Annotated in this window: 89 protein-coding genes and 1 pseudogene (2 of these 90 cut by a window edge); 43 read left to right on the top strand and 47 right to left on the bottom strand. The window is 72.8% G+C overall.

The features are described 5' to 3' along the window. Nucleotides 1-1,338, bottom strand: partial view of a serine/threonine-protein kinase gene (locus tag ABZ953_RS19195; protein WP_361724888.1) — the 5' portion only. 267 nt of this gene lie to the left of the window's left edge; 1,338 of the gene's 1,605 nt are visible here — the first part of the coding sequence; it begins with the start codon at nt 1,336-1,338; its stop codon lies beyond the left edge, outside the window. Nucleotides 1,339-1,793: 455 nt separating this feature from the next. On the opposite strand from ABZ953_RS19195, the gene ABZ953_RS19190 reads away from it, so the two are divergent. From ABZ953_RS19190 to ABZ953_RS19160, 7 genes are all read left to right on the top strand, one after another. Continuing rightward, nucleotides 1,794-2,993 carry an ROK family transcriptional regulator gene (locus ABZ953_RS19190; RefSeq protein WP_361724885.1) on the top strand — a complete coding sequence of 400 codons (1,200 nt, stop codon included), beginning with the start codon at nt 1,794-1,796 and terminating at the stop codon, nt 2,991-2,993. A gap of 131 nt (nt 2,994-3,124) precedes the next feature. After that, entirely contained in the window at nt 3,125-4,213 is a 1,089-nt protein-coding gene (locus ABZ953_RS19185; RefSeq protein WP_361725104.1) for a substrate-binding domain-containing protein, read from the top strand. A 201-nt stretch (nt 4,214-4,414) separates the two neighbouring features. Next, complete coding sequence (locus ABZ953_RS19180; protein ID WP_361725101.1) at nt 4,415-5,215, top strand: ATP-binding cassette domain-containing protein; 801 nt, start codon at nt 4,415-4,417, stop codon at nt 5,213-5,215. A gap of 86 nt (nt 5,216-5,301) precedes the next feature. Then, nucleotides 5,302-6,531: a sugar ABC transporter permease gene (locus tag ABZ953_RS19175; protein ID WP_361725098.1), complete on the top strand. Its 1,230-nt coding sequence runs from the start codon at nt 5,302-5,304 to the stop codon at nt 6,529-6,531. Between the two features lie 200 nt (nt 6,532-6,731). Continuing rightward, nucleotides 6,732-8,663 carry a 1-deoxy-D-xylulose-5-phosphate synthase gene (gene dxs / locus ABZ953_RS19170; RefSeq protein WP_361724882.1) on the top strand — a complete coding sequence of 644 codons (1,932 nt, stop codon included), beginning with the start codon at nt 6,732-6,734 and terminating at the stop codon, nt 8,661-8,663. Nucleotides 8,664-8,809: 146 nt separating this feature from the next. Then, nucleotides 8,810-10,303 carry an amino acid permease gene (locus tag ABZ953_RS19165; protein WP_361724879.1) on the top strand — a complete coding sequence of 498 codons (1,494 nt, stop codon included), beginning with the start codon at nt 8,810-8,812 and terminating at the stop codon, nt 10,301-10,303. Between the two features lie 84 nt (nt 10,304-10,387). Further along, complete coding sequence (locus ABZ953_RS19160) at nt 10,388-11,881, top strand: glycosyltransferase family 39 protein (protein WP_361724876.1); 1,494 nt, start codon at nt 10,388-10,390, stop codon at nt 11,879-11,881. A 71-nt stretch (nt 11,882-11,952) separates the two neighbouring features. On the opposite strand, the gene ABZ953_RS19155 is transcribed toward ABZ953_RS19160, so the two are convergent. Further along, nucleotides 11,953-12,954, bottom strand: coding sequence for a hypothetical protein (locus ABZ953_RS19155; RefSeq protein ID WP_361724873.1), 1,002 nt, complete (start codon nt 12,952-12,954; stop codon nt 11,953-11,955). Between the two features lie 23 nt (nt 12,955-12,977). Here ABZ953_RS19155 and ABZ953_RS19150 point away from each other — a divergent pair, with 23 nt between their 5' ends. From ABZ953_RS19150 to ABZ953_RS19130, 5 genes are all read left to right on the top strand, one after another. Beyond that, a complete protein-coding gene (locus ABZ953_RS19150; RefSeq protein WP_361724870.1) occupies nt 12,978-14,177 on the top strand; it encodes a CapA family protein in 1,200 nt (399 codons plus the stop codon). 284 nt (nt 14,178-14,461) lie between these two features. Next, nucleotides 14,462-16,699: a HAMP domain-containing protein gene (locus ABZ953_RS19145; RefSeq protein WP_361724867.1), complete on the top strand. Its 2,238-nt coding sequence runs from the start codon at nt 14,462-14,464 to the stop codon at nt 16,697-16,699. Between the two features lie 6 nt (nt 16,700-16,705). After that, nucleotides 16,706-18,274: a poly-gamma-glutamate synthase PgsB gene (gene pgsB, locus ABZ953_RS19140; RefSeq protein ID WP_361724864.1), complete on the top strand. Its 1,569-nt coding sequence runs from the start codon at nt 16,706-16,708 to the stop codon at nt 18,272-18,274. Beyond that, nucleotides 18,271-18,753, top strand: a complete 483-nt coding sequence (locus ABZ953_RS19135; protein WP_055564848.1) for a poly-gamma-glutamate biosynthesis protein PgsC/CapC — start codon at nt 18,271-18,273, stop codon at nt 18,751-18,753. Before pgsB ends, ABZ953_RS19135 begins: the two co-directional genes overlap by 4 nt. 16 nt (nt 18,754-18,769) lie before the next feature. Next, entirely contained in the window at nt 18,770-19,840 is a 1,071-nt protein-coding gene (locus tag ABZ953_RS19130) for an NlpC/P60 family protein (RefSeq protein ID WP_361724861.1), read from the top strand. 22 nt (nt 19,841-19,862) lie between these two features. Here the strand turns inward: ABZ953_RS19130 and ABZ953_RS19125 are convergent, their stop codons facing one another. Continuing rightward, nucleotides 19,863-20,255, bottom strand: coding sequence for an NTP pyrophosphohydrolase (locus tag ABZ953_RS19125; RefSeq protein ID WP_361724858.1), 393 nt, complete (start codon nt 20,253-20,255; stop codon nt 19,863-19,865). 67 nt (nt 20,256-20,322) lie between these two features. Between ABZ953_RS19125 and ABZ953_RS19120 the strand changes: the two genes are divergently transcribed. Beyond that, a complete protein-coding gene (locus ABZ953_RS19120) occupies nt 20,323-21,402 on the top strand; it encodes a hypothetical protein (protein WP_361724855.1) in 1,080 nt (359 codons plus the stop codon). A 103-nt stretch (nt 21,403-21,505) separates the two neighbouring features. Here the strand turns inward: ABZ953_RS19120 and ABZ953_RS19115 are convergent, their stop codons facing one another. The 6 genes from ABZ953_RS19115 to ABZ953_RS19090 form a co-directional block, all read right to left on the bottom strand. Further along, a complete protein-coding gene (locus ABZ953_RS19115; protein WP_361724852.1) occupies nt 21,506-23,638 on the bottom strand; it encodes a 3-hydroxyacyl-CoA dehydrogenase NAD-binding domain-containing protein in 2,133 nt (710 codons plus the stop codon). Continuing rightward, nucleotides 23,635-24,861: an acetyl-CoA C-acyltransferase gene (locus ABZ953_RS19110; RefSeq protein ID WP_361724849.1), complete on the bottom strand. Its 1,227-nt coding sequence runs from the start codon at nt 24,859-24,861 to the stop codon at nt 23,635-23,637. Before ABZ953_RS19110 ends, ABZ953_RS19115 begins: the two co-directional genes overlap by 4 nt. A gap of 237 nt (nt 24,862-25,098) precedes the next feature. Beyond that, a complete protein-coding gene (locus tag ABZ953_RS19105; protein WP_361724846.1) occupies nt 25,099-25,386 on the bottom strand; it encodes a hypothetical protein in 288 nt (95 codons plus the stop codon). 798 nt (nt 25,387-26,184) lie between these two features. Then, the gene (locus tag ABZ953_RS19100) at nt 26,185-27,462 is read right to left on the bottom strand and encodes a ribonuclease D (RefSeq protein WP_361724843.1); all 1,278 of its coding nucleotides are present in this window, start codon (nt 27,460-27,462) and stop codon (nt 26,185-26,187) included. Between the two features lie 78 nt (nt 27,463-27,540). Continuing rightward, a complete protein-coding gene (locus tag ABZ953_RS19095) occupies nt 27,541-28,203 on the bottom strand; it encodes a response regulator transcription factor (protein WP_030687574.1) in 663 nt (220 codons plus the stop codon). A gap of 387 nt (nt 28,204-28,590) precedes the next feature. Continuing rightward, nucleotides 28,591-29,274 (bottom strand): DUF3000 domain-containing protein, encoded by a 684-nt coding sequence (locus tag ABZ953_RS19090; RefSeq protein ID WP_361724839.1) that lies wholly within the window; start codon nt 29,272-29,274, stop codon nt 28,591-28,593. A gap of 85 nt (nt 29,275-29,359) precedes the next feature. Here ABZ953_RS19090 and hemE point away from each other — a divergent pair, with 85 nt between their 5' ends. Continuing rightward, on the top strand, nt 29,360-30,433 hold the full coding sequence (gene hemE, locus ABZ953_RS19085) for a uroporphyrinogen decarboxylase (protein ID WP_361724836.1): 1,074 nt from the start codon (nt 29,360-29,362) through the stop codon (nt 30,431-30,433). A gap of 89 nt (nt 30,434-30,522) precedes the next feature. On the opposite strand, the gene ABZ953_RS19080 is transcribed toward hemE, so the two are convergent. Beyond that, on the bottom strand, nt 30,523-31,962 hold the full coding sequence (locus ABZ953_RS19080) for an FAD-dependent oxidoreductase (protein WP_361724833.1): 1,440 nt from the start codon (nt 31,960-31,962) through the stop codon (nt 30,523-30,525). A gap of 42 nt (nt 31,963-32,004) precedes the next feature. Further along, nucleotides 32,005-32,943 carry a DUF4349 domain-containing protein gene (locus ABZ953_RS19075; protein WP_361724830.1) on the bottom strand — a complete coding sequence of 313 codons (939 nt, stop codon included), beginning with the start codon at nt 32,941-32,943 and terminating at the stop codon, nt 32,005-32,007. Between the two features lie 151 nt (nt 32,944-33,094). Between ABZ953_RS19075 and hemG the strand changes: the two genes are divergently transcribed. Both hemG and hemQ read left to right on the top strand, forming a co-directional pair. Continuing rightward, entirely contained in the window at nt 33,095-34,546 is a 1,452-nt protein-coding gene (gene hemG, locus ABZ953_RS19070; protein ID WP_361724827.1) for a protoporphyrinogen oxidase, read from the top strand. A gap of 4 nt (nt 34,547-34,550) precedes the next feature. Continuing rightward, on the top strand, nt 34,551-35,270 hold the full coding sequence (hemQ, locus tag ABZ953_RS19065) for a hydrogen peroxide-dependent heme synthase (RefSeq protein ID WP_361724824.1): 720 nt from the start codon (nt 34,551-34,553) through the stop codon (nt 35,268-35,270). A 49-nt stretch (nt 35,271-35,319) separates the two neighbouring features. On the opposite strand, the gene ABZ953_RS19060 is transcribed toward hemQ, so the two are convergent. From ABZ953_RS19060 to ABZ953_RS19025, 8 genes are all read right to left on the bottom strand, one after another. Beyond that, complete coding sequence (locus ABZ953_RS19060) at nt 35,320-36,921, bottom strand: alpha/beta hydrolase (RefSeq protein WP_361724821.1); 1,602 nt, start codon at nt 36,919-36,921, stop codon at nt 35,320-35,322. Between the two features lie 108 nt (nt 36,922-37,029). Further along, nucleotides 37,030-37,821 carry a TIGR04222 domain-containing membrane protein gene (locus tag ABZ953_RS19055; protein WP_361724818.1) on the bottom strand — a complete coding sequence of 264 codons (792 nt, stop codon included), beginning with the start codon at nt 37,819-37,821 and terminating at the stop codon, nt 37,030-37,032. Between the two features lie 128 nt (nt 37,822-37,949). After that, entirely contained in the window at nt 37,950-38,699 is a 750-nt protein-coding gene (locus tag ABZ953_RS19050) for a DUF4142 domain-containing protein (RefSeq protein WP_361724815.1), read from the bottom strand. Nucleotides 38,700-38,833: 134 nt separating this feature from the next. Continuing rightward, nucleotides 38,834-39,892, bottom strand: coding sequence for a TIGR04222 domain-containing membrane protein (locus tag ABZ953_RS19045; protein ID WP_361724812.1), 1,059 nt, complete (start codon nt 39,890-39,892; stop codon nt 38,834-38,836). 4 nt (nt 39,893-39,896) lie between these two features. Next, nucleotides 39,897-41,228 carry a DUF692 domain-containing protein gene (locus ABZ953_RS19040; protein ID WP_361724809.1) on the bottom strand — a complete coding sequence of 444 codons (1,332 nt, stop codon included), beginning with the start codon at nt 41,226-41,228 and terminating at the stop codon, nt 39,897-39,899. 117 nt (nt 41,229-41,345) lie between these two features. Beyond that, nucleotides 41,346-42,116: a DUF4142 domain-containing protein gene (locus tag ABZ953_RS19035; RefSeq protein ID WP_361724806.1), complete on the bottom strand. Its 771-nt coding sequence runs from the start codon at nt 42,114-42,116 to the stop codon at nt 41,346-41,348. Nucleotides 42,117-42,210: 94 nt separating this feature from the next. After that, complete coding sequence (locus tag ABZ953_RS19030; protein ID WP_361724803.1) at nt 42,211-42,831, bottom strand: TIGR03086 family metal-binding protein; 621 nt, start codon at nt 42,829-42,831, stop codon at nt 42,211-42,213. Between the two features lie 108 nt (nt 42,832-42,939). After that, the gene (locus tag ABZ953_RS19025) at nt 42,940-43,605 is read right to left on the bottom strand and encodes a TetR/AcrR family transcriptional regulator (protein WP_361724800.1); all 666 of its coding nucleotides are present in this window, start codon (nt 43,603-43,605) and stop codon (nt 42,940-42,942) included. A 253-nt stretch (nt 43,606-43,858) separates the two neighbouring features. Between ABZ953_RS19025 and ABZ953_RS19020 the strand changes: the two genes are divergently transcribed. Both ABZ953_RS19020 and ABZ953_RS19015 read left to right on the top strand, forming a co-directional pair. Beyond that, complete coding sequence (locus tag ABZ953_RS19020) at nt 43,859-44,752, top strand: NAD(P)H-binding protein (RefSeq protein ID WP_361724797.1); 894 nt, start codon at nt 43,859-43,861, stop codon at nt 44,750-44,752. A 78-nt stretch (nt 44,753-44,830) separates the two neighbouring features. Next, the gene (locus ABZ953_RS19015) at nt 44,831-45,196 is read left to right on the top strand and encodes a darcynin family protein (RefSeq protein WP_361724794.1); all 366 of its coding nucleotides are present in this window, start codon (nt 44,831-44,833) and stop codon (nt 45,194-45,196) included. A gap of 28 nt (nt 45,197-45,224) precedes the next feature. On the opposite strand, the gene ABZ953_RS19010 is transcribed toward ABZ953_RS19015, so the two are convergent. Continuing rightward, the gene (locus tag ABZ953_RS19010; RefSeq protein WP_361724791.1) at nt 45,225-45,974 is read right to left on the bottom strand and encodes a peptidyl-tRNA hydrolase; all 750 of its coding nucleotides are present in this window, start codon (nt 45,972-45,974) and stop codon (nt 45,225-45,227) included. A 63-nt stretch (nt 45,975-46,037) separates the two neighbouring features. On the opposite strand from ABZ953_RS19010, the gene ABZ953_RS19005 reads away from it, so the two are divergent. Together ABZ953_RS19005 and ABZ953_RS19000 are read left to right on the top strand one after the other, a co-directional pair. Further along, the gene (locus ABZ953_RS19005) at nt 46,038-47,006 is read left to right on the top strand and encodes an ATP-binding cassette domain-containing protein (RefSeq protein ID WP_361724788.1); all 969 of its coding nucleotides are present in this window, start codon (nt 46,038-46,040) and stop codon (nt 47,004-47,006) included. After that, on the top strand, nt 47,006-47,674 hold the full coding sequence (locus ABZ953_RS19000; protein ID WP_361725095.1) for an ABC transporter: 669 nt from the start codon (nt 47,006-47,008) through the stop codon (nt 47,672-47,674). The genes ABZ953_RS19005 and ABZ953_RS19000 overlap by 1 nt, the downstream gene beginning before the upstream one ends. Before the next feature lie 96 nt (nt 47,675-47,770). Here the strand turns inward: ABZ953_RS19000 and ABZ953_RS18995 are convergent, their stop codons facing one another. Further along, nucleotides 47,771-48,655 (bottom strand): polysaccharide deacetylase family protein, encoded by an 885-nt coding sequence (locus ABZ953_RS18995; RefSeq protein ID WP_361724785.1) that lies wholly within the window; start codon nt 48,653-48,655, stop codon nt 47,771-47,773. A 136-nt stretch (nt 48,656-48,791) separates the two neighbouring features. Continuing rightward, the gene (locus ABZ953_RS18990) at nt 48,792-49,484 is read right to left on the bottom strand and encodes an alpha/beta fold hydrolase (protein ID WP_361724782.1); all 693 of its coding nucleotides are present in this window, start codon (nt 49,482-49,484) and stop codon (nt 48,792-48,794) included. 160 nt (nt 49,485-49,644) lie between these two features. On the opposite strand from ABZ953_RS18990, the gene ABZ953_RS18985 reads away from it, so the two are divergent. The 3 genes from ABZ953_RS18985 (at nt 49,645) to ABZ953_RS18975 (ending at nt 51,702) form a co-directional block, all read left to right on the top strand. Continuing rightward, nucleotides 49,645-50,163 carry a hypothetical protein gene (locus ABZ953_RS18985; protein ID WP_361724779.1) on the top strand — a complete coding sequence of 173 codons (519 nt, stop codon included), beginning with the start codon at nt 49,645-49,647 and terminating at the stop codon, nt 50,161-50,163. 218 nt (nt 50,164-50,381) lie between these two features. After that, nucleotides 50,382-50,489 (top strand): tryptorubin family RiPP precursor, encoded by a 108-nt coding sequence (locus ABZ953_RS18980; RefSeq protein WP_361724776.1) that lies wholly within the window; start codon nt 50,382-50,384, stop codon nt 50,487-50,489. A 154-nt stretch (nt 50,490-50,643) separates the two neighbouring features. Then, nucleotides 50,644-51,702, top strand: a complete 1,059-nt coding sequence (locus ABZ953_RS18975) for a cytochrome P450 (RefSeq protein ID WP_361724773.1) — start codon at nt 50,644-50,646, stop codon at nt 51,700-51,702. A gap of 7 nt (nt 51,703-51,709) precedes the next feature. On the opposite strand, the gene ABZ953_RS18970 is transcribed toward ABZ953_RS18975, so the two are convergent. Further along, nucleotides 51,710-52,963 carry a helix-turn-helix domain-containing protein gene (locus tag ABZ953_RS18970; RefSeq protein WP_361724770.1) on the bottom strand — a complete coding sequence of 418 codons (1,254 nt, stop codon included), beginning with the start codon at nt 52,961-52,963 and terminating at the stop codon, nt 51,710-51,712. Between the two features lie 309 nt (nt 52,964-53,272). On the opposite strand from ABZ953_RS18970, the gene ABZ953_RS18965 reads away from it, so the two are divergent. Next, nucleotides 53,273-54,238, top strand: coding sequence for an alpha/beta fold hydrolase (locus ABZ953_RS18965; RefSeq protein WP_361724767.1), 966 nt, complete (start codon nt 53,273-53,275; stop codon nt 54,236-54,238). 54 nt (nt 54,239-54,292) lie between these two features. On the opposite strand, the gene ABZ953_RS18960 is transcribed toward ABZ953_RS18965, so the two are convergent. Then, nucleotides 54,293-55,654: an alkaline phosphatase PhoX gene (locus tag ABZ953_RS18960; RefSeq protein WP_361724764.1), complete on the bottom strand. Its 1,362-nt coding sequence runs from the start codon at nt 55,652-55,654 to the stop codon at nt 54,293-54,295. A 137-nt stretch (nt 55,655-55,791) separates the two neighbouring features. After that, on the bottom strand, nt 55,792-56,883 hold the full coding sequence (gene zapE / locus ABZ953_RS18955; protein WP_361724761.1) for a cell division protein ZapE: 1,092 nt from the start codon (nt 56,881-56,883) through the stop codon (nt 55,792-55,794). A gap of 36 nt (nt 56,884-56,919) precedes the next feature. Between zapE and ABZ953_RS18950 the strand changes: the two genes are divergently transcribed. The 4 genes from ABZ953_RS18950 to msrB all read left to right on the top strand — a co-directional run bounded on the left by ABZ953_RS18950 (nt 56,920) and on the right by msrB (nt 60,316). Continuing rightward, nucleotides 56,920-57,699, top strand: a complete 780-nt coding sequence (locus ABZ953_RS18950; protein WP_361724758.1) for a pyrimidine reductase family protein — start codon at nt 56,920-56,922, stop codon at nt 57,697-57,699. Between the two features lie 132 nt (nt 57,700-57,831). After that, nucleotides 57,832-58,308, top strand: a complete 477-nt coding sequence (locus ABZ953_RS18945) for an indole-3-glycerol phosphate synthase (protein WP_361724755.1) — start codon at nt 57,832-57,834, stop codon at nt 58,306-58,308. A gap of 182 nt (nt 58,309-58,490) precedes the next feature. Further along, complete coding sequence (gene murC, locus ABZ953_RS18940) at nt 58,491-59,894, top strand: UDP-N-acetylmuramate--L-alanine ligase (RefSeq protein ID WP_361724752.1); 1,404 nt, start codon at nt 58,491-58,493, stop codon at nt 59,892-59,894. 14 nt (nt 59,895-59,908) lie between these two features. Next, a complete protein-coding gene (gene msrB, locus ABZ953_RS18935; protein ID WP_361724749.1) occupies nt 59,909-60,316 on the top strand; it encodes a peptide-methionine (R)-S-oxide reductase MsrB in 408 nt (135 codons plus the stop codon). Nucleotides 60,317-60,378: 62 nt separating this feature from the next. Here msrB and ABZ953_RS18930 read toward each other — a convergent pair whose 3' ends face one another. The 6 genes from ABZ953_RS18930 to ABZ953_RS18905 form a co-directional block, all read right to left on the bottom strand. After that, on the bottom strand, nt 60,379-61,716 hold the full coding sequence (locus tag ABZ953_RS18930; RefSeq protein WP_361724746.1) for a M28 family metallopeptidase: 1,338 nt from the start codon (nt 61,714-61,716) through the stop codon (nt 60,379-60,381). A gap of 196 nt (nt 61,717-61,912) precedes the next feature. Then, entirely contained in the window at nt 61,913-62,302 is a 390-nt protein-coding gene (rbsD, locus tag ABZ953_RS18925) for a D-ribose pyranase (protein WP_361724743.1), read from the bottom strand. Continuing rightward, nucleotides 62,299-63,222 carry a ribokinase gene (locus ABZ953_RS18920; RefSeq protein ID WP_361724740.1) on the bottom strand — a complete coding sequence of 308 codons (924 nt, stop codon included), beginning with the start codon at nt 63,220-63,222 and terminating at the stop codon, nt 62,299-62,301. The genes rbsD and ABZ953_RS18920 overlap by 4 nt, the downstream gene beginning before the upstream one ends. A gap of 76 nt (nt 63,223-63,298) precedes the next feature. Continuing rightward, on the bottom strand, nt 63,299-65,245 hold the full coding sequence (locus ABZ953_RS18915) for a substrate-binding domain-containing protein (protein ID WP_361724737.1): 1,947 nt from the start codon (nt 65,243-65,245) through the stop codon (nt 63,299-63,301). Further along, nucleotides 65,235-66,836 (bottom strand): sugar ABC transporter ATP-binding protein, encoded by a 1,602-nt coding sequence (locus tag ABZ953_RS18910; protein WP_361724734.1) that lies wholly within the window; start codon nt 66,834-66,836, stop codon nt 65,235-65,237. The genes ABZ953_RS18915 and ABZ953_RS18910 overlap by 11 nt, the downstream gene beginning before the upstream one ends. After that, on the bottom strand, nt 66,833-67,873 hold the full coding sequence (locus ABZ953_RS18905; protein WP_361724731.1) for a LacI family DNA-binding transcriptional regulator: 1,041 nt from the start codon (nt 67,871-67,873) through the stop codon (nt 66,833-66,835). Before ABZ953_RS18905 ends, ABZ953_RS18910 begins: the two co-directional genes overlap by 4 nt. Before the next feature lie 256 nt (nt 67,874-68,129). Here ABZ953_RS18905 and ABZ953_RS18900 point away from each other — a divergent pair, with 256 nt between their 5' ends. Continuing rightward, entirely contained in the window at nt 68,130-68,570 is a 441-nt protein-coding gene (locus ABZ953_RS18900; RefSeq protein ID WP_361724728.1) for a Pycsar system effector family protein, read from the top strand. A 15-nt stretch (nt 68,571-68,585) separates the two neighbouring features. On the opposite strand, the gene ABZ953_RS18895 is transcribed toward ABZ953_RS18900, so the two are convergent. Genes ABZ953_RS18895 through ABZ953_RS18885 form a run of 3 tightly spaced genes read right to left on the bottom strand, consistent with a single transcriptional unit; the run spans nt 68,586 to nt 72,073 of the window. Beyond that, a complete protein-coding gene (locus ABZ953_RS18895; RefSeq protein WP_361724725.1) occupies nt 68,586-69,893 on the bottom strand; it encodes a DUF1266 domain-containing protein in 1,308 nt (435 codons plus the stop codon). A gap of 51 nt (nt 69,894-69,944) precedes the next feature. Further along, entirely contained in the window at nt 69,945-71,300 is a 1,356-nt protein-coding gene (locus ABZ953_RS18890) for a cytochrome P450 (protein ID WP_361724722.1), read from the bottom strand. Continuing rightward, complete coding sequence (locus tag ABZ953_RS18885) at nt 71,297-72,073, bottom strand: alpha/beta hydrolase (RefSeq protein ID WP_361724719.1); 777 nt, start codon at nt 72,071-72,073, stop codon at nt 71,297-71,299. Before ABZ953_RS18885 ends, ABZ953_RS18890 begins: the two co-directional genes overlap by 4 nt. Nucleotides 72,074-72,276: 203 nt before the next feature. Here ABZ953_RS18885 and ABZ953_RS18880 point away from each other — a divergent pair, with 203 nt between their 5' ends. The 7 genes from ABZ953_RS18880 to ABZ953_RS18850 all read left to right on the top strand — a co-directional run bounded on the left by ABZ953_RS18880 (nt 72,277) and on the right by ABZ953_RS18850 (nt 84,353). Beyond that, nucleotides 72,277-74,688: a GTPase-associated protein 1-related protein gene (locus ABZ953_RS18880; RefSeq protein WP_361724716.1), complete on the top strand. Its 2,412-nt coding sequence runs from the start codon at nt 72,277-72,279 to the stop codon at nt 74,686-74,688. A gap of 77 nt (nt 74,689-74,765) precedes the next feature. Then, nucleotides 74,766-75,425, top strand: coding sequence for a tellurium resistance protein (locus tag ABZ953_RS18875; protein WP_361725092.1), 660 nt, complete (start codon nt 74,766-74,768; stop codon nt 75,423-75,425). Further along, on the top strand, nt 75,422-76,324 hold the full coding sequence (locus ABZ953_RS18870; RefSeq protein WP_361724713.1) for a protein phosphatase 2C domain-containing protein: 903 nt from the start codon (nt 75,422-75,424) through the stop codon (nt 76,322-76,324). Before ABZ953_RS18875 ends, ABZ953_RS18870 begins: the two co-directional genes overlap by 4 nt. A 16-nt stretch (nt 76,325-76,340) precedes the next feature. Continuing rightward, on the top strand, nt 76,341-77,690 hold the full coding sequence (locus ABZ953_RS18865) for a serine/threonine-protein kinase (protein WP_361724710.1): 1,350 nt from the start codon (nt 76,341-76,343) through the stop codon (nt 77,688-77,690). 90 nt (nt 77,691-77,780) lie between these two features. Next, complete coding sequence (locus ABZ953_RS18860) at nt 77,781-79,307, top strand: hypothetical protein (protein WP_361724707.1); 1,527 nt, start codon at nt 77,781-77,783, stop codon at nt 79,305-79,307. Between the two features lie 5 nt (nt 79,308-79,312). Further along, a complete protein-coding gene (locus ABZ953_RS18855; protein ID WP_361724704.1) occupies nt 79,313-79,894 on the top strand; it encodes a hypothetical protein in 582 nt (193 codons plus the stop codon). A gap of 31 nt (nt 79,895-79,925) precedes the next feature. After that, nucleotides 79,926-84,353, top strand: a complete 4,428-nt coding sequence (locus ABZ953_RS18850) for a hypothetical protein (RefSeq protein ID WP_361724702.1) — start codon at nt 79,926-79,928, stop codon at nt 84,351-84,353. A gap of 17 nt (nt 84,354-84,370) precedes the next feature. On the opposite strand, the gene ABZ953_RS18845 is transcribed toward ABZ953_RS18850, so the two are convergent. Genes ABZ953_RS18845 through ABZ953_RS18800 form a run of 10 tightly spaced genes read right to left on the bottom strand, consistent with a single transcriptional unit; the run spans nt 84,371 to nt 102,225 of the window. Continuing rightward, nucleotides 84,371-86,485, bottom strand: a complete 2,115-nt coding sequence (locus tag ABZ953_RS18845) for a fibronectin type III domain-containing protein (protein WP_361724699.1) — start codon at nt 86,483-86,485, stop codon at nt 84,371-84,373. Between the two features lie 3 nt (nt 86,486-86,488). Further along, nucleotides 86,489-86,998: a hypothetical protein gene (locus ABZ953_RS18840; protein ID WP_361724696.1), complete on the bottom strand. Its 510-nt coding sequence runs from the start codon at nt 86,996-86,998 to the stop codon at nt 86,489-86,491. Further along, on the bottom strand, nt 86,995-88,419 hold the full coding sequence (locus ABZ953_RS18835; RefSeq protein WP_361724693.1) for a hypothetical protein: 1,425 nt from the start codon (nt 88,417-88,419) through the stop codon (nt 86,995-86,997). The genes ABZ953_RS18840 and ABZ953_RS18835 overlap by 4 nt, the downstream gene beginning before the upstream one ends. Nucleotides 88,420-88,448: 29 nt before the next feature. After that, nucleotides 88,449-90,491, bottom strand: a complete 2,043-nt coding sequence (locus tag ABZ953_RS18830) for an Hsp70 family protein (protein ID WP_361724690.1) — start codon at nt 90,489-90,491, stop codon at nt 88,449-88,451. Continuing rightward, nucleotides 90,488-92,629 (bottom strand): Hsp70 family protein, encoded by a 2,142-nt coding sequence (locus ABZ953_RS18825; RefSeq protein WP_361724687.1) that lies wholly within the window; start codon nt 92,627-92,629, stop codon nt 90,488-90,490. The genes ABZ953_RS18830 and ABZ953_RS18825 overlap by 4 nt, the downstream gene beginning before the upstream one ends. Then, entirely contained in the window at nt 92,626-93,066 is a 441-nt protein-coding gene (grpE, locus tag ABZ953_RS18820) for a nucleotide exchange factor GrpE (RefSeq protein ID WP_361724684.1), read from the bottom strand. The genes ABZ953_RS18825 and grpE overlap by 4 nt, the downstream gene beginning before the upstream one ends. Continuing rightward, nucleotides 93,059-93,421, bottom strand: a complete 363-nt coding sequence (locus tag ABZ953_RS18815; RefSeq protein WP_361724681.1) for a hypothetical protein — start codon at nt 93,419-93,421, stop codon at nt 93,059-93,061. The genes grpE and ABZ953_RS18815 overlap by 8 nt, the downstream gene beginning before the upstream one ends. Beyond that, nucleotides 93,418-99,414, bottom strand: a complete 5,997-nt coding sequence (locus tag ABZ953_RS18810) for a CHAT domain-containing protein (protein WP_361724678.1) — start codon at nt 99,412-99,414, stop codon at nt 93,418-93,420. The genes ABZ953_RS18815 and ABZ953_RS18810 overlap by 4 nt, the downstream gene beginning before the upstream one ends. Then, nucleotides 99,387-101,702, bottom strand: coding sequence for a hypothetical protein (locus ABZ953_RS18805; RefSeq protein WP_361724675.1), 2,316 nt, complete (start codon nt 101,700-101,702; stop codon nt 99,387-99,389). Before ABZ953_RS18805 ends, ABZ953_RS18810 begins: the two co-directional genes overlap by 28 nt. Nucleotides 101,703-101,754: 52 nt before the next feature. Continuing rightward, entirely contained in the window at nt 101,755-102,225 is a 471-nt protein-coding gene (locus ABZ953_RS18800; RefSeq protein WP_361724672.1) for a hypothetical protein, read from the bottom strand. 263 nt (nt 102,226-102,488) lie between these two features. Here ABZ953_RS18800 and cyc2 point away from each other — a divergent pair, with 263 nt between their 5' ends. Further along, the gene (gene cyc2, locus ABZ953_RS18795; protein WP_361724670.1) at nt 102,489-104,678 is read left to right on the top strand and encodes a germacradienol/geosmin synthase Cyc2; all 2,190 of its coding nucleotides are present in this window, start codon (nt 102,489-102,491) and stop codon (nt 104,676-104,678) included. 141 nt (nt 104,679-104,819) lie between these two features. Then, nucleotides 104,820-106,757 (top strand): O-aminophenol oxidase PhsA, encoded by a 1,938-nt coding sequence (phsA, locus tag ABZ953_RS18790; RefSeq protein WP_361724667.1) that lies wholly within the window; start codon nt 104,820-104,822, stop codon nt 106,755-106,757. Between the two features lie 17 nt (nt 106,758-106,774). Here the strand turns inward: phsA and ABZ953_RS18785 are convergent, their stop codons facing one another. Next, on the bottom strand, nt 106,775-107,524 hold the full coding sequence (locus ABZ953_RS18785; RefSeq protein ID WP_361724664.1) for a hypothetical protein: 750 nt from the start codon (nt 107,522-107,524) through the stop codon (nt 106,775-106,777). A gap of 94 nt (nt 107,525-107,618) precedes the next feature. Between ABZ953_RS18785 and ABZ953_RS18780 the strand changes: the two genes are divergently transcribed. The 3 genes and pseudogenes from ABZ953_RS18780 (at nt 107,619) to ABZ953_RS18770 (ending at nt 110,486) form a co-directional block, all read left to right on the top strand. Next, complete coding sequence (locus ABZ953_RS18780; protein ID WP_361724661.1) at nt 107,619-108,488, top strand: LysR family transcriptional regulator; 870 nt, start codon at nt 107,619-107,621, stop codon at nt 108,486-108,488. 49 nt (nt 108,489-108,537) lie between these two features. Further along, a pseudogene (locus ABZ953_RS18775) lies at nt 108,538-109,252 on the top strand (PDZ domain-containing protein). 109 nt (nt 109,253-109,361) lie between these two features. Continuing rightward, nucleotides 109,362-110,486 (top strand): aminopeptidase P family protein, encoded by a 1,125-nt coding sequence (locus tag ABZ953_RS18770; RefSeq protein WP_361724658.1) that lies wholly within the window; start codon nt 109,362-109,364, stop codon nt 110,484-110,486. Between the two features lie 18 nt (nt 110,487-110,504). On the opposite strand, the gene treZ is transcribed toward ABZ953_RS18770, so the two are convergent. Then, the gene (treZ, locus tag ABZ953_RS18765; RefSeq protein ID WP_361724655.1) at nt 110,505-112,250 is read right to left on the bottom strand and encodes a malto-oligosyltrehalose trehalohydrolase; all 1,746 of its coding nucleotides are present in this window, start codon (nt 112,248-112,250) and stop codon (nt 110,505-110,507) included. Between the two features lie 166 nt (nt 112,251-112,416). Here treZ and ABZ953_RS18760 point away from each other — a divergent pair, with 166 nt between their 5' ends. After that, nucleotides 112,417-112,968, top strand: a complete 552-nt coding sequence (locus tag ABZ953_RS18760; protein WP_361724652.1) for a DUF1707 and FHA domain-containing protein — start codon at nt 112,417-112,419, stop codon at nt 112,966-112,968. Between the two features lie 9 nt (nt 112,969-112,977). Here ABZ953_RS18760 and ABZ953_RS18755 read toward each other — a convergent pair whose 3' ends face one another. Next, nucleotides 112,978-114,270: a M14 family zinc carboxypeptidase gene (locus tag ABZ953_RS18755; protein ID WP_361725089.1), complete on the bottom strand. Its 1,293-nt coding sequence runs from the start codon at nt 114,268-114,270 to the stop codon at nt 112,978-112,980. Between the two features lie 116 nt (nt 114,271-114,386). Here ABZ953_RS18755 and ABZ953_RS18750 point away from each other — a divergent pair, with 116 nt between their 5' ends. Next, nucleotides 114,387-115,343, top strand: the 5' portion of a protein-coding gene (locus ABZ953_RS18750; RefSeq protein WP_361724649.1) for a cytochrome P450. 387 nt of this gene lie beyond the right edge of the window; 957 of the gene's 1,344 nt are visible here — the first part of the coding sequence; it begins with the start codon at nt 114,387-114,389; its stop codon lies beyond the right edge, outside the window.

Genomic DNA, 115,343 nt, shown 5'->3' with positions numbered 1-115,343 from the left:
GAGCAGGAGCCAGTCCGGTCTGGGCAGAGACTTCGCCGCGCAGTCGGCGATCGCCGCGGGCCGCGTGCTCGGCCGCGTCTCGATCCTCGTCGGGGCCTGCCGGGAGGGCTCGGCGGCGGCCGATGGCTCGGTGTCGGGCGTGGTCGCCTCTTCGGCCGGCGGCGCCGGTGGAGCGGTGGTCGATTCCGGGCTCGACTGCGCGGGCGTCGGCTCGGCCGTCACGGTCGTGCGCGGTGGCCTCTCGACGGTGCGGGTGCCGCTCTCGCGCCATGGATCCAGGGCGATGACGGCTGTGGCGGTCAGTGCGGCGACCGCGACAGCCGTCGCCATGAGGGCGGCGAATCCGCGCCTGGACGACCGGGGCGAGGGCTCCGGGCCGGTGGGCCCCTCCGGACCGGAAGGGCCTTCGACGGCGACCGGCGCCGCGTCGTCCTGTTCTCGCGTGCGACGGTCCAACTCCTCCTGGAGCCGGGCGATCTCGGCCTGCTGCGCCGCTATCAGCTCGTGCACCTCGGTCGGCCAGGGGCGCGCCGACCGGCTGATCCGGCCGATGTCATCGAGGAGTTGGGTGGGGCTCGGCCGCTCGGCCGGGTCCTTGGCCAGGCAACGGGCCACCAGCGGGCGAAGCTTCGCGGGCAGCGCGCCGAGATCCGGCTCGGTGTGCACGACGTTGTACAGGGTCTGCGGCACGGCAGGCCCGGCGAACGGGCACGTGCCCGTGCACGCCATGACCAGCACCGTCCCGAGGGAGAACACATCGCTGGCCGGGCCGACGGGCTGTCCCAGGGCCTGCTCGGGGGACATGAAACCGGGCGAGCCGACCCATCCGCCCGAGTGCGTCAGCTCGGTGCCGCCCTCGCTGTCGGTGGCCCGGGCGATGCCGAAGTCGATGACCCGGGGCCCGTCGGCGGCGAGCAGCACATTGGACGGCTTCAGATCCCGGTGCACGAGACCGGCCCGGTGGATGTCGGCCAGAGCGGTGGCGAGACCCGCGGCCATGCGCAGAACCGCTTCCTCCGGCAGCGCGCCGACGGCCGTCACCGCCTGCTGCAGCGAGGGGCCGGGAACGAACTCCGAGGTCAGCCACGGTTCTTCGGCGTCCGCGTCCGCGTCGATCACCGCCGACGTATGCGTACCGGACACCTTGCGGGAGGCGGCCACCTCACGGCGGAACCTGGCACGGAACCCGTCGTCCTCGACGAACTGCGCGCGCACCTGCTTCAGTGCGACGAGACTGCCGTCCGGGGCGCTGCTCAGCAGGACCCGGCCCATGCCTCCGCTGCCCAGCTCCGCGATCGAGCGGTACCGCCCGACTTCCGCCGGATCGTTCGCGGTCAACCGTTCCACTGTCCCCCCACGGGATCGGGCGAGCCGTTCACACGAGCTGTTCAACGGACCGGACGCGCCTCGGGCACCGTTGAGAAGAAGAAGCCCGGGCATCGTCTCGTGTCCCGTCAAGCCCGGACAACAGGGCCGGTGTCCCCGAAACGGGGGCCGGTGGCCGTGCCGACACCTCTTACACGCATCCATGCTGTGTTCAGCGCGCCGATGGGGGTGACGGCACGAGTGGTGAGCCCGGGCCGGATCAGCCATGTGGAGCTGGTCCGTCCAGTGCTCGGGCCCGCCGGAGCGGCGAGGTCGTCCGGGCCGGATCTCCCTCAAGGACTTGACTGCGGCATCTCCTTCAGCAGACTTTGGAGTTCACAACTTGTACGTGGCCCGGTAGCGCTTTCCGAGGCCGGTGTCGCGGGTGGCTCTCGGGCCGCCCGAAAGAGGGCAAAGGGTGAGAGTCAATGGAGACTCCGGGGTCGCAGTCGTCTCTGCACCGGGCCAATCTCGAACGGGTCGTACGTGCCGTGCGCCTGGCCGGATCGCTCACGCAGGCGGAGATCGCGAGGACGACGGGCCTGTCGGCCGCGACGGTCTCCAACATCGTCCGGGAGTTGAAGGACGGCGGCACGGTCGAGGTCACGCCCACCTCGGCGGGCGGCAGGCGGGCCCGCAGCGTCTCGCTCAGCGGTGACGCGGGCATCGTCATCGGCGTCGATTTCGGCCACACCCATCTGCGCGTGGCGATCGGCAACCTCGCCCACCAGGTGCTCGCGGAGGAGTCCGAGCCGCTGGACGTGGACGCCTCCGCCGCGCAGGGCTTCGACCGGGCCGAGCAGCTGGTCAGCAGGTTGATCGCGGCCACCGGAGTGGACCGTACGAAGATCGCCGGAGTGGGGCTCGGCGTGCCCGGACCCATCGACGTGGAGTCCGGCACGCTCGGCTCGACGTCGATCCTGCCGGGCTGGACCGGCACCAAGCCCGCCGAGGAGCTGGGCGGCCGTCTCGGCGTGCCCGTGCACGTCGACAACGACGCCAATCTCGGCGCGCTCGGCGAGCTGGTCTGGGGCAGCGGCCGGGGCGTCAAGGACCTCGCGTACATCAAGGTCGCCAGTGGCGTCGGCGCGGGGCTCGTGATCAGCGGGCGGATCTACCGGGGTCCCGGCGGCACAGCGGGGGAGATCGGGCACATCACGCTCGACGAGTCCGGCCCGGTCTGCCGCTGCGGCAACCGCGGCTGCCTGGAGACCTTCGCGGCCGCCCGTTATGTCCTGCCGCTGCTGCAGTCAAGCCACGGCACCGACCTGACCATGGAGCGCGTGGTCGGCCTCGCCCGCGACGGCGACCCGGGCTGCCGACGGGTGATCGCCGACGTCGGACGGCACATCGGCAGTGGCGTCGCGAACCTCTGCAACCTCCTCAACCCCTCCCGTGTCGTGCTCGGCGGTGATCTCGCGGAGGCAGGCGAGCTGGTGCTCGGGCCCATCAGGGAGTCGGTCGGGCGCTATGCCATTCCGAGTGCGGCGCGCATGCTGTCCGTACTGCCGGGGGCGCTCGGCGGACGGGCCGAGGTGCTCGGCGCGCTGGCGCTCGCGCTCAGCGAGATGGGTGATTCAACCCTTTTGGACGGAACACTGCCTGCGGCCACACCTGTCTTCACTTAGATAACGCATGGCACCGTTGTCATCTCGTTAAGGATTTACTCCTTGACGCTGGTGTGGCGGCCGAGTTGACTTCGAGCCACCTCGGCCGCAACGACGCGGCCTCGTCAGGGAGGCACCCCACCATGAACGCAATGACGCGTCGCGTCGTCATAGGCACGGCCGCGGTTTCGATGGCACTGGCCGTGACCGCGTGCGGCAAGGCCGGCGACGACGACGACAAGGGCAGCGGCGGCGACAAGAAGACCATCGGTCTGCTGCTCCCGGAGAACAAGACCACGCGCTACGAGACCTTCGACCGCCCCATCATGGAGGCGAAGATCAAGGAACTCTGCTCGGACTGCAAGGTCAAGTACAACAACGCCGCTCAGGACATCGAGACCCAGAAGAAGCAGTTCGACGCCCTCGTCACCCAGGGCATCAAGGTGATCATTCTGGACTCGGTCGACTACAAGTCGACCAAGTCGTGGGTCAAGCAGGCCGACAAGCAGGGCGTGAAGGTCGTCGCCTACGACCGCCTCGCCGAGGGCCCGCTCGCCGCGTACGTGAGTTACGACAACGAGAAGATCGGCCGCCTGCAGGGCGGGGCCATGGTCAAGGCCCTCGGCTCGAAGGCCAAGGACGCCAATGTTGTCATGATCAACGGCTCGCCGACCGACCCGAACGCCCCGTTCTTCAAGAAGGGCGCCCACTCGGTGCTCGACAAGAAGGTCAAGAAGATCGCGTACGAGCAGGACATCCCGGACTGGTCGCCGGACGAGGCGAGCCGCAAGATGTCCTCCGCGATCGACAAGCTCGGCAAGGACGGCATCCAGGGCGTCTACGCCGCCAACGACAGCATGGCGGGCGCCGCCATCACCGCCCTCAAGGGCCGCGGCATCAAGGTCCCGGTCGGCGGCCAGGACGCCGAACTCGCGGGCGTACAGCGCCTGTTGAGCGGCACCCAGGACTACACGATCTACAAGCAGATCAAGCCGGAGGCCGAGACCACCGCCGAGATCGCCGTCCGGCTGCTGCAGGGCAAGGACATCGACGCCATCACCGACCGCAAGGTCGACTCGCTCAGCGGCGAGTTCAAGGGCATCCCCGCCAAGCTCTACGACGCGCAGGCGATCACCAAGGACCAGGTCGCCGACACGATCGTCAAGGACAAGGTCTACAAGGTCAGCGAGATCTGCACGGCCCAGTACAAGAAGGCCTGCGACGCCGCGGGTATCAAGTAACTCCCCCTTGCGGTAAGCCCGTTCGTACGAGATGAGCCCCCGGGGGCGCCAGAGAGCGCTCCCGGGCGCCCGTACGGCACGGGCTCATGTACCGGTCCGGTGTCCCGCCCCGACATCCGCCCCGCAACCGGGGGGCGGGCACCGGACCCGCTCGCACTGTCCTTCTGCACCACCATCCCCGCCGGTCAGGCGGCGAAGGAGATGATTCACGTGTCCGCTACGCCCGTGCTGGCGTTGCGCGGGGTCTCCAAGCGGTTCGGCGCCGTCCAGGCGCTCACGGACGTAGACCTCGAAATCCACACCGGTGAGGTGGTCGCCCTCGTCGGCGACAACGGCGCCGGCAAGTCCACACTCGTCAAGACGATCTCGGGCGTCCACCCGATCGACGACGGCACCATCGAGTGGGAGGGCAGGTCGGTCCGCATCGGGCGCCCGCACGACGCCCAGAACCTCGGTGTAGCCACCGTCTACCAGGACCTCGCCCTCTGCGACAACCTCGATGTCGTCGCCAACCTCTTCCTCGGCAGCGAGCTGAAGACGGCGTCCGTCCTCGACGAGATCAAGATGGAGAAGCGGGCCAAGGAGCTCCTGGACACCCTCTCCATCCGTATCCCCAGCGTCCGCATCCCGGTCGCCGCCCTCTCCGGAGGCCAGCGCCAGGTCGTCGCCATCGCCCGCGCGCTGGTCGGCGACCCGAAGGTCGTCATCCTCGACGAGCCCACCGCGGCGCTCGGCGTCGAGCAGACCGCCCAGGTCCTCGACCTGGTGGAACGCCTGCGCGAGCGCGGCCACGGCGTGATCCTCATCAGCCACAACATGGCCGACGTGAAGGCCGTCGCCGACCGGGTCGCGGTGCTGCGGCTCGGCCGCAACAACGGCACCTTCTCCGTCGCGGACACCACCAACGAAGAGGTCATCGCCGCCATCACCGGCGCCACGGACAACGCCGTCACCCGCCGCAAGGCGCGCTCGGCCTCGGTCACGAAGGAGGACGCGAAGTGAGCGACCTCGCCAAGAACACGAAGTCTGTCGACGACGCCCCCGACGCCCCCGCCAAGGGCGCCGAGCCCGACACGTCGGCCGCGCCGATCCCGGCGGTCGACCCGCGCCTGCTCATCCGCGAGGAGGGCCTGGCCGGCTACTGGACCGAGTTCAAGCGCAAGATGCGCGGCGGTGAGCTCGGCTCGCTGCCCGTCGTCGTCGGCCTGATCCTCATCGCGATCATCTTCCAGCTGAAGAACGAACACTTCCTGGACGCGAGCAGCCTCGCGAACATCGCGGTCTTCACCTCCGGCCTCGGCATCATGGCCGTCGGCATCGTCTTCGTCCTGCTGCTCGGCGAGATCGACCTCTCGGTCGGCTCGGTGGCGGGCATGGGCGCGGCGGTCTGGGCCGTGCTGCGCGTCACCCACGAGATGAACGACTGGCTCTCGGTGCTCGTCGCCGTCCTGACCGGCCTGGTCATCGGCGCCCTGCACGGCTTCTTCTTCGCCAAGATCGGCGTGCCCGCCTTCGTGGTCACCCTCGCGGGCTTCCTCGGCTGGAGCGGCGTCCAGATCTGGCTGATGGGCGGCGAGGGCAGCATCAACACGCCCGAGGGCAGCGTCGTCGAGGACCTCACCGGGCACTTCTTCGCGGAGAAGGGCGCGGCCTACGGCCTCGCGGCCGTCGCGATCATCGCGTACGCGGCCTCCCTGCTGCTCGACAGCCGCCGCCGCAAGGCCGCCGGGCTCCCGTCCCGGCCGGTCAGCGAGATCGTGCTGCGCACGGTCGTCGTCGCCGTCCTCGCGGGCGGCGCCGCCTACGAGCTGAACGAGCCGGTCGGCGCCCGCGGCCTGCCGCTCGCCCTGGTGCTCTTCCTCGCCGTCCTGGTGATCGCGGACTTCGTCGCGCGGCGCACCACCTTCGGCCGCCAGGTCTTCGCGGTCGGCGGCAACGCGGAGGCCGCGCGGCGCGCGGGCATCAACGTGGACCGCGTCCGGATCATCGTCTTCGGCATCTCCGGCATGCTCGCCGCCTTCGGCGGACTCTTCATCGCGAGCCTCTCGGGCGGCGCCACGAAGAGCCTGGGCGGCGGCAACACGCTGATGATGGTGATCGCCGCGGCGGTCATCGGCGGCACGAGCCTCTTCGGCGGGCGCGGCAAGGTGTGGTCCGCGCTGCTCGGCATGCTGGTCATCCAGTCGATCCAGCAGGGCCTCAACATGCTCGGCATGGCGAGTGAGATCCAATTCATGATCACGGGTGCGGTGCTGCTTGCCGCGGTGGTCATCGACTCGGTTTCGCGGCGGACGCAGAAGTCGGCGGGGCGCGCGTAGCGGTTCCCCTGAGCAGGGATTCTGGCTGCGGGCTCGTTCTGGCTGAGCGCGCAGTTCCCCGCGCCCCTGAAGGGGCGCGGGGTTTTCCGTTTGGCCGGTGAATCGCCTCCCGGACGCACATGCCGGGAGTGGAACATTAGACTTGACAGACCCGGCAACGCTGGAACAGCACATCTCAGCTCTACTGCAAGGAGGCACGGGTGCCGCTGCTGACCCGCATCACGGGACCGCGCGATCTTGACCGGCTCAGCCCCGAGGAACTGAACCAGCTGGCGGGAGAGATCCGAGGCTTCCTCGTCGAAGCAGTCTCCAAGACCGGCGGCCACCTCGGCCCCAACCTCGGCGTCGTCGAGCTCACCATCGCCCTGCACCGCGTCTTCGAGTCCCCGCAGGACAAGGTCCTCTTCGACACCGGTCACCAGAGCTACGTGCACAAGCTGCTCACCGGCCGCCAGGACTTCGGCAAGCTGCGGACCAAGGGCGGCATCTCCGGCTACCCCTCGCGCGCCGAGTCCGACCACGACGTGATCGAGAACAGCCACGCCTCCACCGTCCTCGGCTGGGCCGACGGCCTGGCCAAGGCGAACGAGGTGCGCGGCAAGGACGACCACGTCGTGGCCGTCATCGGCGACGGCGCGCTGACCGGCGGCATGGCCTGGGAGGCGCTGAACAACATCGCCGCCGCCAAGGACCGGCCCCTGGTGATCGTCGTCAACGACAACGAGCGCTCCTACGCGCCCACGATCGGTGGCCTCGCCAACCATCTGGCGACCCTGCGCACCTCCGACGGCTACGAGCGGTTCCTGGCCCGTGGGAAGGACTTCCTGGAGCGCACGCCGGTCGTCGGCAGGCCGCTCTACGAGACCCTGCACGGCGCCAAGAAGGGCCTGAAGGACTTCATCGCCCCGCAGGGCATGTTCGAGGACCTCGGCCTGAAGTACGTCGGCCCGATCGACGGCCACGACATCGAGGCCCTGGAGTCCGCCCTGCAGCGCGCCAAGCGCTTCGGCGGCCCGGTCATCGTGCACTGCCTCACCGAGAAGGGCCGCGGCTACAAGCCCGCCGAGGAGGACGAGGCCGACCACTTCCACGGCATCGGCCCGATCCACCCCGACACCGGCCTGCCCATCGCCGCGGGCGGCATGGACTGGACGTCCGTCTTCGGCGAGGAGATGGTCAAGCTCGGCCACGAGCGCGAGGACATCGTCGCCATCACGGCGGCCATGCTGCAGCCGGTCGGCCTGGAGAAGTTCTCCAAGGCGTTCCCCGACCGCGTCTACGACGTGGGCATCGCCGAGCAGCACGCCGCGGTCTCCGCCGCGGGCCTGGCCACCGGCGGCCTGCACCCGGTCTTCGCGGTCTACGCGACCTTCCTCAACCGCGCCTTCGACCAGCTCCTGATGGACGTGGCCCTGCACAAGTGCGGCGTCACCTTCGTCCTGGACCGCGCGGGCGTCACCGGCACGGACGGTGCCTCGCACAACGGCATGTGGGACATGTCGATCCTGCAGTGCGTGCCGACCCTGCGGATCGCCGCCCCGCGCGACGCCGACCAGGTCCGCCTCCAGCTGCGCGAGGCCGTCGACGTCGACGACGCCCCGACCGTGGTGCGCTACTCCAAGGGCGCGGTCGGCCCGGCGGTCAAGGCGGTCGGCAAGGTCGGCGCCATGGACGTGCTGCGCAAGGCCGCCACCGGCAAGCCGGACGTGCTCCTCGTCTCCGTCGGCGCGCTCGCGCCGATGTGCCTGGAGATCGCCGACCTCCTGAACAAGCAGGGCATCACCACCACCGTCGTCGACCCGCGCTGGGTCAAGCCGGTCGACGAGGCCATGGCCCCGCTCGCCGAGAAGCACCGCGTCGTCGTCACCGTCGAGGACAACTCGCGTGCGGGCGGCGTCGGTTCGGCCATCGCGCAGGCCCTGCGCGACGCGGGCGTCGACGTCCCGCTGCGCGACTTCGGCATCCCGCCGCGCTTCCTCGACCACGCCTCCCGCAAGGAGATCCTGGCCGAGATCGGCCTGACGGCGCCGGACATCGCCCGGCAGGTCACGGGCCTGGTCGCCAAGCTGGACGGCAGGTTCGAGCGGAACACCGCCGCGGCCGTGGACTCCGTGGAGCCCGCCCGCGACTGACGTCAACACGCACCGCCGAAGGGCCGGTTTCAGCACCCTGTACGGGTGGTGGGACCGGCCCATTCGCGTGAATGGGCCCGTGCCGGGGCTTTCGGGGTACTCGCCCTCTCGATCATGTCGGGGACGACAACGTGGGAGGTACGCCCGTGAGCAGCACCCTCTTCAGGACGAAGAGCGTCGAGCAGTCCATCAAGGACACCGAGGAGCCGGAGCACGCGCTCAAGAAGTCGCTGTCCGCCCTCGACCTCACGGTCTTCGGCGTCGGTGTCATCATCGGCACCGGCATCTTCGTGCTGACCGGAAAGATCGCCAAGGAGACGGCGGGGCCCTCGGTGGCCCTGGCCTTCGTCGTCGCCGGACTCGTCTGCGCGCTCGCGGCGCTCTGCTACGCCGAGTTCGCCTCGACGGTGCCGGTCGCCGGTTCCGCGTACACCTTCTCGTACGCCTCACTCGGTGAGTTCCCCGCCTGGATCATCGGCTGGGACCTGATCCTGGAGCTCGCGCTCGGCTGCGCGGTGGTCGCGGTCGGCTGGTCGGGGTACCTCCGCTCGCTCCTCGACACCGCGGGCATGCACCTGCCGCAGGCGCTGAGCGGCACGCACGAGGGGAAGTTCGGCTTCGACCTGCTGGCCTGCGTGCTCGTGCTGGTCCTGACCGCCATCCTCGTCGCCGGGATGAAGCTGTCCTCGCGGGTCACCAACGTCATCGTCGCCGTCAAGGTCACCGTGGTCATCCTGGTGATCATCGTGGGCGCCTTCCTGATCACCGGCGCCAACTACGACCCGTTCGTCCCGCCGACCGAGCACCCGGACGGCGGTGGCGGCATCACCGCGCCGCTGGTCCAGCTGATCTTCGGCTTCACCCCGTCGAACTTCGGTGTGATGGGCATCTTCACCGCGGCGGCCGTCGTCTTCTTCGCGTTCATCGGCTTCGACATCGTCGCGACCGCCGCCGAGGAGACCCGCAACCCGCAGCGCGACGTGCCGCGCGGCATCCTCGGCTCGCTCCTCATCTGCACGATCCTGTACGTCGCCGTCTCCGTGGTCGTCACCGGCATGCAGAAGTACACCGAGCTCTCCACGGACGCCCCGCTCGCGGACGCCTTCAAGGCCGTCGGACACCCCTTCTGGGCAGGCGTGATCAGCTTCGGCGCGGCCGTCGGCCTCACCTCCGTCTGCATGATCCTGCTGCTCGGCCAGACCCGCGTGTTCTTCGCGATGAGCCGCGACGGACTGCTGCCCCAGACGTTCTCCAAGGTCCACCCCACGTTCGGCACGCCGTACCGCTCGACGGTCCTGCTCGGGGCGATCGTGGCCGTCGTCGCGGGCTTCACCTCCATCGACGCACTGGCCGAACTGGTCAACATCGGCACGCTGTTCGCGTTCGTCGTGGTCGCCCTCGGCGTCATCCTGCTCCGCAAGCAGCGCCCCGACCTGCCGCGCGCCTTCCGCACCCCGCTGGTGCCGTTCGTGCCGATCCTTTCGGTGCTCGCCTCGCTCTGGCTGATGCTGAACCTGCCCGCGGAGACCTGGCTGCGGTTCGGCGTCTGGATGGCGCTCGGCGTCGTCATCTACTTCGTGTACGGGCGTTCGCACAGCCGTCTGCACCTCCGTGACGCGCGCACCGGCGACACACAGTAGTCGCCCGCTGTTCGACAGGCATTCCCCTCCGGCCCCGTATGTCCCGATCCGTCGGGGAGTGCGGGGCCGGATAGCGTGCACTGTATGCTCGCCCCGCCGTCTCCACCACTACGCTCCGTACCCGGCCTCCGGGTGCCGGGCCCGCGCGAGGAGTACGTCTCCGAAGGGGGCGTCAGGGAGCCGTACTGGCCCCGCCTGCTCCCGCTGCTCGTCGCCCTGGCGTGCGTGACCCGGCTGCCCTCCTTCCGGGGGCCGCTGTGGAGCCCGGACGAGGGCTATCTCGCCGTCCAGGCACGGATGTTGGCGCACGGCGGCGCGCTCTACGAGACGGTCGTCGACCGCAAGCCGCCGCTCGTCCCCTGGCTGTACGCGGGCAGTTTCGCGCTCTTCGGCGACGACTCGCTGCTGCCCGTGAAGGTCCTCGCGGTGGCCGCGCAGCTCCTGACGGCGGTGCTCCTCGTCTCGCTGGCCCGGCGCCGCTGGGGGGACGGCGCGGGCCGCACGGCGGGCGTCCTGTACCTGCTGATCTCCATCGGCCTGAACCCCGAGGACGCCCAGGCGGCCGCCTTCGAGGTCTTCATGCTGCCGTGCACGGCGGCCGCCATGTGGTGTGCGGACCGCCGCCGGTGGGGAGCCGCGGGCGCCGCGGTGGCCTGCGCCTTCCTCGCCAAGCAGACCGGCGGCGCGGTGCTGCTCCCGGTCGCCCTGCTGCTGTGGCGCGGCGGGGCGCCCCGGCGGGACGCGTGGCGGCTGACGGCAGGGCTCGGCGCCCCCGTCCTGGCCGCCGCACTCCTGACGACGCCCTCGGGTTTCCTGTTCTGGACGGTGACGGGCTCGGGCGCGTACGCCTCCTTCACCGGCTCCGAACTCCACGTCCTCGTACGCGGGTTGGTGAACGCGGGCGTCCTCGCCGCGGCCTGTGCGGGCATCGTCCCGCCCGTCGTGCGCGTCCTGCGCATCGCCCGCACCGGGGCGGCCGAACTGTGGCTCTGGCTCGCCTCGTCGGCGGCCGCGGTACTGCTCGGCTTCCACTTCTTCGGCCACTACTACCTTCAACTCATGCCGCCCCTGGCCCTGTTGGCGGCGGCGGCGCTACAGATCCTGCCGCGCGAGCGGACCGTGCGGGCGGTCGTCGTCTCCGGCTGCGCGTGCACGGTCTTCCTGGCCTGGGGGCTGCTCGCGCCGCGCCCCGACCTGGCGCACGCCGTCCGCCTGGCCCAGACGGTCAGGGCGAACAGCGGGCCGGAGGACCGGGTGCTGTTCTGGGGGATACACCCGGAGGCGTACTGGCTGGCAGGCCGCGCCCCCGCGAGCCGCTACCTCACGGCCGGGCTCCTCACCAACTACAGCGGCGGCAGGAACGGCCCCCAAGTGGGCGAGAAGTACGCGGTCGAGGGCGCCTGGCCGGTCTTCCGCGAGGAGCTGCGACGCCACCCGCCGGCGATCGTGGTCGACGACTCACGGGGCAAGCCGTACGCCCCGGACCGGATGCCTTCGCTGCGACGGATCCTCGCGGTCGGGTACGAGCCGGTGGCGCGGGTCGAGGGGGCGGTGGTGTACGTACGGGGGGAGCGGTGAGGCGCGCGCGAGCCGGGCGGGCCACCCCCGCGCACCGCTCCGCCTGCTGCGCCGCCGTCTGGCCGGGCCCGCTAGCCGCGACGCTGCCAGGTGCGCGTGAGGTCCGCAAGGGCCCCGACGACCGCGCGTGCGTGGTCGTGGTCCAGGCGGATCCGGGGGCCGAACTCGACGTGCAGGAACGGGACGTCGTGGGCCGCGGCGGACCGCCCCTGCACGTTGGAGCGGGCCGCGAGCGGGCAGGATCTGGCCCAGGCGCGGCAGACGTCGTAATCCTGTTCCCGCAGGGCGTCGGCGAGGGCGCGGCCCTCGGTGACGCCCTCCCTGCCCCGGCCCGTGGAGGCGACGACGTCGTGGTCCGGCGCCGTGTCGTCGGCCATGCCGTGCAGCTGGACGCCGGGCAGGCCGCGCCGGACGAGTTCGTCGCAGACGGCGTGGAACACGGTGTCCCTGCGGTGGGCGACGTCCGCCGCGTCGCCGCGCCCGGCGTCGCGGTGCGCTCCGGCGAGCACCAGTACACCGCCGGGGGAGCGGCGCATCAGCTCCGCGCCGAGTTGTTCGGTGTCGCGGTCGGCCACCGGGTGCGGGATCTGCACGGACCAGCGGGGCGAGGTGTCCATGTCGAGGTAGACGCGGCCCCAGCCGCGCGGCGCCGCGCCGCCCTCGGAGCGGTCGGCGATCTCCGCGTACCGCCGTCCCGCGGCCTTGTCGGTGACCGTGCGCACCGCAAGATCCACGTCGGCCAGGCGTCGTTCGGCCTCCGGGCGCCGGTGGTCGAGGAGCAGCGCGACGCCCGCGGCGACCGTGCGCCGGTCGGTGGGCGAGGGGCGGCGGTACCCGCTGTTCTCGTCGAATCCCGCGGTGTACGCGGTGATCAGCTCGGTGAGGTTCTCGCCGCCCTCACCGGTCCGGCCGTCGGGCGCCGCGGATGAGCGACCCCCCTCCGACCTGGGGTTTTCACTATCCCCTGAGGAGCTGCCTGTGCACTGCGCGAGAGTGAGGACGGCCGCGGTGACGAGGCCGAGGACCCTGGCCTTCCGCTTGATCGTTGTCAGCCGGGTGCGGGAGCGCTTCATGATTGTATAAAGATAGCCCTGTGATGACACGCCCCTTCCGCAGGCTTCTCGTGACCTGTGCAGCCTCCTCGCTCCTGCTGGCCGGCACCGCCTGCGGCCCCTTCGGCAGCGACGACAAGCCCGCCGCCGACGGCCCCTCGTTCACCGTCGCCGCCGCGGGCGACATCCTCATCCACCCGCAGCTGACCGAACAGGCGCGCAAGGACGGCAAGGCCACGGGCAAGGGAGTCAAGGGCCTGGACTTCGGGCCGATGATGGCGGGTGTCCGACCGGTCATCAGCAAGGCCGATCTGGGCATCTGCCACTTCGAGCCGGTGGTCGGCAAGCCCGACGGCCCGTTCCAGAGCTACCCCGACTTCCTGGTGCCGCCGCAGATCGCCACGGCGATCAAGGGCGTCGGCTACGACCAGTGCTCGACCGCGTCCAACCACACGCTCGACCACGGCCCCGCCGGGGTCACCCGCACTCTGAACACCCTCGACAAGGCGGGCCTTCGGCACACCGGTTCGGCGCGCAGCGCGGCCGAGGCGGGCAAGCCGCTGATCACCGAGGTGAAGGGCGTGAAGGTCGCGCAGATCGCCTTCGCCTTCGGGTTCAACGGCCGCGAGGTCCCCAAGGACAAGCCGTGGGTCGTCAACCAGAACGACTTCGGCAGGATCGCCGCCGCCGAGAAGAAGGCGCGTGCGGCGGGCGCCGAGGTCGTGATCCTCAGCATCCACTGGGGCCGTGAGAACCAGCCCAACGCCAGCGGTCCGCAGCTGAACCTCGCCCGGAAGATCGCGAAGGAGACCGGGATCAACCTGGTCATCGGCCACCACGCGCATGTCGTGCAGCCGATGGAGAAGGTCGACGGCACCTGGATCGCGTACGGCCTCGGCAACCAGATCGCCCGGCACGACGTGCCCAGCGGACTGACCGAGGAGGGGGTCATCGGCTGGTTCGAGTTCGTCAAGCGTGGCGGGAAGTGGGACGTCGACGCCAAGTACGTACCCACGTTCACGGAGATCCCGCCGGACCCGGACGAGACCGGCGCCCTGCCCAAGGGCGCGGTCAAGGACCACCGGCTCGTGGACGTCGCCGCCGCGCTGCGGGACGGCAAGGACCTCAGCGAGCAGCAGCGTTCCCGCTACCGGCTCGCCTTCGAGCGCACCCAGGGCACGCTCCTGAACCGGGGGGCGAGCCAGGACGGCCTTGAGCCGCTGGAGGAGCTGCCGGGCGACTGACACGGGGTGGGTCGGGGCGGGGCAGGTCGGGGCGGCCGGGAGAGGACGGCCGGGACCGGCTGGAAGACGCGGTCGCGGCCGAGCCGAGTTCGGCTCAAACTCGCGCCCGACGCGATCTAGCTCACATTTCTTTCACTTCGTACATCCCTCCCGGGGGTACGCGCGTCAGACCTCTCCGGAACGCATCACTTTGCGTGCCCTCAACCCGCGTCATTCCAGGAGAGGAGCCCCCCTTGGCCGCTTCGCGTTCGAAGCGGCGGCACAAGGTCCGCCGAAGGACCGACATGTCACTGCTGGGAGGCATACGTCCCCCCATCGCCGTGCTTTCGGTCCTGCTCCTCGCCCTCGCGGGCATCACCGCTCTCACCCTCGGCAGGGCCGGCCAGGAGGCCGTCCCCAAAGCCGTCAAGCTGTCCCAGCAGCACTTCGCCGAGGACGGCGCCATCGCGCTGCGCGCCTCCATCGACGAGTCCGTCACCGACCTGACGCGGACCGCCGAGCTCTTCAGCGCGGGCGAGCCCGTGCCCGCCGACGCCGTCCTCGACAAGACCGGCAGCGTCTACCAGAAGTGGATGGGCACGGCGATTGTCGAGATCGCCTCGGGCAAGCTCCTCGCCGCCCGCGGCGAGAACCTCCCGCTGACCGCCATCGACCGCGGCGAGCTCGCAGGCAAGGACGGCCTGGCCCCGCGCATGGTGCGCCTGGAGAACGGCGAGACCCGCCTCCTCTCCTTCGCCCTGCTCACCTGGAAGGGCCAGCCCCAGCAACTCCTCGTCGCCTCCAGCAGCCTGCGCTTCCCCGGCATCAGCCTCGGCAAGTTCCGCTCCATCGCCGTCGTCGACCAGGACGCCCACGTCCTGAGCACCGACGGCATCCCCGAGCCCGAGCAGGTCCTCACCGACCTGCAGCGCGACGAGGTCGCCCAGTCCAACAAGCAGCTCAAGGCGTTCGCGGCGGGCGCCGCCAAGAAGGCACGCGCCCACCCGCTGATGTCCAAGGAGCCCGGCTCCGGCGGCTTCCTCGGCGTCAGCGGACACCTCACCGGCGAGCGCTACCTCGGTGAGCGCGCCGTCGCCGGTTACGCGACCCTCGCGGGCCCCGAAGCCGGCGAGGCGACCGTGGCCACCCGGCTCGGCCTCACCGTCGTCGCGATGGTCCCGGTCGCCGAGGACCCGACGGCCAAGAGCGACTCCGCCTTCGGACTGATCGCCGCGGGCGCCCTGCTGCTCATCGGCGGGCTCACCGTCTTCCTGCTCCTGCGGACCGTGCAGCGACCGCTGATCCGGCTCTTCCTGGAGGGCCGCCGCCTCACCCGCGGCGACGTCGACCGGCCGGTCTCCGTGCCGCGCTACGGCGAGGCCGCCCGCATCGGCACCGCCCTCGAAGAGCTGCGCCGCCAGCTCACCGGCGAACCCGCGGCCCGTCAGGACAAGCCCGCCCGCCGCCGCAGGTTCGGCTCCCGCACCCTGATCGCCGTCTGCGCGGTGCTGCTGCTCGCCTGGTCCGCGCCGCTCATGCTGCTGCTCAACCGGGCCGGTGACACCGTCGTCGTACCGCAGCAGATGGTCAACGACCAGCGCGAGCGCACCGACACCCTCACCGACCGGGTCCGCCGCGCCCTCAACGAGGGTCACGCCGACCTCACCTCGGTCGCCACCCTCATGGGCGACCGCACCGAGTCGTCGGACATGGCCAAGGTGCTCCAGAGCACCATGAACCAGCACGGCCGCTACCAGTCCCTGTACGTCCTCGACGCGGACGGCAAGGTCCTCGCCAAGGCGGGCGACGACCCCCGCAGTCCGTCCGGCAAGGGCCCCTCCGGGAAGCCCCTGCGCGTCGTCGACGAGGGCGGCAAGGAGCCGGTGATCATCGGCACGGCCGAGGTGCCGGGCCGCGAGGGAGCGGCTGTCGTCGGCGAGTTCCGCATCGACTTCCTCAACTCCCTGCTCAAGCGCCCCGGTCTCGGCCAGGTCCGGGTCGTCGACGACGAGCGCAAGGTGATCGGCGCCAACGCCGGATACTTCGAGTTCGAGGATCTGCCGGGCAAGCGGCTCAACGCCCTCGCCGAGGGCACCAGCCAGAAGGTGGGCCTCAGCCCCCGCCCCAGCGGGGTCCTCTACCGCCACGGCGACGACATCCAGATCGCGGCCGCGGCCCCGTTCGTCGGCGGCGGCGCCGCCGCTTCGCTCGGCTGGACGGTGGTCAGCTGGCAGCCCGCCTCCGGCCTCGCCATCCCCGAGTACAGCTACCAGAACCGCACGGTCCTCGCGGGCCTGCTCGGCATCACCGCGGCCGCGGCCTGCCTCGGCTGGCTGCACATCGTCGTCGTACGGCCGCTGCGCCACCTCGCGGACCAGGCGGAGGCCCTCGCCGGCGGGGACCGCCGCACCGTCCTCTACCCGCGTCACCACGACGAGGTCGGCGCCGTCACCCGCAGCCTCGAACTCATCAGGCAACAGCTGCCGACGGGCACGCAGCGCAAGCGGGACGGCGTCACGGCCGGCCTCGCCGGAAGGAACTGAACCCCCGTGCTCTTCCTCTACACCGTTCTCGTGGTGTGCTGCGCCATCCTGCTCGCGGCCGGAGTCGTCGAACAGCGGCGGCACTTCGCCAGCCTGGAGCACATCCCCACTCGGGTCCTGGTCAACGGCATCCGCGGCAAGTCCTCCATCACCCGCCTGTGCGCGGGCGCCCTGCGCGGCGGCGGGCTCACCACGGTCGCCAAGACCACCGGCACCGCGGCCCGGTTCATCCACCCCGACGCCACCGAGGAGCCCGTCTACCGCAAGTTCGGCATCGCCAACGTCGTCGAGCAGATCGGCATCGTGCGGCGCGCCGCCGCCTACGACCCGGACGCCCTGGTCATCGAGTGCATGGCGGTCATGCCGGCCCTCCAGGAGATCAACCAGTCCAAGCTGATCCGCTCCACCATCGGCGTGCTCTGCAACGTCCGCGAGGACCACCTCGCCGAGATGGGCCCCACCCTCGACGACGTCGCGCGCTCGCTCTCCCGCTCCATGCCCGAGGGCGGCATCTGCGTCACCGCGGAGCAGGACCGCTTCGACATCCTGAAGCAGGAGGCCGACGCGCGGAACTGCCGGCTCATCTACGCCGACCCGGAGACGGTCACCGACGACGAGCTGCGCGGCTTCAGCTGGTTCACCTTCAAGGAGAACGTGTCGATCGCCCTGAAGGTCGCCGAGCTCGTCGGTGTCGGCCGCGAGGTGGCCCTCCAGGGCATGTACGACGCTCCGCCGGACCCCGGTGTCCTCTCCGTCGAGCGGTACGCCACCGAGGACGGCAAGAAGCTCCGCTTCGCCAACGTCTTCGCGGCCAACGACCCCGAGTCGACGCTGATGAACATCAACCAGCTCCTCGACCTCGGCGCCATCCACCGCCCGCTCAACGTCGTCATCAACTGCCGCCCCGACCGCGTCGAGCGCAACGGCCAGATGGGCGAGATCATCCCCGACCTCCAGCCGGAGAAGGTCTTCGTCATCGGCCACCCCGCCAAGTCCGCCATCGACGCGATCCCCGCCGAGTGGCGCGGCCGCGCGGTGGACCTCGGCGGCGACCGGCGCGACCCCGAGGAGTTCATGCGCGAGATGCTCGCGCAGCTCGGCGCCGACTCCTCCCTCGTCGCGATCGGCAACATCCACGGCCAGGGCGAGCTGCTCCTCGAGCACCTGGCCGAACTGCCCGCCGACGAGAGCGAGGAGCAGGCTCCCGAGGAGCCCGCGCCGTTCTACGAGCCGCACGTCGACCCGTACCAGCACTACCCGGAGGCGTACGAGACGCGGTACACGCCGGTCCACGTCCCCGGTCAGCGCACTCCGGACCAGCCGTACGAGCCCTACGCACCGCAACAGCACCACCAGCAGTACGAGCACCGGCACCAGCAGCAGTACGAGCAGCACCAGCAGCACCCACAGTACGAGCAGCACCAGCAGCAGTACGTGCCCCAGGAGGGCTACGCACCCCCGGAACCGCGTCCCAAGGCCGCCGCGCCCCGCGGCCTGTTCGAGCCGCGGGTGCCGCCCGCACCGCCCGCCGCAGACGACACCCAGCAGTGGCACAGCCCAGGAGAGCCCCGTTGATTCCCTCCGTCCTCACCCCCGAGATCGCCGCGGTCGGCATCGCGCTCGGGCTGCTCTTCTCGCTGGTCTGCTATCTGACGACCAACCTCTCGCCCGGCGGCATGATCACCCCGGGCTGGCTCGCGCTGACCCTCGTCGAGGACCTGCAGCGCGCCGCCATGGTCGTGGGTGTCACCGTCCTCACCTACGTCTGCACGCTCCTCATGCAGCGCTTCGTGATCCTCTACGGCAAGCGCCTGTTCGCCGCGGTCGTACTGACCGGCGTGGTGCTCCAGGCCACCGTGATGATCGTGCTCTCGCTCGAGTTCCCGCTCATGTACAGCAATCAGACCCTCGGCTTCATCGTGCCGGGCCTGATCGCCTACCAGCTGGTCCGCCAGCCCAAGGGCCCCACCCTGCTCGCCACGGGCTCGGTGACGCTCATGGCCTACGTCGTCCTCACCGCCGGGATCCTCCTCGGCTTCATGCCGTCCGCCTGATTCCCAGGAGTCATTCATGCCGCCCAAGAAGAAGCGTCCCGTCGTGCACGCGGCGACCGTGCTCGCCCTGCTGGCGGGCAGCGCCTACCTGACCGTGGAACTGCGCAAGGACGAAGAGGCCAAGGCGCCGAAGGTGCAGGCCGTCACCGACACCCCCGGGCTGCACAGCAGCACCGGGCAGGAGGGCGGGAAGCAGAAGTGGGAGCGGCTCAAGGGCCCCGAACGCTCCGTCCTGCGCACCGACAGCGGCAAGGTCCTCGCCACCTTCACGGACGGCGCCCGCACCGCGACGCTGACCGGACCGAGCCGCACCTTCACCGAGCCCGCCAACACCAAGTCCCGGGTCGTGACCAACGACTGGGTGCGGCTGATGCCGGAGATCTGGCGCGAGGGCGCGGAGAAGGAGAAGTGGTTCAAGGACTGGTACAAGGAGTTCTCCGGCAGCGAGGAGGACGACATCTTCGCGATGGCCTTCCAGTACGTGGAGGGCGCCCCGGTCAAGAAGGACGACGAGGGCATCGCGTACGCCGGTGACGCCAACTTCGGCCCGCTGAACCCCGACGGCAGTTCCGGCAACGACTTGCGTCTCGAGCAGTCCGACTTCTTCGACTACCTCGGCATCCCGTACACCTTCCGCAACGGCACCACCATCCAGCCCGAGAAGGTGCGCGCCCGCTCCATGGACTGCTCCGGCTTCGTCCGGACCGTCTTCGGCTACCGCGCCCGCTACCCCCTGATGTCCAACGACCAGGCCGGCGACGGCCTGCCCCGCACCGCCAACGGCATGGCGCGCGGCAAGGCCGGCACGGACGTGATCGGGCTGAAGGGCGTCTCCGCCGCCGACCGGCCCAAGTCCATCGACGTGGTGCAACCCGGCGACCTTGTCTTCTTCAAGCTCGACGCCCGCACCAAGCAGCGCCTCGACCACGTCGGCATCTTCCTCGGCCACGACGCGGACGGCCACAAGATCTTCATCTCCAGCCGGGAAGAGGTCAACGGCCCGACGATCGGCGACAAGGGCGGCACCTCGCGCCTCGACGGCAACGGCTACTACGCCTCCACGCTGCGCAGCGCGAAGCGGCTCTGAGGAGCCGTCGGGGGAGCGGCCGTCACGGACGTACGGCACGGGGGCCCGCGCACTGGGCCCCCACCTCGCCCACCCTGCGGCGCAGTTCGCGGTCGGCCGTGACCACCACGCACGGCCGGCCCGCCGCCGCGGCGGCCAGCTCCACGATGCGGTCGTCGCCGACGGCGGGCGCGGAGTCGACCTCGACGCCGGGCACCGACTCGATGCCCCGCGCGGCCCCCTCCACGACGAGGACGAGCTCCAGCGGCCCGGACAGTGACAGTCCCGGCAGACCGGGCAGGCCGGGCAGACCTTCTTCGGCATACGGGACGAGCGCGTCCCGCAGCCGTTCCGCGGCCCCGCGGCGGTCCTTCCACCATCCGTCGGGCACGGATCCGACGACGTTCGCGGCATCGACGACGACGAGAGTTCTCATTCGGCAAACGTAAACTAATAGGCAAAACGCTGTGCGTCCGTGATCGTGGAAGGGGTGGCGCCGAGTCATGCCGTCGAGGTCCACCAGCACCGGTGCCCCGGACACCGCCCGCTGGCTGCTGCGCGGCCGGGACGGCCGTCTCACCGCATACGCCCGTGCCGAGGGAGGGCTCCTGCGCTGGACGGAGACCGCGCCCGGTGGCCCGCGGTGGAGCGGCCCCGACTTCTTCGAGGCGCCCGGCCTGACGTACCTCACCCTCGCCCAGGGCAGCGACGGGTACGTGCACTTCCTGGGCCGCAGGGAGCTGCGGGACGCCACGGGAGCGGGCGGTGACGCCGTCGTCGACATCGTGCACTCCGTCCAGTACCAGTCGGGGCGGCCGCTCATGGACTGGCGCACGCTCGGCAACCCGCACACCAAGCGGGTCGACCGCGCCCCGTCCCTCGGCGCCCCCGCCGCCGCGGTGGACACCGAGGGCACCGTCCACGTCTTCGTGCGCGACGCGGTGGGCAGCGTCCGGATGCGCCGCGAGGGCAAGGGCGGGAAGTGGGAGGGGTGGAAGGACTTCAAGGTCCTCGACACCCTCGACGGCATGGCGGCCCTCGCCACGTCGACGGGCCGCGTGGAGGTGTTCGCCCCGGGCGGCAAGGCCACCCTGCGCTGGGCCCAGGAGAAGCAGGGCGGCGAACTGCAGCGCGCCGACGACCTCCCGCCGGCCCCCGCCCCCGGCTCCGGCACGCTCATCGAGACCGCCCCCGACCGCCTCACGTACTACGCGTCCGACGCCCTCGGCGACGGCGTCCTCGCCCACCGCCCGGCGGGCGGCGCGGCCGCGGTGCCCCTAGGCGGCGCCCCCGGCCCCGGGCCCACGGCGGCCGTCCGGACCACCGTCGACGGCTACGACTGCACGGTCCTCGCGCACCGCACGCGCAGCGGGCGCCCGGGGCTCGCCGCGTTCCCGACGGAGGACGAGGGGGCGGGCCTGTGGTGGGCCGAGACCGGCGAACCGTGCCTGGGCGCCCCGTCGTTGACGATCGACGCGCGCGGCCGCGTGGTCATGGCGGCGATCGGCCTCGACGGCACGCTGCGCCTCGCCCGGCAGAAGGCGGAGCCGGGCCTCGCGCTGGAGGCGTGGACCCGGGTGTGACGACGGGGCGTGACGACCGGGTGTGACGACCGGGTGTGGGGAAACGACGGTGGGCCGTACGGGACAACTCCCGTACGGCCCACCGTCGTTGCTGTGCGACGCGTTACGCCGGGACGCTCGCCACGCCCTGCGCGAGGAACCGCTTCCCGGTCACCCGCTCGCTGACACCCTCACGGTCCAGGTACGGCGTGATGCCGCCCAGGTGGAAGGGCCAGCCCGCGCCGGTGATCAGGCAGAGGTCGATGTCCTGCGCCTCGGCGACGACGCCCTCGTCGAGCATGAGCCCGATCTCCTGCGCCACCGCGTCGAGCACGCGGTCGCGGACCTGCTCCTCGGTCAGGACGGAGTCGCCCTGCTTCAGGAGCGCGGCGACCTCGGGGTCGAGCTCCGGCTTCCCGCTGTCGTACACGTAGAAGCCGCGCTTGCCCGCCTTGACGACGGCCGCGAGGTTCGGCGAGACGGTGAAGCGCTCCGGGAAGGAACGGTTCAGCGTCTCGGAGACGTGCAGGCCGATGGCCGGGCCGACCAGTTCGAGGAGCACCAGCGGCGACATCGGCAGACCGAGCGGCTCGACGGCCTTCTCGGCGACCGCGACCGGGGTGCCCTCGTCGATGACGTTCTGGATCTCGCCCATGAAGCGCGTGAGGATGCGGTTCACGACGAACGCCGGAGCGTCCTTGACCAGAACAGCGGTCTTCTTCAGCTTTTTGGCGACACCGAACGCCGTGGCCAGCGAGGCGTCGTCGGTCTGCTCGCCGCGCACGATCTCCAGGAGCGGCAGGATCGCGACCGGGTTGAAGAAGTGGAAGCCGACGACCCGCTCGGGGTGCTTCAGCTTCGACGCCATCTCGGAGACCGAGAGCGAGGAGGTGTTGGTGGCGAGGATCGCGTGCGCCGGGGCGACCGCCTCGACCTCCGCGAACACCTGCTGCTTGACGCCGATCTCCTCGAAGACGGCCTCGATGATGAAGTCGGCGTCGGAGAAGCCCTCGGCCTTGTCGAGGACACCGGAGACGAGGCCCTTGAGGCGGTTCGCCTTGTCCTGGTTGACCCGGCCCTTGAGGAGCAGCTTGTCGATCTCGCCGTGGACGTAGCCGACGCCCTTGTCGACGCGCTCCTGGTCGATGTCGGTCAGCACGACCGGCACCTCCAGGCGGCGCAGGAAGAGCAGGGCGAGCTGCGAGGCCATCAGACCGGCGCCGACGACGCCGACCTTGGTGACCGGGCGCGCCAGGTTCTTGTCCGGGGCGCCCGCGGGGCGCTTGGCGCGCTTCTGCACGAGGTTGAACGAGTAGATGCCCGCGCGCAGTTCACCGCCCATGATGAGGTCGGCGAGCGCGGCGTCCTCGGAGTCGAAGCCCCGCTGCAGGTCGCCGTCCTTGGCGGCCTCGATGATCTCCAGGGCGCGGTAGGCGGCCGGAGCGGCGCCGTGCACCTTGGAGTCGGCGATGGCGCGGCCGCGCGCGACGGCGGCGTCCCAGCCCGCGCCGCGGTCGACCTCGGCGCGGACGACCTCGACCGAGCCGTTGAGGACGGAGGCCGTCCAGATCAGCGACTGCTCCAGGAAGTCGGCGCCCTCGAACAGGGCGTCGGCGATGCCGAGCTCGAAGACCTGCTTGCCCTTGAGCTGACGGTTCTGGTTCAGCGAGTTCTCGATGATGACCGAGACGGCCTTGTCGGCGCCGATCAGGTTCGGGAGCAGCGCACAGCCGCCCCAGCCCGGGACCAGGCCGAGGAAGACCTCGGGCAGCGAGAAGGCGGGCAGCGCCTTGGAGACGGTGCGGTAGGAGCAGTGCAGACCGACCTCGACGCCACCGCCCATCGCGGCGCCGTTGTAGTACGCGAAGGTCGGCACGGCGAGCCCGGAGAGCCGCTTGAAGACCTCGTGGCCGCCCTTGCCGATGGCCAGCGCGTCGTCGTGCTTCTTCAGGAGCTCGACGCCCTTGAGGTCGGCGCCGACGGCGAAGATGAAGGGCTTGCCGGTGATGCCGACGCCGACGAGTCCGCCCTCGGCCGCCTCCTTCTCGACCTGGTCGATGGCGGCGTTCAGGTTCGCGAGCGAGCCGGGGCCGAAGGTGGTCGGCTTGGTGTGGTCGAAGCCGTTGTCCAGCGTGATGAGCGCGAAGCGCCCGGCGCCGTGGGGGAGGTCGAGGTGGCGTACGTGCGCCTGCGTGACGACCTCGTCCGGGAACAGCTCGGCCGCACCCTTCAGGAGCTCAGCGGTGGTGGTGCTCACTTGTCGCCTCCGGCGTCCTTGTGGTTCGGGTTCTCCCAGATGACCGTGGCGCCCATGCCGAAGCCGACGCACATGGTCGTGAGGCCGTAGCGGACCTCGGGCTGCTCCTCGAACTGCCGCGCCAGCTGCGTCATCAGGCGTACGCCGGACGAGGCGAGCGGGTGGCCGTACGCGATGGCGCCGCCGTACTGGTTGACGCGGGCGTCGTCGTCGGCGATGCCGTAGTGCTCCAGGAAGGCGAGCACCTGCACGGCGAAGGCCTCGTTGATCTCGAAGAGACCGATGTCGGAGATCGACAGGCCCGCCTGGGCGAGCGCCTTCTCCGTGGCCGGGATCGGCCCGTACCCCATGACCTCGGGCTCGACGCCCGCGAAGGAGTACGAGACCAGGCGCATCTTGACGGGCAGCCCGTTCTCGCGCGCGAACTCCTCGGACGCGATGAGCGAGGCGGTGGCGCCGTCGTTGAGACCGGCGGCGTTGCCCGCGGTGACGCGGCCGTGCGTACGGAACGGCGTCTTGAGGCCCGCGAGGTTCTCCAGGGTCGTCCCCGGCCGCATCGGCTCGTCGGCGGTGGCGAGGCCCCAGCCGGTCTCCCCGGCCTCCTCGTTGGTGCGCCGTACGGAGACCGGCACGAGGTCGGCCTGGATCTTGCCGTCGGCGTACGCCTTGGCGGCCTTCTCCTGCGAGCGCACCGCGTACTCGTCGGCGCGCTGCTTGGTGATGCTCGGGTAGCGGTCGTGGAGGTTCTCCGCCGTCATGCCCATGAACAGCGCGGACTCGTCCACGAGCTTCTCGCTCACGAACCGCGGGTTGGGGTCGACGCCCTCACCCATGGGGTGGCGGCCCATGTGCTCGACACCGCCGGCGACGGCGATGTCGTACGCGCCGAAGGCGACGCTGCCCGCGACCGAGGTCACGGCGGTCAGGGCGCCGGCGCACATCCGGTCGATGGAGTAGCCGGGCACGGACTGCGGGAGCCCGGCGAGGATGCCGGCGGTGCGGCCGATCGTCAGACCCTGGTCGCCGATCTGCGTGGTCGCGGCGATGGCGACCTCGTCGATCTTGGCGGGGTCGAGGTCCGGGTTGCGGCGCAGCAGCTCCCGGATGGCCTTCACGATGAGGTCATCGGCACGGGTCTCGTGGTAGATGCCCTTCGGGCCCGCCTTGCCGAACGGGGTGCGGACGCCATCGACGAAGACGACGTCCCTGACGGTACGAGGCACGTTGGCTCTCCTCCAGGGTGCGGTGCGCCTGGCGGCGCGCTTCCTGCGTCCACCCTACTTGCCGGTAACTACGCGGCCAAGGGTGCCCTCCGGGAGGCGAAGGTCACACTTGGTGCGGGCCTCCGCTCCCTCCGGCCGCGCACTCCCCACCTGCCGCGAGCCGCTCCCGGGCGGGGGCCGGCCCCCACGCCCCACCGCACCCTCCTGCGCGGCGCTCCCTCCTCCACATGCCTGCACTCACATCCCCTGTAGGGGCGCCGCCCGCTCCGCGGCGGTCTCCTCCCTCCCACCCACCCGTTCACCCGGCACGGGCAGCTCGGGTAGGGGCGCCGCCTGCTGCGCGGCGGTCTCCTCCCGCCCGCCCGCCCGTTTACCCGGCACGGGCAGCTCGGGTAGGGGCGCCGCCCACTCCGCGGCGGTCTCTTCCCACCCACCCACCCGTTCACCCGGCACGGGCAGCTCCCGTAGGGGCCCCGCCTGCTGCGCGGCGGTCTCCTCCCACCCACCCGCCCGTTCACCCGGCACGGGCAGCTCCCGTAGGGGCCCCGCCCACTCCGCGGCGGATGACCCCAACAAGCCCACCCACCCACCTCGCTCACCCTGCGGTGCGGGGTAAACGGGTGGGTGGGTGGGGGGATCCGCCGCGCAGCGGCGGGGCAGGGGGCGGCCTAAGAATCAGGGCCCCAGACCCAGGACGGGTCCGAGCCGAAGGGCTTGAGCTGGTGGCCCCAGACCCAGGGTGGATCCGAGCCGAGGGGCTTGAGCTGAGGGTCCCAGACCCAGGGTGGGTCCGAGCCGAGGGCCCCAGACCCAAGACGGGTCCGAGCCGAGGGCCCCAGACCCAAGACGGGTCCGAGCCGAGGGGTCCGAGCTGGTGGCCCCAGACCCAGGGTGGGTCCGAGCCGAGGGGCCCGGGCTTGGGGCTCCGAGTTCTGGGGGTCGGGCTCTGGGGTCCGGGCTTGGGGCTCCGAGTTCCAGGGGTCGGGCTCTGGGGCCCGAGTCCCGGGGTCCGAGTCCCGGGGGCCGAGCTCCGGGGTCCGAGTCCCGAGTTCGGGGTCCAGGGTCTGGGGTCCGGGCTCCATGGGCCGGGCTCTGAGCTCCGAGTCCGAACCCCGGGGCTCACGGCCCCAGATTCGGAGCTTGAAACCCGAGGCCCGAGGCCCGAGGCCCGAAACCCGAGGCCCGAGGCCTGAGGAGGAGTTAAGGCCCCCGACCGTGGGCTGAGACCCACGGTCGGGGGCCAACGCCCAAGACCGGGGGCACAAGGCGCAAGGCACAAGGCACGAGGCCCGGGCCCTCAACCCTTGCCCCGCCCCCCAAGCCTCAAGAAAGAGCCGTGACCAGAACCGGTGTCACCTGGGTGATCTGCCAGGGGCGTGCTCCGTGGCCGGAGAGCGCGGCGGCCACCGAGTCGTGGTCCAGTGGAGTGGGAGGCTCCCAGCAGACGCGGCGGACCGTGTCCGGAGTGATCAGGTTCTCCTGCGGCATGTTCAGCTGCTCCGCGACCGCGGACACCGCCGCCCGCGCCGCGGAGAGCCGCGCCGCCGCGGCGGGGTCGCGGTCCGCCCAGGAGCGGGGCGGCGGCGGGCCGGTCACGGTCTGGCCGGGCTGCGGCAGCTCCGCGTCGGGGAGCGCCTTCGCGCGGTCGACCGCGGCCTGCCACTGGTCCAGCTGGCGCCGCCCCATGCGGTGCCCGAAGCCCGTGAGGCCCGCGAGGGCGTGCACATTGGGCGGCAGCGCGAGCGCGGCCTCGACGATCGCCCCGTCGCTGAGCACCTTGCCCGGCGAGACGTCCCGGCGCTGCGCGATCCGGTCGCGCGCGGTCCACAGCTCCCGTACGACCGCCATCTGCCGACGCCGCCGCACCTTGTGCATGCCGGACGTCCGGCGCCAGGGGTCCTTGCGGGGCGGCGCGGGCGGCGCGGAGGCGATGGCGTCGAACTCCTCGCGGGCCCACTCCAGCTTCCCCTGCCGGTCGAGCTCCTTCTCCAGGGCGTCACGCAGGTCGACGAGGAGCTCGACGTCGAGCGCGGCATACCGCAGCCAGGGCTCGGGCAGCGGCCGTGTCGACCAGTCGACGGCGGAGTGCCCCTTCTCCAGCACGTACCCGAGGACTCCCTCGACCATCGCGCCGAGGCCCACGCGCGGGAACCCGGCGAGCCGCCCCGCGAGCTCCGTGTCGAAGATCCGCGACGGAACCATGCCTATCTCCCGCAGGCACGGCAGATCCTGCGTCGCCGCGTGCAGCACCCACTCGGTGTCGCCGATGGCCGCGTCGAGGCCGGAGAGGTCGGGACAGGCGACGGGGTCGACGAGCGCCGTGCCCGCGCCTTCGCGGCGGAGCTGGACGAGATAGGCGCGCTGGCCGTACCGGTAGCCGGAGGCGCGCTCGGCGTCGACGGCGACGGGGCCGGTGCCCGCGGCGAAGGCGGCGACCATCGCGGCGAGCGTCTCCTCGTCGGCGATCACCGGCGGAATGCCGTCACGCGGCTCGAGCAGGGGGATCGGCAGCCCTTCGGAGGAGAGGCCGTCGTCGTCCGGAGGGGCGCCTCCGGTGGTTCGCAGTGAACTGTCTGCTGCGGTCTCTTGGGCGTCGGTCACCTGTCAAGGGTATCTGTGTATGGACAGCGCCCGTCGACGGAACGTTCCGTCGACGGGCGCGATAGGGGTGTAAATGAGTCAGTGGATGATTCCGGTACGGAGCGCGACGGCCACCATCCCGGCTCTGTCACCCGTGCCGAGCTTGCGCGCGATCCGGGCGAGGTGGCTCTTCACGGTCAGGGCGGACAGGCCCATCGAGACGCCGATGGCCTTGTTGGACTGGCCCTCCGCGACCAGACGCAGGACCTCGACCTCACGGCCCGACAGCTCGCGGTAGCCGCCGGGGTGGCTCGGGGCGCCCGGAGGGCGACGGTGCATGCGGGCGGCGGCCGAGCCGATCGGGGCCGCGCCGGGACGGGTGGGGAGTCCGACGTTCGTACGGGTGCCGGTGACGACGTAGCCCTTGACGCCGCCCGCGAGGGCGTTGCGCACGGCGCCGATGTCGTCGGCGGCGGAGAGGGCGAGCCCGTTGGGCCAGCCCGCAGCACGGGTTTCGGAGAGGAGCGTCAGGCCGGAGCCGTCGGGGAGGTGGACGTCTGCGACGCAGATGTCCCGGGGGTTGCCGATGCGGGGACGAGCCTCCGCGATGGACGAGGCTTCGATGACGTCGCGTACACCGAGCGCCCACAGGTGGCGGGTGACGGTGGAACGGACGCGGGGGTCGGCCACGACGACCATGGCGGTCGGCTTGTTCGGGCGGTAGGCGACCAGGCTTGCGGGCTGCTCAAGGAGAACGGACACCAGGCCTCCTGGGGTGCGGGACGGAACCGGCTGGGGGATGAAGCCGGGACGAACCGTGCTTTCAAGGTCACAAACCTCTTCGGCACCAAACGCATCCGCCTTTAGGGAATGATCACGATTTGGTGATAGAGAATTGGGGCAATTCGGACATGCGCTCGATCATCCGAAGATCAAACCGAACACGCCCTCTTACGGGTGACCCCCGCGGACAAACCCCGTGGGACGCGGACACGGGGATGCACGGGGGGTGAAGGGCTGGACCGGTTCCGGCCCGCACGGCCGGAACCGGCCGCACCGGGGCCACTCGGCCGCCCGCTCAACGGCCGCACGCGGGCCGCGCCCCAGCGCCACTCCGAGCGGCACTCAGGGCGTCACTCAGAGCGCCACTCAGGGGGAGAGCGGGCCCCGGCGTTGGGGGAGCGAGACCACGGACCCGTCCCCGGGCCCGGATCCGGGTACGGACCCGGACCCCGCGGGCGGCAGCCCCGCGATCTGGCAGAGCAGATCGCACCACGCGGCGAGATGCGCCCCCGTGTCCGGCACCCCGCCGGTCTCCTCCCGAGGCGTCCACGAGGCCCGGATCTCGATCTGTGAGGCGGGCGGCCGCTCCGCGAGGCCGCCGAAGTAGTGCGACCCGGCACGTGTCACCGTCCCGCTCGCCTCTCCCGCGCAGAGCCCGCGCGCCTGCAGCGCGCCGGTCAGCCACGACCAGCACACCTCCGGAAGCAGCGGATCCGCCGCCATCTCCGGTTCGAGCTCCGCCCGGACGAGGGTGACAAGGCGGAAGGTGCCCTGCCAGGCCTCGTGCCCCGACGGATCGTGGAGCAGGACGAGCCGCCCGTCCGCGAGGTCCTCCTCGCCGTCGACGACGGCGGCCTCCAACGCGTACGCGTACGGCGCGAGCCGCTGCGGTGCCCGCGTCGGGTCGATCTCGATCTCCGGCCGCAGCCGTGCCCCCCGCAGCGCCTCGACCGCCGCGCGGAAGGGCAACGGAGCCGAATCCGCCACCTTCCCCTCCGAACTCTCCATCTCGCCAGCGTCGTCCGACCGTTGTCCCTGAGCCGCAGCCATGCGGGGAAGGTTAAGGGGAACGGCGGCTTCGCGCAGGGAGAGACACCCGTGAGGGGGTTCTCGGTCAACGTGCGAGACTTTCCGCGTGAGTGCCAATGACAGCCGAGGCCCCGAGGGCCGGCAGAACACAGCGACGTACGACTCCCCCTTCATGAAGGCGTGCAGGCGCGAGGCCGTGCCGCATACGCCGGTCTGGTTCATGCGGCAGGCGGGGCGCTCACTGCCCGAGTACCGCAAGGTCCGTGAGGGCACCGCCATGCTGGAGTCCTGCATGCGGCCCGACCTCGTCACCGAGATCACGCTGCAGCCGGTCCGCCGCCACAATGTGGACGCCGCGATCTACTTCAGCGACATCGTCGTCCCGCTCAAGGCGATCGGCATCGACCTCGACATCAAGCCCGGCGTCGGGCCCGTCGTCGAGAAGCCGATCCGTACGCGCGCCGACCTCGCGCAACTGCGGGACCTCACGCCGGACGACGTCCACTACGTCACCGAGGCGATGGGGATGCTCACCGCCGAGCTCGGTTCGACGCCGCTCATCGGGTTCGCCGGGGCGCCTTTCACCCTTGCGAGCTACCTCGTGGAGGGCGGCCCGAGCCGTAACCACGAGCACACCAAGGCCCTGATGTACGGCGACCCGCAGCTCTGGGCCGACCTGCTCGACCGGCTCGCGGAGATCACCGGCGCCTTCCTGAAGGTGCAGATCGAGGCGGGCGCGAGTGCCGTGCAGCTCTTCGACTCGTGGGTGGGCGCCCTGTCGCCCGCCGACTACCGTCGCTCGGTGATGCCCGCGTCGGCGAAGGTCTTCGACGCGGTCGCCCCGTACGGCGTGCCCCGCATCCACTTCGGCGTCGGCACGGGCGAGCTGCTCGGGCTGATGGGCGAGGCCGGTGCCGACGTCGTGGGCGCCGACTGGCGGGTGCCGATGGATGAGGCCGCGCGCCGCGTCGGGCCCGGCAAGGCGCTGCAGGGCAACCTCGACCCGGCCGTCCTCTTCTCCACGCGGGAGGCCGTCGAGACCAAGGCCGACGAGGTGCTCGCGGCGGCGAAGGGTCTGGAGGGGCACATCTTCAACCTCGGGCACGGCGTGCTGCCGACCACGGACCCCGAGGCGCTGACCCGCCTCGTGGAGCACGTGCACACGCGCACGGCCGTCTGAACGGGTACCGTCCGAAAGATGTCCGAAAAGGGTCCCTGCCCGGGTGGGCGGGGACCCTTCTCCGTGCAGGGTCCGTGGCCGTGGGCGGCTCAGCTCCGGTCCGCCCGTACCGCCGCCACCGCCTTGCGGGCCGCCACCAGGACCGGGTCCCACACCGGGGAGAACGGCGGCGCGTACCCCAGGTCGAGCGCCGTCATCTGCTCCACCGTCAGCTGCGCCGTGAGCGCGACCGCCGCCACGTCGACGCGCTTGCCCGCCCCCTCACGGCCGACGATCTGGACGCCGAGGAGCCGCCCCGTGCGCCGCTCGGCGAGCATCTTCACCGTCATGAGGGCCGCCCCAGGGTAGTAACCGGCCCTGCTCGTCGACTCGATGGTCACCGTCACGAACTGGAGCCCCGCGGCCCGCGCGTCCTTCTCGCGCAGGCCGGTGCGGGCGATCTCCAGGTCGCAGACCTTGCTGACGGCCGTGCCGACGACGCCGGGGAACGTCGCGTAACCCCCGCCCACGTTCGAGCCGATGACCTGCCCGTGCTTGTTGGCGTGCGTGCCGAGCGCGATGTGCCGCTCGCGCCCCGACACCAGGTCGAGGACCTCCACGCAGTCGCCGCCCGCCCAGACGATCCCGCCCGCCTCGGCTCCGCGCACCCGCATCGCGAGGTCGGTCAGGAGCCCGCCGTGCTCGCCGAGCGGCAGTCCCGCCTCCCGGGCGAGCGTCGTCTCGGGACGTACGCCGATGCCGAGCACCACCACGTCCGCCGGGTACTCGGCGTCCTCCGTGGCCACCGCCCTGACCCGCCCGTCGTCACCCGTGAGGATCTTGCTGACCTCGGCGCCGTTGACCATCGCGATGCCCATGCCGGTCATCGCGTCGTGCACGAGGCAGCCCATGTCCGGGTCGAGCGTCGACATGGGCTCCTTGCCGCGGTTGACGACCGTGACCTCGTAGCCGCGGTGGATCAGCGCTTCGGCCATCTCGACGCCGATGTACCCCGCGCCGATGACCACGGCCCTGCGGCCGGGCGTCCGCGTCAGGGTGTCGAGCAGGGCCTGGCCGTCGTCGAGGGTCTGCACGCCGTGCACGCCGGGGGCGTCGATGCCGGGCAGCCGCGGGCGGACGGGGCGCGCGCCGGTCGCCACGACGAGCTTGTCGTACGACGTCCAGTACTCCCCGCCCGCGTCGAGATCGCCCGCGTCGAGATCGCCCGCGTCGAGATCGCCCGCGTCGAGATCGCGGGCGAGGACGCGGCGCCCCGCGAGATCGATCCGGATCACCTCCGTGCGCGTCCGCAGATCGATCGCCCGCTCCCGGTGCTGCTCGGGCGTCCGCGCGATCAACTGGTCCCGGTCCTCGACGTCTCCGCCCACCCAGTAGGGGATGCCGCAGGCGGAGTACGAGGTGAAGTGGGTCCGCTCGAACGCCACGATCTCCAGCTCGTCGGGGCCCTTGAGCCTGCGCGCCTGCGACGCGGCCGACATACCGGCCGCGTCGCCCCCGATGATCACCAGTCGTTCTCGTGTGCTGCTCATACGGACACGCTACGGCGCGGCGGCCCTTCGGCCGACGCTTATTCAGGCGTCCCGCCCGCCGGGGGCCGTCCGGCGCCGCAGCCTGGGCCGTACGCCCCGCAGCCACAGCACGAGGAGCAGCGCCGCCACCGCCGCGAACGGCAGCACCGCGGCGAGGGCGACCGCGACCCAGCGCAGCGCCGTGACGAACGCGTCCCAGCCGCCCGCGAGCGCGTCCACGAACGACGGGTCGTCGCCGTTCTCGTCCACCGCCCCGGGCCGCTCGGTGAGCGAGAGCGTGATCGTCGCCATGCTCGTGCGGTCCTTCAGCGACGCCTGCTGGGCGAGCAGCGCCTCCAGGTCGGACTGACGGGCGCTCAACTCCCCTTCCAGGGTGACCACATCGCTCAGTTTCGTCGCCCTGTCCATCAGTTCACGCACCCGTGCCACGCTCGCCCGCTGTGACTTCACGCGGCTCTCCACGTCGACGACCTGGTCGGTGACGTCCTGGGCCTTCGCGTCGCGGTCGAGCAGCTTGCCGGTGCCCTCCAGCGCGTCCAGGACGTCCTTGTACGTGTCCTGCGGGACGCGCAGCACGACCCGGGAGCGCTCGCGGCCCTCGTCGTCGCGGGAGGTGTTCTCGTCCCCCACGATGCCGCCTGCGTCCTCGGCGACCGTGCGGGCGCGGTCCAGCGCCTCGGGCACGTCCTTGACGCGGACGGTGAGGTGCGCGGTGCGGATGATGTGCGTGCCGGTGAGCTCGGGCGGCTTCTTCTTGCCGGACTGATCCGCACGGCCGCCACCGGCCACCGCCTTGCTGCCGGAGTCGGCCCCGCCCTCCTGGGGGGCGGCATTGCCCGCCGCCTTGTCGCTGTCGCCACCGGAGTCGCTGGAGCCGCCGCTCGCGCTGCACCCGGTGAGCGCGAGGGCGGCGGCGAGCAGGAGGGCCGAGAGTGCCTGGACCGTGCGGTGCCCTGATGGGCTCTTGCTGGACGCGTACATACCGACGTACCCCCGAGAGTCGTGGTGAATGGTGCGCGGTGCTGCGGTGCTGCGGTGTGCTCCTTTGACGCCGGGGGAGGGCAGAACGATGGTTGCCGACCGGTCCCGATGGGGTCACGGTCGCGACTCGCGCTCCTCGTAGAGTGGAGGCATGCGCGAAACGGACACACGTACGGGTCATGTCGTCGTCATCGGTGGCGGGATCGCGGGACTGGCGGCCGCCCACCGATTGCTCGGCTCCGGAGCCCGCGTGACCGTTCTGGAGGCCTCCGACCGGCTCGGCGGCAAGCTGCTCCCCGGCGAGATCGAGGGCGTCCGCGTCGATCTCGGCGCCGAGTCGATGCTCGCCCGCCGCCCCGAGGCCGTCGCCCTCGCCCGCGAGGTGGGCCTCGCCGACCGGCTGCAGCCCCCCGCCACGGCCACCGCCGCGATCTGGACCCGCGGTGCCCTGCGCCCCATGCCCAAGGGCCACGTCATGGGCGTGCCCGGCGACGGGTCGGCCCTCTCCAGAGTGCTCTCCGACGAGGGGCTGCACCGCATCGAGCAGGACCGTGAACTGCCGCCCACCGAGGTCGGTGACGATGTCGCCGTCGGCGAGTACGTCGCCGCGCGCCTGGGCCGCGAGGTCGTCGACCGCCTGGTGGAGCCGCTGCTCGGCGGGGTGTACGCGGGGGACGCGTACCGCATCTCGATGCGCTCGGCCGTCCCGCAGCTCTTCGAGGCCGCCCGCACGCACGACTCCCTCACGGAGGGCGTCCGCGCCATCCAGGCCCGTGCCGCGCAGAACCAGCAGACCGGGCCCGTCTTCATGGGCATCGAGGGCGGCATCGGACAGCTGCCGCTCGCCGTGGCCGATTCGGTGCGCGCGCGGGGCGGCGAGATCCGCACCGGGACGCCGGTCACCGAACTGCGGCGCGCCCCGGAGGGCTGGCAGGTCACCACGGGGGAGGAGACCATCGACGCCGAAGCCGTGATCGTCGCCGTGCCCGCCTACGCCGCCGCCGCGCTGCTCGGCGTCGAGGCGCCCGCCGCGGCGGCCGAGCTCGCGGGCGTCGAGTACGCCTCCATGGCCCTGATGACCCTCGCGTACCGCCGCGGCGAGACCGACCTCCCCGAAGGCAGCGGTTTTCTCGTACCACCTGTCGACGGGCACACCATCAAGGCGTCCACCTTCGCGTCACGCAAGTGGGGCTGGATCGCCGACGAGGACCCCGACCTGCTGGTGCTGCGCACGTCGGTGGGGCGGTACGGCGAGACGGAGATTCTGCGGCGCGAGGACGCCGAGCTCATCGAGCTCTCCCGGCACGACCTGCGCGCGGCCACCGGCCTGACCGCCGACCCCGTCGCCACCCGCGTCACGCGCTGGCACGACGGCCTGCCGCAGTACCCCGTCGGCCACCACGCGCGCGTGGCCCGCATCCGCGAGCACGTGAGCAAGCTGCCCGGCCTCGCCGTGTGCGGAGCGGCGTACGACGGCGTGGGCATCCCCGCGTGCATCGCGAGCGCGTACGCGGCCGTCGACCAGCTGGGCGGCGACCTGGCCGGTGTGGAGGAGCTCACCCGCAACCCGGTGCAGAGCCTGCACGGCGGCGGAGGAGAATAGGGCCATGAGTGACGACGCCCCCGCCAAGAGCCCGAACGCGGGCAAGAAGGCCAAGGACCTCAACGAGGTCATCCGCTACACGCTGTGGTCCGTCTTCAAGCTGAAGGACCTGCTCCCCGAGGACCGCACCGGCTACGCGGACGAGGTCCAGGAGCTGTTCGACCAGCTCGCCGCCAAGGACATCACCGTCCGCGGCACGTACGACGTCTCCGGCCTGCGCGCCGACGCCGACGTCATGATCTGGTGGCACGCCGAGACCTCCGACGAGCTGCAGGAGGCCTACAACCTCTTCCGCCGCACGAAGCTCGGCCGCGCCCTCGAGCCCGTCTGGTCGAACATGGCGCTGCACCGCCCCGCCGAGTTCAACAAGTCGCACATCCCGGCGTTCCTCGCCGACGAGACGCCGCGCAACTACATCAGCGTCTATCCCTTCGTGCGCTCCTACGACTGGTACCTGCTGCCCGACGAGGACCGCCGTCGCATGCTCAAGGACCACGGCATGATGGCCCGCGGCTACCCCGACGTGCGCGCGAACACGGTCGCCTCGTTCTCCCTCGGCGACTACGAGTGGCTGCTCGCGTTCGAGGCCGACGAGCTGTACCGCATCGTCGACCTCATGCGTCACCTGCGCGCCTCCGAGGCCCGTATGCACGTACGCGAAGAGGTGCCGTTCTACACCGGGCGCCGCAAGTCGGTGTCGGAGCTGGTGGCGGGGCTCGCCTAGGTCTGTCGGGCGGAGGCCGGACCCTCCGGGTCCGGCCTCTCCGTCTGTCTCAGTGCTCCCTGGGCACTTCCGCCGCCCGTACGCCGGACGTCGGCCGGGGCTCCGTGTGCGGGGCGCACTCCGCGCGCCGCACAGGGACCCGGCCCTCCAGGAGATACGCGTCCAGGTGCTCGTTGACGCACTGGTTGGGGCCGCCGCCGATGCCGTGCGTGCCCGCGTCCCGCTCGGTCACCAGGACCGAACCGGCCAGCCTGCGGTTCAGCTCCCGCGCCCCCGCGTACGGCGTCGCGGCGTCCCGCTCGGCGGCCAGGATCAGCGTCGGGGGCAGGGCGCCCTCGGGCGTGCGGACGTCGACGGGCTGCTGCCGGGGCGCTGACCAGTAGGCGCACGGCAGGTTCATCCAGGCGTTGTCCCAGGTCTCGAAGGGCGCCACGCGCGCGAGGCGCGTGTTGTCGCGGTCCCAGGTCGCGAAGTCGGTGGGCCACGACGCGTCGTTGCACTCCACGGCCGTGTAGACGGCGTTGGAGTTCTCCTCCTCCGCGGCTCCCCTCGGCTCGGGCGCGGCCTGCTCGATCAACGGCTTCGGGTCGCCCTTCAGGTACGCGGAGAGCGCCGCGGCCCGCATCGGCCAGTAGTCGTCGTAGTACCCGGCCTTGAGGAAGGCGGACTGCAGCTGCCCGGGGCCGACGCTGCCGCCGGCGGGCTTGCGGGCCAGCTCGGCGCTCACCTTGTGATAGCTGCGCAGGACCTGTTCGGGCGTCCTGCCCAGGTGGTACGTCTTGTCGTGCTTGGCCACCCAGGCGCGGAAGTCCGCCCACCGCCGCTCGAACGCCATCGACTGTTCGAGGTTGTTGCCGTACCAGATCTGCGCGGGGTCGGGGTTGACCGCCGAGTCGAAGACCATGCGCCGCACGTGCGACGGGAACAGCGTCGCGTAGACGGCCCCGAAGTACGTGCCGTACGAGGCGCCCAGGAACGTCAGCTTCTGCTCGCCGAGCGCCGCCCGCACCACGTCCAGGTCGCGCGCGTTGTTCAGCGTCGAGAAGTGGCGCAGCCCGGGGTTGCGGGACGCGCACCCGCGCGCGTACGCCTTCGCCTGCGCGACGCGCTCGCGCTTGTACGCGTCGTCGGGGTGGACCGGTGCCTGCGTGGGCGCCTTGATGTAGCCCTTCGGGTCCTGGCAGGACAGCGGCGCGGAGCGGCCGACGCCGCGCGGGGCGTAGCCGACCAGGTCGTACGCCGCCGCGATGCGCTTCCACTCGGGCAGGGCGCCCACCATCGGGAAGTACGTGCCGGAGGCGCCGGGCCCGCCGGGGTTGAAGACCAGCGAGCCCTGCCGGGCGACCGCCTTGCCCCCGGCCTTCTTGGTGGACTTGGTGCGGCTGACGGTCAGTTTGATCTGCTTGCCCCGCGGGTGGGCGTAGTCGAGGGGCACGGAGACGGTGCCGCACCGGATGGACGGCGGGAGGCCCTCGGCCTTGGCGCAGGTGCCCCAGCGGATCCCGGCGGCCCCGGCGCGCTGGGCCGCGACGGCGCTGCCGTGCGTCTCGGGGGAGGGCGGGGTGCCGCTCGCGCTTCCCGTGGGGGCGGCGACGAGGGCGGTCAGGACCAGGGATCCGGCGGTTCCGTAGCGGGCGGCTGCTGCTCTCATCGCGCTTGTCTACCCCTTTTGTTCGGATGTGTGTCCGGGCGTACTCGAACAAAAGGGATGATTCGTGTGATAAACGACGAAGTAAAGCACCGCCCTGCCGGTGTCGGCTCAATGACCCCGTTGCGTCGCTCCCCGCTGCGGCCGGTGCGGCCGGTGCGGCCGGTGCGAGAAGGCCGCCCGCAGCTCCGGGTCGCCCGTGGCCCGGACCCCGCGCACCGCCACGGCGGTCAGCCCGTCACCGCGCGCGGGCAGGGCGCCGAGGAGCCGCTGACCCGCGGGGGACGCCCACCGCGTGTACGGATGGACCTCGACGCGGGCGATGAGCAGACAGGCCGTGCACACCAGGAGCGGCAGCGCGAACCAGACCCCGACGGGCACCTGGCCGCCCCCTGAACGCTCCTCGGACGGCATCAGCACGGCGACGGCGCCGAGGGCGAGGACCGCCACCGTCGCGGCCCGCACCTGGCGCACCGCGGCCGCGACGCCCGAACCGGCCTCCTCCGCGACGGCGAGGCCCGCCGTGACGAGCCGGTCCGCGAGGGCCCGCACGGGGTCGGCGGCGGCCGCGCCCTGCCGTATCTCCCCTATCCGCGACTGCCCGGCCGGGCCGATCGCGCCGAGCACCGAGCGCTCCATGTCGTCGCGGCCCACCGGGTCGACGACGGTCGCCCAGCCCGTGTGCGCGATCAGAAGGCGCCGGGTCTTGGCCATCGCGACGAGCGTCACGTCGGCGACGCGCGCGGGGCCGCCGGAGAGGAAGGCGGTCTCGTAGAGGGTGAGTTCGTGCCCGCGGCCCGCGGCCTTCTCCTGGGCGGCGGCGCGGCTCGCGGCGAGGCAGAGCCGACCGCAGGAGAGGCCTGCTGCGGCCCAGGCGAGGAGGAACAGAGGGACCCAGAACATGGCGGTGTTCTATGCGACGTCGCCGCATTGCGCCATGGCTTATTCACCATGCGGACACGGGGTGACGGGTAGATAACGTTCCGTTTGCCGCTCCACGGGCTCCACCAGCTCCACGGGCGTCACAAGCTTCACCGGGGCTTCGGGCGGGAGACAGCCGGGGGCAGCGGGAACGTGGGCGACGGGGTGACCGGCGTGGCCGAGCCGGGGGCGTCCATCGGGCCGGGCGGCGGCGGTGAGTGGGTCACCGGGCCCGCCGGGCCGGAGGTCGCCGCGTCCCGGGCGAGGCCGTCGAAGTCGACGAGGCCGGTGCCCTCCAGGACCTTGATGTGGTCGAGGACGGTGGTGTTGGTGTCGTCGGCCAGGGCGCGTACCAGCGAGTTGCGGGTGTTCGCGCGCACCTCGGCGACCAGGGAGAAGACCTTGCCGTGGGCGCGGCGCAGGATGTTCGCGAACTCCTGCTGGTACGCCTCGCCGCGCGCTTCGCTCAACTCCGCGAGCCAGGCGCGCTGTTGAGCGCTCGGCTGGCTGGGCAGTTCGAGGCTGAGCCGGGCAGCGACCTCGCGTACGCGCGCGTCCAGGAACGTGTGGCCCTCCACGAGGTGTTCGCCCGCGGTGCGCACGGCCTTGGTGGTGCCGCGCTCCTCGGCCTGCTGTCCGGCGGGCAGCTCCCACAGGCCCGCGAGGCGCACCTTGGTGATGAAGTCCCGGTCCAGGGCGGACAGCGGCCCGAAGTCGGTCGACACGGCCTCGGCGTTGAGCCGGTCGAGCCCGGTGCCCGAGCGGTCCTCGTAGGACCAGAGAGGGAAGAGCAGTGCGGCCAGGGTCGCTATGAGGCCCGCGACGATGAGGCCGGTGCCGTTGATGGTTCGGGATCGCATGACGCCTCCTGTTGCGCCACCGCACGTTAGTGCGCGCCAGGAGGAGCGCGGTCCGATACGGCCGGGAGTACGTCAACTGCCTTATGCGGGGCCTCGTGCGGCGGGCTCGGCGCACGCCCCCCAGGCGTGCGCCCTCAGGAGGACCCGCCTCCGCAGGACGAACTGCTGCCGCAGGACGAACTGCTGCCGCAGGACGAACTGCTGCCGCAGGAGGACCCGCCCCCGCACGACGACCCGCCTCCGCAGGACGAGCCGCCGCCCCCGCACGACGACCCGCCCCCGTCGTTCCCGCCGCCCGAGCCGCACCAGACGGGCGTGCCGCCGCCGCCCGAGGACGGATTCCATGGGCTCGGATCCTGGTACGGGATGGGGTGCGGGCCCGTGGCGGGCACCGGGCGGCCCCGGACCCGGGAGGCGGCGGCCAGGTGGGCCCGCAGGTCGGGATGGGCGGCCGGGAGGCCGCGGGTCGCCACCAGGTGGGCCGCGCCCGTGAGGTGGCGTGCCGACGCGACGTACTCGCGCAGGGCGTAACGCCCGGCGACGGTGCTCTGTTTCGACGTGACCGCGAGGCAGATCATGCCGCTCACCAGGCCGAAGACACCGGCCGGCAGCAGGGCCAGGAGGTCGTCGAGCGGCAGGTCGGGGCTGCTCGGCTCCCCGAGCACGCTGTCGAACGGCAGCGCCAGGGTCAGCATGGCGGCCACCACGAACCCGGGGACGCTCAGGAAGACCTGCACCCCGGCCCAGCGCCGCCACTTCCGCTGCCGTCCCGGCCGCACCACGAGGCCGCGCCGCGCGAGCGCCTCACCGGTCTCCTGCACCGGCGCGCTCCGCATCACGGCCGCCCGCAGCCAGTGCAGGGCGCCGTTGGGCGCCGCGGTGTGGGCGTTGATGACCGCCTGCTCGCCCGCGTTCCTTGCTGTCCGCCCGCTGATGCCGACGACGCCGGGCCCGGCGATGACAAGGCGGCCGTCCTCGTGCAGCCCCGCGATCAGCGCGTCGGCGGCGCGGGCGGGGCCGCCGGAGAGGAACGCGGCCTCCAGAGTGCCCCGGACGAACACGCCGTGCTCGGCGTCGAGCGGAGGGCGGGCCCGGTGCGGGGGCCGCGTGCGGCGGGCCGCCGCCACGCCCCGGATCAGCTCCATGGTGGCGAGCGAGACGATGAGCGTGTACACGATGACGACGATGCTCATGACGTCACCGCCTCAGCAGGACGCGGCGGGTGGCGTGCAGCAGCCTGGTGCCGGGCCGCCGCGACAGCGGCGCGGGACCCGAGCGCTCCAGCCACCAGTCGCTCAGCCGTCGCCGGTCGTCCGCGTCCCCGGGCCGCCCGGCGAGCAGCAGGTGCTCGGCGAAGTGCAGCGCGTCCTGGCGGTAGCCGCCGGTCATCGGGCGGGTCCTGGCGTACGTGAGGAACTCGGTGCGGTACGCCGCGCCCAGGATCCCGGGCAGCTCGGGCGCGACCTTCGCGACGACGTCGGCCCGCTTGGCGGCCAGGGCGTGGCTCTGCACCTTCAGGCGCGTGTGGTCGAAGCCCTCGGGCGCCGGGGTGCCCGCGACGAGCGCGGAGAGCAGGGCGGCCTGGGTGAGCGCGGTGCGCTGGCGGGCGGCGGGGGAGGCGTGCGGCGGCTCGCTCGGCAGGGCTGCGGTCTGTGCGGGCAACTCGGGCAGCTCGGGCAGCTCGAGCAGCTCACCGGAGGTCTTGACGGTGGCCCGTATCGTGTCCAACTCCCTTTCCAGCTCGGCCGGTTCGGGGAAGTTCTCGTCCCGCTCCAGGAGGATGCCCGGCGGGCGGACGCGCGACGCGAGGTCGGCCAGGATCGCGAGAACGGGCTCGGGCACCGGGTGTGCGTGGCTGTCGTGCCACACGCCGTCGCGCTCGAAGCCGCCCGCCACATGGACGTAGGCGATGGCCTCGGCGGGCAGTTCGTCCAGGGCCTTCGCCGGGTCCTCGCCACGGTTGACGTGGTTGGTGTGGAGGTTGGCGACGTCGATGAGCAGCCGTACGCCGGTGCGCTCCACGAGCTCGTACAGGAACTGCCCTTCCGTCATCTCCTCGCCGGGCCAGGCGAGGAGCGCCGCGATGTTCTCCACGGCGAGCGGCACGGGCAGCGCGTCCTGTGCGATGCGGACGTTCTCGCAGAGCACGTCGAGCGCGTCACGGGTGCGCGGCACCGGAAGGAGGTGCCCGGCCTCCAGCGGCTGGGTGGCGGTGAGGGCGCCGCCCGCGCGTACGAACGCGATGTGCTCGGTGACCAGCGGCGAGCCGAGGGCCTGCGCGCGTTCGGCGAGCGCGGTGAGCCGCCCCTCGTCGGGGCGGTCCGCGCCGCCGAGCCCCAGCGAGACGCCGTGCGGCACGACGGTCACGCCGCGCTCGCGCAGCCGCAGCAGGGAGTCGGGCAGATGCCCCGGGCAGAGGTTCTCCGCGACGGCCTCGACCCAGTCGATGCCGGGCATCGCCTCGACGGCGTCCGCGATCTCGGGCCGCCAGCCGATCCCCGTCCCCAGTCGCAGCTCCGCACTCCGCATGTCGCTCCCCCTTCGTCCCCAGGCCCCCCGGCCCCCGGTCTCCCGGCCCCATTCTCCCTGGACCATGACCATGACCCGGGCAGGCGGCGGCGAACCCTCGCGTGGAGACGTTCAGAGCTACATTTGAGGTTCCGGCCGGCCGGTGTTCACCTCGCCGGGCGGCGCGGGTGAGGGCCGGGACGTGGTCGACACGTCACCGCTCGGCCCGGCGGGCGGCGGCTCCGGGGGAGTCGCACCGGACGGCGGCGGCGGAGGGCCTGTGGGGCTGGCGGTCGAGGCCGCCGCGGCGCCGTTCGCGATCGCGTCGAAGTCGACGAGCCCGGTGGACTCCAGCATCGTGATGTGATCGAGGACGGTCTGGTTGGAGTCCGTGGCGAGCTGCCGGACGAGCGAGTTGCGGGTGCTGTCGCGGACCTGCGCGATCACGGCGAACACCTTGCCGTGCGAGGCGCGCAGCAGGTTCGCGAACTTGCGCTGGTACGTCTCTCCGCTCGCCGCGGTCAACTCGTCCAGCCAGCCCTGCTGCTGCTCGGTGGGTTGGTTGGGCAGCTCCACGCCGAGCTGCGCGGCGGCCGCGCGGACCCGCTTGTCGAGGTCGGTGTGGCCCACGATGAGGTGGTCCCCGGCCGCCTTGACGGCCTCGGTCGGCGCGCGTTCGACGGCCTGCTGGCCCGCGGGTATCTCCCACAGCCCCGCGAGCCGCACCTTGACGAGCAGATCCCGGTCGGCCGCGGAGAGCGGCCCCCACCGGGTGGCGACGGACCCGGCGGCCAGATTGGCCTGACCGGTCCCGGAGCGGTCGGCGTAGGACCACACGGGGAACGCGATCGCGCCCAGCGTGGCGACGAGTGCCGCGATGATCAGAGCCGTGCCGTTGACGCGCCGCAAGGTGCCTCCCGTGCTGCTTCTGTGTCGCCGGTGGTACCGGGGAGTACGGAAGATACGGGCGGGGTGTTCAACCGCGCGAGATCCAGGACGAGATCTAGGACGAGATGGAGGACGAGATGGAGGACAGGTGTGCGGGGGAGCGTCCCAAGTGGGTGAGTACGTGGTCCAGGGGCGAGGCGTCGGCCGGTGCGGGGAGCGGGGGTGCGAACGCGGCGCCGGGGCCCCGCCGTTCGGGCTCCGCGGGCACGCGCCGCGCGACGGCGAGCGCGGCGCCGGTCACGTCGTCGGGGAAGGCGACGGGGACGCCGAGCGTGACCGCGACGTCCCACGCGTGCACCACGTAGTCGAGGAGATGGAACCCGACGGCGACCCGCCCGGGAAAACTTCCCCCGATCTCGGGCAGCACGAACTCCCGCTCCGTTCCCGCCACTTCGTACTCGGCGAAGGCGGCGATGAGGTGCCGTACGGACTCTTCGTAGCGCGCCGCCGGGTCACGCCCGAGGTCGTGCTCGATCCAGTACGTCCGGTCGTCGCCCGCGCCGCGCGCGGCCGCCGCGAAGCCGTGGTGCTGGGCGGTCATGTGGGTCACGAGACGGCGCAGGGTCCAGCCCGCACAGGGGGTGGGGCGCTCCCAGTCCGCCGTGTCACGGGCGGCGGAAAGCACCCGGAGCGACGTCCGGACGGCGGTGCGGTCGAGGGCGACGAGCTCGGTCACGGCGTACCTGCTTTCTGAGGGGTGCCGAGACCTGAGCATAAAACTAAACGAACGGTCGTGCGTACAATTTTTGATGGCGGGTGGCGACGGAGGGGTAAGCGTTAGGGGTCAGGGGAGTTGAGGCACCAGCGACGAGTCTGTCGCCGCCCCGCGCAGCCGTGCCGTGATGGCCGAGCCCGCCCGCCGGTACGCGTCCGGCGCCCCGTGCAGGACCGCGCGCACGTTGGCCGTCTCCATGAAGGCGATCAGTTCGAAGGCGAGTTGGCCGACATCCGTGTCCGCCCGCAGCTGACCGGCGTCGAGGGCTTCGCCGAGGCGGTGCTCCACCTGTGCGGTCCAGCCGCGGTCGGCGTCGGCCAGCGCGTCGTGTACCGCCCCTTCGCGTGCGTCGTACTCGGCGATCGCCCCGTAGAAGAAGCACCCCCCGGGAAAGACGCGCCGCTCGGAGTAGTCCAGCCAGGCCGCGCAGAGCCGCCACACCCGCCCGATGCCGGGCGGCTCCTGCTCGGCGGGCTCGACCACCGCGTCGAGGACGATGCGGCCCGCAGCCCTGATGGTCGCCAGTTGCAGCTCCTCCTTCGACCCGAAGAGCGCGAACACCCCGCTCTTGCTGAGGCCCAGTTCGGTGGCGATCCGCCCGAGGGAGAGGGCGTCGAGCCCTTCGACGGAGGCGATGTCGACGGTGCGGCGCAGCACGAGGCGGCGGGTCTGGTTGCCGCGCTCGACGCGTCCGTCGAGCCGGGATGGCGCCGTTGCCTCGTGTTCCGCTCTCACTCGCACGCTTCCTCTTCTGTTCCCGGCTGCTCTGTTCCCGGCTGCTCTGCTCCCGGCCGCCGCGGTGGGCGCTTCGTGCGTACACCGTAGCGCCCGATGAGACCCGCGTCGACGGCTCCTTCCCAGCTCAGACGGGTAATTCCACTTCAGGCAATGATCCCGTGCCGAAGTTCCCATTGTGGCAACGCCGGGCCCCTCCGCAGGATGAGGGACGTACCGAAACGGCACGACCGGAACGACCTACGAGGTAACAATGATCGTCATTACTGCTCCCACCGGGAACATCGGCCGCCACCTGCTCCCCCTGCTCCTGGAGTCCGCCCCCGCCCGCGGCGAACAGCTGCGCGTCGTGGTCCGTGACCCCGCCCGGCTCTCCGACGAGGTGCGCGAGCGGGTCGAGGTGATCAGCGGCTCGCACGGCGACGCCGACGTCGTCGACCGGGCCTTCGACGGCGCGGACGCCGTGTTCTGGCTCGTCCCGCCGGACTCCTCGAAGACGCCGGAGGAGGCCTACACCGGCTTCACCCGGCCCGCCGCGAAGGCACTCACCGCCCACGGCGTCAGCCATGTCGTCGGCGTCTCCGCACTCGGCCGCGGCACCGCGGTCGCCGGCCGTGCCGGACTGGTCACCGCCTCCCTCGACCTGGACGACTTCATCGCGGACACCGGCGTCGCCTACCGGGCGCTGGCCAACCCGTCCTTCTTCGAGAACCTCCTCGAAGAGGCCGACTCCCTCCGCGAGCAGGGTCTCTTCACCGACGCCGCCGACCCCGACCGCAAGGCCCCCTTCGTCTCCGTCGCCGACATCGCCGCGGTCGCCGCCGACCTCCTCCTGGAGCGCTCGTGGACCGGCACCGGCAGCGTCCCGCTCCACGGGCCGCAGGACCTGTCGCCGAACGACCTCGCCCGCATCATGACCGAGCAGCTCGGCCGCCCCGTCCGCTTCGAACGCCAGCCGCTCGACGAGATGTACACCACCCTCGTCGGCTACCGCCTCAACGAGGCGTTCGTGCAGGGCATCTGCGACATGAAGCGGGCCAAGGACGAGGGTCTCGACGAGGGAGTCGCCCGCACCCCGGAGGCCGCCGCGCGCACCACCTTCGAGCAGTGGTGCGCCCAGACCCTCAAGCCCGCCGTCCACGCCTGACCCGCAAAACCCATTGCACGCCTGACCCGCAGAACCCATTGCACGCCTGACCCGCAGAACCCATTGGAGGCACCTTTCATGTCCACCCAGGAATCCGCACCGCCCGTCACCGCGTTCATGCTCGTCAAGACCACACCCGAATGGCTCGCCATGACCCCTGAGCAGCGAGTGGACGCCTTCGTGACCGAGGTCATCCCCGCGATCAAGGCCAAAACCACCGGCGTCCGGTCGCGCTTCTACGACACGGAGTTCTACTCCACCCGCGTCACCGACGTCTGGGTCTGGGAGGCCGACGACCACAACGCCTACCAGCTCCTCGTCGACGCGCTGCGCGAAACCCCCTTCTGGGACCGCTACTTCGACGTCGTCGACCTCCTGGTAGGCACTGAGAACGGCTACGCCCGTACCTATGGCGTGGACGCCGTCACCACCATCAGCACCTGACCGTCAGCACCTGACCGTCACTTGGCCGTCAGCGCCGCGGGAGCGTTCCGACGCGGTCCACCCCTTCGACCGCGACGGTCTTGCCGGGGGCGATCTCGGTGAAGCCCGCGTCGCGGACCACCGGGTTGCCGCCCGCGGTCACCTCGCGCCAGTGATCCTCGTCGGCGGTGCGGACGGAGAACGGGAAACCGGCGTCGCGCCAGGCCGCGCGCTCCTCGTCCGACAGCTCCCACCAGGCCAGCTGGGCGCCGTGCCCCGCCTGGGCCATCGACTTGCCCGCCGTCATCTCGACGTGGGGGTTGAGCCAGAGCACGGGGTGCGTGCTGTCGGGGCCGGGCGGCGGCTCCGGATCGTCGAGTTCGGTGCCGGACACCTGGAGCCGGGCCAGTTCCTTGGGCCAGCCGTCCAGGGGTACGGGCGGGAAGACGCGGACCTCCGCGGACTTGCCGGTCACCGTGATGCCGGGCAGCGCCTCGGCCTTGCGCCACTCGGCGCCCCTGGCCCGCCGCACCACCTTGCGGATGCGGGCGTCCTGCCAGTCGCGCATCGCCTGCGCCCACTCGCCGTCGCCGACGGAGCGCTCGTCGCTCAGCATCACCAGGACGGCGCGGGCCGCGGTCTCCAGCGCGTCCGTGCGGGCCGGGGGAGCGCCGCGCTCGATCCGCGCGACCAGGGGCAGCACGTACTGCGGGGCCTCGTCGCGCGAGGCGATCTCGTGGTTGAACGGGCTGCCCTCCGCGGGCGGCCCGTCGGGGGTGGTCGTCTCGTCGCTGCTCACACCAGCCAGTCTGCCAGGCTCCTCCCGGCTGTCGCCCCGGGCCCGTGCGCGAGGATGGCCCGCATGGAACGTGATCTCGCCGTACGGCTCGACGGGGTGGGCCGTCGTTACGGCATGGGCGGTGCGTGGGTGCTGCGCGGCGTCGACCTCGGCATACCGAAGGGCGCCCTGGTACGCATCGAGGGTGGCAACGGCACAGGTAAATCAACCCTGTTGAGGCTCCTCGCCGGTATCGACGCGCCCTCGGAGGGACGGGTGTCCGGGCGTCCGCGCACGGCGTTCGTGCCCGAGCGGTTCCCGGCCGCGCTGCCCTTCACGGCGGTCGGCTACCTCACGCACATGGGCAGCGTCCACGGCCTCGCGCGGAGCGTGGCCCGCCGCCGCGCGGCACAGTGGCTGGAGCGCTTCGGCGCCGACGGGTACGCGCGGACGCCGCTGGCCGAGCTCTCCAAGGGCAGCAGCCAGAAGGTCGCCGTGGCGCAGGCCCTGCTTGCCGACCCCGGGCTCCTGATCCTCGACGAGGCATGGACGGGCCTGGACGCCCGCGCCCGCGCCGAACTCGACCGCGCGGTGGGCGAGCGCACGGCGGCGGGCGGCTCCGTGGTCTTCGTCGACCATGACCCGCGCCGCCTCCAGGGGGTGGCGGACGAGACGTACGTACTGGCGGGCTCGGCGCTGAACCGCCGTACGCAGCAAGCGACTTCGCAGCCGTGGCAGGGGCCGACGGTCCTCATCGAGACGCAGGGACCGCCCGGCGCCGGACTCCCGGCCCCGGTGGCGGCAGCGGCTGCGGAGGTGTCGGCCGTGGCGGTGGAGGTGTCGGCCGTGGCGGCGGGCCCGGACGCCCCCGCCGGTCTCACGCGCCTCACGGTCCCCGAGCCCCACTCGGACCGGGTCCTGCGGGACCTGCTGACGGCGCGACCGCCGTGGCACGTGGCGAAAGTGGTGAAGACCGCGGAAGCGGCAAGGACCTGCGCGGCGAAGACCTGCGCGGCGAAGACGGTGGACGGGGAGGGGCTGGGATGGCGGTGATGCGTGCCCTGCTGCGCTACCAGACCGACCTGCTGATGCGGTCCCAGCGGTGGCTTCCGCCCGTGATTCTGTACGCCGTCTTCCTCGGCATCGGCGTGCAGGGCGGACAGCCCGTCCTGGACTCGCTCGCGTACGCGGCCGGTGGGCTGCTGCCCGTGACCGCCTGGCTGGTACGGATCTGTGTCACCAACGAGCCCCCCGCGTCCCGCAGTTGTGCCGCAGCGGCCGCGGGGCCGGGGCGGGCCCACCTCGCCGCGCTGCTCGCCGCCCTGCTCGCGGCGTCCGTGCTCGGCGCGGCGGCGGTCCTCGTGGTGACGGTCATCAGCGATGCGTCGAGCACGAACGCGCGGCTGCCGGTGCCACGGCTTCCGGCGGGCGCGGCCGGGCTCCTCGCGATGCTCGTCAGCACGCTGCTCGGCACGGCGCTCGGCGCGCTCGCCAACTGGCCGCTGCTGCGCTCCGCCGGGCGGGCCGTCCCCGCGCTGCTGCTCGGCGCACTGTTCCTGCTGGTCACCACGGGCTCCCCGGCCAAGTCGGTCCTCACCGACCTGACCACGGGGTCGCGGGAGGGCGCGGTGCCGGTGCCGGTGGGCGCGCTCGCGGGGGCGCTGGCCGTCGCGGCGGCGGCGATGTGGGGGGCGTGCGCGCTCAGTTCGCGGCGGAGCTGACCGGAGCGCCTCAGTGCCTCAATGCCTCAGCGCCTCATCCCGAGCACGCCGAGCGCTGCGCCTCCTGCCACGCGCAGACCGGGCATGCCGGTCAGCCTAGCTCCGTGCCCGCGTGGCCCCCGCCGCCCCCGACGACCTGATCTGTTCCGACACCCGCACGAACCGGTACCCGCGCTCGCGCAGCTCGGGGACGATCGTGCGCAGGGCGCGCTCCGTCGCGGGCGCCGCGCTGCGCGTGCAGTGCATGACGACGACCGAGCCGGGCCGCACCCCGTCGAGCACCTGCCGGGCCACCGCGCCGGAGTCGGTCGCGAAAGCGTCGCCGCTGACCACGTCCCACTGCACCGCGGTGACGCCGCCGGGCGCGAGGGCGCGCAGGGCCTGCCGGTCGTAACAGCCGCCGGGGAAGCGGAAGTACGGCACGGGGTGCTGGACACCCGCCGTACGGAACGCGGCGAAGGCCCGCTCCATGTCGGCGCGCATGCGGGCGGCGGGCACGGTGGGCAGGCCGTAGCAGCTGCCGGTGAAGGCGTGGTGGCTGTACGAGTGGTTGGCGACCTCGAAGAGCGGGTCGCGGCCGATGTCCTTGGCCTGGCCCCCGTACTCCTCGGCCCACCGGCCCGTCATGAAGAACGTGGCGGGCACGTTCAGCCGTCGCAACGTGGCGACGAGGGCCGGGTTGTCGAACCGTTCCCCGGCCGCCGCGCGCCGCCCCTGGTCCGCGGTCATGTCGGCGTCGAAGGTGAGGGCGACGGTGCGGCCGTGCTTGCGGGAGCCGTTCGTGAACACCGGCGTCAGGCCAGTGGGGCCCGGCGCGAGCGTGGGCGGGGCGGACGGCGAGGGGGCGGCGGTGCCCGCCGCGGTCCGGTCGGGACGGCCCGCGTGACCGGGCGTGGCGGGGGCGCCGGCGCATCCGGCGAGGGCGGCGGTCAGGGTGCCGAGGGCGCAGAGCGCGGCGCATCTCCGTACGAGAGTGATCACCAGGTGAAGATATAGGCATTAATACGGAAAATAGGACAAGCGGTCGTGCCGCCACACCCCTCGCCACCCGTCCGGGGCCACCCACCCCCATCCGTCCGGGCCTCCATCCCCGTGCGTCGGGCCCCCGGCGCTCAGCTCACAGCCAGCCGTCCAGAGAGCTCATGAACCCGTCGAAGTCGTCGCGATGGATGGTGTGCCCCGCGCCCCGGACCGTACGCACCTCGAAGCCACGCCGGGCCAGCTCCGCCTTGAGCGCGGCGTCGACGACGATGCTGGGGTCCGCCACCTGCACCAGCGACGGCACCACGGGCGCGGCCGGAGTGCCGTCGACGGCGCCCGCGCCGGAGATCGACAGCGCGGTGTCCGGATCCCAGGCGGCCAGCGTGGCGACCTCGACGTCCACGTCGGCCGCCTCCCAGCGAGGGTTGAACTTCGCTATCAGTGCGCGCGGGACCCGCTGGAACTCCACGAATGTCGCGGGGTCGACCGCGCCCTCGGCGTCGAGCGCCCACGCGGGGTCGGAGTAGACGGCCCGCGCGGGGGCGAGCCGCTCCACCGCGAGAGCCAGCGCGAGGCCGCCGAGCGAGTGCCCGATCGCGAGCTCGGCACCGGCCGGGAGGGTCTCGACGAGGTCGTCCGCGAAGATCTCCGCACCGTAATCGCCGCGCCCGCTCGCCCCGTGCCCCCGCAGGTCGACGCCGATCACGCGGTACCCCTTGCCCGCGAGGGCGGGCCCCACGCGCCGCCACGTGCGGTGGTCCGACATGATCCCGTGGACCAGGAGGGCGACGCGGTCGCCGGTTCCCCACTCGTGGGTGTGCAGCTTCATGGTGGTCCTTTCCTCTGCGCGTCTCTTCGGCGCGACCCGCTCGTCTGCGGGTGATCCCCACGGTATGACGCACAGAAGGTGGCCTACACACGGACAATGCGGCCACGGGGCACGTCGAGGCGTCCTCGGATCAGTCCCAGAAGTGACGGAGGGAACCACGATGCGGCCGGTACAGCGCGACGACGTACGGCAGTTGGCGAAGACATGGATCGACCGGGCCCGCGCCGACGCGCTGCGGAGCGGCGAGGAACCGCCGCCCGCCGTCGACGGCATGCCCGACGAGCAGCGCACACATCTGTTCCGCGAAGCGCACTACTGGCACACGCTCGCGTCCGGCATGTTCCTGGAGCAGTCCGCGCCGCCCCGCCCCACCGAGGCGAACGTCCGGGCCATGCGCGCTCACCTGCGGGCGTGCTGCGAGCAACTGCGCTCGATGATGGCGGCGCGCGGCGAGCTGCTGCCCGAGGGCACCCGCGAACAACTCGCGGCGATCGAGCTGCGCGTGGCCGGGTCGCTGGACCTGGCGGAGAAAGCGGGTCCGGTCTGGGCCCGGGACGCCGACGCCGCCTGGCACGAACTGATGCTGTGGGCCCGCCTCCTGGACTACGACCCTTCGCACTCGACCGACGCATGGGTCCCGGAGGGGTGGAACGACTTCGCCGGTCTGTACCTGGCGTAGGGGTTACCTGGTGCAGGGGCTCCGGCCCGAAGTGGAACGGACGACCGACGGCAACCCTCTTCCCAGATGGCCGAGTACGGCGCTGACGTCCCGCTCACGCGCCCCGTCCGCCCCACCCGTCACAGCACTCCGGATATGCCCGGCATAGCCCATCACCTGGTCGTTTATCGGTTGTTGATCGGATCTGGAGATTCTTTGCAGGTCCGTGTCCAGCGCGGATGACGGAAACGACCGGAGGTATCCCCATGAAGGCTGTCCGTTCCCTCAAGAAGAAGATCACCGGCGAGAAGAGCCTCAAGTCCTACGCCTGGTACATCTGGTACTAGGCCGACGGCAGGCATCGGCGCGCATCCCGCGCCGGTGCACATCCCTTTGCACATCCCTTTGCACATCCCTTAGGGACGCAACGCGCCGTCGAGGCCCGTGTCCGGTGTGCCCATCGGCCCGCCGGGCACGGGCCTCCCGCTCTGGGAGACCCCGATGTCCATCTCCGGTACCGACCGGCTCGCGCGCACGACCGAGTTCACGCCGCGCCTCGCCGCCCTGCTGCGCGACCACCGCGGCCAGGACCTGTTCCGCCTCGACGACGACACCGTCGGCGTCGCCGGGCCCGCCCTGACCGACCGGGTCCTCGCCGCGCGGCTGGCCACCGACCGCGAACGGCCCACCTTCAAGCCGCTGCAAGGGCGTCCCATCCCGCGCACCGAGGCGTCCACCGTCATGCAGGCCATCGGCCGGGACGTGCGGGCGGCCCTGAAGAAGCCCCTGCCGGGCAGCATCGACCTCTCCGGAGCCTGGCCGCACGTCGGCCACGTCCATCTGCGCGACCTGGTCCTCGGCGCCGACCCGTACCGGCTGCGCATCCTCATGGACCGCACCCTGGAGCTGACGCCCAAACTGACCTGGGCGGTCATCGCCACCGGCGCCGCCCTGCCCGGCAGGCTCCGTCCGGGCGCGCCCGTGACCAGCATCGCGGGCCTGACCGCGAACGCCACGACCTACGGCGACCGCCGCTACGCCATGGGCCTGTACCGGCGGGCCGCCGCCCCGGTCTGCTTCACCGTCTCCACGCTCGTCGCCAACGCGTACTGGCTCGGAGCGCCCTTCGACGGCGACACGCCGAACGAGCACATCCTGTACGAGTCCATGCGGCTGCTGCCGCCGTCCTGGAACCTCCTGCGGAACGCGTCCCCCGAGTACTCCGCCCTCGACGACCGCATCGGCAAGGGCGACGACATTCTGCTGCTGCCGCTGCTCAGCCACCGCGACCCGGAGCTCTGGGACGACCCCGACGCGTTCCGCCCCGAGCGCTGGGCCACCCTCGACCCCGACAACCACCCCGGCTACCTCCCCTTCGGCCACGTCTCCGAACGCTGCTGGGGGCGGCACATGGTGATGCCGCTCGCCGGGATGCTGCTCGACATCCTGCGCGCCGAGGGCGTGGGCGTCGACCCGCGCCAGACCACCGCGAAGGTGCCGCTCGCGGGGCTGCTCGGGGTGGACAAGGTGCGGCTCATACGGCGGACGGCCGGCCGGTGACGGCTGGTCAGCGCCCCGACCCGGCGTCGAGCGCGCTGAGCGCGGCCCGTACGCGGAGCGCGTCGGGGCCCGCAGTGACGTCCAGGCCCGTGATCTCGGCGGCGCGGCGCAGCCGGTAGTCGACCGTGTTGGGGTGCACGCACAGTTCCTGCGCGGTGCGGCGCCTGCTGAGCCCGCAGCGCAGGTGCGCGCGCACCGTGTCGAGGAGTTCGGGGCGGGCCGTCAACGGCCGTACGAGCCTGGCCAGTTCGTCCCTGGCCGGACCCGGGCGCATCAACTGGTACTCAAGGAGCACGTCGGGGAGCCGGTGCAGTCCCGGCGGCCGTTCCGACGCGGCCGCCACCCGGCGCACCTCCCGGGCCAGGGCGACGGCGGCGGGGACGTCCTCCGGGGCGGCCGATGCCGCGCCCGCCATGATGTCGACGCCGGAGACCCGCCGCATATGGGCGACCGCGTCGGCCAGCCGGGCCCATTCCCGGTCGGTGACCCGGTCCGGCTCCGTGCGGCAGGGGATCAGCGCCAGGCCTCCGTCGCCGGACAGGGCGGACAGGACCGTGCCGTCGGCGTGCCGGTCGAGTTCGACGCGCAGGCGGCGCAGTTTGCGCTTGCCCGCGATGGCCGGGCTCACCCCGTCGAGCGCCTCGTCCGGGTGCGTGCCGACGGCGAGGTCCAGGATCAGGTAGCAGGGGGGCAGGTCGAGGCCCCAGCGGGCGGCGGTGCCCAGGGCGTCCGTGCCCTCGACGAGCGCGGTCAGCAGGGCCTGGCGCGCGGACTGCTCCTCGCCGAGGACCGCCTGGCGCTCGGCGAAGAAACCCGCCACCACGGTGACCGTCATGCGCTCGAGGAACTGCAGCACGAGGACGGTGACGGCCCGCACGTGCTCCAGGTCGTCCGCCGTGGCGTGGCCGAGCATCTGCTGCAAGCACTCCTGCGCGCCGACGTGGTAGGCCCGCACCACGGCCTCGACGGGCACGCCCTCCCCGGCACGCTTGGCCGCCGACTGACGCCACGCCAGAAGCTCGTTCTCGGTGGGAGGTCGGCCCGTGCGCAGCATGGCGGCGAAGGAGCCGATGCCCTGCTCGACGACTCTGCGGATCTCTCCCTTGAGCTGTTCGCCGGGCATCGTGTCGTAGACGGGCACGCCGTCGACGAGGCGGTCGAGGACGCGGCCGGTCAGCTCGGGGAGCGCGTCGCTCAGGCGCTGGTGGAGGTCGACGCCGTCGAAGGCCAGTGGCAGGGGCGTCCCGCCGTCGTGGTCCATGCCGCCCTCCCCGCCCGTCCCGAGATCGTTTACGCACCGGTAGCAAAAGTTGCTGGCCGCGGGCGGGGCGTCAAGGGCGCGGCGACCGGTGTGAGCGAGGTCTCCGGGGCGTAGGCGGGGGTTCGAAGACAGCTGTGAGCAGGTCTCCGGCTTTGTGACGGCTCACAAACGGCGCTCCTGATGTCTGGACGCCAGCCGGGGTCCATGCGGCGGTTGCTCCATCAGTCTTCTGCTGGGGCGCTCCCGCATACCGCGGCGGGCCGCCCCTCGTTGATCCGCCTGCCGCCACCCCCCACCCAGGAGAGCCCCATGCCAGTGACCGAGTCGTCCTCGCGCAAGCTCCGCACGGGACTGGCCTCCGCGGCCGTCTGTGCCGCCACCGCCCTCACCTTCTCGTCGGCCGCCCCGGCGCAGGCCGACGAGGGGCCGAAGCTCCGCGAAGGGGGTGTGGCGCAAGCCCTGTGGAACTACGTGAGCTCGCCGGGGGCCGTGCCCGGCGCCAACGACTGGTCGTGCAAGCCGAGTGCCGCGCACCCCGAGCCGGTCGTCCTGCTGCCGGGCACCTTCTTCAACTTCGGTGCCAACTTCGTGAAGACGGCGCCCCGGCTGAAGAACGCGGGCTACTGCGTCTACGCCATGAACTACGGCTTCACCTCGTCCTCTCTCGGCCGCGCCGGCGGCCTCGGCCCCAACCGTGAGTCGGCGGCCCAGCTCGACGCGTTCGTGGACAAGGTCCTCGCGTCGACGGGCACCAAGAAGGTGAACATCATCGGGCACTCGCTCGGCGGCAACGTCCCCATGTGGTGGATGAAGAAGATGGACGGCGCCCGCAAGGTCGACAAGTACGTGGGCTGGGCCCCGAGTTCGCACGGCTCGAACCTCGACGGGATCGTCGACCTCGGAGCCAAGCTGAACCTGATGGGTTTCGTGAACCACCTGGCGGACGTGGGGCGCTTCCCGGGCGTCGTCGAGCAGGCGAGCACCTCGGACTACATCCGCGAGATGTGGGCCGACGGCGACACCGTCCCCGACGGGCCGCGCTACACGGTCGTGATGACGAAGTACGACGCCGTCGTGACGCCGTACGCCACCCAGGCGCTCAAGGGCAAGGACGTCGACAACGTGGTCCTGCAGGACAAGTGTCCGACGGACCGCGCGGGGCACATGGGTCTCTTCAACGACGACCCGACGCTGCAGATCACCATGAACGCCCTTGCGGGCGGGCCCGCGGACTTCAAGCCCGTGTGCCGGGGCTTCGGTCTCCAGCTCCTGTGACCCTGGCGCGGTCCGCGGGCCCCCGCTGATCCGTCGCGGGGGCCCGCGGGGGCGTCACCTGTGCCAGGGGCCCGTCACCGCGAACGTCGTGCCGGGCGTGTAGCAGTTCACGTACATCGTGCCGTGGTCCGGCGAGAACGTGACGCCCGCGAACTCGCCCCACTCGGGCTCCTGCGGGGTGCCGATGTTCTGCCGGCCGCGGGCCATCGGGTAGATCTCACCGCCGCGAGTGAGGCCGTACACGTGCTGGGCGCCGCCGCCGTCCTCGCACACCATCAGGCCGCCGGTGGGGGCCAGGCAGATGTTGTCGGGGGACTCCCCGGGCAGCTGGATGTCCGAGTCGGCGCCGAAGACGATGACCAGGGTGAGGCGGCGCCGCGCCGGGTCGTACCGCCAGATCTGGCCGAAGTGGTCGCCCGCCGAACCCGCGGAGCTGTGGGCGAAGGACGACACGAAGTAGACGGACGAGCCGCCCCAGTAGCAGCCCTCCAGCTTCTGCGCGTGCGTGATGCCCTTCTTGCCGAAGTCCTGGAAGCGGATGGCGGTCTGGGCGGCGAGCGGGTCGGGGACGTCGACCCACTCGATGTGCTCGAAGGTCGCGCCCGTCTCCTGTATCGAGGACAGGTCCGGCACGCCGGGCACCCGCATCGCCTGCAGCCTGCCGCCCGCGCGCAGCGCACCGCGGCCGCCCTCGGGCTTCTTGGGCAGGAAGCGGTAGAACAGGCCGAAGGGCTTGTCGAACGCGTCCTCGGTCTCGTAGACGACGCCGCGCCGGGGGTCGACCGCGATCGCCTCGTGCTGGAAGCGGCCCATCGCGGTGAGCGGCACGGCGCCGGTGCGGTACGGGTCGACCGGGTCGACCTCGAAGATGAAGCCGTGGTCCTTGGTGTAGCCGTTCGTGCCGGCCTTGTCCTCGGTCTCCTCGCAGGTCAGCCAGGTGCCCCAGGGGGTCGGCCCGCCCGCGCAGTTCACGGCGGTCCCGGCGATCGCGACGCGCTCGCCCAGGACGTTGTTTCTCCGGTCGAGCGAGAGCGCCGTACAGCCGCCCTTGCCCATCGGGTCGTACGTGAGTCCCTTGACGGTCGGCACGCCGATCTTGCCGGTGACGCGGTTCTCGTGGTTGCGCACGAGATGGACGCCGCCGTCACGGCCCCGGAACGCGGCCATGCCGTCGTGGTTGCTGGGGACCTTGCCCTCGCCGGAGCGAAGGTCGTCGCCCTCGCGTGAGAGGACCTTGTAGCGGAACCCCGCGGGGAGGTCGAGCAGGCCCTTGGGGTCGGGGACGAGGGGGCCGTACCCGGCCTTCCCGTGCGCGGCGGCGGTGCCCGCGAAGAGTTCCGACAGAGCGCCGGTGAAGGCGATCCCCGCGCCCAGCGCACCGGAGCGGGCGAGAACCTGACGTCGAGTGGCAGACATGATGGGCAACCTCCTGCTGGCGGACAGGAATGTGACCGGATGTGTGTACCACGCGCCTTGGTGCACGGGAACCACGCGCGTAGCTTCCGTTTCGCGCGTCCCCCGTCGTACCACGTCGTACGTCCTGGCACCGGGAGTTACCCGGCCACGAGCCCCTTGGCGTCCCGGGCGAGCGCCGTGAGCCGCGAGATGGCGCGGAAGTACTTCTTCCGGTATCCGCCGTTCAGCATGTCCTCGCTGAAGAGCCGGTCGAAGGGCACGCCGGAGGCGAGTACCGGTACCTCTCGGTCGTACAGCCGGTCGGCGAGGACCACAAGACGCAGCGCGGTCGACTGGTCCGGCACGGGCGTCACATCGGTGAGGCAGACGGCGGTGAGGTCGTCGGTCAGCGCGCCGTACCGGCTGGGGTGGACCTTGGACAGGTGCGCGAGCAGGTGCGGGAAGTCGTCGAGCGAGGCGCCGCCGGTCGCGTACGCCGCCTTGGTGACCTGCTCCTCCGAGTACGGCGCGGGAGCCTGTGGCAGGCCGCGGTGGCGGTAGTCCTCGCCGTCGATGCGCAGCGCCTTGAAGTGGGCGGACAGGCCCTGGATCTCGCGCAGGAAGTCGGTGGCCGCGAACCGGCCCTCGCCGAGCTTGCCCGGCAGCGTGTTCGAGGTCGCGGCGAGGGCGACGCCCTGCTCGACGACCTTGCTGAGCAGGGACGACACGAGCACCGTGTCACCCGGGTCGTCGAGTTCGAACTCGTCGATGCAGAGCAGCCGGTGCTCGCTGAGGGTGCGCACGGTCTGCTGGAAGCCGAGCGCTCCGACCAGGTTCGTGAGCTCGACGAAGGTGCCGAACGCCTTCTGCTCGGGCGCGGCCGGCGTCGCGTGCCAGAGGGAGGCGAGGAGGTGGGTCTTGCCGACGCCGTACCCGCCGTCGAGGTAGATGCCGCGCGGGCCCGAGGGGGCGGCGGCCTTCTTCTGGAACCACCGCTTCTTGCCGGACCCGGAGGCGTGCGCCCCGCCGAGCCCCGCCGCGAAGCCGCTCAGGACCCGGACGGCCTCGGTCTGGCTGGGCTGATCGGGGTCCGGAATGTACGTATCGAAGCGCACCGAGTCGAAGCGCGGCGGCGGCACCATCTCGGCGACCAGGCGGTCGGCGGGGACATGGGGCTCGCGGGCGCACAGGGACTGCGGAGCCACATCGGCTATCGAGGGGTGCCCGTGGGCGGCGGTGGAGGACGACACGGTTCCCCAGCTTAAGGGGCGTGCAAGACTGCGGATATGCGACGCCTGTTCCCTGTGACCGACCAGACAGCCGACCAGACGGCCGACCGGACAGCCGACCGCGAGTGGGGACTCGACGAGCTGGCGGAGGCCTATGCGTACCCCGAGGGGGAGGCGACCTGGCTGCGCGCCAACATGGTGTCCACCCTCGACGGCGCGGCCCACCACGACGGCCGCTCCCACCCGATCTCCGGCGACACCGACATGCGGATCTTCGGCACCCTGCGGGCCCTTGCCGATGTCGTGATCGTCGGCGCGGAGACCGTCCGCAAGGAGGGCTACCGCCCGGCGAAGGCGCGGGCCGCCTTCGAGGGGCGCAGGGCGGCGGCAGGCCAGGCCTCCGCGCCCGCCGTCGCGGTCGTCAGCGCCAGTCTTGACCTGGACTTCTCGTTGCCGCTCTTCACCGCGCCCCTGACGCCCACGCTCCTGATCACCGGGGCCGCCGCGCCCGCCGACCGGATCGCCGCGGCTCAGAAGGCGGGCGCCGTCGTGGTGCTCGCGGGGGAGGGCGCGACCGTGGAACCGGAGCGGGTGGCGCCCGCCCTGGCCGAGCGGGGCCTCGCCCGGCTGCTCACGGAGGGCGGGCCCCGCCTGCTCGGCCAGTTCGTGGCCGCCGGTGCGCTGGACGAGCTCTGTCTGACGGTGTCGCCGATGCTCACCGCGGGGGACGCGCAGCGGATCGCGGGCGGGTCCGCGCTCGCGGTGCCGGACCGATTCGTACTGACGTCCGTACTGGAGGAGGCCGGGTTCCTCTTCACTCGATACCGTCGTAGCTGACAATCGGCGGAATCAGCCGTTCCGTTTGGCTTCGGCTGGGCACACTAGATCTCGCAGACCCCGTGCGGCCACGGGGCAGGATGGTTTCCGCAAGGGCCGCGGTACGGCCCACGGATGAGAAGGGCGCCTGGCGTGTTCACAAGCGTATTGATGATCGAGAAGGCCCTGACGTCCGCCGACGTTGAGTTCGTCACCACCTTGCACGGGGACGAGCCCGTCGCCTTCCACGTGCTGCTCCAGCCGAGGGGCGACCAGGCGGACCGCCTGTTGCGGGCCATCGACGACGTCGCACTCGGCGAACTGGACGAGGCGGCGCGCGAGGGCGAGACCCCGGAGGGTCACGAGGCGGTGGGCTTCGGCGTACGGGCACTGGAGGTCTCGCTGACGGCGCTGCGGGCGGTGGGCTGCACGGCACAGGGGCAGCTCATCGAGAACCACCCGCTGGACGCCCTCAAGGCCCTGGTCACCGAGGCCGACGCCGACGAGGTGATCGTCCTGACCGATCCGCATTACGTGGAAGAGTTCTTCCACCGCGACTGGGCCTCGCGGGCGCGTCACAAGGTGGGCGTGCCGGTCCTCAAGCTCTTCTCGCACAGCACGGCTGACTGACGGCGGACTAACTGCGGACCAGCCGACCACGTGTGCGGGGCCTGTCCCTCGGATCCGGCCGGGGGCGGGCCCGGCAGCCGCCCGCCGCGGAGGCAATAGGCTGGGGCCTGCTCAGACGCCGTACGGCTCGACACCGGGTCGTACGACGTATTACTCGTCGCACCACCAGGGGAGACACACGCATGGCACCCGGCCTGCCCCAGTCCATGGCCGACATGGACCGACCGCACTTCATCGGCATCGGCGGCGCCGGAATGTCGGGCATCGCGAAGATCCTGGCCCAGCGCGGCGCCGAGGTCGCGGGCAGCGACGCCCGGGAGTCCGCCACCGCCGAGGCGCTGCGCGCGCTGGGCGTCACGGTCCACATCGGGCACGACGCCGCGCACCTCGCCTCCGACGCGACCTGCGTCGTCGTCTCCTCCGCGATCCGCGCCGACAACCCCGAGCTGGCCCGCGCAGGCGAGCTCGGCATCCCCGTCGTGCACCGTTCGGACGCCCTGGCCTCCCTGATGGACGGCCTGCGCCCGATCGCCGTCGCGGGCACCCACGGCAAGACCACGACGACCTCGATGCTGGCCGTCACCCTCTCCACCCTCGGCCTCGACCCGTCGTACGCGATCGGCGGCGACCTGGACGCCCCCGGCACGAACGCGCTGCACGGCAAGGGCGACATCTTCGTCGCCGAGGCGGACGAAAGCGACCGCAGCTTCCACAAGTACACCCCCGAGGTCGCCATCGTCCTCAACGTGGAGCTCGACCACCACGCCAACTACGCGTCGATGGAGGAGATCTACGAGTCCTTCGAGATCTTCGCGGGCAAGGTCGTCCCCGGCGGCACCCTGGTCATCTCGGCGGACCAGCCGGGCGCCGTGGAGCTGACGAAGCGGCTGCGGGACCTCGGGCAGCTGAAGGTCGTCACGTACGGCGAGTCCGACACCGCGGACCTGCGCATCCACAAGATCACCGCACGGGGCCTGACCAGCGAGGTCACGGTCGTCCTCGACGGCAAGTTCCTCACGTTCCAGGTCTCGGTGCCCGGCCGCCACTACGCGAACAACGCGGTCGCGGCCCTCGCGGCAGGCATCGCGCTCGGCATCCCGTCCCGGAACCTGGCCGCCGCGCTCAAGTCGTACACCGGCGTCAAGCGCCGCCTCCAGCTCAAGGGCGAGGCCGCGGGCGTCCAGGTCATCGACTCCTACGCCCACCACCCCACCGAGATGACGGCCGACCTGGAGGCGATGCGCTCCGCCGCCGACGGCGCCCGCATCCTCGTGCTCTTCCAGCCGCACCTCTTCTCGCGCACCCAGGAACTGGGCACCGAGATGGGCCAGGCCCTGGCCCTCGCCGACTCCTCCGTCGTCCTCGACATCTACCCGGCCCGCGAGGACCCGATCCCCGGCATCACCAGCACCCTGATCATCGACGCCGCCCGTGCGGCCGGTGCCGAGGTGACCGCCGCGTCCGACAAGGCGGCGGCCGTGCGGCTGATCGCGGGAATGGCGAAGCCCGGCGATCTCGTTCTCACCATGGGAGCGGGCGACGTCACGGACCTCGGCCCGCAGATCCTGGCCGAGCTGTCGAAATAAAGGGGATGTCACCCATGTCGTACGACGTCGAGAAGCCCGACGAGCAGTGGCGCGCGGAGCTGACCCCCTCGGAGTACGCGGTACTGCGCGGGGCCGGCACGGAACCGGCCTTCGTCGGTGAGTACACGGACACCAAGACCAAGGGCGTCTACTCCTGCCGCGCGTGCGGCGCGGAGCTGTTCACCTCGTCGGAGAAGTTCGAGTCGCACTGCGGCTGGCCGAGCTTCTTCGACCCGAAGGACACGGACGCCGTCGAGCTGGTCGAGGACGCCTCGCACGGCATGGTGCGGACCGAGGTGCGCTGCGCACGCTGCGGCTCGCACCTCGGCCACGTCTTCGAGGGCGAGGGCTACCCCACCCCCACGGACCAGCGGTACTGCATCAACAGCATCTCGCTGCGCCTCGCGGCGGACGAGGGCTGAGAGCCCGTGTCAGGGGCGCCGGGCGGCATCCTTCCGGTGCCGCCCGGCGCCCCGGCCGCGCGCTAGAAGGTCAGCTTCCAGCTGTTGATGTAGCCCGTGTCCTGGGCCGCCACGTCCTGGACGCGGAGCTTCCAGGCGCCGTTGGCCGTCTCGCTGGACGCGTTGACCGTGTACGTCGCGATCACGTTGTCCGCCGAGTCGTTGCCGCTGGAGTCCTTCAGGCGGTACGCCGTGCCGTCGGGCGCGAGCAGGTCCACGACCACGTCACCGCGCCAGGTGTGCCGGATGTCCACGTCCACCTTGAGGGTGGCGGGGGCGTTGCCGGTGCGGCCCGCCACGTTCACCGTCGAGGTCACCGCCGCGCCGTTGTCCGGGATGGCGACGTCCGTGGTGTTCTCGTACGTGTCGCCGGGCGGGACCGTGCCGCCCGCGCCGAGGGTCCAGATCGCGTGCGCGATGGCGTCGCTGTTGCGGTCGAGGGCGGTGTCGTTGATGTTCGACGTGGTGTCGCAGGACGAGTGGTAGCAGCGGTCGAAGGCCTGGCCCGCCGTACCGCCCCACTTCTGGGCCTGCGCACTGGACTTGGCGCGCTCGGCGCCGCTGAACAGGCCGCCGACCGGGATGCCCGCGCTGTCGAACGGCGCGTGGTCGGAGCGCCCGTCGCCCTCGGTCTCGATCTCGGTCGGGACGTTCAGGCCCGCGTAGTAGTCCTTGAACGTCTTCTCGATGGTGGGGTCGTCGTCGTAGACGAAGTAGCCCGGGTTCGGCGAGGCGATCATGTCGAAGTTCAGATAGCCGCTGATCTTCGAACGGTCCGCGGACGGCAGGTTGTTGACGTAGTACCGGGAGCCGACCATGCCCAGCTCCTCGGCGCCCCACCAGGCGAACCGCAGGTGCTTGTCCGGTTTGAGCTGGGCGCGGGAGACGGCGAGCGCGGTCTCCAGGATGCCGGCCGAGCCCGAGCCGTTGTCGTTGATGCCGGGGCCGGCCGAGACGCTGTCGAGGTGCGATCCCGCCATCAGGACCTTGCTCTCGTCGCCGCCCGGCCAGTCGGCTATCAGGTTGTAGCCGGTGGCGCCTTGGGACGTGAACTGCTGGATACGGGTGGTGAATCCGGCCGCGTCCAGCTTGCCCTTCACATAGTCGAGGGAGGCCTTGTAGCCGGGGCGTCCGTGGGCGCGGTTGCCACCGTTGGCCGAGGCTATGGACTGGAGCTGCGAGAGGTGCGCCTTGACGTTGGCGAGCGGGATGTCGGGCGCCGCAAGGGTGGGCGAAGGGGCGGCGGGCGAGGCGAGGGCCGTGGGTGCGGCGGAGGCGATGAGGCCGGCCGCGGCGAGCACGGCCACGCCGGCGCCGGCCCGTCTGAGAGAGCGGGGCAGGGCGGGTCTGGAGAGCAACATGTGGGGCTCCGGATTCCGAACGGTGAGAGGGACGGAACGTGCGAGGCGCCCTGCGACGCGGGTGTCGCGGGGCGCCTTTGGAGCTGTGCGTTGCCTGATGTTGAGGGCGGGACGACCCCGAGTCAAGAGGGGAAACCGGTCTCAATGCGGTCAGCCACGTTCGTTCAGCGGACGGTTCTCCGCCGGCCCCGCCGCGTCAGAAGAAGACTCCGCACCTCAGCAGCACATTCGCGTACGGCCGCGCCTCACCGGTCCTGACCACCAGGCGAGCGGATGCCGAGCGGCGCTTGAGTTCCTCGTGAGGGACGAGACCGAGCGCGGGAAGGCTCTCCCGCAGCAGCCGCGCCGCCGCCGGATTCGCCTCCCGCACCTCCTCCGCCGCCGTGCCGCCCTCCACCACCAGCTCGTCCAGGAGACCGTCGAGGACCTCCGCGAACGAGGGAACCCCGGCGCGGAACGCCAGATCCACCACGCGCGGCCCCGCCGGGACCGGCATGCCCGCGTCGCAGACGAGCACGGTGTCGCCGTGCCCCAACTCGGCGAGCGCGCCCGCGAGATGGCGGTTCAGGATGCCCGACTTCTTCACGGGGACGAAACCTCCGGGGCGGTCGCCGCGAGCTCCGCGGCCGTCGGGTAGGAGTCCTGCGCCCCCTTGCGGGTGACCGCGGCCGCCCCCACCCGTACCGCGTACGCGGCCGCCGTCGGCAGGTCCTCGCCGAGGCCGAGGCGCCAGCCGAGCGCCGCCGTGAAGGCGTCGCCCGCGCCCGTCGTGTCCACCGCGTCGACCTTCGGGCTCGGGACCCGTACGACGTCGGAGCCGTCCGAGGTGAGCGCGCCCTCGGCGCCCAGCGTGATCACCACCGAGCGGGGGCCGAGCGCGAGCAGCCCGCGCGCCCACTCCTCGGGGGCGTCGCCCGCGTCGTCGCCGAGAATGACGCGGGCCTCGTGCTCGTTGACCACCAGCGGGTCGCAGGCGGACAGGACCTCGGCGGGCAGCCGGGCCGGCGGCGAGGGGTTCAGGACGAAGCGGGCGCCGGGCCGCAGCGCGCGGACGACCTCGGCGACCGTGTCCAGGGGGATCTCCAGCTGGCTTGAGACCACCCGCGCCGCCGCGAGCAGACTGCCCGCGGCGCGGATGTCCTCGGGGGTCAGACGGGCGTTGGCGCCGGGGGAGACCACGATGCTGTTGTCGCCCGACGGGTCGACCGTGATCAGCGCGACGCCGGTGGGCGCGCCGCCCACCAGCACGCCGACGGTGTCCACGCCCGCGGCGCGCTGCGCGTCAAGGAGGAGGTTGCCGTGGGCGTCGTCGCCGACCCGGGCGAGCAGCGCGGCACGGGCGCCGAGGCGAGCGGCGGCGACCGCCTGGTTGCCGCCCTTGCCGCCCGGATGGACGGCCAGGTCGGAGCCGAGGACCGTCTCGCCCGGCGCGGGGCGCCGCTCCACGCCGACCACCAGATCGGCGTTGGCGGAGCCCACGACAAGGAGTTCGTAGTCGTCGTTCATGTGCTGATTCCTGCTTTCGTACGGTACGGAGACGGCGGTCGTGCGGGCCGTGTTCGCGGCGACTTCGCGGCGACGGTCACGAGAAATTGTCGACGTTCTTCGACGTGACGACCTTCACCGGCACCTTCACCGTCTCCTGGACCCGCTTGCCCTGCGCGGCCCGCACCGCGTTGCGCACCGCGATCCTCCCGAGCTCCCCCGGCTGCTGCGCCACGGACGCGTACAGCGTGCCCGACTCGACCGCCTTGAGACCGTCCGGGGTGCCGTCGAAGCCGACCACCGGCACGGACTTGCCCGCCTTGTCGCCGAGCGCCTTGACCGCGCCGAGCGCCATCTCGTCGTTCTCGGCGAAGACGCCGTTCACGCCCTTGTGGGACTGGAGCAGGTTCGTCATGACGTCCAGACCCTTCGTGCGGTCGAAGTCCGCGGGCTGCTCGGCGACGACGTCGATCCCCGGGTACGCCTTGATGCCCGCGGCGAAGCCCTGCCCGCGCTCGCGGCTCGCGGAGGTGCCGGGCGTGCCCTGCAGGACGACGATCTTGCCCTTGCCGCCGAGCTTCTCGGCCAGCGTCTTCGCCGCCAGCTTGCCGCCCGCGATGTTGTCGGAGGCGACCAGCGCCGCGGTCTCTGCCTTGTTCACCCCGCGGTCCGCGGCGATCACCGGGATGTCCTGCTTGTTGGCGCCGCGCACGGCGGGGCCCGCGGCGTCGGAGTCCACCGGGTTCACGATGATCGACTTCACGCCCTCGCCGGTGAAGTTCTGCAGCTGGTTGCTCTGCTGGGAGGCGTCGTTCTGCGCGTCGGTGACCGTCAGGTCGATGCCCGCCTTCTCGGCCTCGGCCTGCGCGCCCTCCTTCATCTGGACGAAGAAGGGGTTGTTGAGCGTGGAAAGCGACATGCCGACCTTCGTCGAGGTGCCGGACGAGCCCGAGTTGAAGAAGGAGACCGCGCCGACCACCGCCGCCACGACCACGGCGGCGACCGCGTACTTCACCGCTTGCGGCCCCTTGCCGCGCAGGCCCCCGGCGGCGCCGGACGAGGCCCCGGGCGTCGCGCCCGCCTTGCGCCGCAGCGTGTCGAGGAGGACCGCCAGCGCGATGACGACACCGATCACGACCTGCTGCCAGAAGGCCGACACGGAGAGGAGGTTGAGGCCGTTGCGCAGCACCGCGAGGATCAGCGCGCCGATCAGCGTGCCGGACGCCTTGCCGACCCCGCCCGCCAGGCTCGCGCCGCCGATGACGACCGCGGCGATGGCGTCGAGCTCGTAACCCTGGGCGGCCTGCGGCTGCGCGGAGACCAGGCGGGAGGCGAGCACGATGCCCGCGACGGCCGCGAAGAGACCGGCGAGCGCGTAGATCACGATCTTCTGGCGCTTGACGCGCAGCCCGGAAAGGCGCGCCGCCTCCTCGTTGCCGCCGATCGCGTACATGGACCGGCCGATGAACGTGCGCCCGAGGACGAGCGCCGTCACCAGACCCATCACGATCATCACGATCACCGGGACGGGCAGCCAGCCGCCGACGGTGTCACCGAGGTGGGAGACCGAGTCGGGGAACGCGATCGGGCTGCCCTGCGAGATCACCAGGGAGAGGCCGCGGGCCACCGACAGCATCGCGAGCGTCGCGATGAACGGCGGGAGCTTCCCGTACGAGACGAGCAGCCCGTTGACGAATCCGCAGGCTATGCCGGTGGCGACGGCGAACACGACCGCCAGCCACACCGGCAGGCCCTGCGAGGTCGCCGACCAGGCGAGGACGGTGGCCGACAGCGCGGCCACCGAGCCGACCGACAGGTCGATGCCCGCCGAGACGATCACGAAGGTGACGCCGAACGCCAGGATCGCGGTCACGGCGGCCTGCACGCCGACGTTGAGCAGGTTCTGGGTGGTGAGGAAGTCGCCCGAGAGCAGCGACATCGCCACGACCAGGACGATCAGTGCGCTGAGCGCGCCGTTGTCGAGCAGGACGCGGCGGAGCGAGGCCGCGCCACCCGCGTCGCGCTTCAGGGTTTCAGTGGCCACGGGTGCCCTCCGCTGTCGTGTCGTCCGCGTTCGGTGCCGCTTGGTCTGTTCGGTCTGTTCGGTCTGCTTGGTCTGCGTGTTTTGAGTGGTCCGCTTGTCCTGCGGTGCTGCTGACGGCGAGTGCCATCACCGCGTCCTGGGTGGCCTCCTGGGCCGTGAGCTCACCGGCGATCCGGCCCTGCGCCATGACGAGGACCCGGTCGCTCATGCCGAGCACCTCCGGCAGATCGCTGGAGATCATCAGGACCGCGTGCCCGGCGGCCGTCAGCTCGTTGATCAGCTGGTAGATCTCGACCTTCGCGCCCACGTCGATGCCGCGCGTCGGCTCGTCGAGGATGAGGACCTTGATGTCGGCGAGCAGCCATTTGCCGATGACGACCTTCTGCTGGTTGCCGCCCGAGAGGGTGCGGACGTGCTGGCCGAGCCCGGCCATGCGCACCCCCAGCTGCTCGGCGATCCTCGCCGCCGCACGCTGCTGCCCCTTCAGGTCCACCAGCCCGGCGCGCGTCGCCGAACGCAGCGTCACCAGGCCGAGGTTCTCCCGCACGGACGCGTCGAGGAGCAGCCCCTGCCCCTTGCGGTCCTCGGGGACCAGGCCGACGCCCGCGCCCATCGCCGCGTTCACGTCGTGCCGGGGCAGCCGCTCGCCGTGCACGTCCACGGTGCCCGCGTCGTACGGATCGGCGCCGAAGACGGCACGCGCCACCTCGGTCCGGCCCGCGCCGACGAGCCCCGCGAGACCGACGACCTCGCCCGCCCGCACCTCGAAGCTGACGTCGTGGAAGACGCCGTCGCGGGTGAGCCCCTCGACACGGAGCAACGGCGCCCCGGCGTCCGGGCGTTCGCGCGGGTACTGCTGCTCGATGCTGCGCCCCACCATCAGGCGGACGAGCTCGTCCTCGTCCGTCGACGCGGGCACCTGGGCGACGCTGCGGCCGTCGCGCAGGACGGTGACGCGGTCGCCGAGCGCGGCGATCTCTTCGAGGTGGTGGGTGATGAACACGATGCCGACGCCGTCCTCGCGCAGCGTGCGCACGATCCGGAACAGCTTGTCGACCTCTTCGGAGGTGAGGACGGCGGTGGGCTCGTCCATGATGAGCACCCGCGCGTCCAGGCTCAGCGCCTTCGCGATCTCGACCATCTGCAGCCGGGCGATGCCCAGTTCGCGCACCTTGGTACGCGGCGACACCCGGACGCCGACCCGCTGGAGCAGCTCCTCGGCGTCGGCCTCCATCTTCTTCCGGTCGACGAGACCGAAGCGGCGCGGCTGGCGCCCCAGGAAGATGTTCTCGGCGACGGTCAGGTCGGGGACGAGGTTGAACTCCTGGTAGATGGTGGCGATGCCGAGCCGCTCGGCGTCCTGCGCGCCGTGGATGCGGACCTCGCGGCCCTCGGCGAAGATCCGTCCGCTGTCGGGGCGGTAGGCGCCGGAGAGCATCTTGATGAGGGTGCTCTTGCCCGCGCCGTTCTCGCCGAGCAGGACGTGCACCTCGCCGCGGCGCAGGTCGAAGTCGACGGAGTCGAGCGCGACGACGCCGGGGAACGTCTTGCGTATCGCCTCGATGCGCAGCAACTCGTATCGGTCGCTCACCGGGTGCTCCTTCGTACGGAAGTGTCCTTGTCGGCGCCTTCACCGCAGGAGCGGCGGACGACGAGGCGGGCGGGCAGGGTCACGGACTGCGGGCGTCTGCCCTCGATCAGGTCGATCAGCGCCCGGACGGCGGCGCGGCCGAGGTCGGCGGTGGGCTGGGCGATCGCGGTGACCGGCGGGTCGGTGTGCACGAACCACGGGATGTCGTCGAAGGCCGCGAGCCCGATGTCGTGCGGGACGCGCAGGCCGTGGGCGCGGATCGCGTCGAGGGCGCCGAGCGCCATCAGGTTGTCGGCGGCGAAGACCACGTCGGGCGGCTCGGGCAGGGCGAGGAAGCGCTCGGTGGCGCGCCGCCCGCTGTCGGCCTGGAAGTCGCCCTGCCCGATGTAGGCGTCGGGCAGCGCGGTGCCGTGCTCGCGCAGCGCGTCCCGGAAGGCCTCGACGCGCTCGCTGCCGGTGGTGGTGGCGGCCGGGCCCGCGATGATGGCGAGCTTGCGGTGGCCGAGCCCGTGCAGGTGGGCGACGAGGTCGCGGACGGCCCGGCGCCCGTCGGAGCGGACGACGGGGACGTCGACGCCGGGGATCCACCGGTCCACGAAGACCATCGGGGTACCGGCGCGGACGGCGTCGAGCATGAGCGGTGAGCCGCCGTCGGTGGGGGACACGAGCAGCCCGTCGATGCGGCGGTCGAGCAGGGTCCGTACGTGGTGGTCCTGCAGCTCGGGCCGTTCGTCGGCGTTGCCGATGATCACGCTGTAGCCGAGCGCGCGGGCGGCCTCCTCGACGGACCGCGCAAGCTCGGTGAAGTATGGGTTGAGCACGTCGCTGATGACGAGCCCGAGGGTCCGGGTCTGGTCGGTGCGCAGGGACCGGGCGACGGCGTTGGGCCGGTAACCGAGCGCCTCGACGGCGGCGAGCACCCGGGCGCGGGAGGCGGGGCTCACGGAGGGGTGCTCGTTCAGCACCCGCGACACGGTGGCAACGGACACACCGGCCTCGGCCGCGACGTCCTTGATGCTCGCCGAACTCGGCGCCATCTCGGTCCACCTCCTTGTGGAATCGATTACACGGAGGATTGGAAACGATTACATGGGGGCGTGACAAGGGGTGGGCGGGGCGGAAGAGGCGAGTGAGATCTGATCGTGATGTGGCGGACTTGCGACTCGGGATGTGGCGGACATGCGACTCGTGACGTGGCGGCCCCGGAACCCGGCGGGCGGGGTGGGGCGTCGCACCGGATCAGGCACGGATGCGCCGCACCGGGCGGCGCATCCGGTGGAGAGGGGGGCGGGCATGGCATCCCGTGCGCAGGAGGAAGCCGCCGTGGTGCGCGCAGAGCTGGCGAGCGCCAATACGCAGGCTTCGGTCGTGCTTGCCGGACTCGTGGTGGCTGTGGGCTCGCTCGCGGGGCACGCCGAGGTCCTGTTCCGGCAGGCGTGGCCGGTCGTCGTGCTCGGCGCGAGCGGGGTCGGCGCGGTGGCCGCCGCCGTCTGGCTGCTGCTTGGCGTGGTGCTGCCCCGCCTCGACGCCTCGGGCCGGGGCAGCTTCCTGACGTGGGCCGCTTGCGATCCAGACGCGCTGCGCGACGCCCTCGCCGCCGACCACGAACTGGACGAACTCCGGGTTCTCTCGCGTATCGCCGTGGCCAAGTACGCGGGACTCAAGAGATCCGGACGGCTGATCAAGTCGGCCTTGGTGCTGCTGGCCGCCGCGGGGCTGCTGAGCGCGCTGTGACCGGTCGGAAACGCTTTATGCCCGCGCGGCTGCGAACGGCACCGTGAGCCAAGGGCTGTCCGGGTCCGTGGTCAGGGCGCGGTGGGCGCGGAGTACGTCCGTGTACCAGGGGCCGAACGACTCCTCGTCGAAGTGGAGGCAGCGGCCCAGGATGTAGCCCGCGGAAAACGTCTCCCAGGAGGTGTACGCGGACCGGGCGGCCTCGGAGGCGCGTTCCAGGGCCTTGAACAGCTCCGCGCGGGTGGCGTAGCGGGCGCCCGTGCCCCAGCGGGCCATCTTCGAGGCGCGGCCGATGTCCCAGGCCGCGACCGTGGTGACGTGGCCGTCGGGCGGCAGCAGTCCGTCGGCGCGGAAGCGGGCCTCGTAGCGGAGCACCTTGCCGACCAGGGCGCGCAGGTGCGCCACGAAGTCGTCCAGCTCGGCGTCCTCGCCGGGGCGGTGCGGCGCGGTGGGGCCCGACGTCTCCACCACGCGGTGCCGGAGCGCCGCTTCCACCTGGTCGCGCCAGAGCTCCGGGTCGAGGCGGGGTCCGTGGTGCCGGGTCAGCACGGCGCGGGCGTCGAGGGCGAAGTCCCAGTACCAGGGGCTGACGTCACGGGTGAGCAGCCGCTCCTGCACGGACAGCCAGTCGTCGCGGTCGTGCACGCCCCACCACTCCGCCAGGCGGTCGATCTCGTTGTGGTGGCCCGCGCCGTGCCAGTCGACGGTGTTCCAGGCGTCGCCGTTGGCGAAGCACAGGTGCGCGCCGCAGGCGAGGCCGTGCAGGAGCGGGCTGCCGGGCGCGGGCGCCCCCGTGCGGCGGGTGTCGATGCGGTTGGTCAGGTTGCCGGGGCGGTGGTGCGTGGCGTGCAGGTCCGACCAGACCTCCCGCTCGTCGTCGGTGGTCAGGAAGAACTGCTGGCACGGTGTCGCCGCGTTCACGACGAGCAGGTCGACGTCGTCGGGGCAGCCCGCGGCGAGCGAGTCCAGGGTGACGTACTCGTAGACGACGTCGGGGTGCGGGCGGGGGAGCACGCCCGCCGTGTAGACCTGCGCGACCTTCCTGCCGTCCGGCAGGTCGATGGTGAGCAACTCGCTTGCGGCGGCGTCGCGTTCGTCCTCATCGGCTGCGTCTGCTGCGTCGGCTTCGTCGAGCGGCACCGGGCGGTACAGCCCCTCGACGGCTATCGCCCGCAAGTAGCCGTACGCGTCGTCCTCCTGGCACAGCTCGTACAGATGCTCCTCAAGGTCGGCGGGCGCCTGCCAGGGGCTGCCGTCCGCCGGTGCGGGGAAGTCGGGGAAGACGTCGTCATGGAACTCGTCGTCGTGGAACTCGTCGTGCATGGATCTGGTTCTCCGCTCGGGCACCCGCGCCGGATTTCGCGATCTTGCACTCTACCCGGGCGCCTCGACGCGTACCGACTTCAGCCCGTTGATGAAGTGCGAGACGAGCCTGCGCGGCGGCTCCGTGACCCGCAGGACCGGCAGTGCCCGCACCAATTCCTCGTAGAAGACGCGCAGTTGGAGTCGGGCGAAGTGCGCGCCCAGGCAGACGTGCGGGCCGTCGCCGAACGCCACGTGCGGGTTGGGTGAGCGCGACAGGTCGAGGCGGTGCGGGTCGGCGAAGACGCGCTCGTCGTGGTGGGCGGACGCGTGGAAGACGACGACCTTGTCTCCGGCGGCTATGCGCGTGCCCGCAAGATCGGTGTCGCGGGTCGCCGTGCGGCGGAAGCTGAGCACCGGCGGGTGCCTGCGCAGCAGTTCCTCCACGGCGGTGGCGGCGGGGACCGCGCCGGTGCGCAGCCGTTCGTACTCGCGCGGGCTCTCCGCGAGCGCGAGCAGCCCGCCGGGCGCGGCGCCGCGCACCGTGTCGTTGCCCGCGACGGTGAGCAGGAAGAAGAACATCTCCAGTTCGGCGTCGGTGAGTTCGGGGTCGGTGGCGAGTGTGGTCAGGACGTCGTCGCCCGGGTGCCCGCGCTTGTGCGCCGCCAGCGTCCGCGCGTACTCGAACATGTCGCGCAGCATCGCGGGCGAGCGCGGGTTCAGCGGCTCGCCGTCGGGGCCGAGCACGGGCGGGGCCGCCTCGTCGGGGTCCTGGTAGCCGATGACCCGGCGCGTCCAGCGCAGCAGCAGGCCGCGGTCGGCGGCCGGGACGCCGAGCAGGTCGGCCAGGTTGAGCAGGGCGTAGTCGTCGGTGACGGCGGTGACGACGTCGAAGGTCCCGTCGTCGGCGCGGGCCCGCGCCACGGCGGCGTCGAGGAGCGTGCGGGCCCGCTCCCGCACGACCGCCTCGAAGCGCTCGATCCGCCGCGGTGTGAACGCGCGGCTGACCAGCCCGCGCAGCCTGCCGTGATCGGCACCGGCCGCACCGCCCACACCGCCCGCACCGCCCGCACCGCCCACGCCGCCCGTCGGGCAGCGCGCCGCCGCGGAAGGATCCTGGTTGAGCATCATGCGGCGGATGAACGGCAGGTCGTCGGGCGCGGGATCGCGGATCTGAGTGGCGCCCAGATACGAGGAGTACGTCGCCGCGTCCCGCAGGACCCGCACCACGTCCGCATGCCGGGTGACCGCCCAGAACCCCGGGCCCGCGGGCCAGCCGAGCACCCCCGGCTCCTCCTGCCGGGCCACGGGGTGGTGGTCGCGCAGCACGCGGTAGCGGTCGTACGGGACACCGTCCGCGTACAGCCTGGGGTCGAAGACGTCGGGGACGGACGGCGGCGTCCCCGCCGCCGCGCCGCGCGGGCTCATGCGCCGCTGTCCGCGCGCAGGAAGTCCTCCACGGTGCTGATCAGCTCCAGGGGCACCTCGTCCATCGCGTAGTGCCCGGCCCCCGGCAGCTCCGCGAGCGTGCCCCGCGGATAGGAGCGCAGCCACGTGGCGCGCATGAGGTCCGCCGAGAGCGCGGGGTCGAGCGCGCCGGTGACGGCGAGCGCGGGGACGGGCGAGCCGTCGATCTCGGTGTGGAAGTCGTCGCCCGCCCAGGAGTCCAGCCAGGCGCGGAAGGCCTTCACGTCGCTGACCGCGAGGGAGCGGCGCACCATCCGGTCGAGCCAGGCCCGGGGGCGTACACCGCCCGTGGTGATGTCGATGATGGTGCGCCGGTTCTCCGGGGTGTGCGCGGCCGACGCGAACAACTCCCATTGGTCCGGCGGCAGTCGCAGTCCCGACGCGGGTACGGGCGAGACTCCGGCGAGGCGGCGCACCCGGTGCGGGGCCGCGGCCAGGACGCGCTGGGCGACGGCGCCGCCCATGGAGTGCCCGACGAGCGAGAACCGGTCCCAGCCGAGCCGCTCGGCCAGATCGAGGATGTCGGCGGCGCCCTCGCCGGTGCTGTACGCGCCGACGGCGTCCCTGGCCTCGCCGTACCCGCGCAGATCCACCACCGCGTACTGGAACGCGTCGCCGTCGAGGTCCGCGAGCACCGGTTCGTACGCCGTCCGGTCGGCGAACCAGCCGTGCACCGCGAACACCTTGTGCGGGCCTTCGCCGAGCAGGGTGTGGGGGAGCGGGAAGGAGGTCACTGCGGATCCGATCGCCGACGGGGGTCCTTGCGGCCCCGGCCGGTGCGGGGGCCGTGAACACGGTGTCCCCAACCCCGGTGCCGCGCAAGGGCGCCCATGGCCGGCCCCGCGTTCGACCGCGGGTGCGAACCACGTACGCCGGGGCGGGGGGTGAACTTGGCGGACGGCCTGCGGTCCGGCGCCGCGGGTGGTCAGAATGTGGCATGGCCATCCGCCGCCTCAGCTACCGGCTCGACCAGGAGCCCGACGAGACCGGAGCCCCCCGTCTGATCCGCACGGATCCAGCCGGTGCGGGACAGCAACAGCACACAGCTACGGACCAGTTGACGGACCAGTTGGGAGACATCGTCGAACGTGTCGCGGGCGCGGGAGGCGGCGCGGCCGGTGAGCTGAGCTACAGCCTGCTCCCGGACGGCGGCCGTCTCCTGTGCGCCGCCCTGCCGGGGCAGCGCGTGGAGGCGCTCCACCTGAGCGCCGACACCCCCGGCCCCGGGCCCGTGTGGCCGATCGACACCTGGGGCTCCGCCGCCTGGGAACCGGATGCCGAGGAGACGCTCGGGGCCGGGTTCGTCGAATCCGGGCTCCCCGTCTCGCAGGCGCACGCCGACCGCGCACTCCTCGTGGAGTTCGCCAGGGCGCACGCCGACCGCGTCGCGCCCTTCCTCACCGATGTGCGCCGCCTCTTCGACGACCCCGCGGGGCGGCAGATCGTCCTCGTCGAGGACGACGCCGGGACCGTGGCCCGCTGGATCGCGCTCGCCTGCGCCTCGCTGCCCGAGGCGTACGTTCCCGCGCTGACGTTCACCACCTGGACCACCGACCCGTGGCGCGCCCCGCAGCAGATCGTCGGCATCGGCGCGGACGCGGACTTCGACCGCTCCGACGACGCGACGCTCGAGTACCTGTACCGCGTGTACGACAGCACGGGCGGCCCGGAGAGCCCGCCGCCCGCCGAACTCGACCCCTGGGCCCGGCTGACGGCCGAGCGGTGGCTCGCCGGGAACCCGCCGCGCCCCGTACCCGGCGCCACGGCCCGCCCGGCGGAGTCCTTCGCGCTCCTGCCGCTTCTCTCGGGCGCGGACGGGGAGACGGCGGGCGGTGGAGGGGCGAGCGCCCCGTCCGGTGCCGAGCTCGCCGGACTGAGCGGCGCGTCCCTGCACATCGTCATCGACGCCTTCACCCGGTCCGTGAGCAGGGGCGAGGCCGACTCGCACACCCTCGACGAACTCGACAGGCTCTGCCGCGGCCTCGACGGCGACCACGCCCTGGCGGCGCGCCCCCTCGCCCTCGCCCTCGTCAAGCACCGGCTCGACGCGTCCCGCGGCCGCGGAGCCCTGCCCGACCTGACCGCCTTCGAAGGGCTGCCGCTCGGCCAGGACGCCTGGCGAGAGCTGCGCGAGGAGTACGGCGAGCGCGCCGACGACGCCCTGCGCGCCCGGCTCCGCGAGCCCGTCACCACCTGGACGGAGCCGCTCCGCCTCGCCCTCGCCGTGGGGGCCGACGGCGGCCCCGGCCTCGCCGAGGCGATGGACCGGCTCGCGGACGCCCTCCTGTACCCCGAGCGCCGCGACTGCGCGCAGGCCGTCAAGGTCCTCACCGAACTCGACCACGCAGGCTTCAACAGCCGCGTGCTCCGGCTCGTCCTCGTCGACTTCACCGAACGCAAACTGGACCGCCTCATCGCGTTCGCCCGCTCCCCGCAGGGCGACTGGCTGCGGCGCATCATCGACGACGCGCCGCTCACCGTCCGCCTCGCCGCGGCCGCCGCGCACCTGAGCGGGCCCCCGGAACACCTGCGGGGTGCCGAACTCTTCGAGCGGCTCACCCAACTCCTCTCGGGGCAGCGGGTCGAGGACGTCACGACCCTGCGGCTGCTGTGGCGCATCGTGTGGCGCAACGACCCGCCGGACCGCGCCGAACAGCCCTGGGTGGCCCGCACCTGCACGCCCCGCCTGATCGTCGAGGCCGACCTGGGCCGCCGCGTCATGGGCTGGCTCAAGGAACCGGACCACTGCGACGTCGAACTCATCGAATTCGCCCGGGAGATGCGCCACGACCGCAAGCTGGGCGCCCAGGACCGCGACACCGCCGAACTGCTCGTCACCGCCCAGGACCTCGCCGCCGGGCGGCTGCCCCTGAGCCGGTCATCCGTCGGCCGCCTCAAGGAGCTGGGCCGGAAGGTGTCGCCGCTGGGTCCTGTGCTGCGCCAGGGCGTCGACGAGCGGGTGGGGTGCGCTCTCGCCGCGGCCAACCCGCTCGACCTGTGCGAGTCGCACGGCCTGCAGATCCTCGTCGCCGCGGGCCCCGATCTGCTGCGGGCCTACCGCGCGCAGACCCTGGACGCCGACCGGTGCGGCCGCATGGTCCACGAACTCCCCGGTAAACCGGCCGAGTTGGCCGCGTACTACCACATCTGGCGGCCGCGCCGACGGCACGGCGTCACCCCGGAATGGCGCACGGTCGCCGAGGAACTCCTCGACCGGGCCCTCGCGCCGGTCCTCGGCCACCTCGACGAGCACCACCTCGGGCAGGTGGCCACCGTCCTCCAGCGGGAGGGCCAGGACGTACAGGAATGGACCGCATGGCGGCACCGGGCGGCCCGAGAACCGAACTGACCCCGCAACCCCACGAAAGGACCAGCGTGAGCGACACCAGCGAGACCGTCGTCGTCGACAACTTCCCCGGCGGCAGTATGGCGAGCCGCCCCGTGCACTTCATCTGGATGCTCGACTGCTCGGGGTCCATGGGCGTGAACGGCAAGATCGGCGAACTGAACTTCGCCATCCGCGAGGCCATCCCCGAGATGCAGCAGGCCGCCCAGTCCAACCCCGCCGCCTCCCTGCTGGTACGCGCCATCACCTTCGCCAGCGGAGCGAGCTGGCACGTCAGCGAACCCACCCCGGTGGACCAGTTCTCCTGGGAGGACGTACACATCTACGGCGGCACCGACATGGGCTCCGCCTTCAAGCTGGCGGCCGGTGCGCTGCAGACCCCGCCGATGCCGCAGCGCGCGCTGCCGCCGGTGCTCGCCCTCGCCTCCGACGGGCAGCCCACCGACGACTGGCGGGCCGGGCTGCGTGCCATCGACAGCACGCCGTGGGGCAAGCGCGCCGTGCGCGTCGCGGTGGCCATCGGCGACGACGCGGACAAGAGCATGCTCAAGGAGTTCCTCGGCAACCCCGAACTGGAGCCCCTGCAGGCCAAGAACCCCCGCCAGCTCGCGGCCGCCATCCGCTGGATGTCCACGGCGGTCGTCAAGGACGCCTCCACCCCGAAGGTCGACGACGGCACGAAGCCCGCGACGCCGGTCGACGTGCCGTCGATGACCAAGGGCGAAGACGACATCTGGTGACCGGACCGGAGACGACGGCCGGACCCGGGCCCGCCGGGGCCGCGCCCTGGGCGCTGCTCGACGGCGCGGTCAAGGGCGTGGCCAAGAGGTACAGCCAGGACCGCGGCACGGCGCTGCCCGTCGCCGGGGGCCGCGCGGTCGTCCTCGCGGTCGCCGACGGACACGGCAGCGCCGCACACTTCCGCAGCGACCTCGGGGCGCGCTGGGCGGTCGATGAATTCACGGCGTGCGCGCGGGCGTTCGCCGCTGAGGCCGCGCGCGTCGGCACCGACGCGTCGGGCTGGCCCGCACTGCGCGAGGAGGCACGCCGCCTGCCGCAGCAGGTGGGCCACCGCTGGCACGCACGCGCCACGCTGTACGACAGCAACTCCCCGGCGCACGGCGCCCGTTCGCTCTCGCTCGGACGAACGCCCCGCACCGGGCCCCGCGAACACCCGCACCCCCCGGACCTCGCCGCGTACGGCAGTACTCTCATCGGCACCGTACTCACCGAACACATGCTGTTCTGCTGGCAGTTGGGGGACGGCGACATCGTCCTCGTCGACAGCTCGGGCAGCCCGCACACCCCGCTCTCCACCGGCCCCGACATGGGCGACGAGACCGACTCGCTCTGCGAGCCCGAACCCTGGCGCAAGATGCGCTCGCACTGGCAGCCCTTCACCGGCGGCGCGCCACCGTGCGTCCTGCTCTCCACCGACGGGCTCTCCAAGAGCTTCGCCGACCACCAGGGGTTCCTGGACTTCGCCACCGGCCTCGGCGACCGCGCCGCCGAACAGGGCGTGGCGGCGGTGCAGGCCCAGCTCCCCGACTGGCTGGGGCGGGCCGCCAAGTTCTCCGGGGACGACACGACCCTCGTGGGCGCCATAACGGTGCCCCCACAGCGCAGCGACGAACGTTAGGGCAGAGAGGAACAGAATGGTGAACGGCATGCTCGCCGCCGGAAAGACCCTGGTGGCCGAGTCGGGGGAGACGCTGAAGGTCGCGGAGCTCTTCGGCTCCGGCGGCCAGGGCGAGGTCTACCGCGTCCTGACGCCCACCGGCGACCGGGCGGTCAAGTGGTACTACCCCCAGCTCGCCGACGCCCGCCAGCGGGAGATCCTCGAAGGGCTCATCGCCAAGGGCTGGGACGACCCCCGCTTCCTGTGGCCCACCTCCATCGTGATGGACCCCGAGGGCAGCCAGCCCGGCTTCGGCTACCTCATGGACGTACGGCCGGCCCGCTTCTGCGACCTGCCCGCCCTGTTCCGCCGCGACCCCTCCGTGGCCTCCGCGACGATGCGCACCCTGGTGACCGTGGCACTGCACACCGTCGAGGCCTACCGCGCCCTGCACTCCCGGGGCATCGCCTACCGCGACATCAACTGGGGCAACATCTTCTTCGACCCGGCCACCGGCGACGTCCTGGTCTGCGACAACGACAACGCGGTCGTCGAGGGCGCCGAGGCCGCCGTCGCGGGCACCATGGACTTCATGGCGCCCGAGCTGGTCCGCGGCGACAAGGGCAAACAGCCCGGCACCCAGAGCGACCTGCACTCCCTGGCCGTGCTGCTCTTCCTGCTCCTGATGAACGACCACCCGTTCAACGGCGCCCTCGCGCTCAACATCCGCTGCATGGACGAGGCCGCCAAACGCAGGCTGTACGGCACCGACCCCGTCTTCGTCTACGACCCCGCCGACACCCGCAACCGCCCGGTCCCCGGCGAGCAGCCGACCGTAGAGGCGACCTGGGGCGCGCTGCCGCAGATCCTGCGCGACCTGTTCGTGCAGACGTTCACGGACGGCCTGCGCAGCCCCAAGCTGCGGGTGCGCGAGTCGCAGTGGCGCGACGCGCTCAGCAAGGTCCTCGACGCCATCACCCAGTGCGGCCGGTGCGGCAAGCAGAACCTGACCCAGCCCGACGGCGCGCCCCCCGCCTGCTGGAAGTGCCGCACCACCCTGACCCTGCCACCCCGCCTCGAACTGGTCACCGGCACCGGCACCCTGCGCACCCGGCGCGGCATCAGGCTCGCGCCGAACGCCCGCGTCTACGCCCACCACCTGCGCGACGACCCCGACCGGCACGACTTCTCGGCCGTGGTCGGCGAAGTCACCGAACACCCCCAGCAGCGCGGCAGGTTCGGCCTCACCAACCGCACCAGGGCCGTGTGGACGGCCCGCAGGGACGACGGGACGGTACGCGACGTGGACCCGGGCAAGACGATCGCGCTGCGGTCGGGTCTGCTCATCGAGTTCGGGGGCGGAACGGAGGCGGTCGTCAAGGAGTAGGGGCGAGGGGCAGGGAGGAATACTCTTTTCGTGCGCCGACAGTGAGCCGATCGTGAGCCGACAGGTCCGGCGCTCTCCGGGCGGAGGAACGTGACCGCAACACCTCGCGTCTGCATGGTCTCCTCGTCAGACGCGCCCCAAGCCGCGCTGCTGGCACGCCGGTTGACGGGAACGCTGCGGGCGCGGGGTGTCCCCGTGCTCGCGCGTCCTGACGACACCTGCACGCACTTCCTCGCGGTCCTTTCCGCCGACACGGCTCCCGAAGAGCACGTCGTGGACCTGATCGGGGCGGCCGCGCAGAGTCAGCGGACGCGGGGAAGCCCGTCGCTGCTCGTCCTGTCACCCGACGGCGCCGACCTGGACCCGCTCGCCGGGCCGACCGTCCCGTTCCGGCGCGTGCGGAGGTGCGACGGGTTCGGCGAGCAGGTCGACGAGGTCTGCCGGGCCCTTGGCGTACCGGCGACGGTGCCGGGCGGAGCAGCCGGGCTGATCGACGACAAGACGGCCGGTTTCCTGGGGCGCGAGTACGTCTTCGACGCGATCGACGCGTTCGTGGGCACCGCACGACGGGGCTACTTCCGCCTGGAGGGTGATCCGGGCGACGGCAAGACCGCGATCATCGCCGAGTACGTGCGACGTACGGGCTGCGTGGCGCACTTCAACGTACGCAGCCAAGGCATCGTGGGCGCCCGCCAGTTCGTCGGCAGCCTCGGCGCCCAACTGAGCGCCACGTACGGCATCGCCGCCCCCGCCGACCTCGGCGACACCAGCCGCTACGGCGAGCTCGTCGGCCGCATGCTTGACGAGGCCCGCGCCGCCCTGCCCGGCGAGCTGCCGCTGGTCGTCGCGGTGGACGCCCTGGACGAGGCTGAGGCGGAACGGCCGGGGGAGCCCGGCGCGGTGAACGTGCTGTACTTGCCGCCCGTCCTGCCCGACGGCGTGTACTTCGTGGTGAGCAGCCGCCGGGCCGAGGTACCGCTGCGCATCGAGACGGCCGACGTCCGGTACGACCTGGGCGAGCACCTGAGCGCCACGATGGTCGACATCCGCGCGCTGCTGTACCGGATGGGGAGCACGAGCCCCGGCCTCGTGGCCCGGCTGGCCGAACAGCGCATCCCGCTCGACCGGTTCGTCGACGTCCTCGCGGAGAAGAGCGAGGGCAACTTCATGTACCTGCGCCACGTACTGCCCGAACTGAGCGACGGCCTCTACCGCGGCCTCGACATCCAGCAGTTGCCCCACGGGCTCGAGAACTACTACGAGGCCCACTGGCGGCTGATGGGCATGACCGCGCGGCCTTCCCCACGTACCAAGGTGTGGGTCGTGTACGTGCTGTGCGAGCTGGCCGCACCGGTCTCGACCGCCCTGCTCACCAAGGTGATGGGCGAGGTCAACGCGGAGGTGGACGCCATCGCGATCCAGGACGTGCTCACCGAATGGCGGCAGTTCCTCCGCAGGGAGCGCACCCCGGACGGGCCGCGCTACAGCATCTACCACAGCAGCTTCCGCGACTTCCTGCACCAGCGGGAGACGGTCGCCAGCGCGGGCCTGAGTCTCGCCGGGGTCAACGAAGTGATCGCCGACGTGCTGTGGGAGCACGAGTACGGGCAGGGGTGAGGCGGTTGAGCGGAACCGGTCGCGTCCCGGCGGGGTACGCCGCCCCGGCCTACGGGACCGTCCCCGACTGGGTGGCCGCCGTGGGCACGGTCGCGGCCACTCTGCTGCTCGCGGTGGGCCTGTTGCGGGAGATCCGGCGGCGCCGCATCGACGACGCCCGTGCGGCCACGGAGCGGCGGGCCGCCGAGGCCAACCAGGCCCGCCTGGTGAGCGTGGTCTTCCGGGCGCGCGGCAGCGGGCTGCGCGTGGAGTGCGTGGTACGGAACGACAGCCCCGCACCGGTCCGGGACGCGGTTCCGTGGCTCTCCTGGGTCGACCCGGCAGGTGCTCTGCACGTCCCGCAGACCGAAGTGGGCGCCAACGCCCCGCTGTTGGGGCCGGGCGAGACAACCGAGATGACCCTCTCCGTCACCGAACGCGCCGAAGCGCCGGACGCGTCCGGCTCGTTGCGGTGCGCGCTCGCCTTCACGGACGCCAACGGGCGGCGGTGGGTGCGCACGGCGAACGGCGCCCCGACGGCCGTGCTCGATGACGAATCGCAGGCTCTGATACGGGCCGTCCGGGCCGACCACCGGCGCGGTAGCTGATCCGGCGGTACTCAGACGAACCGGGACGCGGATGAACACCGACGATGTGCGGGGCAATGTGGGACTCGACGCGGAACTGCACCAGTTGGCGCTGGACGGCCTGGCCGCCCACCTCGGCGCGGCGGGCCGGGTGGACCGCCTGCTCCAGCTGTTCGGGGACGACCGGAGACTGCGCAGGCGCGTCACCGCGGAGGTCCGGCTCTGGGACGGCTACCAGAGCGACATCGACACGGCGTGGGACGCCGTGGACCGGGCCCTGGCCGAAGATCCCGGGCGGGTCCCGGACCCGCTCGGCGGCTGTATCAGGCTGGCCCTCCTGCGCGGCTCGATGAAGGCGGCGGACGACATCCCGTCACGCGTCGTCGTCGCCGCGGTGGCCACCGGGCTCTGGTCGGCGCAGCGGGCCCTCTCCACCATCGGCCGGGCCGCGTCCGCGGGCGAACAGGCCGACGGCTACTACCGGCTGCTCGCGCTCGCGCCGATCGACGCGGCCACCCGCAAGACGGTCCAGGCGCGGATCGTCGCACTGGCGTCCCTGCCCGGCGATGAGATCCCGGCCCGGACACTCCTCGAAGGGGTCGCCCTGCTCGACGCCGGTGCGCGGGCAGCGGTCGCCGCGGGCATCGAGGAGACGGCACCGATCGTGAGCTGGCAGGTGCCCGCCCGATTCGCGTCGAAGAGGATCAGGCCCGAGGGGCTGGAGGCGGGCGAAGCGGTGGCCCTGCTGTGCGCCGTGCCGGAGATCCGCCGTCCCCGCCTCGTCGAGCGGGTCGCCGAGGCGCTTCTCGACGACCTGGCCGGCCTGACGCGCGAGGACGCGGAGCCGCCCCCCGCCGACGGGGGCGACGAGCCCCTCCTCGCCCAGCTGCAGCGGGACTCCTTCGCCTGGCTCATCGACCCCCGGCACCGCCTTGTCAGGGCGGGACAGGCGCTGGCGGAACTCGCCGCGTTGCTCGTCGGGCACCCGGCGCGGGAGCGGTTCGTGGAACGGCTCGGCACGCTGGTCGCCGAGGTCCGGGACGCGGAGACGCGCTCGCGCCTCGCCGACGCGTACGGGCTTACGCTGCCCGGTGAGGGCGGCGGCGGCCCGCCCGCCTCGGACGTGACGGACGACCCGGCCACCTCCGGCGCGGCGGACGGACCCGACGCCGCACGGGCCCGCCGACTGTCCCTCGTACGCGACGTTGTCCACCGGCTGACGAGCCCGCTGCCCGAGCCGTCCGCCTCCCCCCTCTCGACGGCCCCGACCGACTCCGGCGATGCCACTCTCGACGAACTGACCCTCAGGTGGTTCGCCGAGCGACAGCCGCCGTATGTGGAGCGGAGAGAGCCGCAGGACGACCCCGAGGGTGACGGGAAGCGGGAGTTCCGCGCCTTCACCCGCAGGGCCGGCGGCCCCGCGGTGATCGCCTCCTTGCTGACCGTGCAGGAACTGTCCGACGACACGGTCGGTGCCATGATCGATGCGGTCTACCTGCCGCGCGAACTCCCTGGCCAGATGGCCTTGGTGGAACTGCTCACGAAACACAAGGACCTGGCCGACACCACCGCAGCCGTACGCAAGGTCAAGGGGCACCTGCTGCGCTGTGCCCTCGCGCACACACCCGTCAGTCCGCACGCGGCCTGGGACGGCCTGTCGGCGGAGCAGCTCCGGGACGCCGACTTCCGGCCCGTGCTCGATTTCGCGCTGGGGCTCCCCGCCGAGCAGCGGCGCAGCGCCTACTGGCACACCGCGATGGGACGCGGCATCCCGCTGGAGGTGCGCACCGTCCCGCGGCTGGCCGCGCTGGCCCTCCTGCTGCCCCATCTGGACACCGGTCAACTGGCGGAGGCATTCGCGGACGTCCTTGCCGTCGAGGACTCCGAGGTGCGCCTGCTCGGCCTTGAACTGTTCGGCCCCTACCTGGGCGCGGAGCAGGTCGCGCGAGCCGTCGACTCGCTGCGCGCGGCGCCCGACGCCCGCGAAGTGGCGTGGTTGCTGGGCGAGTTGGCCGCCCTTCTCGACCCGTCCGGCGAGGAGCGCGGCGAGCTGGAGGAGCGGGCCGCCGATGTCATCGCGCGCGTGGACGCCGGAGCGGACCTCGCCGAAGCGGTCCTGCGCCGTCTGCACCGGACGGGCCTGCCACTCGACGCCGCGTCCCTGGGCTCCGAGACGGCAGCCCTCCTCCACCGCATGGACCCCAACAACCGGCTCGACGCCGTGCTCGTGCTGCTCTCCGGCACCGAGGGTGCCCTCACCGCGGACCTGGCCGCGCAGATCATCGGGCTGCCGGTCGTGAATGATCGAACCACGTACAGCTGCCGGGGTTTCGCGCTGGTGGCCGCCGCGGAGCGGTTCGCCGACGACTGGATCCCCGCGGCCTGGTACGCGGCCCAGGAGCTGCCCCGGCGCCTCTCCATCGGTGACGCCCCGGCCTGGGGCTGGGACTGGCGTTACGAGTACCCCTATGCCGCGGCCGTCGAGGCGCTCGTTCCCCGGCTGCGCGGGCCCTTAGCGCGCCAGGCGTTCGAGGCCGCGAAGGACATGCCGTGGGAGCCCCGCGAGCGGATCATGCGGCTCCTCGCGGACCATGCCGACGACGGGCTGAGCCGCGACCTGTTCGACCACGCCACGGCGGTCCACCGTTCCTATCAGGAGCTGCCCGACACGGCGGAGCCGCCGTTCCCGCTGGAGGGCACCGTGGTCACGCAGTCCGCCGTCAACTTCAAGGGACTGCGGGAGGTGCAGCTCGCCGAGCTGACCGCCGCCGTGGTGACGCGCCTCGACGCCGGGCGGCTGGCCGAAGCGGCGCGCCTGGCCCGCGAGTTCTCCAACTGCGGGCCGCGGGCGTGGCTCCCCGGCAAGCTGTTGCCCGCTCTGGCTGACCGGTCCGGCCTGCCCGCTCCGGCCGCCGAGCTGCGTGCGGCGCTGATCGCCTCGGGCACGGTCGCGGCCATGGAGTTCATCGCCGGGGAGACCGACCGCCTCGACCTCCTCGCGGAACTGCTGCCCCACCTGCGCGAGGCGACCGAGGAACAAGCAGCGCCCGTACGGGAGTTCGTCATACGCCACGTCCCCCGGCACGGCAGCGGATTCCTCCTGTCCCGCGACGAGATCGCCTCGCTCGACAGCGAGCGGACCGAGGAGTACTTCCGGCTGCTCGGCGTCGAGGACCGGGCCGAGGTGGAGGCGGGTCTGTCCGGAGACGCCGACCACCAGCGGCGGTTCCTGGTACGGGTCATCCTCCGCCCGTTCTTCGCGGGCTCCCTCGAACAGACCCTGACGCAGCTGCTCGTCGACGCGCCGGTCCTCGCGCGGGCGGCGGTGCTCGACGCGACCGCCGAGCTCCTGGACCCGGGGAACCACCGGGCGATCGTCGACCACACCGTGGCGCAGTTGCTCGGTGAGCCGATGGAGGAGAAGGAACGGCTCGAGGCCCTCGGCGCGATCCTGCCCTCGCTCACCCAGGCCCAGCGGGACGAGCTCGTCGAGATCGCCACGCATCCCGATGTCCAGGGGGTGCGGGAGAGCCGGGACGTGAGCCGGAAGGTGTTCGCCCTCCTCCTGGACGATCTGCGGACGCCCGCGCACGCGGACGGTCGTTTCTCACGTGTCCGGCACAACAGATATGCCCACACGCTCAGGAACAAGGTGCGCGAGGACCGGGTCATGGACGCGCTGGGCCTTGTCCACGGCGGGCGGGCCGAGTTCCTCGCCGTCCTCGCCGAGAACCTGACCGAAGCCGCCGCGCGACGACTGGCCGAGCGCGTCGCGCACCTCCCGGACCTGGAGCGGGCCGACGTGAGCGTGACGCTGCTGCCCCTGCTTTCGGGCGAGGCCCGCGCGGCGCTGGTGGCGGGCGTCCGCGGGTTGACCGACCCCTTCGCCCGGTTCTGGGCGGCGTTCGCAGGCCAGGAGGAGCTCGACGGGGACGCCGACCCGTCGTGGGCCGGGTTCGTCCATGACACGGCGATGGCGTTCGAGGGCCGGGCGGACCAGGCGGCGCAGGCGGACCGGGCGGGCGCCTGCGCCTGCCTGCTCCTGCTCGTCGGGTACGCGGACGCCGACACGAGGAAGACGTGGTGCGCGTGGGTGATCTCCCGCCTCGGCGGGCTGCCGGACGAGGACGCCCTGCGGGTCACGGCGGGCCTCGCCGCCGTCGTGCGGGACGACGACGCCCTGAACGCGGCTCTCGTGGACGCGGTCTGTTCCCGGCAAGCCGACGGAACCGTACACGCGGGCGCCCTCATCCTGGCGCGCCACGGCGTCGACCTGAGCGCACTCACGGAACCGCGCCGGACGCGGCTGCACGCGCTGCTCTCCCGCCGCCTGCGCGGCCTCGCCGACCGCGGCCGCCCCGACCTCCTCGTCGCGCTCGCCGCCGAGTCACCCCTGATCGGCGCGCTGAGCACCCAGTCGGAGCTCTCTGCGATCGCCCGCGGCGTGCACGAGGTGTGCTTCACATGGCGCTGGCCGTGACCCGGGCCCGCACCCTGTCACCCCGCCCTCGCTTGCCGTCGCCAGCGCCGCCACCACGCCGACCACCAGGGCCTCACCGGCGGGAGCGGCGGTGGCGGAGGAGGCGCCGCGGGCAGGACCGCGCGGGTCGGGGCCGCGCCGATGGCCACCGCGTCGGGGCGGGGCAGCGGGCTCACGGTGATGGCGCACTCCGCGGCGGAGACGGGAAGGGTGACGGGCCGCCCGGCGCGGTGCGCGCTGCGGGGGACCCGCCGTTCGCCGCCGCGCTGTCCGTCACTCCAGGCCGCGTGGACCAGGACCGCGGGCTCCGGCCAGTCGAAGTGCAGCTCGGCGCGGTCGTCGGCGACTCGCCGTACCATCAACTCGCTTATAGGTGCGGGGTGTTCGATGACGACGCTCGGGCCGGACACCGCCCGCTCGCCGAGCACGCTGACGGCCGTGACCCGGACCCGCTGCTCGGTCCCCGGCGTCAGCTCGGCCCACGATTCGGTGCCCGACGCGGTCGCCGGAATCCGGTCCACGAGGCCCACGACGTCGGAGACGTCGGTGCCCGGCGCGACCGGACCCGCCGTCCAGGGCAGCAGCAGACCGTCGCCGAGCTCGGGCGGGCGCCACGCGATGGTCACCCGCCCGTCGTCCGCGTGCCGCCGTACGGTGAGCTCCTCGACCGGCGACGGCCACTGCTCGGCGCGGGCGGTGACCGTGACACCGCGCGACCACACCAGGTCGCCGTCCGGATCGCGGTAGCCGCAGCGCACTTCGTACGTATACGTCCCCGGCGCGAGCGGCACGTCGAGCACCCGGTCGTGCTCGCAGGGCACGCGCACGAGCGACGACTCGCCCCAGCCGCCGGTCTCCGCCCCGGTGCCGGACCGCGTCACCCGCACCTCGGCCGCCGCCGCGTCGGCCCGCCAGCGCAGCCGCACCCCACCGGGCACGACGGTCGCGCGCAGCTCCGTGACGACGGGCGTGATGAGCACGGGAGCGGTCACGCGCGGCACCCCGGCGATGCGGCCGCGGCGCAGCGGCACGACGGCGTACCTGAGGGGCCGGCCGACGGGGGCGTCCGCGTCGAGGGCGCCGGGCCCGCTCTCGCCCGCCGCCGTCTCGGCCGCCAGGTGCGGGGCGCCGTCGGGGAAGCGCAGGACGCGGTACGAGACGCCGCCCGCGCCCGGCTCGGCGTGCGGTGGCGCGCACCAGGAGAGGCGTACGGCGCGCTCGTCGGTCACGGCCGTCACCTGCGAATCGGCGGGGGCGGTCGGGTCCTCGGCGAGGAGCGCGGCCACGCGCAGCAGGCCCGTCTGGAAGTCCGCGTCGTCCCTGGCGAGCCGCAGCGCGCCCAGCCAGGCGCGGGCGGCGTCGCGCACCGCGCCCGCGGCTTCCGCGGCGGCGCCGTCGGCGGCGAGCCGCCGGACCTCGGCGGCCCGCGCGCGGACGGCGTCGACGAGCGCGGCAAGGCGGTGGTCGTCCGGCCCGTCGGGATGGTCCGCGGCGCGCGGGAGCCGCGTCACGACCCGCTCTGCCTCGCGCAGCCGCACACCGGGCCAGACGTCGTTGAGGGTCTCGGCGGCGTGCCGCGCGGGACCGGCCGGGGGGAACCCGGAGGCGACGGCGGCGGCGAGCGGGCCCGCCTCGCCGCGGTGCACACCGAGGGCAACGGCCTCGGCCTCGCCGGGCCGTTCGCCCCCGTCCCTGAGCAGACAGCACACCTCCCACAGGACCAGGCGGCGCAGCCCCATCGCGTCGTCCCGCACCAGGGTCTCCAGGGTGTCCACCAGCGCCGCCGCCGTGTCGGCGCGCGGATCCGACGAGGACAGCCACTGGCCGCGCGCCCGCTGGACGTACGGCAGGTCCACGCGGTGCCAGATGCCGCCGCGGCCGGGGAACCAGAGCCCGTCGAGGATCCGGAAACCGTCATCCGTGGTGGCTCTGGGCAGCGTGCCGAAGACGGAGTCGTGCGCGGGTGCGGGGGCCGGGGCGCGCAGCACGTCGGCGGCGTGCCGAAAGTTCAACTGCCGTATCGCGTCGTGCAGTTGGACGTAGCCGCGCAGGCCGGGGCAGCGCGGCAGGGTGGGCGGCGGCAGGCGGACGCCGCTCGCCTTCGGCGGGTCGCCCGGACGCAGGACCGCCATGGCTCAGCCGCCCGGTGCGGGGTCGCCGGGGGCCGTATAGAAGTACACGCGGACCACCGCTGTCTCGGCGCGCCTGCCGAGGCTGTGGTAGTCGTCCGTCACCGTCTTCTTGGTGAACATCTCCGGGCGGGCCTTGCCGAGCAGGCCGTTGACGCGGTGGGCGTAGACCGTGCCGTTCGAGCTGCCGCCGAAGGTGAGCACGAGCGCCGCCTCGCGCCCCGACCACTTGCGGGTGTCCTTCGAGATCTGCCGGACGATGTCACCCTTGCTCTCGCCCGCGACCCGGAACTCCTGGGGGTGGCGGTCCACGGAGCGGGGTCCCGCGGGGGTGGCCGAGGCGCTCTTCGACGGGGAGGGCTTGGGGTGGTCCTTGCCCTTGGGGCCCGTCGGGTCCGGGCGGTCGCCCATCGACACCAGGGCGAGCACGAGCAGCAGATCGGCGAAGAGCCACCCCGCGAGCACGACGATCCCGAGCCGCCCGCCGCGCCGCCGCAGCGCCCGGACTCGGCTCACGCGGCGCCTCCGTCCCGCGGGCCGGGCGGCGGCAGACGCGTCGTGGGCGGGTCGAGCGGCGTATCGAGCCGGGGGTCCGTCGGGGGGTGGGGATCCGTCGGCGGGTCGACGGGACGGCTCGGTGAGGGCAGGTGGCTCCCCTCGGCCGGATAACCGTTGACGGGCGCTCCGGCCGCGTACCCGCTCCCGTACCCGCTCCCGTATCCGCTTCCGGTCCCGTACCCGCCTCCGTACCCATTGGCCCCGTACGCCGCGGCAGGCGCCGACGCGGGCGTCAGTGTGGGCAGTGCGCCTGCCAGCGTGTCCATGCGGGCGTCGAGGCGGGCCGCCGCGTCCTGCCAGTGGGCCGCCGCCGCATCCCAGCGCTCCGTGGCCTCGCGCATGCCGTCCACCGCCTCGCCCGTGCGGCCCGTGCTCGCCACCAAGGCCTGCGAGGCCGCTTCCGTCGCCTTCGCCACCGACTCGGACTTCACGACGAGCGTCTGCTGGGCGGCGACCAGGGCCTTGAGGGAGGCCTCGACGGTGTCGCCCGCCGACTTGACGTGGTCGGCGATCCCGCGGGCCGCGCGTTCGTTGGCCCGGCCCGCCCTGGCGGTCTCCTCGGCGCCGGTGCGCAGGGTGGTGTCGATGCGGTTCGCCGCGTCGCCGAGTTTCGGCACCTCCGTCGTCAGGGACTGCGCGGTCTGCCTGAGGGCGTCGATGGCCTGGCTCACGGAGGCCGTGGCGCCGGTGAGCGCCCGGTGGCTCTGCTGCGCCTTCTCCGTCACCTTCTGCATCTGCTCGGCGGCCTTCGTGAGCTGCGCGGTGAACTGCTGCGGGGAGGCGCTGCGGTGCGAGGCGAGCAGCATCTGGGTGCGCGTGAGCACCGACGCGAGCTCGGCGAGGAGCTTCTCCTCGTCGGCGTCCTGGGCGTCCTCGTGGCGTTCGGTACGCACCCGCACGCGCGCGTGCCACACCGAGAGGGCCACGAGCAGGGCGATCAGGAGGACCGCCATCAGGGCCACGTTCTCGAAGCGCCCGAGCGCGCCCAGATGACCGCCGAAGCCCGACTGCCACAGCTGGAGGAAGGGCCGCACGCTTTCCTCGGGGTCGTCCTCGGCGAGCTCCCCGTACGCGCGCACGGCCTCGCGCAGGCCGAACCAGGTGATCAGGAGCGGTACGAAGACCAGGACCCCGAGGGCTCCTTCGAGGAGCCGGTCGTGCCGTCCCGGAGCCTTGCCGGGGGACGTCCGGACGCTCTCGGGGCGCACGTAGGCCTGCACGAGGTCGATCTCCGCCCACCGGTCGAGCTGGTTCGAGGCGGCCAAGTCCTGCTGGAGCACGGTCAGTTCGGCGGATCGCGGCGCGAGCGCGGGCAGGTCCGCGAGTCGCCTCAGCTCCTTGACGATCAAGGCCTTGTCGAGCAGTTGTGCGGGCGTCAAGCGGGTCCCTCCCTGGCTTGCGGGGTGCTTCACGGAGGCGGGTCCAGGGGCCTCTGCCCGAGGACGTCGCCCCTGCCCCGCCGGTTCCTGCCGTCGCGGTTCAATCGCCGCAACAGCGCATCCGCGTCGGCGTGTTCAGGGTCCCATGTCAGGCACTTCCCCAGGGCCTCAATCGCCTCATCCCGTTCCCCGCGCCGGTCGAGTTCCACGGCGTGCCGGAAGGTCCGTTCGGCGAGCAGGCCGCGCACGCGCACATTGGTCGGATCGTGGTTGTACGCGCAGTTGAGCCACTGCTCGGCGGCGACGAAGTGTTCGGGCGACATGTCGGCCATGGCGGCCGCGCAGTGCACGTCGATCATCGCGTCAAGCACCTCGGCGCCGACGGGGCGGGTCGCCGCGTCCGTCCAGGCGATGTGCGCGGCCTGTACGGCGTGGTCGTACCTGCCGAGCGACAACAGGGCGCGCGCGCGGGCGAGTTGGCGCCGCGACGCGAGGTCGAGCGCCGGGGCGGCGGGTGAGCTGCGGTCGGGCGGGGGCAGGGGGCGGTCCAGGGCGTCGAGGAGCTCCTGCGCCTCGGCGATGATCTCGCGCAGCAGCGTGGCCGCCTCCTGCGACCTGCCCTGCCGCAGGAGCAGCCGCGCCCCTTCCAGGTCACGGGCCCCGGCGCCCTCCGGTGCGACGCGCGGATCGGGTACGGGGCCCGCGTCGCGGACGGCCCGCGGATCACCCGCGCCCCCGCCCTGCCGCACACCGCCCTGCCGCACGCCGCTCTCCCGTACGCCACTGTGCCGCCCGCGGCCTTCCCGTACGCCAGTCTCCGCCGCGCCGCGCTCCCGTCCTGTGTCCTCCCGTACGCCACCCGGATCGTGCGGGCCTCCCGGCTCCCCAGGGCCCTCCTCCTCCGCGCCCACCACCAGCGTCGCCGCGAGCGCCGGGGCGTCGGAGAGGGTGTCGTGGGCGGACGCGGCCGGCTCCAGGGGGCCCTCCTCCAGGGCGGCGGGGCCGGAGGAGGACGCGCCGCCCGCAAGGCGCACCGCGTGCTTCAGGGCACCCAGGGCCAGGAGCTCGGGCGGGCCCTGAACGCTCTGCCCGCCGAGCCCGGCGACCCGCGAACGCACCTGCTCCATCAGCGTGTTGCCGCCCACGAGCAGCAGCGTGTCGACGTCCGCGGGTGTCATCCCCGACTGGTCGAGCAGCGCCCGCGCCCGGTCCAGGGTGCGCCCCACGTGGCGCTGTAGGTAGCTGTCGAGATCCGGCCGCGCGAACCGTACCCACAGGGCGGGCCCGGCGCCGAGCTCCAGGTCGAGGACCGCCGCCCCGGGGCCCTCCGGCGCGCCGAGCGCCTCCCGCGCCTCCTGCCCCCGCGCGCGCAGGTCCTGCCACACCGCCGCGTCGACCCCGGTGACCGATCCCGCGCCGCGGTGCCGCCGCAGCAGCCGTACCGCCGACGACAGCGTCTCCGCGTCGAACGCGCGCCCCCCCGACGTCGCCCCGCCCTCGTAGCCGAGCGAGCGGAAGTGGCCGCGCACACTGCGGATCAGACCGAGCTCGAACCCCTCGTACCCCATGCCGTAGACCAGGCACGTGCCGCTGTCCCGGTCCGTCATGTGGCCGATCACCGCGGCCATGGAGTCGCTGACGAGCCGGGTCGGTTCCAGGCCCGCCTCGCGCGCCGCGTCAGCCAGCGCCGCCCGCTGCGCCGAGCCGAAGTGCGCGGGCACACTGATCACGGTCTGCGTCACGCGCCCCGGCGCCGCCGACTCCACGCGCTCCCGCACCGACCGCAGCAGGCGCGCCACGATCCGGTCCGCGTCGACCGGCTTCCCCCCGAGATGGACCGGACGGCCGCTGCCCAGGCGGCTCTTGAGGCTCGGGAAGGTCACCGGCAGTTCGCCCACCTCGGACGGCTCGCACAGCAGCCACGGCCCGTCGCCCCACTCCGGCGCCAGGCGCCGTCCGGGCCCGCCGCCCGACGCGAACAGCGCACGGATGCCCGTGGCGCCGAAGTCGATGCCGAGGCTGACGGGCGCCGCGCCCGTCGCGGGCCCGGCGGGCGGCCCAGCCCGCGTCATCCGCCCGCCGTCTCGTCGGCGAACCGCAGGATGCCCTCGTAGTCCGGCTTGTCGGGGAGCGTCGGCACGGCCCGCTCGGACTGGGCGACCGCCACCAGATTGACGAGGTTGCGGGCCTGCTGGGCGGTCTGCACCCGGTTGCCCTGCCGGTGGGCCTGCTTGACGTACTCGACCGCCTCGTTGATCTGCCGGACCGTGTCCGGCGGGGCGCCCTCCGAGGCCAGCTCGGCCTGCCGGAACTGGCTCGCGAGGCCGCACTGCCGGTACATGTCGTCGAGCAGCAGCTCGGTCAGCCGCTTGTACTCGCCGCTGTCGCCCATCGCCGCCGCCCGCTGCGCCTGCTCGATGTCGCGGCGCACCTTCATGGCCTGCACCGGCTCGATGTAGGGCCCGTACCGTTTCACGAAGTGGTCGGCCTCCCGCTCGGCGTAGCCCAGCTGTTCGCGCAGCACGGCGCTGTCCAGCTCCTCGACGGGCTCGGGGGGCGGGGTGCGCGGCTTCTCCCGGTTGGGCGTGGCCTCCAGGGTCATGTCGGTGCCGCGCACGGAGATCTTCACCGTGATGATCCGGTCCGCCGAGTAGTTGAAGGAGACGTCCACCTGGCGGTTGACCTCGATCTCCTGCGGCAGCTCGAACTCGACCACGCCCTGTTCGTGGTTCTCGCTCGCCACCCTGCTGTCGCCCTCGTAGACCGGCACCCTGATGCGGCGGCTGTCGGTGGCGTGGAAGGTGCGCTGGCGCGGCTCGGAGAGCGGGTACGGCGAGCCCGCCTCGATGATCTCCACGAACACGTCGCGCTGGCCGCCCTTGATCGCGGCGATGCCCATCGCCATCGGCGTCGACTCGTACAGGCCCGTGTCGCCCTTGGAACGCCCGTCGGCCAGGCTGCGGCCGCACGCCGTGCAGGCGTCAGAGCCGTACTCGTTGACCTTGGCGCACTCCGGGTCCGAGCACTCGACCCCGCGCAACGTCTCGGCGAGCACACCCGCGCCGAAGGCCACGCACTCCATGGGGTTGATGTTCCTGCGGACCTTGTCCGCGCCGAAGAACGCCTCGACCGCCTCGTACACCGGCCGTGTGAGCGTGCCGCCGCCCACCAGGAGCACGTCGGAGATGTCGTCCGTGGAGAGTTCGTAGCGGGCCAGGGACTCCTGCACCAGGCTCATGGTCCGCGACACCAGCGGCGCGATCATCGCCTGGAACTCGCCGCGCGTCAGCTTCATCTCGACGTCGAGGACGCCGTTCTCGCTGCGGTACGCGGCCGGGATCACGATGTACGTCTCGGGCAGGTCGTTCAGCTCCCGCTTGGCGCGCTCGGCCGCCTTCTTCGCCTGGAAGAGGAACGCCTTGTCACCGGCCGGGTCGACGTGGTGCTCCTCGCGCATCCACGTGATGATCCGCTCCACGATCGCCAGGTCGAAGTCGTCGCCGCCCAGCCAGATGTCACCGGCCGCCCGCAGCACCTGGAACTGGCTCCTGCCCTCCTGGTCCTTGACCGTGTTCAGGATCGAGATGTCGAAGGTGCCGCCGCCCAGGTCGTACACGAGCACCCGGCTGCGCGCGCCGCCCGGCTTGTGCAGGCCGAAGGCGACCGCGGCGGCCGTCGGCTCGTCGACGATCTTCTTCACGACCAGGCCCGCCTTCTCGGCGGCCTCGCGCGTGGCGGCGCGCTGCGCGTCCCTGAAGTAGGCGGGCACGGTGATCACGGCGTGCGTCACCGGCTCGCCGAGGACCCGCGAGGCGTCCCTGACCAGCTTGTCCAGGATCACGCTCGAGATCTCCGCCGGGGTCCTCGCGCGCCCGCCGAGCAGCACGTACGCGCGCGGGTCCTCGTCCGGGCCCGCCACGATGTCGTAGCTCATCCGGTCCCGCGCCTTGACCACGGACGTGTCCGCGAAGTCCCGGCCCATCAGGCGCTTCACGGAGACGATGGTCTCCTTGGGCTGCCTGACCGCCCAGTTCAGCGCGTCCTCGCCGACCAGCGGCTGGTCCTTGCCCTCGCGGTGCACGACGCCGACGACGGACGGTGTGAGCCGCTCGCCCTTGCTGTTGGTCAGCACCGCGATGCCCGCGCGGTGCGGATCGTGGGCGGCGACCGCACTGTTGGTGGTGCCGAGGTCGATGCCGATGGCCTTCATTCCCGATCCGTCCCTTGTTCCGTGCCGCCGTCGACGGCGACGACCACCCGGGCGGCGCGCAGTACTTGCCCCCGGTATCGATACCCGCGCTGCAGAATCTCAAGGACCTCGTCGCCGTCCGTTCCGGGCGGCGCGGCCCGCACCTCGGTGACGTGGTGCGTGGCCGGTTCGGCCCGCTCGCCGACGAGCCCGACGCGTTCGAGTCCTTCCTCGGCCAGGTCCCGCTCCAGTTGCCCGGCCATCAGTGCCAGGCTCGTGCGGTACGTCTCCACATCGCTCGCCGCGCCGTCCGCGAGGAGCCGGTCGAAGGAGTCGAGGACGTCGGCGCAGCGCAGCAGAAGGCGCTCGGTGAGAGCCCGGTGGGCGGCGTCGCGGGCGGCCAGCGCGCGGGCGTGCTCGTAGCGCTCGTAGGCGAGCCGGGCCGTCGGGTCAGACATCGAACCGGATCAGGCCGTCGAGGAGGCGCGCGATGGCCTCCTCCGGGAGGGTGGCGTCCGGCGGGGGCTGCTCGGTACTCACCGCTGTCAGCTCCCGGTCGATGTCCGCCGCGGCCAGGGGGAGTTCGGCCGCCAGGTCCACGTCGTACAGGAGCAGGTCGACGAGCAGCCTGCGGCGCACCCCGCGCACCTCGTCCCACGCCTGCTGGGTGGCGGGCGTCATCAGGTGCCGGGCCAGCAGCTCGAAGGAGACGTCCCGCATGTCCTTGTGGGTCGTCCAGGGGGTGACCCCCGCCGGGGCGAGCACGTCATAGGGGGAAGGTCCGCCCCCGTCCGGGGAAGGGTCCTCGATCACGCGACGCTGCCTCCTTCTTCGTTCCCGAGTACCTGCTTGGGGGCTTCAGGGGCGAGTTCGGCGAGCCAGCGCTGGGCCGCGCCGAGCAGGGCCCGCCGGATCCGGCTGTCGGTGGGCTCCGCGCGGGTGGCGCGGATCAGATGGTGCAGGGCCCACAGGAGGTCGCCGCCGAGCAGGGCCCGCTCCGCCCGGCCGGTCAACTCGGCTGCCCAGGACGGCAGATCGTCGTCGTCGGGCGGGGTCTCCTGGCCGTCGCTGCGGATCAGATCGCCCATGCCCTCGACACCGAGGTGCCGGGTGATCAGCTTCTCCATCTCGTCGAGGGCCTCGCCGAGCGTCTCGCGGTAGCGGTGCGTGAGTGCCTGCCCGAGGCCCACGTCGAGGAGGCCGAGCGCCTCGTGGAGCAGCTTCAGACGCGCGGGCACCACGTGCGTCCGCTCGTCCAGGGTGAAGACGAGGGCCCGCGCGAGATTGTCGCGGGCGTGGCTGGACTCGGGGTTGAGGGCGAGGGCCCGGCGCAGGTCGGCCTCGGCGCCGCGCATGTCGGAGCGTATGCCGTGCTTGGTACGGGTGTAGCCGCGCCACACGCCACGCATCGAAAGCAGCGCCGAGAGCTTCGCGTTCAGTTGGCTGAGCAGCTCGCGGTCGAGCGGAAGCAGCACGCCGATGGCCGACTCGACGAGCGTGACCGCTTCGTCCAGGCAGCTGCCGAGCTGGACGCCCTCCTCGTCGGTGAGCGCCTCGACCCGGCCGAGCACGGTACGGACCACGGCCTTCTTGGATCGGGCCTGCATCCCCGCGTTGCGGGAGACCTTCACCAGCTCGTCCCACTGCGTCAGCGCCTCGTCGAGCCCGCCGTCGCCGCGCGTCAGGGCCGTCCTGGCGAGTGCGAGGCGTACGTGCACGGCGAGTTCGACGCCGTCCTGCAACAGGCGTGCGTGGCGCCGCGGGAGGCGGACGTACGCGGGGTTGCGCCGCAGGAAGTCCTGGCAGCGTTCGCATGCCCCGGTGTGCTCCGCCTCCGAGGCGGGCCCCGCGCAGTCGTCCGGCAGGGTGATCAGCGTGCGGAAGACCGGAAGCGAGCGCAGCGCTGCCCCGAACTTCCGCACCTCGGAGAGTGCGAAACTCCGCGCCAACTCCGAGAAGGCCCACCGCAGTTCGCGCACCGCGTACTCGCCGGGGTCCTTGCCCTGCTGGGCGGCCGCGTCGAGGGCGGCGGTGAGCTCGGCGAGCTGCTCCTGCAGGCCGAGGAGGCGCAGATAGCGCGGCCCGCAGGCCAGCGCGGCGCCCGCGCCCGGCACGGACGGCAGGCCTCCCACGTCCTTGAGGACGCGCGCGCCGCCCAGCTCGGATTCGAGGAGTGACGCCAATGCCTGGTAGGCGGCGGCCTGTTGGGGTCTGTCCTGTTCGGTGTGCCGCTGCTCGTAGGCCGACAGCTGCCCGAACAGGTGCTGGCTGAGCTCCCAGCGCAGCGACGCCATGTCGTCGTGCGTCAGGTCGCGCCGGTAGGCCCCCGCACGCTCGGCGCGCCAGCCGTCCCAGTACTCGTCGTCGCTGAGCAGCGTCGCCCAGTACGCGAGGGCCGACTCCCAGGCGTGCACCGCGTGCTCCCACGCCCCGCTCTGCTCCAGCTCCTGCGCCTGCCAAAGCCGGGCCGCGGCGAGCCCGTGCACCACGGCCATGTCGCCGGGCGCCTCCTTCAGCCGCCGCTCCCACTCGGCGGCGGCGGCCTCGCGGTCCCTGGCGAGGAGCAGCAGCAGCGGGGCGTCCTGCGGCGAGCACGCGCACAGGGCGTCCAGGAGGCCGGGCCCGTCGTCCGGCGAGAGCCCGGCGAGGGCGGCGCGCAGGGCGTCGGGGGAGTGCCAGCGGTAGAGCAGCGCGTCGAGCTGGAGGCGGCGCCCCGGCAGCCGCAGCCGCTCCAGGGCGACGCGCTCGTGCCACGACATGGTGCCGCGCTCCAGAAGGGCGTACGAGGCGTTCTTCACCACGTCCATGGAGGCGCCGGGGTCGACGCCCGCGTCCCGCAGGGCGAGGTAGGGGAACGCCTGGTCCCGCACGGCGAAGGGATCGGCGACCAGGGGAGCGCTGGTCAGGCCGTCCGCCCAGGGCAGCAGCCCGATGAGCCGCCGGAGCCTGCGGCACCGCACGTCGGCCCGGTCCAGGGCCCCGCCCGCCTTCTCGTACGCGGCGACGGCGGCGCTCCACCGCCCCGCCAACTCCAGCAACCGCCCCTCGGCGTACGCCAGATGGGCGTCCGCGTCCCGGTGCCCCGGACACTGCCGGAAGGCGTCGGCGGCCTGCTGCCACTCCTGGTGGGCGTCGGCGAGACGGCCGCGGGCGTAGGCGGCCACGGCGGGCGCGTCACGGTGCGGGCCAAGGGCGTCGGCCTCCGCGGCCACCCCGGCCCAGTCCGCGTCGGCCTCGGCGGCCCGCACGCGCGCGTACCGCCCCCGCGCGGCGGCGTCCGCGCCGCACGCCTCCTCCGACTCCAGCGCCGCGTAGGCCTCGGCGACCCGCTGCCACGCCCCGGCGTCCCCGGCCGCCTCCTCGTCGAGACGGGCCCGCACGTACCGCTCACGGACCGCGACGTCGGCCCAGCCGCGGCCCAGCTGACGATAGGCGTCGATCGCTGCCGACCACTGCCCGGCCGATTCGTGGGTGCGGGCGAGGGCGTAGCGGTAGAGGTGGGCGGCTTCGTGCTCGTGGGGCGGGGTGTCGGGGGACCGGCCGGGCGTGGCGTCGGGCGCCGTGCCGGGCGGTTCCGGGGCGCCGTCGGGGAAGGCCCGCCCGTAGATCTCGCAGGCCGCCGCCCAGTCACCGTTCTCCTCGGCCCGGCGGCCCTCGGCCTTGCGGCGCAGGGCGGCGACCGCGCCCTCACGGGCCCCGTCCGGTACGCCGGTGAGGAGGCTGAGGACCGCCGACCAGTCGCCCCGCAGGTCGGCGGCCACGCGCGCGCGTGCGTACAGCCGCCGGACACGCACCTCGCCGTCCGCGTACGTGTCGGGCAGCCGCCCGAACCCGTTGATGACGCCGTTCCACTGCTCCCGCGCATCGGCGGCCCGCCCGCGCGAGTACAGCACCCGGTCGGGTACGTCGGACACCTCGGACGGCAGCCCCACGAACAGCGCGAGCGCCTCGTCCCACAGCCCCTGCGCCTGACAGAGCCGCCCGCGGGCGTACGCACAGAGGTCGCGCGCGTCGGCGGGTACCCGGTCCGGGTGCCAGCCCGGCGGGGTTGACGGGCGGCCGGGTCGGCGGGTGCCGTTCGGTGTGTCCGGCGCCCGTGCACCGCTGGGCACGCCCGGTGCCTGGCCGCGCTCGCGGCTCCGGCCGGGACCGCCCGGTGCCCCACCGACGCCCTCGCTCGCAGCTCGCCGCGCGCCCACGCCCCGGGTCCGGGAGCCGTTCTCCGCGTGGTCCACGGCCGCAGGCCCGGCACCGGCCGACTCGCCACCGCTCTCCGTCGCCGCCGCGCACTTCCCGAACGCCTCCGCCGCGGCCCCCCAGTCACCCGCCACCGCCGCCAACTGCCCCTCCGTGTAACGCCGCAGGGCCCACGCGGCGCGGTAGCCGTCCGGAAGCTGCGTCAGGTGGGAGAGGGCGGCGGGCCAGAGCTCCGCTTCCACCGCCGTCAGTGCCGCCTCGTACACGCGGCGGCGCAGGTCGCCGAGGTGCGGTTCGGTGTCCCAGTCCCGCGCGGCCGCCGCCGACAGATCCGTCAGGGCCTCGGCGAAGCGGCCCGCGTCCGCCGCGCCCCTGCCCCGTACGTACAACAGGCGCACCGCACTGTCCTGGAAGCCGTCGGCCGCCGCGTACCCCTCCGCCGCCGCGACCCACAGCCCCGCCGCGTCGGCCGCCCGCCCCGCGCAGTAGCCGGTCCAGGGGCGGCAGTCGGGCCCGCCCCGCGCGAAGGCGTCCCGTGCCGACGCCCAGTCCCCGGCCTCCGCGGCCGCCCGCCCCCGCGCGTACGCCGCCCGCGCCACCGCGTCATCGAGCCCCGCGCAGGCGGCGTACGCGGACTCCGCCGCCCGCCAGTCCTCGCTCGTCTCGGCGGTCCGCCCGGCCACGTAGGAGACCCACGCCGTGGCCGTCCCGTGGCCCGGACGCAGCGCCAGGACGGCGGCGTACGCCCGAGCCGCCGTATCCCAATCGCCCACGTGCCGCGCCCGCTCGGCGGACTCGCAGGTCAGGGTCACATGCAACTCGTCGCGCGCCGCCGCGAGCCGTTCGGCGACGTCCCGCAGCCCGCCGGGCCGGGCCGCGAGCGCCTCTTCGTAGCGGTCGATCGCCGTCTTCCAGTCGGCCGTCGCCTCCGCGGCCCGCGCCTCCTCGACGAGCGCGGCGAGCCGCCGCAGCTCGTCCACCTCCGCCTCGAGCGCGCCGGGCACCGCACCCGGCAGCCGCTCCCGTACCACGGAGAGCTGCGCCACGGCGCCCGCCGCGTCGCGCTCCGCGGCGAGCAGACCGCACAGCTTCTCCAGCTCGGGCCAGGCCTGCTCGAAGGCCGCTTCGGCCCGCATCCGCCGCTGCTCGTCGGCGTAACTCTGGGTCGGCGTACGGAGGATCCGCTGCACCTGCTCCCAGTGCCCCAGGTCGCGCTGGAAGCGGGCCGCGCCGATCAGGGCCGCCGAGCCGACGTGTCCGACGGGGCTCTGGAAGGTGCGCAGCGCGTCCGCGCCCTCGCGCAGCGGATCCGCCACCGCACCCGCCCCGAACTCCTCGTCCCGCACCTCGCGCGCCTTGAACAGCCAGCCCTGTCGGCACTCCTCGTGCAGGAACAGCGCGGGGGTCGCCCACTCCACGGCCGTGTGCTCCGGCTGGTGGTAGATGCGCAGCCGCGCCGCGGCCATCGCCTCGTCGACGGTCTTGTTGGCCGCGATGCCCTTGAGGAGCTCGGGGCTGAACGTGCCCGCCGCGCCATCGCTGACCCGCCCCCGCATCGCCACCACGGCGGGCACCCCACCACCGATCAGGGCCTGCGCGAGCCCCGAGAAGGGTTCGAGGTGCGAACTGTCCGCGCTGGAACAGAGGTTGAGCGCGACGAGCCTGAGCCGCCGTGCGTTCAGCAGGGTCGCGCTGAGCAGATCCGCGGGCACCCGGTCGATGCCGCCGCCCTCCGTCTCCAGGGCCACCACGCCCTTGCCGAGCTCCTCGTCGTACGACCCGTGCGCGATCAGCAGGACGGCCGTGGGCAGTTCGGGGTGCGCGCCGAGCGCCGCGTCGAGGCTCGCGCGCGTCGCCCGCTCCAACACCGTGAGCTGTACGGCCACTTCGGGAAGGTCCTGGCGCAGCGCGGCCACCTCCTGGGCGGCCCGCAGCGCGGTGAGGCCCCGGGGTGACGCGCAGGCCACGAGGAGGCGGATCACGCTGGGCTCGTCCGCGGGCTCGGGAAGCCGTTGCCCCAAGGGGCCGCCGGGCAGCGAACGGACCAGTGAGTAGCCGTGGTTGAGGGCGAGAGTCTGCTGCGGGCTGCCGGGCGGCGCGCACAGCGACTCCAGGGGGAGGTCGCGCAGCTCGGGCGGCAGGTCGAAGCGGATCCGCAGTCCGCGTGAGGGACGCATCCGCTGGGCGCGGTCGAAGGCGGCTTCGACACACGCGCCGACGTCGGCACCGATGCGCGCGCCTCCGTCGACACCGACGTGCGCGCCCGCGTGGACCCCGGGCCCGCCCTCTCCTCGGGCCTCCTCGGCGCCCCCCTCCGCCGCCGCCCCTCCCGCACCGAACAGCAGCCGGAACACGCCACGTCCCAGCGTCCGTAACTGGGGCACGGCGTGCTGTTCGCCCAACGGCCCGTACCCGAGCTCCGCCGTGATCAGCCGGTCCCACTGCTCGCGGAACGCCGCGGGCTCCCCGCCGACCGCGATCACCTCGGCCGCGCACGCCGGGCCGTTGGCGGTCAGCAGGTAGCGGGCCGCGCCGACGCGGCGGACCCGGATGCGCAGTTCCTCGTAGGCGAGCACGGGCGTCACTGCTCGCTCTCGTCGGACTGCCACATCACGTGGTTGAGGTCGGCGACCACGGCTTCCCGCTGCTCCACCAGGTCGGGATCGTCCGGGAAGTGCACGAGTGCGGCGGTGAGTTGCTCGATGGCCTCGCGCAGGGTCGCCCGCGCGCCCGACAGGCTGCCCGAGCTCCAGCGCGCCGCGGCGAGACTGCGCAGCACGGTCCCGAGGCTGACCTGGGGCCGCAGCAGATGCGGATTGAAGGCGACGGAGCGGCGCAGATCGGCGACCGACTGGTCGAGCGGCGTCTCCTCGTCGTTGGCCAGGGCGATCCCGCGGTCGGCCAGGACGCGCGCCAACTGCCCTTCGAGGCGGGCCCGTTCATTTGCGCCGATCACGGAGCGCGTCGCGTCGAGCGTGGACACCGCGAGGCTCAGCCGCCCCTCGCGGTGCGCCGCACGCGCCGCGCCGAGCGCCATGTCGACGATGGCGGTCTGCGTCTCGCGGTACCGGTCGAGCTCCCTGCTGTGCACAAGGGCGCGGCGCCAGTACGCGGCGGCCGCCCGGAAGTCGGGCCGCACGGTCGTCATTTCGGTGCGTCCCATGCTGAGTCGCGCCTCCAGGGCCAGTCCGCGGGCGTCGAGGGCGAGCCTGCGGTGCTTGTCGGGGAGCCCGGCGTAACCGGGGTTCAGCTCGTCGAAGCGCGCGCACCCCGGTTCGCACACGGCCCCCGTGCCTGGGCCGCCGCGCGCCCGGCAGTCGGAGCAGCGCAGCTCGCTGAGGGCGGCGAGGGCCTCGGCGGCCTTGTCGTGCCCCAACAGGAGCTGCGCGAAGCCGAGTTCGGAGAAGGCGTACGTGAGGGAGGGGTACGGGGACTCGGCGTCCTGTGCGGCGGCGAAGGCGCCGAACTCCGCGGATCTGCCGAGTTCGGCGATGCGCAGCGGGCCGCAGAAAAGTGGTGCCCCGCCGCGCCCCGTGGACGGAAAGCCCCCGGCCGCCGCGAGCAGCTTCGCGGCGTCGGCCTCGCGCTGGAGCAGGGGGCCCGGCGCGACGCGCGTCCCGGCGTCGTCCTCGCCGGGCATGCGACGTTCGAGGACCTCGCGCAGTCCGGCGCGCAGGGCGGGTACGAGGGCGGGCTCCACGGCGGCGTCGTACCGCCGGGCGGCGGAGGCGAGGACGTGTTCCCAGAAGCGGGCGTCGTGCAGCACGGCGGCCCAGGCGGCGACACAGCGCTCCCACCCCGAACCGCGCTGTTCCGCACGGGAGTTGAGCAGCGCCAGCGCAAGGGTATGGGTGACCCGGTGATCTGCGGGGTCGTGCCGCACGGCGTCCCCGAGCAACGAGACGGCAGCCGGGCGCCGCCCGCCGCGCAGCAGGGCGACGGCGTACAGGGGGGTGTGGGCCCAGGCCTCCGGGCGGCCCCCCTGACCGACGTCGACTCCATGAGCCGCTTCGACCAGCTCCCCGGCTCGCGCCCACCTTTCGGCAGGGGCCGCCAGGGCGGAGACGGCGGCCCGGCGCAGCCGTAGGGCCACCTCGCGCGCGGAGCGGCCGGAGAGGGCTGCCAGGACCCAGCGGGCCTCGTCGTCCAGCGGGCCGGTCAGGGCGGCGGCGCGCAGGTCGCCCAGCGCGGCTGCCCGGTCGCCCGCACGGGCGCGGACGTAGGAACGCTGGACGAGGCTGCGGCTGTGCGGGACGGCGCAGGCGAGGGCTGCGCTGAGGTGCTGCTCGGCCACCGCGAGGTCACCGCGGTGCGCGGCCGCGCAGCCCAGCCAGTGCAACGGCCCCGACGCCGCGGGTCGCAGGGCGCGGGCCCGCTCGAACTCGGCCTCGGCGCCCTCGGCCTCCCCGCGGACGAGCCGCACACGCCCCGCACCGGTCAGCGCCCGCGCCCCGACGCGCGCGACGCCCTCCGCACCCGGACCGCTGCGACTCCCCTCGCTTCCCCCACCCCCGGCGAGGCCGCCCACGGCAGCAGGCCGCCCCGTGGCGCCGCCCCCAGCGCCTGGGCTGCCGGGCCCTCCGCTTCCGGCGAGGTCGCGCCCCGCGCCCGGGCTGCCGGGCCCTCCGCCTTCCCCACTCCCGGCGAGGCCGCCCACGGCAGCAGGTTGCCCTGTGGTGCCGCCCCCGGCGCCTTGGCTGCCGGGCCCTCCGCTTCCGGCGAGGTCGCCCCCCGCGCCCGGGGCGGGCCGCACCCCCGCCATCGCGAGCGCCGCGCAAAAGTGCTGCTCCGCCACCGCGATGGCGCCCCGCGCCAAGGCCGACTCCCCGTCGGCGCACTCTTGTTCGGCGCGGGGCAGGTCCGTGCTCGGGTCCGTCCCCGCGGTCTGCGCAGTCACAGTCAGCCCCCGATCCGCGGCGGACGGCCCGCCGCGTCCTCTCGTCGGCGGATCAGCCGGCGGCCTCGTCCAGGACGGAACGCCAGCGTCCCTGGGCGCGGTCGAAGTGCAGCGGTCCCACCGTGAATTCCGCCAGGTCGAGCGCGGCGAGCAGCGCGTACGCCTCGGCGGGCAGATCGGGCTCCAGTACGACGTCGAGCCCGGTGGCCGCGTCCTGCAGCACGATCGGCCGCGCCGGTCCCGCGGTGGGCGCTGCCGGACGCGCCGTCCGTCGTACGACACCCTTGAACGTGTCGTACGCGTCCTTGACCGCCTCCGCCCCGAGGCCGCTGAGGAACGACTGCAGGGGCAGCGACACCAGGACGATCCACTGGATGTCGGCCGCCCCGCGGTGGTCGAGGGTGCGGCGGACCCGGACCGGTGCGGCGCCGAGCCCGTCGAACGCAGCGACCAGCTCCCGGCGCAGGTCTTCGGGGACCTCTCGGTCCAGGAGCAGCTCCGCTCGCAGCGGCGCATCGGTCATGGAGGTGCTTCCTTCCGGGGGGCGTGGACGGCAGCCTAGGGGCGTGAGCCGTGCGTACGCGGGGAAACCGGTGATTAGGTGGGCCGGATCCGGGGCGCGTACCCGGGCTCGTGCCGGGCGGGCCGACCTGGGACGCCGCCCCCTCCCACGTGCGCCCCCCGCGCGCCCCCCAACGCTGCCCCGCGCGCCCCGGGTTCACGCAATGGTGCGGTCATGTGCGCCATCACGGATGGCAGTCGAGAGCCCCGGGTAGAGCCGGGCACATGACGCAACCGTTCGAACTCCCGCGCTTCTACATGCCGTACGTCGCCCGCCTCAACCCGCACCTGGAAGAGGCGCGGGCGCACTCCGCGCAGTGGGCGCGCGGCATGGGCATGCTGGAAGGTTCCGGCATCTGGGAGCAGCGCGATCTGGACGCGCACGACTACGGCCTGTTGTGCGCGTACACCCACCCCGACTGCGACGGCCCGGCGCTGTCGCTGATCACCGACTGGTACGTGTGGGTCTTCTTCTTCGACGACCACTTCCTGGACATGTACAAGCGCACCCACGACCGGTCGGCAGGCAAGGCACACCTCGACCGCTTGCCCCTCTTCATGCCGATGGACCTCTCGACCCCCGTGCCCGAGGCGCGCAACCCCGTGGAGGCGGGCCTCGCCGACCTGTGGGCGCGCACGGTGCCCGCGATGTCCAAGGACTGGCGCCGCCGCTTCGCGGAGTCGACCGAGCATCTGCTCAACGAGTCGATGTGGGAGCTGTCCAACATGGACGAGGGGCGGATCGCCAACCCCGTCGAGTACATCGAGATGCGCCGCAAGGTGGGCGGCGCCCCCTGGTCGGCGGGCCTCATCGAGTACGCGACCGCCGAAGTGCCCGCGTCCGTCGCCGGTTCCCGGCCGCTGCGCGTCCTCATGGAGACGTTCGCGGACGCCGTCCACCTGCGCAACGACCTCTTCTCGTACCAGCGCGAGGTCCAGGACGAGGGCGAGCTCAGCAACGGCGTGCTGGTCCTGGAGACGTTCTTCGGCTGCACGACCCAGGCGGCCGCCGACACCGTCAACGACATCCTGACGTCACGGCTGCACCAGTTCGAGCACACGGCGGTCACCGAAGTGCCCGCCCTGGCCCTGGAGAAGGGCCTCACCCCGCCGGAGGTCGCGGCGATCACCGCGTACACACGGGGTCTGCAGGACTGGCAGTCGGGGGGCCACGAGTGGCATCTGCGCTCCAGCCGGTACATGAACGAGGGCGCGCTCGACGCCTCGCCGCTCGCCGGGCCCACCGGCCTCGGGACGTCGGGGGCCGGTGTGGGGGCCCTGCTGTCGGCGGTGGGGGCGGAGCGGGTGCGGGCCTTCACGTTTGTGCCGTTCCAGAAGGTGGGGCCCTCGCTGCTGCCGGACTTCCTCATGCCGTTCCAGGTGCGCCTGAACCCCGATCTGGAGGGCTCGCGGCGGCGTCTCACCGGGTGGGCACACGCGATGGGCATCCTGGGGGAGGGCATCTGGGACGAGGACAAGCTGATCGCGTGCGACCTCGCCCTCTGCGCCGCGGGCATCTCTCCGGAGGTGACCCCCGAAGTCCTCGACCTCGGTTCGCAGTGGCTCGCTTGGGGCACGTACGCGGACGACTACTACCCCCTGGTCTTCGGCCGTCGCCGCGATCTCGGCGCGGCGAAGGTGTGCACCGAGCGGCTCTCGGCCTGCATGCCGGTCCACGGCGAAACGGTTCCGCCGCCCGTCAACGCCCTGGAACGGGGCCTGGCCGACCTGTGGCGGCGCACGGCCGAGGGGATGTCGCGGGAGGCGCGCGGCACGCTCCGCGCGAACATCGACAAGATGACGGAGAGCTGGCTGTGGGAGCTGGCCAATCAGTTCCAGAACCGCATCCCCGACCCCGTGGACTATCTGGAGATGCGCCGCATCACCTTCGGCGCCGACTTCGACCGCGTCCTGGCGCGGATCAACCAGGGCTCGAACGTGCCGCCGGAGGTCGCGCGGAGCGGCCCCGTGCGCTCCTTGGAGAACTCCGCCGTCGACTACGCGATGCTGGTCAACGACGTCTTCTCGTACCAGAAGGAGATCGAGTACGAGGGGGAGTTGCACAACGGCGTCCTCGTCGTGCAGAACTTCTTCGGCTGCGACTACCCGGCCGCGCTCCATGTCATCGACGATCTGATGACGCGGCGCATGGAGCAGTTCCAGCACGTGGCCGCGCACGAACTTCCCGACCTGTACGACGACCTGGAACTCTCACCGGACGTGCGCGCGGTCATGGGACAGCACGTCATCGCCCTGCAGGACTGGATGGCGAGCATCCTCAACTGGCACCGGAAATGCCACCGTTACGGCGCCGATGACCTGGCGAGGCGGACCCATGGTTTCGTGCCCGACATGGTGCCGAGGGTGCCAGGCGAGGTGCCCTCGATCGCCGCCTCGATCGCCGGTCCGCGCTGACGTAGTGGAAGGTCTCGTTCGGGTTGATTCATCCGGAATGCAGGATTCGCGGAACTTCGCCGGGGCGCCGGGAGTCCTTTGAAGTGAAGGCGGCTTCTGAGGGGCCGCGACACGGGGGATGAACACGGGGGTGTTCGAATCATGACCGACATCTTTGAGCGCATCGCGGAACAGCCGGTGGACGACGCCGGAGCACAGGGCGCGGAGGGAGCAGAGGGAACGAAGGCGGTAGCGGGGCGGCCGCGCGCGGCGGGTGAACTGGCGCCGTTCGTGGCGCCGTTGACCGTCCCGCCCGTGCTGCGTCCCGACTCCGCGGACGTGCGTGAAGAGACGGAGATCGCGCTGCGGCCGACCTGGGTGCGGCTGCACCCGCAACTGCCGCCGACCCTGATGTGGGGGTATGACGGCTCCGTGCCGGGCCCCACCATCGAGGTGCGGCGCGGGCAGCGGATCCGCATCGCCTGGACCAACCGCATTCCGGAGGGCGAGTTTCCCGTCACGGCGGTCGAGGTCCCGCTCGGCGACCCGCGGAGGGACCCGCCGCCCAGCACCGTGCCCGGCCGCGCGGGCGTCGAGCCGAACAAGGACGTGGCGGCGCTCCCCGCCTGGTCCGTGACGCATCTGCACGGCGCCCAGACGGGCGGCGGCAACGACGGCTGGGCGGACAACGCCGTGGGGCACGGCGACGCCCAGCTCTCCGAGTATCCGAACGACCACCAGGCGGTCCAGTGGTGGTACCACGACCACGCCATGAACATCACCCGGTGGAACGTGATGGCGGGCCTGTACGGCACCTATCTGGTCCGGGACGACGAGGAGGACGCCCTCCAACTCCCGTGCGGGGAGCGGGAGATCCCGCTGCTCCTCGCCGACCGGAACCTCGACACGGACGAGGGCGACGGCCGGCTGAACGGCCGCCTGCTGCACAAGGTCACCGTCATCGACCCGAAGAACCCCGAGACGGGCAAGCCGGTCTCGCTGCCCTTCACGGGCCCGTACACCACGGTAAACGGCCGCATCTGGCCGTACGCCGACGTGGAAGCGGCTTGGTACCGCTTCCGCCTGGTCAACGCGTCGAACGCCCGCATCTACGACCTGGTCCTCGTCGACGAGGACAACAACCCCGTGCGGGGCGTCCTCCACCAGATCGGCAGTGACGGCGGGCTCCTGCCGCGCCCCGTGCCGGTCGACTTCGAAGGGGCGCTGCCGACGCTCACCGTCGCGCCGGCCGAGCGCATGGACCTCCTCATCGACTTCAGGGGTCTCGCCGGTCAGCGGCTGCGCCTGGTCAACAAGGGCCGCGCCCAGGCGCCCGGCGTGCCCGACGTGGCGAACGACGTGCGCTATCCGCAGGTCATGGAGTTCCGGGTGGGGGAGTGCGCCGAGCCCGACACCTTCGAACTGCCGGAGGTCCTCTCCGGCTCGTTCCGCCCGATCACGCACGACATCGAGCACGGCCACCGCCTGATCGTGCTGACCCCGCCCGCCACCAAGGGCGGCGGCGGGCACCCGGAGATCTGGGAGATGACCGAGGTCGAGAAGCCGGGCGACATCCAGGTCCCGACCGAGGGGATCATCCAGCTGCGCGGCGAGGACGGCAAGGTGAAGACGTATCGCCGGACGGCCCGCACCTTCAACGACGGCCTCGGCATCAACATCGCCGAGGGGAGCCACGAACAGTGGAGCTTCCTGAACCTCGCTGTGAACCCGCCGGTGCTCCACCCCATGCACATCCACCTGGCGGACTTCCAGCTGCTCGGCCGGGACACATATGACGTCTCTGGCTTCGACGTCACCATCGGCGGCACCCGCACCCCGGTCACCGTCGACCCGCGAAGGCCGGTCCCCCTGGCGCCGAACGAGCGAGGCTGGAAGGACGTCTTCCGGGTCCCCGGAGGTCAACTCCTGCGCGTCATGGGCAAGTTCGACGGAGCGTACGGCCGCTTCATGTACCACTGCCACCTCTTGGAGCACGAGGACATGGGCATGATGCGGCCCTTCGTCGTGATGCCGAAGGAGGCCCTGAAGTTCGACCACGGCGCGGGGCACGGCGGCGGGCACGGGGACCACGCGGCGTAGCGGCCTCGACGGACGGCCTAGGCGGCCACTCCGGCGTGCCGCACGGCGGCTTGGGCCAGCGCTCGCACCATGGGGTGCGGCTGCGAGCCGTCGCTGGCCAGTTCGGGCTGGAAGAGGGAGGCCAGGAAGAAGGGGTGGCCGGGGAGCTCGGCCACCCGGACCTGGCCCTCCTCGTCCGTGCCCGTGAAGCGCAGCCCGTGCGCGCGCAGCGTGTCGAGGTGGGCGCTCGGACCGTAGGAGCAGTGGTAGCGCTCGACGCTCCGGGTGGCGCCGAGCACCGACTCGGCGAGCGAGCCAGGAGTGATCGTGACCGTGCCCTCGTGGCCGACGAGGGAGCAGGCGAGCGGCGTGATGAGCAGGTCCTCGGCGTCGGGATCGTTCTCGGCGTGCGCGATGCCGGTCAGACCGCAGACGTTCCGCGCGTACTCCAGGAGCGTGTGCTGGAAGCCGCCGCAGGTGGCGAGGAAGGGCACGCCGTCCTCGCGGGCCGTGCGGATCGCGGCCAGCGCTCCCGCTTCGCTCCGGTAGGGACTGCCCGGCAGCACCCACACGGCGTCGAAGCCACGCACCGCGTCCGGCTCCGCGGCGTCCTCGGTCGGTATCCAGTACGCGTCGAGGACGAGGTGGTCCTGGGCGGCGAGGGCGTCGAGGAGGAGGGGGACCCGGGTGTGGGCGACGACGTTCGGCGAACGGTCACCGATCAACGCGATGCGCGCCGTGGGCGAGGTGCGGGCGACAGGGGAGTTCTGTGCTGTATCGAGGGTCATGCCGTTCATCCTGGTCGCGCCCCTCCGTTCACGTCCAACGATGAAATCTGCACCTCCCATAAGCGTTTCTGATGGGGTGGGTGATCCTTGAGGAATGGACCCGCACCTCCTGCGTACGTACGTGACAGTGGCCAGGCTCGCCTCGTTCTCCGATGCCGCCCGCGAGCTCGGCTACACCCAGTCCGCCGTCTCCCAGCACATCGCCGCCCTGGAACAGGACCTCGGCGCCGCCCTGCTGACCCGCCGCCCCGTGGCCCCCACACCGGCGGGCGCGCGCCTCCTGGAGCACGCGGGCGCCCTGCTGCTGCGCCTCGACGCGGCCCGCGCCGAGGTCGTCCGCATGGCGGCCGCCCCCGAGCAGGGACTGACCCTGGCGGCCGCCCCGACCGCACTGACCCGGCGTACGGTCGAGGCGCTGCCCCCGGCGGGCGTCACCCTGTCCGTGCTGCCCCGCGAGGAGATACCGGCGGCCGTCGCGACCGGCGCCGCCGACCTCGGCCTCGTCGACGGGCTCGCCGCCCCGAGGGACCCCTTGCGCCTGCCCGACGTCGCACCGCTGAGCGCCTGTGGCATCGCGGAGGAGCCCGTTGCCGTGCTGCTCCCCGAAGGGCACCCGCTGGCCCGGCGCGCGGGCCTGCGCCTCGGCGACCTCGTCGACGCCCGCTGGCTGGATGCCCCCGACACCGGGTTGCCGCTGGCTCAACTCCGCGCGGCCAACGGCATATCGGGCTTCCGGCCCGCGCTGCGCTACGACGGTACGGACCTGCGCACCCTGGCCTCACTGGTCGCCTCGGGCCACGGCCTCGCCCTGCTGCCACGCACGGTGGCCGACGAGGCGCGGGGGACCGTCGCCGTGCCCCTGACGGCGCCCCGCGTCGTCCACCGCACGGAACTGCTCCACGCGGGCGCCCTGCGCGGGCCCGCGGCGGTACTGGCCGCACAGCTGGACGTCACCCGTTCGTGAGGCGTCGCCGCCGGGTCGCTCCGGGTAGAGCTGTGGCCGGAGGCGAGCCATGGATCAGACCACGTTGCGTCCCAAGCCGATGCCGGGCCAGTACCCCGGCCAGAACCCGGGCCCGGCCCCCGGGGGGCAACCCAGGAAGGGCCACAGGCCGCATGCCGCCCGGCGCCGGGGGCGGCGCCTCGTGCCCCTGCTGGCCGGAGTGGTGTGCGCGGCGGCCCTGGTGCTCTGCGGCGTGGGGCTCGGCACGGTGAGCGCCACCGTCATCGGCATGAGCAAGCTGGCCGACATGCGGAAGGCAGCACAGGGACCCGGCGCCCCCTTTCCCGGACCGGGCGCCCCCTTTCCCGGACCGGGCGCACCCCCTCCCGGACCCGGCGCCCCCGCCCCCGGACCCAAGCCACCCGCCGCCCCCATACCCGCCCCCGCACCGGCCCCCGCACCGGCCCCCGCCCTCGCGCCGAAACCGGAGCCGCGTCCGCCCGCGGCCCGGGCCAGGGCCGCCACCCTCGGCATCGAGGCCGTCGACGCCCCGGCGGGCGCGGGCGCGTTGCTGGTCGGCGTGCACATCCCCCGGCCCCGGATACACCGCAGGACTGGTGCGCGGGGACACCCTGTTGATGTTCGGCAAGGCGCGTGTCGACTCGGCGGCCGAGCTGGCCTCGGTGGTCGCCGCGGCGCGCCCCGGCAGGCCCGTGACGCTGACGGTGCGCCATCGGCAGGGCGGCCGCCAGATCCTGTCGGCGCGGCCGGGGGTCGTGACCTGACGCCGCGTCGGCCGGGGCCCGGGCCTTTATGGGCCGCGGTCGCTTTTATGGGCTCGCGGTCGTCCGTGGCGGCGGGCAAGATGCAGGCGTAGCCAACAGGAGGTCTTTCATGAGCACCGCGCCCGCGCCTTTCACCGCCGACGACTACAAGGCCCGTATGGAGCGCGCCGCCGCCGCGGCCGCCGAAGCGGGCCTGGCGGGCGTCCTCGTCGCCCCGGGACCCGACCTCGTGTGGCTCACCGGCTATCAGCCGACCGCGGCGACCGAGCGCCTGACGGTCCTGGTGCTCGCGGCCGGGCAGGACCCGGTCCTCGTCGTGCCCACCCTGGAGGCGCCGGACGCCGCGCACGCCGCGGGGGCGCCCGCGCTCACCCTGCGGGACTGGACCGACGGCAAGGACCCGTACGCCGTCACCGCCCCGCTCCTTGACGTGTCCGGCCGCTTCGGAGTGAGCGACAACGGCTGGGCGATGCATCTGCTCGGCTTCCAGAAGGCGTTGCCCGGCACGTCGTACGTGTCCCTCACCGAGGGACTGCCGATGCTCCGTGCCGTCAAGGACGCCGCCGAACTGGAGCGCCTCGCGGCGGCGGGCGCGGCGGCCGACGCGACGTACGAGGAGATCCAGAAGGTCCCCTTCGCGGGCCGCAGGGAGACGGACGTCGCCGCCGATCTCGCGGACCTGCTGCGGCAGTTCGGGCACTCCCAGGTCGACTTCACCGTCGTCGGCTCGGGCCCCAACGGCGCCAACCCGCACCACGAGGCGGGCGACCGCGTCATCGACCACGGCGACATGGTCGTCCTCGACTTCGGCGGCCTGCTGCACGGCTACGGCTCGGACACCTCCCGCACCGTCCACGTCGGCGAGCCGACCGCCGAGGAGCAGCGGGTCCACGACGTGGTGCGCGAGGCGCAGGCAGCGGGCTGCGCGGCGGTGCGGCCCGGCGCCGCCTGCCAGGACATCGACCGCGCGGCCCGCGCCGTGATCACCGAGTTCGGCTACGGCGAGCGGTTCATCCACCGCACAGGGCACGGCATCGGCGTCACCACCCACGAACCGCCGTACATGATCGAGGGCGAGGAGCAGCCGCTGGTGCCGGGCATGTGCTTCTCCGTGGAGCCCGGCATCTATCTGCCGGGCCGCTTCGGAGTGCGCATCGAGGACATCGTGACGGTCACCGAGGAGGGCGGCCGACGGCTGAACACCACCGCCCGCGAGATGGCGATCGTCGACTGACCAGCCCATGACAGGCGCCTAGGCCGCGTCCAGGATCACGCACGACTCCGCGGGCAGGCGCACCCCGCCGTCCGGGCCGGGCGCGGGGACCGGCTCCCACGCGGCGAGCACGCGCGCGTGGCGGCCGTCCAGCGGTACGGCGACGGGTTCCTTGCCGAGGTTCACCGCGATCCGCAGGTCCCCGCGGCGGAACGCGAACCAGCGGGCGCCCTCGTCGTAGGCCACCCGCACCGCCGCCAGATCCGGGTCCGTCAGGTCGCCGCGGGTGCGCCGCAGGCCGATCAGGTCGCGGTACCAGGCGAGCAGCCGCGCGTGGTGGCCGTCCGAGGGTTCGGACCAGTCGAGGCAGGACCGGTCACGGGTGCCGTGGTCCTGCGGGTCGGGGATGTCCTCCTCGGCCCACCCGTGCGCCGCGAACTCCCGGCGCCTGCCCCGGCGTACGGCCTCGGCGAGCGCGGGGTCGGTGTGGTCCGTGAAGAACTGCCAGGGCGTGGAGGCGCCCCACTCCTCGCCCATGAACAGCATCGGTGTGAAGGGGCCCGTGAGGGCGAGCGCGGCCGCGCAGGCGAGCAGGCCGGGGGAGAGGGCGGCCGAGAGCCGGTCCCCCTGTGCGCGGTTGCCGACCTGGTCGTGGGTCTGGGTGTAGCCCAGGAAGCGGTACGCGGGCGTCCGCGCCCGGTCCACCGGGCGGCCGTGGGCGCGCCCACGGAACGTCGAGTACGTCCCGTCGTGGAAGAACCCGCTGGTCAGCGTCTTGGCGAGCGCGGCAAGCGGGGCCTGCGCGAAGTCTTCGTAGTACCCCTGCGCCTCGCCGGTGAGCGCGGTGTGCAGGGCGTGGTGGAAGTCGTCGTTCCACTGCGCGTGCAGGCCGAGTCCGCCGCTCGCGCGCGGGGTGACGGTCCGCGGGTCGCCGAGGTCGGACTCGGCGATCAGGGAGAGCGGCCTGCCGAGCTCGTCGGCCAGGGAGTCGACGGCCGCGGAGAGTTCCTCCAGGAAGTGCAGCGCGCGCGTGTCCCGCAGCGCGTGCACCGCGTCGAGCCGCAGACCGTCGATGCGGTAGTCGCGCAGCCAGGCCCGCGCGCTGCCGAGCAGATACGCGCGCACCTCGTCGGATCCTGGCGCGTCCAGGTTGACCGCCGCGCCCCAGGGCGTCTGGTGCGTCTCCGTGAAGTAGGGGCCGAAGGCCGGCAGGTGGTTGCCGGAGGGGCCGAGGTGGTTGTGGACGACGTCCAGGACGACGCCGAGCCCGTGCGCGTGGGCCGCGTCGACAAATCGCTTCAACGCCTCGGGCCCGCCGTACGGTTCGTGCACCGCCCACAGCGAGACCCCCTCGTACCCCCAGCCGTGCCGGCCGGGGAAGGGGCACAGCGGCATCAACTCCACATGCGTCACACCGAGCCGGGCGAGGTGCCCGAGCCGGCCCGCCGCCGCGTCCAGCGTGCCCTCGCGTGTGTACGTCCCCACATGCAGCTCGTACAGGACCGCGTCCCGCACCCCGCGCCCAGCCCAGGGCGTCCGCCACGCGTACCGGTCGTGGTCGACGACGGCGCTCAGCCCGTCGGGGCCGTCCGGCTGGCGCCGCGAGCGCGGGTCGGGCAGGACAGGGCCCCCGTCCACCGAGAAGCCGTACCGCGCCCCGTCCTCGGCCGCCGCGTCACCCGACCACCACCCCGCGCGGTCCGCGTCGCGCTCAAGGGCGCGCGTGCTGCCCGCGCACTCCAATTCGACCCGCTCGGCCTCCGGCGCCCACACCTCGAACCTCACCGACGGTTCCCCTTCGTCCGCTGTCCGACACCATGCGTCCCATGGTGTGACGCATGGTGTGACCCATGGTGCGTCAGAAACCCTCTGCCCGTAGGGGGAAGCAGTCGATCGGCCGCCTTTCCCGGCGTTCTGGACACCCGGGGCGCGGTTGCCCGACAATTCCCTGGTGACATCGTCTTTCGAGTTCTCCACGTACCCCGCGCGGGTGACGGACGCCGAGCGCGACCGGGCGCTGGACGCACTCAGGGAGGGTGCGGCCGCCGGCAGGCTGTCCCACGACACCTTCGTGCGGCGCATGGAGCTCGTCCTGTCCGCCCGCAGGCCCGACGAACTGGCCGTGCTCACCGCCGACCTGCGGACCGAGGGACGCTGGACGCGCAGGGTGCTCGGCGGCGTCGGCGCGGTCTCCGGGTTCACGATGAAGCTGCGCAGGGCCTGGCAGGCCGAGCGGCTGCCGAAGCTGCTGCTGCCCTCGCCCGACAGCGTCCACCCGCTGCGGATAGGCCGCGACCCCGCCAACGGCCTGCGGCTCAGCCACGACACGGTCTCCCGGGTCCATGCCGAACTGCGGCGCCAGGGCGGCATGTGGGTGCTGCGCGACCTCGGCTCCACCAACGGAACCTCCGTCAACGGCCGCAGAGTGACCGGCGCCGCCCTCGTCCAGGACGGCGACCTGGTGAGCTTCGGCCGGATGGCCTTCCGCCTCGCCACGAGCTGACGCGCGCGCTCACCCGTGCGTGCGGTCCCGGTCGAGCACCGCGCGCGCGTGCCAGGCGGCCGCGACCGTCGTGCGCGACTGGTGCTCCACCTGGTGCTCCAGCGGCACCCACCGGGCCCTGAACCGCTCGGCGAACGCCTCGCTCCACTGCGTCACAAGGCGCTCCAGGCGCGGCGCCGCCCGGTCGCCCGCCTCGTCGAGCACCCGCAGCAGCATCGCAGCCGCCCTCAGCGGCAGCCGCCTGCCGAAGGCGTCGACGCTCCCGATGTACGCCATGGAGGTCCCCGCGGGCGGCAGCCGACGCCAGTCGTCGGCGAGACCGGGCACCAGGGCCAGCGCCCAGCGCGCCGCGCGCAGCAGCGGCCCCTCGGCGCCGGGCAGCCGCGGCAGCGCCTCGCCAAGGATCTCCTCCACGAGCAGCGCGTCCCGCCGCAGCCGCCGCGCGAGCGCCCGCATCGCCCGCACCGGCGCCGGGTGCGCCGCCGCGTCGTCGACCAGGTCGCTCGCCCACATCGGCACCTCGACGATCGCGGTACGCCCGCCGTAGCGGTGGGTGCGGTGCCAGGTGGTGAGCCGGGCGTCCTCGGGCAGGCTCGGGTACGCCGCTGCCGCGCCGGGGCCCGGCAGCACGTGGACGCCGGGCCCGGAGACCCACCAGCCCGCGGCGTCCGACGCCCCCGTCTCCACCGGTATGTGCAACTTCGCCGCCGACTTCGCGAACGGCTCCGCGAGGCCGGGGATGTCCTTCGTGAGCTGCACCCAGCTGCCGCCCAGATCGGTGCAGTGCAGCGACACCTGCAAGTAGGGCCGCAGTTCGTCGATGACGGCGGTCAGGGCGCGCGTCTCGGGCGGCAGCCGGTCGGGCGGCAGTACGGAGGGTGACCACTCGGGCTGCTCGGGTCCCGCGGGGCGGAAGAAGTTCCGGTGGTAGTCCAGGAGCGAGCGGGGGGCGGGCGTGCGGTGCAGGCTCGCGCCGTCCGGGTCCGCGCAGAGCAGGAAGTGCCAGGACGTGTCGGCGCGCAGGCGCGGGTCGCGCAGGGTCCGTTCGGCGAGGTGCAGGAGCGTGGAACCGCCGGTCGGCTCGTTGGCGTGCGCGCCCGCGACGACGAGCACCGCGCGGGCGGCATCCCCCACGGAGAGCAGGTGCAACGGCCGCCCCGCGCGCGACGTGCCGACCTCGCGCAGCAGGCTCAGTTCGGTGCGATGGGCCGCCAACCGGCCTGCGGCAACGACGAGTTCAGGAACACTGGGATAGTGATGCACCGTCAGTCGGCCCCCCGTCCGGTCCACCACTGAGGCAATCGCAGTACCCCACGCGCCGGAAGAGGTGTCAAGAACACCTACGGGGGGCGGCGCCCCGCGCGAGGTCACCCGTACGGCCGTACGGAGCCTGCGGCGCGCGCCGCCCGGTGGTCCCCTTGAACACACCCGCGCGGCCGTTCGCCGCGCCGACGCACAGGTCGGAGCCCGCGGTGCGCTGCCCACCCGTCCCGCCCGACGGCCCGATACCGGCCGCCGAACCCTCCTGCGAGCCCCTCTCGGAGCACGCCCCGGGCCCTCCCCCCTCCCTGGGCGCACCGGCCCGCACGACCGGCGGACCCACCGCACCCCCGGCTCCCGGCGCCCGGCCCGCGCCGCCCGCACTCGCCGCACCCCCGGGGGCACGCCCACCGAGCCTCCTCTCACCCGGTGTCGCGAGGGACCCGTACCCCGTCTTCCGGCTGTTGCGCGAGAGCCATCCCCTGGCGCGCGACGAGCTTCTCGGGGCCTGGGCCGTGAGCCGTTACGAAGACGTGTGGCGGGCCCTCGTGCGGCCGTGGCTCGTCGCTCCGCCGCCGGGGCGGACCCTGGTGCATCTGGAGGGCGCCACACACCTCGCGCACCGCGCCCTCGTCGAGCCCGGGGTGCGCGGGCGGGCGCTGGCCGCGCTGGCCGGCGGGGTCTCGCGCGGCGCCCACGTCCTCGCCCGCCGCATCGCCGCCCACCGCGAGGCCGACCTCGTCGCCGAGTTCTGCCGGTGGCTGCCGACCGCCGCGGTCGTCAGCGCCCTCGGCCTGCCCCACGAAGACGCCGCACGCGTCCACGCGTGGTGCTACGGCGGCCTCACCCACCTCGGGGGCCACCACCACGACCTGGACGCCTGTCTGCGCCCCCACCTGGCGCGGCGGCGGGAGCGTCCCGGGGACGACCTGCTCTCCGTGCTGTGCACCGCCGAGGTCGACGAACGGCCGCTGTCCGACTCCACCGTGACCGGACTCGTGGGCGCCCTGCTCGGCGGTGGGGGCGACGCCACCGCCCTCGCGCTCGGCTCGTTCCTCGCCAACCTCCTCGACCACCCCGACACCCTCGCGCTGGTCCGTGAGCGGCCGGAGCTG

The sequence above is a fragment of the Streptomyces sp. NPDC046465 genome, assembly GCF_040646035.1.
Taxonomy (GTDB): Bacteria; Actinomycetota; Actinomycetes; order Streptomycetales; family Streptomycetaceae; genus Streptomyces.
The sequence above is the reverse complement of the archived record's forward strand: the minus strand, read 5'-3'. Positions and strand labels throughout refer to the sequence as shown.

What these genes read in the sequence shown, in the direction of transcription:
- hemQ (WP_361724824.1), top strand. Translation starts at nt 34,551, where the DNA reads ATGAGTGACGACGCCCCCGCCAAGAGCCCGAACGCGGGCAAGAAGGCC.
- ABZ953_RS18970 (WP_361724770.1), bottom strand. Translation starts at nt 52,963, where the DNA reads ATGGACCACGACGGCGGGACGCCCCTGCCACTGGCCTTCGACGGCGTC.
- ABZ953_RS18890 (WP_361724722.1), bottom strand. Translation starts at nt 71,300, where the DNA reads ATGAGCCCGCGCGGCGCGGCGGCGGGGACGCCGCCGTCCGTCCCCGAC.
- ABZ953_RS18875 (WP_361725092.1), top strand. Translation starts at nt 74,766, where the DNA reads ATGGCGAGCCGCCCCGTGCACTTCATCTGGATGCTCGACTGCTCGGGG.
- ABZ953_RS19060 (WP_361724821.1), bottom strand. Translation starts at nt 36,921, where the DNA reads ATGAGAGCAGCAGCCGCCCGCTACGGAACCGCCGGATCCCTGGTCCTG.
- grpE (WP_361724684.1), bottom strand. Translation starts at nt 93,066, where the DNA reads ATGTCTGACCCGACGGCCCGGCTCGCCTACGAGCGCTACGAGCACGCC.
- ABZ953_RS19015 (WP_361724794.1), top strand. Translation starts at nt 44,831, where the DNA reads ATGTCCACCCAGGAATCCGCACCGCCCGTCACCGCGTTCATGCTCGTC.
- phsA (WP_361724667.1), top strand. Translation starts at nt 104,820, where the DNA reads ATGACCGACATCTTTGAGCGCATCGCGGAACAGCCGGTGGACGACGCC.
- ABZ953_RS18825 (WP_361724687.1), bottom strand. Translation starts at nt 92,629, where the DNA reads ATGAAGGCCATCGGCATCGACCTCGGCACCACCAACAGTGCGGTCGCC.
- ABZ953_RS19130 (WP_361724861.1), top strand. Translation starts at nt 18,770, where the DNA reads ATGCCGCCCAAGAAGAAGCGTCCCGTCGTGCACGCGGCGACCGTGCTC.
- ABZ953_RS18980 (WP_361724776.1), top strand. Translation starts at nt 50,382, where the DNA reads ATGACGGAAACGACCGGAGGTATCCCCATGAAGGCTGTCCGTTCCCTC.
- ABZ953_RS19125 (WP_361724858.1), bottom strand. Translation starts at nt 20,255, where the DNA reads ATGAGAACTCTCGTCGTCGTCGATGCCGCGAACGTCGTCGGATCCGTG.
- ABZ953_RS18900 (WP_361724728.1), top strand. Translation starts at nt 68,130, where the DNA reads ATGGCATCCCGTGCGCAGGAGGAAGCCGCCGTGGTGCGCGCAGAGCTG.
- hemG (WP_361724827.1), top strand. Translation starts at nt 33,095, where the DNA reads ATGCGCGAAACGGACACACGTACGGGTCATGTCGTCGTCATCGGTGGC.
- ABZ953_RS18880 (WP_361724716.1), top strand. Translation starts at nt 72,277, where the DNA reads ATGGCCATCCGCCGCCTCAGCTACCGGCTCGACCAGGAGCCCGACGAG.
- ABZ953_RS18975 (WP_361724773.1), top strand. Translation starts at nt 50,644, where the DNA reads ATGTCCATCTCCGGTACCGACCGGCTCGCGCGCACGACCGAGTTCACG.
- msrB (WP_361724749.1), top strand. Translation starts at nt 59,909, where the DNA reads ATGTCGTACGACGTCGAGAAGCCCGACGAGCAGTGGCGCGCGGAGCTG.
- ABZ953_RS19080 (WP_361724833.1), bottom strand. Translation starts at nt 31,962, where the DNA reads ATGAGCAGCACACGAGAACGACTGGTGATCATCGGGGGCGACGCGGCC.
- ABZ953_RS19185 (WP_361725104.1), top strand. Translation starts at nt 3,125, where the DNA reads ATGACGCGTCGCGTCGTCATAGGCACGGCCGCGGTTTCGATGGCACTG.
- ABZ953_RS19040 (WP_361724809.1), bottom strand. Translation starts at nt 41,228, where the DNA reads ATGCGGAGTGCGGAGCTGCGACTGGGGACGGGGATCGGCTGGCGGCCC.
- ABZ953_RS18850 (WP_361724702.1), top strand. Translation starts at nt 79,926, where the DNA reads ATGAACACCGACGATGTGCGGGGCAATGTGGGACTCGACGCGGAACTG.
- ABZ953_RS18845 (WP_361724699.1), bottom strand. Translation starts at nt 86,485, where the DNA reads ATGGCGGTCCTGCGTCCGGGCGACCCGCCGAAGGCGAGCGGCGTCCGC.
- ABZ953_RS18780 (WP_361724661.1), top strand. Translation starts at nt 107,619, where the DNA reads ATGGACCCGCACCTCCTGCGTACGTACGTGACAGTGGCCAGGCTCGCC.
- ABZ953_RS19145 (WP_361724867.1), top strand. Translation starts at nt 14,462, where the DNA reads ATGTCACTGCTGGGAGGCATACGTCCCCCCATCGCCGTGCTTTCGGTC.
- ABZ953_RS18920 (WP_361724740.1), bottom strand. Translation starts at nt 63,222, where the DNA reads ATGAACGACGACTACGAACTCCTTGTCGTGGGCTCCGCCAACGCCGAT.
- ABZ953_RS18785 (WP_361724664.1), bottom strand. Translation starts at nt 107,524, where the DNA reads ATGACCCTCGATACAGCACAGAACTCCCCTGTCGCCCGCACCTCGCCC.
- ABZ953_RS18930 (WP_361724746.1), bottom strand. Translation starts at nt 61,716, where the DNA reads ATGTTGCTCTCCAGACCCGCCCTGCCCCGCTCTCTCAGACGGGCCGGC.
- ABZ953_RS18965 (WP_361724767.1), top strand. Translation starts at nt 53,273, where the DNA reads ATGCCAGTGACCGAGTCGTCCTCGCGCAAGCTCCGCACGGGACTGGCC.
- ABZ953_RS18985 (WP_361724779.1), top strand. Translation starts at nt 49,645, where the DNA reads ATGCGGCCGGTACAGCGCGACGACGTACGGCAGTTGGCGAAGACATGG.
- ABZ953_RS18960 (WP_361724764.1), bottom strand. Translation starts at nt 55,654, where the DNA reads ATGTCTGCCACTCGACGTCAGGTTCTCGCCCGCTCCGGTGCGCTGGGC.
- ABZ953_RS18865 (WP_361724710.1), top strand. Translation starts at nt 76,341, where the DNA reads ATGGTGAACGGCATGCTCGCCGCCGGAAAGACCCTGGTGGCCGAGTCG.
- ABZ953_RS19045 (WP_361724812.1), bottom strand. Translation starts at nt 39,892, where the DNA reads ATGAGCATCGTCGTCATCGTGTACACGCTCATCGTCTCGCTCGCCACC.
- ABZ953_RS19050 (WP_361724815.1), bottom strand. Translation starts at nt 38,699, where the DNA reads ATGCGATCCCGAACCATCAACGGCACCGGCCTCATCGTCGCGGGCCTC.
- ABZ953_RS19090 (WP_361724839.1), bottom strand. Translation starts at nt 29,274, where the DNA reads ATGGCTGCGGCTCAGGGACAACGGTCGGACGACGCTGGCGAGATGGAG.
- ABZ953_RS18990 (WP_361724782.1), bottom strand. Translation starts at nt 49,484, where the DNA reads ATGAAGCTGCACACCCACGAGTGGGGAACCGGCGACCGCGTCGCCCTC.
- cyc2 (WP_361724670.1), top strand. Translation starts at nt 102,489, where the DNA reads ATGACGCAACCGTTCGAACTCCCGCGCTTCTACATGCCGTACGTCGCC.
- ABZ953_RS18830 (WP_361724690.1), bottom strand. Translation starts at nt 90,491, where the DNA reads ATGACGCGGGCTGGGCCGCCCGCCGGGCCCGCGACGGGCGCGGCGCCC.
- murC (WP_361724752.1), top strand. Translation starts at nt 58,491, where the DNA reads ATGGCACCCGGCCTGCCCCAGTCCATGGCCGACATGGACCGACCGCAC.
- ABZ953_RS18800 (WP_361724672.1), bottom strand. Translation starts at nt 102,225, where the DNA reads ATGACCGATGCGCCGCTGCGAGCGGAGCTGCTCCTGGACCGAGAGGTC.
- ABZ953_RS18950 (WP_361724758.1), top strand. Translation starts at nt 56,920, where the DNA reads ATGCGACGCCTGTTCCCTGTGACCGACCAGACAGCCGACCAGACGGCC.
- ABZ953_RS18770 (WP_361724658.1), top strand. Translation starts at nt 109,362, where the DNA reads ATGAGCACCGCGCCCGCGCCTTTCACCGCCGACGACTACAAGGCCCGT.
- ABZ953_RS19160 (WP_361724876.1), top strand. Translation starts at nt 10,388, where the DNA reads ATGCTCGCCCCGCCGTCTCCACCACTACGCTCCGTACCCGGCCTCCGG.
- ABZ953_RS18905 (WP_361724731.1), bottom strand. Translation starts at nt 67,873, where the DNA reads ATGGCGCCGAGTTCGGCGAGCATCAAGGACGTCGCGGCCGAGGCCGGT.
- ABZ953_RS19000 (WP_361725095.1), top strand. Translation starts at nt 47,006, where the DNA reads ATGCGTGCCCTGCTGCGCTACCAGACCGACCTGCTGATGCGGTCCCAG.
- ABZ953_RS19190 (WP_361724885.1), top strand. Translation starts at nt 1,794, where the DNA reads ATGGAGACTCCGGGGTCGCAGTCGTCTCTGCACCGGGCCAATCTCGAA.
- ABZ953_RS19020 (WP_361724797.1), top strand. Translation starts at nt 43,859, where the DNA reads ATGATCGTCATTACTGCTCCCACCGGGAACATCGGCCGCCACCTGCTC.
- ABZ953_RS19005 (WP_361724788.1), top strand. Translation starts at nt 46,038, where the DNA reads ATGGAACGTGATCTCGCCGTACGGCTCGACGGGGTGGGCCGTCGTTAC.
- ABZ953_RS19150 (WP_361724870.1), top strand. Translation starts at nt 12,978, where the DNA reads ATGACACGCCCCTTCCGCAGGCTTCTCGTGACCTGTGCAGCCTCCTCG.
- ABZ953_RS19075 (WP_361724830.1), bottom strand. Translation starts at nt 32,943, where the DNA reads ATGTACGCGTCCAGCAAGAGCCCATCAGGGCACCGCACGGTCCAGGCA.
- ABZ953_RS19180 (WP_361725101.1), top strand. Translation starts at nt 4,415, where the DNA reads ATGATTCACGTGTCCGCTACGCCCGTGCTGGCGTTGCGCGGGGTCTCC.
- ABZ953_RS19155 (WP_361724873.1), bottom strand. Translation starts at nt 12,954, where the DNA reads ATGAAGCGCTCCCGCACCCGGCTGACAACGATCAAGCGGAAGGCCAGG.
- ABZ953_RS19120 (WP_361724855.1), top strand. Translation starts at nt 20,323, where the DNA reads ATGCCGTCGAGGTCCACCAGCACCGGTGCCCCGGACACCGCCCGCTGG.
- ABZ953_RS19055 (WP_361724818.1), bottom strand. Translation starts at nt 37,821, where the DNA reads ATGTTCTGGGTCCCTCTGTTCCTCCTCGCCTGGGCCGCAGCAGGCCTC.
- ABZ953_RS18895 (WP_361724725.1), bottom strand. Translation starts at nt 69,893, where the DNA reads ATGCACGACGAGTTCCACGACGACGAGTTCCATGACGACGTCTTCCCC.